Origin of the sequence: Geobacter grbiciae (assembly GCF_018531165.1) — a bacterium.
Classification (GTDB): Bacteria; Desulfobacterota; Desulfuromonadia; order Geobacterales; family Geobacteraceae; genus Geobacter; species Geobacter metallireducens.
On record NZ_JAHDIW010000003.1, the window covers coordinates 226952 to 337785 of the forward strand.

Genomic DNA, 110834 nt, shown 5'->3' on the forward strand with positions numbered 1-110834 from the left:
GGATGGTATGGGGAACCCCCTCGTCCGGACCCTCATTACCGACCTGGACGGCGTCTTTGCCGGTGGTGACGCCGAGATCGGTCCGCTGACCGTCGTTGCCTGCATCGGCAATGCCCACCGGGCGGCACGGGTCATCCAGCGCTGGCTGGAGGAGGGAAAGGTGTACCTGACCGACGACGAGTTCATGGAGGACATCCTTACCAACCTGCCGGTCTACGACAAGGGTGAAGCGGTGCCGTGGCTCGACTCGGTTGAGAGGGCGCACCAGGCCGAAGTTCATGGCCGGGAGCGGGCCAGCAAGGGGAACTACCAGGAAGTCGAGCTCGGTTTTGCCGACAGTCAGGCGATCCGCGAAGCAGAGCGTTGTCTGCGTTGCTACCGCGTCGCTATGGCTGCGGTCTAATCCACACAAGTCAGCATGTCACTTCGGCCCAAGGCCGGGGCCATGGCGGCCCGGGAGTCGGTGACGACCCCGGGCGCTGGTGTGTCCCGGGTCTGGGCCGCTTTCCAGGGGTGAAACGGATATGGTCAGTCTTACAATCGACGGGAAGGACATCTCGGTAGCCAAGGGGAGCACCATCCTTGACGCGGCGGCGCAGCTTGGCATCACGATACCGACTCTCTGCTGGCTCAAGAAGGTATCGCCAACAGGCGCGTGCCGCGTCTGCGCGGTGGAGGTGGAGGGTGTCGACCGCCCCATGACCGCCTGCAATACGCCGGTCAAGGAGGGAATCAAGGTAACGACCCAGTCGGAGAAGCTCTCCCGGATCCGTCAGAGAATCATGGAGCTGATGCTGGTCAACCACCCCCTCGACTGCCCCGTCTGCGACGCCGGCGGCGAGTGTGATCTTCAGAACTCCTGCTACGGTCTGGGGGCATCACGCCAGGAATACTCGGCGCTCCTGGAACGGCGGGAGATCCGCTACAACTGGCCCCTCATCGAGAGCGATCCGAACCGCTGCATTCTCTGCGAGAAGTGCGTCAAGGTCGACCACGAGGTCGTGGGATGCGATGCCATTGCCGTGGTGAACCGGGGCGAGGCGACGATCATCGATACCATTGACGGCAAGCCCCTCAACTGCGAATTCTGCGGCAACTGTGTCGGTGCCTGCCCCACCGGTACCCTCATCAGCAAGCCTTTTAAATTCCGTGGCCGTCCCTGGGCCTTTACCGTAACCAAGAGCGTCTGTGCCTTTTGCTCCACCGGCTGCCAGATCGAGTATCACACCCGCAACGGCCGCGTCGAAAGGGTCACGAGCGACGACGATAACTTCAACAGCGGCAATCTCTGCATCAACGGCCGTTTCGGGTACAGCTACATCAATTCCTCCGACCGCCTGACACAGCCTCTGGTGCGGGGCGAGAAGGTGGACTGGAACGCCGCCATGGGGACTGCCGCGACGGGGCTCAAGGAGATCGTCGCCAAGTATGGTCCTGACGCAGTGGCTGGTTTCGGTTCGCCGCGGGTCACCAACGAGGAGAGCTACCTCTTCCAGAAACTCTTCCGGAACGCCTTGGGGAGTGGCAACATCGATTCCGAGGCGCGGCTTGGCTTTGCCCAGGCCCAGAAGGCGCTCCGTGAGCGGTTGGGCCTTCGGGGCGCCAGCGCCACCATCGACGCCATTGACCGGGCCGGTGCAATTCTTGTCTTCGGTTGCGATCTGAACGCCGAGGCAACCGGCATAGAGTATCGGGTAATCAAGGCTGCCACCAAGAACGACGCAAAGCTGGTCCTCGCGAACATGCGGGACGTGAAACTGAAGAAGTTTGCCAACAGCCACCTCAAGTACCGGCCGGGGAGCGAGCTGGCCCTCATCAATGCCCTCACACGGGTCGTGCTCGACGAAGGTCTGCAGGACAACGATTTTGCCTCAGCCCGCATTGCCAACCTGGCCGAACTGACTGCAGCCCTCAGCACCGTATCGGTTGCCGATGCCGCAGCTGCCGCCGGTCTGTCCGAGGCCGAGCTTCGCGCTGCCGCCCGGCTGCTCGGCAAGAAAAAGAGCGTGGCCGTTCTCTTCGGCGCCGATCTTATGCGGAGTAGCGGAGCCGATGAAGCCGTGAATGCTCTCGCGAATCTTGCCATCGTCCTGGGTGCCCTCGGCAAGGAAACGGGGGGCCTTTTCCCGGTCTATGAAAAGACTAATATCCGCGGTCTCCTCGACATGGGCGTTGCACCTGACATGCTTCCGGGGTACGCGGCACCGGCGGTCGCGGGCAAGGATCTCTGGCAGATCATCGAGGGGATCGAGCAGGGAAGCGTCAAGGCCCTCTATCTCCTCGGGTGTGATCCCGTCGCCTCCTTCCCCGAGGGCGAGAGGATTCGGGCAGCCCTCGGCAAGCTGGAGCTTCTCATCGTCCAGGACCCGTTCCCCGGCGAGTCGGCGAAGCAGGCCCATATTGTCCTCCCCTCTTCGGTGGCGGCAGAAAAGAGCGGAACCTTCACCACCATTGACGGCCGAGTCCAGTCCATTGCCAAGGCAGCCAACCCTCCTGGCGAGGCCCGCGAGGACTGGGACATTCTGACCGAACTCTGTAACCGGCTGACGGGTGAGAGCCGTCCGGCGTCCCCGGCATCGATCATGGCCGAGATTGCGGCACTCGTTCCAGGGTACGGGGCCGATGTGGTACTGCCGGCGGGCTTCCCTTCCGCTGGGCCGGTTTCCCTCGCCGTTTCGAAGGATGTACGTCCGGTTCAGTCTCAGCAGGCCCCTCTGCTTCTTGCTGGCGCTATCCTTTACCATAGCGGCACCACCACCACCTGGTCGAAGAACAACCTTGAGATTGTGCCGGCCGGCTACGTGGAGATCCACCCCGACGACGCAGCCAGGCTGGGCGTCTCGGACGGTTCCTCGCTTCGTATCTCTGCGGGGGCTGTGAGTGTAAACGCTCCCGCGCGGGTTTCGGGCAAGGTACAGGCTGGTCTCCTCTTCGCGCCTTCCCATTTCCGCGCCATGAACGTCAATGCCCTCCTCGGGAAAGGGGCCGGTGTGGTGCCGGTAAAGGTGGAAAAGGCGTAACCGGCCTTTTGCCCGAGAAAAAAGCACGAAACCCCGCCGTACGAAACGGCGGGGTTTTTTGTTTTTGGAGGCGCGCGAACACTATTGCTGACAGGCCGGTGTCCCTGGGTTTCGGTTCCGGTCGCACTAGTTAGCGCTGTTCAGTTGCCACGGTTCGTCTTCAGGTAGGTGGCGACAGCGGCGTTGTGCTCGTCGAGGCTGGTGGAGAAGTGATGGGTGCCATCTTTCTTTGAGACGAAGTACAGATAGCGGGTGCGGACCGGGTTGAGGGCGGCCTCAATCGCTCCCTTGCTTGGATTGCCGATGGGGCCGGGGGGGAGCCCGGCAATGAGATAGGTGTTGAAGGGCGTTTGGCGCTCGATGTCCTGCTTCGTGACGGCGCCGGCGAAGGCCCTGACGCCGTAGACGGCGGTGGGGTCGCTCTGGAGGCGCATCCCCTTGGCAAGCCGGTTGTGAAAGACCGACGAGATGAGGGGGCGCTCCGTGGCAACTACAGCCTCTTTCTCGATGAGAGAGGCGAGGGTTACAACCTGAAAGGGGGTCATGCCGATGCGGCGTGCCGCGTCGGCGAGTTGACCATCGCAGACCTTGTGGAACTGGGCCGTCATGGCCCTGATAAGTGCTGCCTCGTCCATGGTGCGCGTCACATCGTAGGTGCTCGGGAAGAGATACCCTTCGACGCTTTTCCCCTCAATCCCCAGTTCGGTCAGGAGCGCAGGGTCGGTGGCAGCCTTGAGGAACCCTTCTTTGCTAAAGAGTTTCTGACTCTCAAGGAGTTCTGCCAGTTGGTGGATGGAGTATCCTTCGGGGACGGCGAACCGGCGCACCGTGACCTCACCGTTGAGCATCATGCGGAGGATTTCCCCGGGCCGCATTCCGTTGCTGAACTGGTATTCCCCTGCCTGGAGTTTTCCTGATACTCCCCTGAGACGGGTATGGATGACAAAGAGGCGGGCACTGGAGACAATCCCGTCCCGTTCGAGGTCGGCGGCGATCCTGGCGACCGATTCCCCCTTCGCAAAGTCGACGATCCGCACTGTCTTGCCGTCGCCGGCAGGTAGGGCGAGAAAGAATAGATAGCGGGCAGGGAGGACCAGGAGCAGAAGGAGGGCAAGGGCCGAAGCCGCCAGAATACGGCGATCTTTCAGGACGAAACGCCGGGGCGGCTGATCACCGGTTTCGCCGGGGGTATCTTTTGGTGGTATGGACTCTTCCATGGAAGCAGGGTATCACTGAGTGCGTGTCATGCCTTGAAGCGGTTTTCCGTGCCAGCCCGCAGCCGCTGGATGTTCTCCCGGTGTTTCCAGATGACCAGAAGAGCGATCACAACGGTCACGCCAACGAGGGGGGGGCGCCCGCTCAGAAAAGCCACGACGGGCGGCATGGCTGCCGCGGCTGTTATGGAGCCGAGGGAAATGTAGCGCGACGTGGCGACGACGGCGACGAAAATGCCGAGGGCAATGAGCACCGCCAAGGGGGCAAGGCCGAGAAAGACGCCGAGGGCCGTGGCCACCCCCTTCCCCCCCTTGAAGCCGAGAAAGACCGTGTAGACGTGCCCCAGAAAGGCAGCCAGCCCTGCAAGGGCAATCCAGAGGTCGGTCATTCCCAGGTATTTGGCGGCGAGGACCGGGATCAGCCCCTTGAGGCAGTCCCCCACCAGGGTGGCGATGCCGACGGAGCGGCCCAGGGTGCGGTAGACGTTGGTGGCGCCGATGTTGCCGCTGCCGGTGGTCCGGATGTCGACGCCGGCAGCCTTGGCCAGCAGGAGTCCCGTGGGTATGGAGCCGAGGAGGTATGCTCCGGCCAGGAGAAGAATTTCGATCAGCATGTGCAACTCCGACAAGTCATAAAAAACGCCGGGAATAGTAACCTAATTCAGCGCCGGGGGCAAGGGTGCTGCTTACTTCGTCCCCCTCCGGTAGACGAAGACGGCGGCCACCAGGAGCATGGTGTCCCGGAAGATGGCGGTCCAGGCCGTGGTCTTCTCTCCCCCCTGCTTGAAGCAGCCGCAGTCGATATCGAGGCCCCGCACAACCGTGGAGAAGAGGAGGACGATGAAAAACGCATTCATGCAGGCCACGAGGGCCGCCGCGCTCCGGGCTCGCCAACCGGTGACGAGGAGGGTGCCGCAGATGACCTCGACCCACGGCAGGATGGCCGCCACCAGGTAGTTGCCGGCATAGGGAAGAACCTGGTAGTTGGCGATGCTGCCGGCAAAGGCCGCTGGGGTGATGATCTTGATGACCCCGGCGTACAGAAAGAGGGCACCGAGACCAACCCGGAGGACTGCGGTGAGGTGTTTCTTGACCGGTTCCATTACTTGTCTCCCTTTGTCACGGGGTGGCCCGCGTCCTGCCACTCGGGGAATCCCCCCTCGTAGATGAAGACCTGGGTGAAGCCGGCCGCCAGGAGTTTCTCGCCCAGGAGTTTACTGTCATGGCAGTCGTAGCCGCCGCAGTAAACCACGAGGAGTTTGTCCTTGGGAGTCCGGTCGGCAAAGGGAGGGATGAGACCGTCGGCCTCACCCACGGGGAGAGAGATGGCGCCCTTTATGTGACCCTTGCGGTAGGTCTCCGGGTCCCGGGCGTCGATGATGATCGCCTCGCCGGTATCGAAGAGCTCCTTCACCTGCATGAGCCCCAGGGGGAGGGCTGCGGCCGCAGCTGGGGCCGCTGTCGGGGCACCCGTGGGCGCCGCGGGCGTTTGCTGGGCCTGGACACCTTCTCCCCGGAAAACGTTCAGGAGGAGCCGGTGGTTCCAGGCGATGCCGATCACGGCGGCTATGAGGACGATCGCCGCCATCTCGGCGGCGAGGCGCTTCGCGTCTGACTTCATGGGATGTTACTCCTCCCTGCGATGGTCGTAGTGGATGACCGTGGCCTTTTCCAGCGTAATCATCCCGCCGCTCATCATGGCATCAATCTTCGGCATGATGGCGTCGAACCGCTCCTGGGAATCCACCACTTCCACCACGAGGGGGAGGTCGGCGGAGAGCCGGAGGAGCTTGTCGGTGTGGTAGACGCTGCGGGCACCGAAGCCGGCCACTCCCCGCAGCACCGTGGCTCCCGCGAAACCCTCCTGCCGGAAGAGTTCCACGAGGGCTTCGTGGAGGGGCTTGCGGCCATGCTTGTCCCCTTCGCCGATGAAGATGCGCATGAGAACCTGTTCGCCGATGAGTTTGGTCATGGGATCTCCCGTTACAGGTGCCGTGCCGTCATGATGCCGAGCCAGGTGCAGGCGAGGCAGACCAGCACGCTGGCAAGGACGTTCACGGCCGCGGTGATGAACTCGCCGTCTTCCAGGAGCCGGAACGTTTCGTAGCTGAAGGTGGAGAAGGTGGTGAGCCCCCCGAGGAAGCCGATGGTGAGCCCGATCCGCAGTTCCTGGGGAATGAGGGTCGTCCGGAGGCTGAACTCCATAATGAGGCCGATGAGAAAGGCTCCCGCCACGTTCACCGTCAGGGTCCCGTAGGGGAATCCCCTGCCGACAAAGGCGTAGACCCATCCCGCGAGGAGGTAGCGGGCAAGGCAGCCGAGGGCGCCGAAAAGAGCTATGGCAACAATGGTCAGCATGGGGCGGTCAGATGCCTCCGACGATCTTCCAGTCCTTGGCCTCGCGATGGAGCAGGATGGTTTCTTCGCCGGAAAGTTCCAGGGGGTTCCCGGCGGTCGTCACCTTCATGGCGTAGCGACTGTTCACCGTGGCGTTATCGCCATTGACCGCAATGGCGCGGCTGAGCGAGCGGTAGGAGACGGGGCCAAACGCGGCGAGGGTTTTTGCGATCTCTGCCCGCTTGGTTCGGGCGTCAATTCCCTTGTCCCGGTAAGCGGGGGAGATGAGCGATGCGTAGCTGGCAGCGTCGGCCGTTGCCAGTGCCCGTTCTCGCTGCCGCAGCACCTCTTCGATGGAACGATCTTCCCGGGCGCAGCCGGCCAGGGTAAGGAGGAGCAGGGCAACCAGCGGAGCGCGCATCAGAAGTTCTTATCCATGAACTTTCGGGCCTCGTCCACGTATTTGCTCGTCCGGTACTCGGCGAAGAGGCGCTGGAAGGCATCGCGCCCTTTGGCCTTGTCGCCGGTGCGGATATAGGCCGACCCCAGATAAAAGAGGGTTTCGTCGTGGGCCGGCGAGCGGGGATACTTCTTCAGGGCATCCTCCAGGCGCTTGATGGCTGCCCCATACTGATCGGTACGATAGTAGAAGCGTCCCACGTAGATTTCGTACTCCACCTGCTTGATGCGGCAGACTTCGAGCTTGTCCCGCACCTCCGCGGCGTATTCGGAGGTGGGGTAGATGCGCAGGAATGACTCGAACAGGGTCGCGGCGTTGGATACCGGCGTCTGGTCGGTGTCGATGCCGGTGATCTGCTCGTAGTGGCTGAGAGCCTGACGGTAGAGGGCGTAAGGAGCCTTTTCGTGGTTGGGGTGGAGCTTGCGGAACTCTTCGTAGGAGGCGGCCGCCTCGATGTAGCTCTTGTCGGCGAACTGGGCGTCGGCGATCTTGAGCTCGGCCTCGGTGGTGAGTTCCGGCGAGGCATAGCTCTCCCGCACCTTCTTCCACTGGGCGATGGCGTCCTCGTAGCGGCCGGAGGTCTGGAACTCTTCCGCCGCCTTGGCCATGGATTCGGGATTGCGGCTCACCGCGTCCGGAGTGGTGGCGCAGCCGGCGACCACAAGGACGAGGAGGAGAGGGAAAAGAGAGCGTCTCTGGATACGTTTCATGGGGTCCCGCCTTCCGATCTGGTATCAGGGGAAAAGTAGTGAAATCCCCTGATAAAGTCAACGCAAAGTTCCGTCCCGTCCCCTGGGGCCAACAGTCGCCCAGGGGGCGGGACGGCAGATGCATTACTTGCGCTTGCGCCGGTTCGGGTCCAGCTCCTTCTTCCGGAGCCGGATCGACTGGGGGGTTACCTCCACCAGTTCATCGTCGTCAATGAACTCGAGGGCCTGCTCCAGGGTTAGGGTGCGGGGAGGGGTGAGCTTGATGGCGTCGTCGGAACCCGAGGCGCGGACGTTGGTGAGCTTCTTCCCTTTGCAGGGGTTCACGTCGAGGTCGCTATCCTTGGCGTGCTGGCCGATGATCATACCGCCGTAGACCTCGACGCCCGCTCCGATGAAGAGGATGCCGCGGGGCTGAAGACCGTCCAGGGAGTAAGCGGTGGTCTCGCCGTTCTCCATGGCGATGAGAACCCCGTTCTTGCGTCCCGGGATGTCCCCCTTGTAGGGGGCGTAGTCGTGGAAGGTGTGTGTCATGACCGCGGTGCCGCGGGTTTCGGTGAGGAGTTCGCCCCGAAGGCCGATGAGTCCACGGGCCGGCACGATGAACTCCAGCCTGATGGTCTCACCCATGGGCTGCATGGAGGTCATCTCGCCTTTGCGGGGACCCATCTTTTCGATGATTGCCCCCTGGAACTCAGAGGGAACGTCCACTACCAGGTACTCCATCGGCTCCATCTTCTTCCCGTCGATTTCGCGCAGGATGACTTCGGGCTTGGAGACCGCCATCTCGAATCCTTCGCGGCGCATGTTCTCGATGAGGATGGAGAGGTGAAGCTCGCCCCGGCCGGAAACCTTGAAGGTGTCGGCGTTGCCGGTATCCTCGACGCGCAGCGACACGTTGGTCCGCAACTCCTTGTCGAGGCGGTCACGGATGTTGCGGGAGGTGACGAATTTCCCCTCCTTGCCGGCGAAGGGGGAGGAGTTGACGATGAAATTCATGGCGATGGTCGGCTCGTCGATGGAGACGTAGGGGAGGGCCACGGGATTGTCGGCGGCTGCCAGGGTTTCGCCGATACCCACCTCATCAAAGCCGGCCACGGTGACGATGTCGCCGGTGCACGCTTCCGGAACCTCTACCTGCTTGAGCCCCTCGTAGCCCAGGAGTTTCGAGATGCGGCTCCTGACGATGCTGCCGTCGCGGCGCACCAGCGCCACGGTTTCGCCGCTCTTGACGCTGCCGTTGAAGACCTTGCCCGTGGCGATGCGGCCGATGTATTCGTTGTAATCAATGTTGGTGACCAGCAACTGGAACGGTAATTTGGCATCGCCGGAGGGGGGGCGGACATTGGATTCCACCACGGCGAAGAGGGGTTCCATGCTGGATGAGTCGGAGGTGAGGTCCAGTTTGGCGAAACCGAGCTTGGCACTGGTGTAGACGATGGGGAAATCCAGCTGCTCGTCGTTGGCGTTCAGCTCACAGAAGAGGTCGAAGACCATATCGACGACTTCGTCGGGACGGGAACCGGGGCGGTCGATCTTGTTGATGACTACGATGGGCTTCAGGCCCAGATCGAGGGATTTCTTGAGCACGAAACGGGTCTGGGGCATGGGGCCGTCCAGGGCATCCACCAGCAGGAGCACCGAGTCCACCATCTTGAGCACCCGCTCCACCTCGCCGCCGAAGTCGGCGTGGCCAGGGGTGTCGATGATATTGATCTTGTAGCGGCCATGGTGCACCGAGAGGTTCTTGGCGAGGATGGTGATCCCCCGCTCCTTCTCCAGGTCGTTGGAGTCCATGACCCGCTCGGTGATGGCCTCATTCTCGCGGAAGACCCCCGCGTGCTTCAGCATGGCGTCGACCAGCGTGGTTTTGCCGTGGTCGACGTGGGCGATGATGGCGATGTTCCTGATCCGTTCTTGCATGGGTGGTGCGTGCTCCTTCTGCCGTGAGGCGATAGATTCAAGGTGGTGGAGGCAAACGAAAAAGACGAGCATCGGCTCGTCTGAAAAAACGCCATAGTATGGCAATGGTAGCGACAAAAAACAAGTTAAATTTAGGTTAAATTTGAGGGGAGGGGTTGCCGGGAGGGGGGGATCCGTGGCATATTTGTTGCTTTGAAAAAGGGCAGCTGGTACCCGAAGGTGTGCCCATGTGGATCATCAGAGACTTCATCCGTACCATCAGCGAAGGAGCGGCAGACGGCGATGGGCCCATTCTGGCGGCCATGTTCTGCCTGTTCGTCCTCTCCCTCGTTCTTATCGCGTACGGCCTCGCCAAGTAGCCGGACCTGTTGGTGAAAACCCCATGAAACTAATAATCTCCGCAATCCTTTTCCTTCTCCTCCTTCCCGCCTTTGCCGCCGCCTCCCGTCAGCTCCCCGTGGACGGCGGCACTGTCACCTCCGGCATTGGCTGGCGCCTCGACCCCTTCGGCAGCGGCCGGATGACCTATCACCAGGGGGTCGACATCGCCGTCCCCGAGGGGACCCCGGTCTACCCCACCCAGCGGGGGACCGTCACCTTCGCCGGTCCCTACAAGGGGTACGGCAACCTGGTGGCCGTGGATCACGGCAACGGCTACGTGACCCTGTACGGCCACAACTCGACGATTCGCGTCACCCCGGGGCAGGCGGTGGATACGAAAACCGTCCTCGCCCTGGCGGGGAGCACGGGGCGCTCCACCGGCCCCCACGTCCACTACGAGGTGCGGCAGATCCCCGGTTATGACAAGAAGGCGCGGGAGCGGCTGGAGGAGCAGCTGAAGGCCCTGGTGGCCGAGAAGGTCAATGGCTGGGTCGAGGAGTATGTTGCCAAGGGTGAGGGTGACGAAGGGGGGAACCCGGAGGAACCCCGGCAGCACCCCCTGGCCGGACTGGCCCTGCCTGGGGGCGAGGAACTGCCGTAAGCTCTGCTGGAACTCCCTGGGGGAGGGCTTTCACCGCTCGATGGTTTTGAAGATGGCGGAGAAATCCTCGTCGCCGAAGCCGGCGGCCCTGGCCCCCTTGAACAGCTCGTTGGCCGCCGCGGAGGCCACGAGGGGCTGACCCACCCGGTCACCCAGGGCAACCGCCAGCCGCAGATCCTTCTGCATATGCTTCAGGGGGAAGGCCGGCGCGAAGTTCCGGTCGCGGATGAGCCCCCCCTTCAGGGCGAACATGGGATTCGCCATGGCGCCGGCGCCGATCACGTCGAGGATGGCGTCGGTGGCGAGCCCCGCCTTCTCCCCCAACGCCAGTCCCTCGCAGAAGCAGGCCATCATCCCACCCATGACCATGTTCACCACCAGCTTCATCTCGGCCCCCTTCCCCACGTCCCCCAGGTGAAGGATCTTCTTCCCCATCGTCTCGAAGCCTGGCATTGCCTCGTCGTAGAGGTTCCGGTCGCCGGCAGCCAGAATGATGAGAGTGCCATCCTCGGCCGGCTTCTTGCTCCCCGACACGGGCGCCTCCAGAAACCGTCCCCCCTTGGCCACCACGGCCACGCCGATCCGCTGGGACGTGGCCGGGTCCACGGTGGACATGTCCACGTAGCCACGCCCTTCGCCGATCCCCTCCAGCACCCCGTGCTTGCCGAAGCAGACCTCTTCCGCCGCCGCCGGGTCCGCCAGCATGGCAAAGGTCACGGGGCATGACTCCACCACTTCGCAGGGGGTTGCGGCCCGTTCCGCCCCCAGGGCCGCCAGTTCCTCCGCCTTCTCCGGGGAGCGGTTCCAGACCGTCACCGAAAAGCCCGCCTTCACGAGGTTCTTTGCCATGGCGCTTCCCATGATGCCGAGGCCGATGAAACCGAATTTCTGCATGGATTACCTCCTGGAAAATCATTTTCAACACAGAGCAACAGAGCAACTGAGAAAACCACAAAAACAGAGTTTAAACAATATTAAGGGGTTGGGCGGGAATTGAATTGCAATGGAGATTTCTCTGTTGCTCAGTTGCTCTGTGTTATTGGTCGGGTTTCGTGACCAGCCGTGCCCAGCGCCACTGCCGAACCGAGTTGACGAGGTAGATGTCCTCGGCCCCTTCCAGTTCCTCCCGGGTGATGACCCGCTCCCGCACCTGGCCCAGGGACAGGATCTCCTCCCGGAAGGTGCCGGGAAGAAGCCCGCAGGGAAGGGGAGGGGTCACGAGGGTGCCGCCGATCCGGGCCACCACGTTGGCGGTGGTCGCCTCGGTCACCTCTCCCCGCTCGTTGACGAAGATGACATCGTCGCAATCGGGATGCCTCTCCCGCTCCCGCATGTAGAGGGGGCGATGGGTCGTCTTGTGGTAGAGGAACGAGTCTGCGGAATCGACGGCCTCCGAGGCGAAGCAGGTAATCATCGTCTCAACGCCTTCCGTCGGCGGGAGCGGCTCGGTCTCGATGGTGAAGGCCCCCCGGCGGTTCAGGAGGAGCCGCACCTTGTGCTTTCCTTCGAGGCTGCCGGTGCGGTGGGCGAGGACCGTGGTGATGGTGCCGAGGCGCACGGTGAAGCCGAAGTAGGCGGCGGAGCGGAAAAGTCGCGCCAGGTGCCGGTCAAGAAGGAAGCACCCCTTGTCCTCCTCGTAGAGCATGGTCTCCACGAGCTGGAAGTCGGGCATGCGCTCCCGGGCAAAGCGGGCCTTGGCAAGGCACTCCCGGTACTCGTCCCCGGCCTGGGAGCCGATGGTGACGCCGCTGCCGATTCCCAGTTCCCCCCTTTCCGTCTCAGTGTCGACGACCACGGTGCGGATGGCGACGCTGAAGGTCATCTCCCCGCCGGGGGATACGTGGCCGATGCAGCCGGTGTAGACCCCCCGGGGGGAATCCTCCAGCTCACGGATGATCTCCATGCTCCGCTTCTTGGGAGCACCGGTCACCGAGCCGCAGGGGAAGAGGGCACGAAAGAGCTCCGGCAGGTCAACCCCCTCCCGCAGCCGGGCCGTGATGGTGGAGGTCATCTGGTGGACCGTCTCCAGGGTCTCCACCGCAAAAAGCCCGTCCACCTGCACCGAGCCGGTTTTCGACACCATCCCCAGGTCGCTGCGCAGCAGATCGGTGATCATCAGGTTCTCGGCCCGCTCCTTCTCGCTCTCGGCCAGGCGCGCCTTGATCTGCTCGTCCTCGCTCCGCCAGCGGCCCCGCGTAGCGGTCCCCTTCATGGGTCGGCAGGTGAGGACGCCGTGGCGCAGTTCGAAAAAGAGTTCGGGAGATGCCGACAGAATCTGGAAGCGTCCCGTGTCCAGACGGGCGCAGAAGGGGGCATTCTGGGCCCGGCAGAGGTCGCCGAAATAGGCCGCGGGGTCCCCCGTGAAGGCGAAACGCTGGCTGAAGGTGAAGTTCACCTGGTAGGTGTCGCCGGCGGCGATGTATTCCTTGATCCGCTCGACGGCCCCCTGGTAGGCCTCGGGCGAGAGGGTGGTCTCCCAGCCGGAGGTTCCGCAGGCCGCCCCGCATTCCTCGGCGCTGGGGAGGCGTGGGGCAATGCCGAGGCGGTTCTCGAACAGGCCGAACCAGACAAGGGGGAGGGGGCCGGGGGAGTGCGTGGCGAGGCCGGTGCCGAGCCCCGCCGCCGCTTCGTAGGAGACGAACCCCGCCGCGTGGAGCCCTTGGGCAGCCGCCTCCTCAACCCTCTTGAGGGCCGGGACGACCTCCTCGAGGGAGCGGGCCGTGATCTCCTCCACGAATCCGTCGAAGCGGAACGAGGCCGGATGGTGCTCCGGCGCCAGGGATAACAGGGTGACCGTCGGCATTCCGCTCATGGCGCACCCGCTCCGCAGAGCTCCACCACCGGGCATTGGCGGCAGAGGGGCTGCACCGTGCCGTCGCACCCCTCCGAGATTCCCAGGTGGCAGAGGGGGAAATCGTACTTCACCGGGTCGGCCGGGTCCAACTGCCGGAGCGCCGCCGTGATCTCCCGGGCCATGCGCCAATCGGCCTGCTTGCGCTTTGTGAACCCCAGGCTGCGGCAGATCCGCCGGATGTGGGCATCCACGGGAATCACCAGCTGGCCCGGTGGAACCCCCTTCCAGACCCCCAGGTCAATGCCGTCGGCGGGGCGGACCATCCAGCGCAGGTACATGCAGAGCCGCTTGCAGGCGCTCCCCGAGGCGGGGGAGGGGAAGAAGAAGGGGAAGTAGGAATCGGCAGGGATGGGGCCGCTGCCGAAGACGGGAGCGTAGTCGAAGGCGAGGAGGGAGGCGCTGAATTCCGTGAGGGAGGAGGTAATGTCCTCGGCATGGGGGTCGTGGCACCCCAGGAAGAAGTCGCCGATGGTGTCCGCTTCCTCGATCATGGTCCGGGCCGCCAGGAGCAGCGCACAGAGGTCGCGGCCGTCGTTGAAGCGGTGCTTGAACCCGGCGAAGAGCCGCAGACCTTCTTCCGGCTCGAAACGCTCCACGAACCGCCGGGGCGACGGCCCCAGGGCGGCGAAGACCGTCTCCAGATTCCGGAGGATGATCTTCACGTTGCCGTAGGCGAGGCACGACGCCACGAGCCCCGCGATCTCCCGGTCCTCGGGGGCCGCAAAGCGGTGGCAAAAGGAGAGGGGATCGTTTGCCAGGTGCCGGGTCGAGCGGGCGGTGTAGAGATTGTCGAGGACTGTTTTGATGTCCAACGGATACTCCCGGTCAAGAGAGAATACAGAAAGCAGCCATCGTACACCACGGCGGAGGGAAGCGCAAAACGTAAAAAAGGGGAGTCGGTTACTCCGAAGGAATGTCATCGTTGCTTTTGGGGCGGCGCTGGCATATTATTGTGGCAGGAGGTCTGCCATGAAAACAGCGCCAATGCACAATTTTCATCTTCCCTTGCCGGCTGATGTCTACGAGGGACTCAGGGACGCGGCCCGGCGACTTAGCGTTCCCGCCACCCAGCTTGCCCGGCAGGCGGTGGAAGAGTGGGTGAGGCGACAGCGGGTCAATGCCGTCCACGAAGAGCTGGCCTCCTATGCCCAAGCCCACGTCGGCACCGCTGCCGACCTGGACGAAATCCTGGAAGGGGCGGCAATCGAGCACCTTGTCAACGAGGAGACGAAGCCGTGAAGCGGGGTGACATCTACTGGGCCGACCTGGTACCCCGCTCCGGCTCCGAGCAGACCGGCCGGCGCCCCGTGGTCATCATTTCCCACGATGCCTTCAACCAGACCGCCGGCTGGCGCTCCGTCATCGTCGTCCCCCTTTCCACCTCGCCGCGCCAGACCGGCCGCGGACCCACCGTGGTGCCGATCAGCAAGGGAAAGGGTGGGCTTACGAAGGATTCCGTGGCCCTCTGCCACCAGATAACCACCCTGGATCGGGGCAAGCTGACGGAGTTCATCGGCGAGCTACCTTCTTCTCTTATGACGCGGATCGAAGAAGGGACCATGATCGCCGTGGGGATTATCCCCCGGTAGCCTTCGGGCTATCCAGGATAAACGTCACCGGCCCGTCGTTCACGAGATGCACCTTCATGTCCGCCTGGAAGATCCCCGTGGCCGTGGGGATGCCGGTTTCCCGCACGAAATCCACGAAACGGTCATAGAGCCGCTTCCCCTCGTCGGGGGGGGCCGCCGTGTCGAAGGAGGGGCGCCGCCCCTTGGCGCAGTTCCCGGCCAGGGTGAACTGGGACACGGCCAGAATCCCCCCGGCCACCTCCCGCACCGACAGGTTCATCTTCCCCGCCTCGTCCTCGAATATCCGCAACCCCGCAATCTTTTCCGCCAGCCATGCGGCGTCCCGCTCCGCGTCTCCCTTTTCCACCCCGAGAAGGACGAGGATTCCCCGGCCGATGGTTCCCACAACCTCACCATCCACCTCCACCCGCGCCTCGCTCACCCGCTGGATCACCACCTTCATGCGCCGAACACCTTCGCCAGTGCAGCCCGGTAGGCGGCCTCCGCCTCGGCACCGAAGGGGGTGAAGATCACCCGCGCCAGTTCCGGGTAGCGCTCCAGGGCTGTCTTGGTCTCCTCCACGGCAATGGCGCATGCCTCAGCCAGGGGATAGCCGTAGACCCCGCAGCTGATGGCCGGAAAGGCGATAGAGGTGAGGCCGGCCCCGTGGGCCACCTCGAAACAGCGGTGGTAGCAGCTCCGCAAAAGCTCCGGCTCCCCCTTGGCCCCGCCGTGCCACACAGGCCCCACCGTATGGATCACGTGCTTCGCCGGCAGCCGATACCCCTTGGTCATCTTGGCGTCGCCGGTGGCGCAGCCGTTCAGGGGCCGGCACTCCGCCAGCAGCTCCGGCCCCGCGGCCCGGTGGATGGCGCCGTCCACCCCCCCGCCCCCAAGGAGCGAATTGTTGGCCGCGTTCACAATGGCGTCCACCGCCAGCTTCGTGATATCCCCCGGTATGATTTCGATCTTTTCCTTCATGTCAGAACCCTCCGTAGCAATGACGTTACCGGACAATTCTACAGCCGATCAAGGGGACTTTCCACCCCTTTGCCGCCACGGTTCAGCACATGGGTGTAGATCATCGTCGTCTGCACATCCTTGTGGCCCAGAAGTTCCTGCACCGTGCGGATATCGTAGCCCGACTGGAGCAGGTGCGTCGCGAAGGAGTGCCGCAGCGTGTGGGGAGTGGCTGGCTTGGCAAGCTCCGCGTCCCGCACTGCCTGACGGATGGCCCGCTGGATTCCCTTCTCGTCCGCGTGGTGCCGACGGGTTACCCCCGTGCGCGGGTCCGTCGAAAGCTGCTTTGCCGGGAACACATACTGCCATCCCCATTCCCGACCCGCGTTCGGGTACTTCTTCCCGAGGGCATGGGGGAGGTGGACCTCGCCGAAGCCGGCCCGCAAATCCGCCCCGTGAAGAGCCTCCACCCGCCCCAGGTGCTCCCGCAGCGGGGCCGCAACCGCTTGGGGGAGCATAGTGATCCGATCCTTTGCACCCTTACCTTCCCGGACGATGATCTCGCTCCGCTCGAAATCCACATCCTTCACCCGCAGCCGCACCGTCTCCATCAGGCGCATGCCGGTACCGTACATCAGTCGCCCCATCAGCGCATGGGTTCCGGTCAGGCGGTAGAGGAGCGCCTGCACCTCGCTTACCGTCAGCACCACCGGCAGCCGTTGGGGCTTCTTCGCCTGTTCCACATCGTCCAGCCAGGGGAGTTCAATGTCGAGTACCTCGCGGTAGAGAAAAAGAATCGCGGCCCGGGCTTGGCTCTGGGTCGAGGCCGAGACATTGTGCTTCACCGCCAGATGGGAGAGAAACGCCTCCACCTCTTCCTTCCCCATCTCGGCGGGATGGCGTTTGCCATGGAAGAGAATGTAGCGCTTCGCCCATTCGGTGTAAGTCTGCTCCGTGCGGAGGCTGTAATGTTTGAGGCGGATTCTGGTGCGGAGGATATCCAGGAGGCGGGGTTTTTCGGGTTCGACAGCAGAGGCGTTTTTGCCCATGTTGATGGGGTGCATTTCAGAAGCCCTTTATGAGTAGAATTAATTAATTAGCTTGACTCAAGACTGCCTTATACACCATACTGGCGCAAAATTCCACGCCTTTTAGGGCGTCCAATCAACGTTAGCAGTGTTAAAGAGAATAATGGATATTGAAAACAGAATCAAAACGGGTAAGAGATGGATTTCCCTCGCGGTAACTGTTGCATCAGTTATGGCGTTATGGTCGGAAATAATTGCTCCGAGACTGAACCCTCCTCAACAACCCGACCCACATTCGTTAAGCATTGGCCTTATTGGTGTATTAATATCTGGATTCTACTTGTATGGTCTTTACTCATGTTCCAGGGCTGTAGGTATCCCTCTCACTATACGACATTTTTTAAAATTAAGTTTCGGTTTTCCTAACTGGATTCCATTGATAATTGTTATCGCATGTCGTGTATTCATTGACTGAAACTTTCAAGAACAGCAATGGGCATTCTTACAGTGGGTGAGTCGCTAACGGGTACTTCCAGGGGACCGTCGCTATCGCGCCGGCCCCTGAAGCCTGACGTTGGGTTTTGAAAGATTAGGCATGATTGTCGAGGTATCTATAAACAATGAACATGTTTCAGCCCCTTTCCTTGAAGGGAAAGGCCTGCACAATGAATTTGAATTGTGGGGTAAAATTATATGTGTTGAAGAGTTCCCGCCTACAATGGCGACTGGTGATTATTTCCTAAGGTTCAGAAAAGAGGTCAGTGACTATACAGAAGTAGATGAAATTGAGAGGGAGTTAACTGAAGCACTTATTATTATTTGTAAAGTTTGGATATTTGCAGGAGGGCTTAGGCTTTTATTCGAAAAAAAAGAGACTACAAACAAAAAGTTATTTTGCTCAAATGCGCAACAAGTAAAACAAGAATTATTAGAAAGACAGGGCCTGAGATACGTGTCTATAAATCATAGTACATCTTGTCTTGTCATTCACGAATACAAATTTGCACCACTTGAACAGGCTATTGAAATAGCAAAACGTTATAGTTACGACAAAACACTAAAATTATTAATTAATTATTACTATTCGTCACTAAATGACGGCAATAAATGGTTTGTTGAGTTATATAAAATTAAAGAAGTATTAGCACAACATTTTGGCTCAGAGCGCAATGCTATGAAACGCTTGGCTATTTCTAATAACGACTGGAAATATTTCACTGGTTATATCAACAACAATAATCTGCGCCATTTTGATAAATCCTTGAAGCAAAATACAAATAAGTATCATCACAACAAAATCCCTCAACAAGACATTTCTAGATTAAATCTATTAGCTAAAAATTGGGTGCAATCTTACATTGTTATGACTTAGCAAGATACACCCAACCCTAACTTCCAGGGGACAGACTGTCGCTATCGCGCCAGCCCCTGAAGCCTAACGTTAGGCGTCGAGCCAAATGACCACCATCCAATTTTTTTGTTCATCAAACCTAAGGAGAAAACAAATGTATTTTCGAACCATTATCGCCCTGCTGAGCACAGTTGTGACGATTCAATCTGCAGCAGCAACAACAGTAACTATTGACACGATCAATGTTAGTACCGTCTCCGGGTATGGAGACACTCATTACCCTGTACCGTACCCTGAGTACGACCGTTTCAGTATCCTCGGCGCAGCCTATACTTATACCCTGAGCGACGGTCAGGTGCGGCCGTTCGGAGCCGGGTGGATCCCATACACAAATGGGAATTTGGCTAGCGTCTCAGTTACGGACGGAAGTGTGAACTATTATTTTGATCAGGTATACAACTGGGCGAAGGGAAGCGGAACAATCTTCTACTCAGTTGGACAAGTGTGGTGCCCATCATGCAATGAGAGTGGCTCTGGTTTGTGGACAGAGGGCCAATTCGAGCCGGTATCACCTATCATATTAAAGGCGCAACTTGGTTCACCTATCGCGACGCTATCCGGTACAGCCCGTATCGTCATGAACAATGCAAGTAACAACTGGGGGTTGCCGGATAACTTTGTGCCCTTCTCTACCCCAGAAGGAAGTATTGTTGACTATTCGTCGACGTACACGCTGACAGACGGGTCGGTATGGGATGAAGGTATTTTCAGCAAGAGGTTCTCCTACAACATGACCGGCACCATCAATCTGCAGCCAGTACCGGAGCCGAGTACACCAATGATGTTCGTGCTTGGGGTGGGGTTAATATTGCTTTTTAGAAAGGCGAGGGCCGGAGCGAACACCAGCGGTAGGGGTAAGCCTGGCTACAAGGAATCCCTCACCTAACGGGTACTTCCAGGGGACCGTCGCTACGCGCCGGCCCCTGAAGCCGAACGTTAGCAGTGTTAAAGAGAATAATGGATATTGAAAACAGAATCAAAACGGGTAAGAGATGGATTTCCCTCGCGGTAACTGTTGCATCAGTTATGGCGTTATGGTCGGAAATAATTGCTCCGAGACTGAACCCTCCTCAACAACCCGACCCACATTCGTTAAGCATTGGCCTTATTGGTGTATTAATATCTGGATTCTACTTGTATGGTCTTTACTCATGTTCCAGGGCTGTAGGTATCCCTCTCACTATACGACATTTTTTAAAATTAAGTTTCGGTTTTCCTAACTGGATTCCATTGATAATTGTTATCGCATGTCGTGTATTCATTGACTGAAACTTTCAAGAACAGCAATGGGCATTCTTACAGTGGGTGAGTCGCTAACGGGTACTTCCAGGGGACCGTCGCTATCGCGCCGGCCCCTGAAGCCTGACGTTGGAAGCAGCACCCTCTTCCCTTTTTCATGTAATGTCGCTTGACGATATTATCCCTTCGCGATAACATTGCAGCCACCATGATCAAGTCCTTCAAATGCAAAGAAACCGAAAAGCTTTTCTATGGTCGGTTTTCAGCAAAACTGCCGCAGACAATCCAGCGGGCGGCGGTTATGAAGCTGAAAATCCTTAACGCGGCCAGTCTCCTCGAAACGCTCAGTGTCCCACCATCGAACTGCCTGGAGGCTCTTCGCGGCGACAGAGAAGGTCAGTACAGCATACGCATCAACAAACAGTGGCGAATCTGCTTTGTATGGCAGGGTAGCGATGCCTACGACGTTGAAATCGCCGACTACCATTGAGAGGTCATTATGACAAAGCGCGATTTTCCCCCTATTCACCCAGGTGAAATTCTTCTTGCGGAGTTTCTCGAACCTTTGGGAATCAGCCAGTACCGGCTGGCAAAGGACATCGGTGTCACACCGCGGCGCATTAATGAAATCGTGCATGGCCGCCGGGCCATCACCGCCGATACTGCCTTGCGTTTTGGACGGTATTTCAATATGGAAGCGCAGTTCTGGCTCAACCTCCAATCACACTACGATATGGAAGTGGCACTGGAGACCCTTGAGGACAGGCTTGAAAAAGAAGTGCATCCTTTCTCGCGGGCAGCATGATTCCAACGGGTACTTCCAGGGGACCGTCGCTACGCGCCGGCCCCTGAAGCCGGTACGTTGAAAATGATTCACTGTGACAAATCCGCGCGCTTTCTCTGAAAAGTTTCACACCTACCCATGAATCGTCTGCTTCTCATCATCCGCTACCTGTGGGCCTCCCCAGCAACCGCGCTGGGGCTCCTCATGGCGGCCGCTGCCCTCTGTCTGGGGGCCACCTGCCGCGTGGCCGACGGGGTGGTGGAGGTGGCCGGCGGCCAGCTCTTTCGCCTCTTTCCCCTGCTCCCCCGCATCTTCCACTTTGAGGCCATTACTTTCGGCCACGTGGTGATCGGGCTGGATCACTCCCTTCTCGCGCAGCTGCGCACCCACGAGCATGTCCATGTCCGCCAGTACGAGCGGTGGGGCATCCTCCTCATTCCCCTCTACCTCGGTTCCAGTGCCGTTCAAAGGCTGCGGGGGCGCAATCCGTACCTCCACAACCGTTTCGAGCTCGAAGCGTTCGCGAAGGCCGCTACTCCCCCGGTCGGAGGGCAGGCGAGTGCCGAGAAGACCGACGCAAATGCCTGACGGCCCTGCGACTGCCTCAACGCCAGGTCTCCCGTTGCCGACCAGCCTCTGCCGGTGCCACATCAGCCCAATTCGCAGCTTATCGCAAAGAATTCATCCTCGGATTCAATGAACGCCGCCACCACATCCGGGTCGAACTGGGTGCCTGATCCCTCCAGAATCATGGCACGGACTTCCTCATGGGGCAGCGACAACCGATAGCATCGATTGGAGCGGAGTGCATCGTAAACGTCTGCGACGGCGGTGATGCGGGCATGGAGTGGGATTTTCCCCCCTTTGATCCCGTCGGGGTAACCGGTGCCATCCCACCATTCGTGATGTGACTGCGCTATGGCAATGCCGGTACGGAGAAACTCGTTCTGCGGATATTTTGCCAAGGCCGTGGCAAGGGTTTGCGCTCCGATTACCGTATGGGTCTGCATGATCTTGAATTCTTCCGCTGTCAGTTTGTCGGGCTTAAGCAGCACGCGGTCGACTATGGCCACCTTTCCTATGTCATGGAGCGGACTTGCAAAGGTTATGTTGTTGATGAATTCCGGGGTGACTTCTCCCCGGTACGGTCCCTTTTCCGCCAGTCGCTGCGCAAGCAGGCGGCAGTAAATCTGAACCCGTTCGACGTGCTTGCCGGTATTGTCATCGCGGGATTCGGCAAGTTTCGCCAGGGCGAAAATGGTCGCCATCTGGGAGGCGATAATCTCTTTCGCATACGCCTCAACCTGGCTCTCAAGGTTGCGGTTATGGGATTCCACTTCCATCTGCAGACGACGAAGGTTGAGATGGGTTTCCACCCGCGCATGGACCTCTTCGAGCTGGAACGGCTTGGTTATGTAATCCACCCCCCCCAGGCTGAACGCCTTGACCTTATCCGCCGGCTCGTTCAGGCCGCTGAGAAAGATTACCGGAGTGGAGCATAAACGGCTGTCCGCCTTCAGACTCGCGCAAAACTGGAAGCCATCCATTCCCGGCATGGTGATGTCGAGCAGCACCAGGTCGGGGGGATTTTTCTTCGCCGCTTTCAGGGCGATATCCGCCCGTGGAAACAACAGCACGCGGTAATTCTTTTCCTGCAGCATCGTTTCAAGAAGCCGGAGATTGGCAGGAGTGTCGTCAACTATCATGATATTGGGCGGCTGCTCAAGCGCTGGCATATCTGGCGTCCCCCCCTGCAAGCAGCGTGGTCAGTTCGTCGTAGGAATAAGAATCGACAAGACGGCGTAACGCCTCGGCCGGTATCGGTTCGGACTCGCCTATCTGCTCGATGAGCCCCCGAAGTGAAGCGATGTCTCCCGCCTCAAGCGCATCGCGCATGGCCCCCAGGAGAGCGTCCGGCAGCGTGGTCAGCCTGTCAACCCAGGGGGGAAGGATCTCCGCGGCCGCATCCCCGGAGGACCTGCTGTCATCGTACAGATAGGCCACGTTGGTGAGACGCCGGATTTCCTCGAAGAGGCACTCCATGGAAACCGGCTTCATGATGAAACCGTCAAATCCAAGATCGAGGGCCTTCTGATGTTCATCCATCATGACGCTGGCGGTAACGGCGATTACGGGGGTAACGCCCCCCTCTGCGGTTGCCTTTATCTGCCGCAGGGCTTCATAGCCGTCCATATCCGGCATCAGGATATCCATCAGAACGATATCGGGAAGCCAGGCGCGAAACTGGGCGACGCCGTCAATGCCGCCGTCCGCCTCGCGAACCGCAAAGCCGGCCCTGGTGAGCATGTGCGACAAAAGGCTCCGGTTGTTCTCCTGGTCATCGACGACCAGGACGCGCCATTCTTTTTCGTCCGGGATAATCCGCCAGAAGAACCGCTCATCGACTGCCGGCTGCTTGAATTCCGCCAGGTCCAGCGCCTTTGCCCTGAATACAAAACGGAATGCCGAGCCGATGCCGGGCTCGCCGCGCACAAGAAACAGGTCTCCTCCCATCAGTCGGGCGAACTGGCGGCTGATCGGCATGCCGAGTCCCGTTCCTCCTATCCTGCGTCGGCCGCTTTCGGTCTGCTCGAACAGGGCAAAGACTTGGTCTGCCTCCTCGGCAGAGATTCCCATGCCCGAGTCTTCGACATCGACGGTTATGGCCGTTTCGCCGTACGTGTCACGTTCTTTGTCCGGGCTGTCGGTGGAGGAGGAAACCGTGACGGCAATCGTCCCCTCGTCGGTGAATTTGAGCGCGTTGCCGATCATGTTGATGAGGACCTGGCGCACTTTCATCTCATCCGCATCCAGCACCACGGGTACCTCGCCCTGCAACCGGACGTCGAACCGCAGCTTCTTCTGCCTGGCCCGGTCGGCGAACAGGGATTCCACGTCGTGCAGCAGATTGTGAAAATTGAAGGGAACCGGCGTGAGGTTGACCGTGCCGGACTCGATTTTCGACATTTCAAGGATGTCGTTGATCAGCTTGAGGAGATGCTCTCCGCTGTTGTTGATGACATTGAGGTATTGTCCCTGTTGTGGCGCAAGATTTCCTTCACGCCTCAGCAGTTGCGCATAGCCGATGATAGCGTTCATGGGAGTCCGGATTTCATGGCTCATGCTGGCGAGAAATATGCTCTTGGCCCTGCTGGCCGCCTCGGCAGCCTCCTTGGCGGCAAGGAGCTCGGTTTCCAGGGTCATCTGTTTCGACAGGTCGACAAAGCTTTTCAGCATATACCGGCGACCGTTTATGGCCACGTAGTTGACCGATTCAAGGACGGGAAGGCGTTCGCCATTGCACAGGCTCAACACCCCCTTGGATATGTCGATTGCCTTCCCCTCTTCATGCTCCGGATCTGTCCGCACATTGTCCCCATGGAAGAGACGCTCACTCGGATGCCCTATCAATTCCTCCTTTGTTCCCCCGTGCAGGCGAAGCGCCGTCGGATTGACATCCACGATGCTGTTGTTATCGCAATCGATGAGCACAATGCCGGCGTTGATCGATTCGAACATTACCCGCATTCGCTCTTCGCTCTCCCGCAAGACCAGCTCGAACCGGGTAACATGCCGAATAAGCATGACAATCAGGGCAAGTGTGACGAGTGCTCCCAGTGCCAGGGCCGTGAACACCATGATCTTTCTGGACTGGGTGGAATTGATGTTCTCCAGGATCATTTGTCGATTTGTTTCGTCGCATTGTGCGGCAAGCGCCGACAGGTCCGCATCGATCCCATTGATGGTATCCCGCAGCGGCAGTACCTTCCCGAAGGAGCGGTCTTTCCTCAGGTGCGCGAGCAGGGCGTTTGTCCTGGCCGCCAGGGAACTGAAATCACTGCTGCGGTCCCCGGTGGTGATGGATCTGAGTTCAACGGTTGTATGTTCGAGGTTGTGGACGGCATCCTCGGAGACTCTGCCGGTATCGATCGCATCAACGACGCCGTTGACGAACAGTCTGTATCTCTGGTAGGCCGACGACGAGGCGGCAAGGAGCCGATGGGTGTCGGCAAGCCTGTCGGAGACGGTGATGTCGCTGACGGTCTGATAGATGAGCAGCATTGTCAGGGGGAGGAAGACGATGATGATTTCTGAGAATATGCCCGCACGGAGTGATTTGACGTCGTTTCTCATATCGTTGCCCGTCAATAGGACCTGATAACTTTGAGCCCTTTGGGGGGGACTCTCACATAGCCAACCGCTCCGGGTGTCTTCCGCACGAATTCAATGGTTTCAGCATCACCGGCCTTCACGGGGGGCTGGCGGGTACCGTCCCTGAACGACTTTCGTATCCAGAGTGCGGTATATCGCGAATGGCTCATCCGCAATACCTTGGCCAGGAACTCTTCGTGGGCAGCGGCATTGTCTACGGGAACCAGTTTTGTGTCTCCGCTGAACTGCTTGCCGCCGAGAAACACATCGAATATTTCATCGGAGTCAAGGGATGTGCCGCTATTGCTCACGACGAAGATCTCGGCCCGCGCCGGTCCAGCCAGACTTGCGGCCAGCAGGGCGACGGTGAATAAAACCAGGCATCGTGCCATCATGCTGAGCTCTCTCTTTAAAAATGGATGGCGAGCTGGGAACTTATCTCGAAATAGTCGTCATGCTCACGGTTCAGGATGCGCGTATGGTTTCCTTCCACCTTCAGCGCCGTCTTCGGACTCAGGTCGAAGCGAACCCCTGCAAGGCCGCGCCGGTAAGAGAAACCCTCCTTCAGCCTGCTGAAATAATTGTCCTTCTGGTCAAGGGAAGCGAACTCGAACCGGGCGTAGGGGGTAAAGCTGCCAATGAGCCGGCCCGCCTGCAGAAAGCCGGCGGCACTGGAATGATACCCGCTGCCACCGGACCGGTCGCGGTTGAGAAACTGGTAGAACTCTCCGATAATCTCCCAGTCATTGGAGGTGTATATCCCGTAACCGCCGAGAATATTCAGCTCGGAGCGGCTCAGGCGCTGATCGGCCGAATCATAACCGTCCACATCGGTGCGGAGTCCATGGGCGCCAAGCCTCAGGCCGTCGAGCGCGCCCGAAAAGTCGTAACTGACATTGAATCCCAGAGCCAGATTGTGGTTGTCATCGGTGAATGAATTCGGTTCAAGCCTTCCGTCTCCCCCGGTGGTTATGTCTTTTATTTTCGGGCCATTCGCCACATACAGATCATAATTCATCTTCCCGTCGCCCAGCCACGCCGTTCCGGAACCCCACAACCCTGTCATGTGCACCGGGAGCACGCCGTCATCTTCCTCGAAATCAAGGAATTTAGGGCGCAGAATTGTCGTCTGGATCTGCTTTCCGTGGTGAAACGTGGTATTCCAGTAGCCCAGGGGGGTGTGATATCGACCGCCCCAGAGCGTGAGATAATCATTGAAGGAATAGCCGATCTGAAGCCTTTCCAGCTCCGCCATGGTTTCGCCGTCGTTATTCACCTCGAAAATCAGTTCCGCAAGGCCCTTGACCCGGGGTCCCAGATGGGGAGTCAGATAGAAGTCCAGCGCTCCGACGGAAAAACCCTTTCTCTTCGCGTCATCGCCCTGATGCCGCCCGCTGTAGGTGAGGCCGACATCGGCAAAGCCGTGGAGCCACGTGACATCCTCGAACATCGACAAATCGCTTCCACTGGCCGCCGGGGCATTCGCCACGGCCACCACCGGCGGCGAAGAAGCACCTGCCGCTGCAACCGGTTCCTGGCTATCCTGGGGGGGCTTCTTCTCCAGTTCCCGGATTCGTTCCACAAGTTTCTCGATTATTTTTGCATGCTCCTCCAGGCGTTTTTCCAGGTCGCTGATCCGCTCCGCTTCGGAGGGAGCAGCGCTCCCGCCCCACACCTGGAAAGGAAACGAAAATACGATGGCAGCTGCAAGTAACGAAAGGCGAATTCGCCCTTTGAACAGGTTCCAACCCATCCTGACCCCCGGTTTTTGATCATTTAGCTGTAGTGCGTGGTTCAACTTGTCTATTCATTAGTTTCGGCCGAAAACGAGGAATACTTGAGAAAAAATAGATGCCGGTAACGGCCTTGGGACTGCCGGGAGAACTCCTCAGCGCCAGGTGACGTCGAGGCGGTTGCGTTTGGGGGGGCGGTGGTAGGTGGTCGCGGGGTAGCCGAGAAGCAGGGCGCATTCGGGATAGTACCCATCGGAGAGGTTCAGGGCAAGCCGCAGCGGTTCCCACACCTCGGCGGCCATCTGAAAGTAGCCTCCCCAGCAGGTGCCGATGCCGTGAGCCGGCGCTACGATTTCCAGATGGGCGGCGGCTATGGTGGCGTCGAAGGGGGCCAGCGAATGCTGCCGGGGGGTGCAGGGGATGACCAGGTGGGGGGCATTGCGGCAGATGGGATCGCTGCCATTGTTCCAGGAGCGGATCATCGCTGCCAGGGTCGTGCGGTTCGGACAGGAGGGGTCCGCCAATCGGGAGCGGAACCAGTCGATGACGAGTCCGGTGAGCCGGCGCACCTCAGCGGTGTCGTGGATGACCAGCCACCTGACGGCTTGCCTGTTGCTGCTGGTGGGGGCGTAGCGGACCACGTCCAGAAGGCTTTCGATGGTCTTACGGGGCACCGCCTCGGTCCGGAAACGCCGGATGGAGCGCCGCATCCTCAGGTAGGCATCCAGAATCTCAGGGGGGAGCGGGGCTTCGGGTGGTGGAGGCACAGTCGGGTCAAGGCGGGGGTCGTTCACCGTCAGGGCGGCGGTGGGGCAGACCGCCTCGCAGTGGCCGCAGATGATGCAGCGCGCTTCCCCAGTGGCAGTGAAGCGCGGCACCTCCCCACCCTTCGGCAGCTCGATAATCCGCGCGGGACAGGTGGCAACGCAGGCGCCGCAGCGGGTGCAGAGGGAGCCGGTTACGATCAGGTCGGGCATCGCTCAGTTCTTTCCTGCCATCAGTCCCCGGAGCGTCTTCAGGTTCATGCCGTCGAACTCGTCGTTGTCTCCCTTGGGGGTTTCGAGGATTTTCGGGACGTTGGCGAAACGCGGGTCGTTCACCAGGGAGCGGAACCCTTCGAGCCCCATGGCCCCCTTGCCGATGTGCTCATGGCGGTCCACCCGGCAGTTGAGCCCCTTCTTGGAATCGTTCATGTGGAAGCACTGGAGCCGGTCGATGCCGATGATCCGGTCGAAATCGGCGAAGACCTGCCGGTATCCTTCCGGCGTGGTGATGTCGTAGCCGGCGGCAAAGGTGTGGCAGGTGTCGTAGCAGACGGCGAAGCGGTCGGGGTTGGCGGAGCCGTCGATGATGGCCCGCAGGTGCTCGAAGGTATACCCCAGGTTTGTCCCCTGGCCGGCGGTGGTCTCCAGGAGGATCTTGCCGGTGAACTCGGGGACCGCGGGGATGAGCGCGTCGAAGGCCTCGCAGATGCGCCGGATGCCGGTTTCCTCGCCCTCGCCCACATGGGAGCCGGGGTGCATGACGATCTTCGTGATGCCGAGACGGGCGCAGCGCTCCATCTCTTCCCGGAAGGAGAGGAGGCTCTTGTCCCGGGTCTCTCCCGGGGTGGCGGCCAGGTTGATGAGGTAGATGTCGTGGCAGATGATCTCGTGGAGCCCCGATTCCGCCCACTTCTCCCGGAAGAGGGCCACGTCGGAGTCGCTGGGGATTTTCCCCCGCCACTGGTTGGAGTTCTGGGTGAAGATCTGGATGACGCCGCACCCCACCTTCACCCCCCGGTCAGGGGCGTTGTGGAGGCCGCCGGCGATGGACATGTGGGCGCCGAAATAATCCATATAAATGCCTTTCTTTCTGCTACGCAGTGAGAAGCTGGTTTCTGATCTGCTCGATCCGCTCCGCATACTCCCCATCACTGAGAATCACCTCACTGTGGGGCTCGCTCCAGATGGGGCGGGGCCAGAGGGGATCGGTCTCGAAGCGGGGAACCAGGTGCCAGTGCATGTGGGGGACCATGTTGCCGAGGAGTTCGTAGTTCATTTTAGCGGGGCGGAAGATGGTATAAAGGGCCGTGGCCACGGCCGTGACCTCATCCATGATCCCCTGGCGGATGTCGCGGTCCAGGTGGAAGAGCTCGGTGACGTGCTCCCTGGTGAAGACGAAGGTGTAGCCGGGGAAGAACTGGTCGCGGTTCAGCATGACGAGGGTGTGCTCCAGTTCGGCGATACGCAGGGGCGGTTCGTCGTGCCATTTGGTGCACATGGGGCAGGTGGACATGGGGTACCTCCAAGGACGAAGGGCCAAAGGGAGCCGGGACTGACTCCCGATCCGCCTTTGGCCCTTATTCTGTGGTCGTGTCAGCCGGAATTACAGCTTTGCCAGGTCGATCTCGCCGGAGAAGACCTCCGTGGCCGGGCCGGTCATGTAGAGGAAGCCGTCTTCGGCCCACTCCAGCTCCAGATCGCCGCCGGAGAGGTGGTTGAGGATCTTCTTCTCGGTGAGTCCGTTGAGGGCTCCGGCCACGCAGACGGCGCTGGCGCCGGTGCCGCAGGCCAGGGTCTCGCCGGCGCCCCGCTCCCAGGTCCGCTGGCGCACCTCGGTGCGGGATATGATCTGGACGAACTCCACGTTAGTGCGGCGGGGGAAGAGCTCGTGGTTCTCGATGAGGGGGCCGTACTTTTCCACCTGGAAGCTCTCCACGTCGTCCACGAAGATGACGCAGTGGGGGTTCCCCATGGAGACGCAGGTGATGTTGAAGGTGGTGTGGAGGATGTTGAGGGGCTGGCTGACGATCTGCCCGTCGGCGGGCTCGCCCGCCATGGGGATCTCGGCCCGCTTCAGTCGGGGGACGCCCATGTTGACCCGCACCTTCTCGATTGTGCCGTCGGCACCGGGCACCAGCTGCAGCGTCAGGATGCCGGCGCCGGTCTCGGCGGTGATCTCCTTCTTGGAGACGATGCCATGGTCGTAGGCGTACTTGGCCACGCAGCGGATGCCGTTGCCGCACATCTCCGACTCGGAGCCGTCGGAGTTGAACATCCGCATCCGGACGTCGGCCCTGTCGGAGGGCATGATGAGGATGAGGCCGTCGGAGCCGATGCCGAAGTTGCGGTTGGAAACCTTTATGGCAACCTGCTCCGGGTTGTCGACCCGCTCCTCGAAGCAGTTCACGTAGACGTAGTCGTTGCCGGCGCCGTGCATCTTGGTAAATTTCATGGAAGTTCCCCTCGTTATTGAAGAAAGTGAATCGAATCCCGGTAGAAATACCAGAAACGTCCGTTGCCAACAAGGAAAAATCTCCCCTCCTTGACCGCGTCGCCGATTCTTGAGTATGATGCGTATAAATATTTATTGGAGGCATGTTCCCATGGAACTCAAAAACAAGATCTGGATGACCGGTAACCTGGACTGGTTCGCCTACGTGGGCGAAGAAGAGATGTACCTGGGGAGGCGCGAGGTTCCGTCTCCCCTCGAGGAGGGCGACACCTGGGTCAATTCGATCGGCGACAGCTTCAAGGTGGAAGACGGCGAGATCAAGTACCTCGGCAGGGTGGAGCCTCCTCAGACGTTCTGGTGAGATGCGGGCGCGGCGGGGCCGTTGCGGATGGCCGGCCCCGTGGTATCCTTGTCGGGTACGATTCCGCTGAAGAGGTGCCGTCATGGGGTGAACCGCATCACATCCGCAGGTCTGGCAGTGGCGGTGGTGCTGTCGACGGGTTCGGCGTCTGCCCGCGCCGAAACGGTCGACCATTACGGCGCCATGGTCGACCGGCGCGCAAGCTTCGAAGAGTGCGTCGCCTGCCACGACGGAACCATCGCAAAGGATGTCGCCTACTGCCGCGAGAACTGTTCGTTCAGGACCCCCCACCCTGTCATGCGCCGCTACCCTCCGCCGGGGCGCGAAGCCGCGTACCGGCCCGTCGAGTCCCTCCGGGAGGCGGGAATCGAGTTGGTGGACGGGATGGTCGTCTGCATTTCCTGTCATAACCTCAACAATCCTCCCCCCCATCATCTGGCCGTGGATCCTGCCGCCAGCAGCCTCTGTATGACCTGCCATATGCAGTAAAAATACTCTCCTTCTCCCCGGAAATACCGGTCATGTTTCTGTGGAAATACTTTGTCTGGTTCTTTATATTCTTGACGCCGTAGGTAAAGGAACGTATAGTGGCATAAAACGCTTAAGGAGGATCGTGTGAAGCTCTCGACGAAAAGCCGCTACGGTCTGCGGGCAATCTTCGATATAGCCTATAATGCCGGAAATCTCCCGGCTCAGGTTCAGGACATCTCCCGGCGCCAGGGTGTCTCGCCCCGGTATTTGGAGCAGATTTTCCAGGGGCTCAAGCGGGCCGGCCTCCTCAAGAGCAAGCGAGGGCCCCAGGGGGGATACTGTCTCGCCAAGAAGCCCGAGGAGATCACGGTGGCCGATGTTCTGCTCGCGACGGAGCGGGACATGAACCTTGTGGAGTGTACCAATAAGCGGAAGAAAAAAGTCGAGTGCGGCTTCGACGGCACGTGCGTCACCCAAGAGCTCTGGTGCGAGGCAAGCAGCAGGCTTGTGGAGTATTTTTCGGCCATCACGGTGAAGGATCTGTGCGACCGGGGTCAGTCCATGGGGATCAAGCGGGAGCAGGATCACCGCTTCATGTATTTCATCTGAGAAAAGGAGACAGAGATGCCGGTATTTGACAGCGACAAGGTAATCGAGCAGATCGGCAACACGCCGCTGCTGCGTCTGGCTAAGCTTGAGGCGCCCGGTTCCGCGGCCGTGTACGGCAAGGCGGAGTTCTTCAACCCGGGCGGCAGCGTGAAGGACCGCATCTGCCTGGCGATGATCGAGGCGGCCGAGAAAGACGGCTCTCTCAAGCCGGGTATGACCGTGGTGGAGCCCACCAGCGGCAATACCGGCATCGGCCTCTCCATGATCTGCACCATCAAGGGATACAAGCTCGTTCTCACCATGCCCGACACCATGACCGTGGAGCGACGCAGGCTCCTGGCAGCCTACGGGGCCGAGCTCATCCTGACCCCGGGGGCCCAGGGGATGCGCGGGGCCGTCCAGAAGGCGGAAGAGCTGGCCGCCCAGCCGGGGCACATCATGATGCAGCAGTTCACGAACGGGGCGAACCCGGAGGCGCACCGCAGGACTACCGGACCCGAGATCGTCAGGGCCCTCAGCGGCCAGAGCATCGACGCCTTCGTGGCTGGGGTAGGGACCGGCGGCACCATCACCGGCGTCGGCGAGGTGCTGAAGGGGCACAACGCCGCCGTGCGGATCGTGGCGGTGGAGCCTGATTCCTCCCCCATCCTCTCCGGCGGCCAGCCCGGTCCCCACAAGATCCAGGGGATCGGCGCCGGCTTCGTCCCCGACGTGCTCAACACGAAGGTCTACGATGAGGTGATCCGGGTGACCAACGAGGACTCCTACGAAACCGTCCGGCGCCTGGCCCAGGAAGAAGGGGTCCTCGTGGGGATATCCTCCGGCGCCAACGTCTTTGCCGCCCTCCAGGTGGCGAAGAAGCTGGGACCGGGCAAGAGCGTGGTGACAATCCTCTGCGACACCGGGGAGCGGTACCTCTCGACGGGTGTGTTCGACTAGTGCCTCTAACATGAATAGGGCACCCGTCGCGGGTGCCCTCCATCAATCGCCCCGTTTCGGGGCTTTTGTTTTTCACGGGAGTTCCATGGACGCGGTTCACGAAAAGTACGAAAAACTCAAAACCATTCTCCGGGAGATGGGGTCGGTGCTGGTTGCCTTCTCCGGCGGGGTCGACTCCACGTTCCTCCTCCGGGTTGCCCATGATGTCCTGGGCGACCGGGCCGTGGCTTTTACCGCCACCTCTCCCACCTATCCCGACTCCGAGTTCCGGGAGGCGGTGGCCCTGGCCCTGGAGATAGGTGTCCGGCAGGTGGTGGTGGAGTCCAACGAACTGGAGATCCCCGGTTTTGCCGGGAATCCCCGCAACCGCTGCTACCATTGCAAGAAGGAGCTGTTCCAACTGGCCGGAGCACGGGCTGCGGAGCAGGGGCTCGCCTGGGCGGCCGACGGGAGCAACGTGGATGACCTCTCCGATTTCCGTCCCGGCCGGCAGGCGATCCAGGAGCTCGGCGTCCGGAGTCCACTCCTGGAGGCGGTGCTCGGCAAGGAGGATATCCGGCAACTTTCGCGGGAGCTGGGGCTTCCCACGTGGAACAAGCAGGCCTTTGCCTGCCTGTCGAGCCGCTTCCCCTACGGAACCGAGATCACGCCGGAGCGGCTCCGGCAGGTGGGGGAGTGCGAGGAGTTCCTGAAGGGGGAGGGGTTTTCCACGTACCGGGTCCGTTACCACGGTGACACGGCCCGCATCGAGCTGGGCGAAGCGGAGATTGCGCGCTTTCTGGAACCGGCCATGCGCCGGAAGGTGGCGGCCTTCTTCAAGGGGGCGGGATTCACCTACGTGGCGCTGGATCTGGAGGGGTACCGCACGGGAAGCATGAATCTGGGGACCGGGGACCAGTAACCAGGGACCGGGAAAATCTTTTGATTCTTGCCGGTCCCCGGTCTCCGGTCCCCGATCCCTGGTCCCGGCTTTACTTCACTTCCACGTTGATCTGCTTCGGCTTGGTTTCCTCGCGCCGGGGAAGGGTTATGGTCAGGATTCCCTTGTCGCAGACCGCCTTGACGGTATCGCGGTCGATGGTGGTGGGGAGCGAGAAGCTCCTCATGAAGGAGCCGTAGTACCGCTCAACCCGATGGTAGTTCTCCTTCTTCACTTCCTGGTCGTGCTTGCGCTCGCCCCGGATGGTGAGGGTGTTGTCCTCGATTTTTACCTCGATGTCCTTCTGGTCGATGCCGGGGAGCTCGGCCTTGATGACGACGCCGTTTTCATCCTCGAAGATGTCCACCGGCGGCTGCCATACCCCTTCGCGGAGTTCTTCGCCGCTCTCTCTGCTCCACGCCATGTCCAGAAGCCGGCTCATCTGCTCCTGCAGATTCCTGAGGTCCCCAAACGGGGTGTACTTGACGATTGCCATGGTTCATGCACCTCCTGGTGGTTGTGTTACCCATAACATAATCACTCATCCGCCACAGTCAAGGGGGGAGGACGCCCGTTTGCGTTCCTCCCCCCTCATTTCCGCATCAGTGCTGCTATTTCATTGTCAGGCTGTCAGACCCGCTTCCCCTTGGGCACGCTGTGCTTGAGCTTCTTGGAACCGTCGTAGAGATTCCCCTTCTGCACCCCCCGCCGTTCCTTCAGGTCCCTCTTGTCGTAGTCGGTGGAAAGGTTGATTTCAGCGTCTTCAGCCAGCTTTTCGATCGTTTCGTTTTCTTTTTCCATCATACCGCACACCTCGTGTCGTTGATGGGCACGCCGTGGGGCGCGCCGGTTGGTCCACAATGAGAAATCCCTCTGGGCACCTCCTTTCTTCTGTGTGACTCCATGATACCATGGCATCCAGGAGATGCAATTGACGGAAAATTAAAATTTTGTCAGCATTATTAATGAGTTACGGGGTGATGGCATTGTCTTTCCGCAGGGCCTTATGCCTTGATGGACGGCGCGATATGGGCTACTATCCTGCGAGGCTCAGAGGAGAACAATGAAAGAGGTGCGCAATGCCCATATACAAGGTTGTTGAGATAAATACGGTTACCGAGGATGTCCTGGAGGAGATCCTCAACGAGTGGACCGCCAAGGGGTGGCGGTTCGACGGGATGCAGTTCGCCATGCGGGATGCGAGCCGGCGCCCCGCCATGGCCTTTGTCTTTTTCACGCGGGAGGAACGGGAGGTGGCGCCATGACCGGGAAACAGACCCTCTACCTCATCGACGGCTCCTCCTATATCTACCGGGCCTACTACGCCATCCGGCACCTCTCGTCCCCCAAGGGGTTCCCCACCAACGCCCTCTACGGCTTCACCCAGATGCTCCTCAAGGTCATCAAGGACCGCCGCCCCGACCATATCGCCGTGGTCTTCGACGCGGGGCGGACCACCTTCCGCACCGAGCTCTACCCCGACTACAAGGCCAACCGCTCCGCCATGCCCGACGATCTCGTCCCCCAGATCGCCCCCATCAAGGAGATGGTCCGGGCCTTCAACATCCCGGTGCTGGAGCTGGCGGGGTACGAGGCCGACGACATCATCGGCACCATCGCCCGGGAGTGCGAGGAGCGGGGGATGGAGGCGGTGGTGGTCACCGGCGACAAGGACCTGATGCAGATCGTGAGCGAGGGGGTCACGCTCCTCGACACCATGAAGGAGAAGGCCTCGGGCATCCCCGAGGTGCGGGAGCGGTTCGGCGTCGGGCCGGAAGCGGTGATCGACATCCTCGGCCTCGCCGGTGACACCTCCGACAATATCCCCGGCGTTCCCGGCATCGGCGAGAAGACCGCCATCAAGCTGATCCAGGAGTTCGGCTCCCTGGACACGCTTCTGGAGCGGGCTGGCGAGGTGAAAGGGAAGACCGGGGAGAAGCTCCGGGAGTTTGCCGACCAGGCCCGCCTCTCCCGGCAACTGGCCACCATCGTGCGCGACGTGCCGATGGCGTTCGACTTTGCGACCTTCGCCGCATCCTCCCCCGACAACCGGCGGCTTGCCGAGCTCTTCAAGCAGTATGGCTTCACCACCCTCATGAAGGAGTTGACCAGCGAGGCGACCCTCTCCACCGAACAGTACCGGACCATTGCCACCGACGAGGAGTTCCCGGCGCTCCTGACGGACCTGAAGGCTGCCGGCACCTTTGCCGTGGACCTGGAGACCACGAGCCTGAACCCCCTGGAAGCGGAGATCGTCGGCATCTCCCTGAGCTACCGGGACCACGAGGCATGCTACATCCCGGTGGGGCACTTCTATCTGGGGGCGCCGGAGCAGCTCCCCCGCCGGCGGGTGCTGGACGCCCTGACGCCCCTCCTCATCGACCCGAAAATCCGCAAGGTGGGGCAGAACCTGAAGTACGACTACCAGGTCTTCCGGCGCCACGGCATCGAGCTTGCCGGGGTCTGGTGCGACACCATGGTGGCCTCCTACCTCCTGAACCCGGTCCGCTCCGGCCACGGCCTCGACTCCCTGGCCGTGGAGCACCTGGACCACAAGATGATCTCCTACGAAGAGGTGGCAGGGAAGGGGAAGGAACAGGTGAACTTCGCCCAGGTGCCGGTGGAGAAGGCCTCCATCTACTCCTGCGAGGACTCCGACGCCGCGTGGCTCCTCCAGCGTCTCTTTCTGCCGCGGGTTGCTGAAATGGGGATGACGCGCCTCTTCGACGAGGTGGAGATGCCCCTGGTGCCGATCCTGGCAGAGATGGAGCTGGCAGGGGTGAAGCTGGACCTGCCGCTTCTCGGGGAACTCTCCGCCGGTTTCGGGAAACAGCTGGCGGAACTGGAGGGGCGGATCACGGGGCTCGCTCCGGAGCCCTTCAATCTCAACTCCCCCAAGCAGCTCGGGGAGGTGCTCTTCGAGAAGCTGAAGCTCCCCACCGGCAAGAAGACCAAGACCAAAACCGGCTGGTCCACCAACGTGGAGGAACTGGAGCGGTTGGCCGAGGCGGGCCACGAGATCGCGGCCCTCATCCTCCAGTACCGGGGGCTCGCCAAACTCAAATCCACCTATACCGACGCCCTCCCCAAGCTGGTGCAGCCAGCCACGGGAAGGGTCCATACCTCCTACAACCAGACCGTCACCAACACGGGGCGGCTCTCCTCGTCGGAGCCGAACCTGCAGAACATCCCGGTCCGGACCGAGGAGGGACGGCGGATCCGCCGGGCCTTCATCGCCGAGGAGGGGCACCTGCTCCTTTCCGCCGACTACTCTCAGATCGAACTCCGGGTCCTGGCCCACCTGTCTGGGGACCGGGTCTTCTGCGACGCCTTTGCCAAAGACGAGGACATCCACACCCGCACTGCCGCCGAGGTATTCGGCCTCTTCCCCGAGATGGTGACCCCGGAGATGCGGCGCCAGGCCAAGGCCATCAACTTCGGGGTCATCTACGGCCAGGGGGCCTTCAGTCTCGCCAGGCAGCTCGGCATCGCAACAAAAGTGGCCAGGGAGTTCATCGACAACTACTTCGCCCGCCATCCCGGCGCCCGGGCGTTCCTGGACGGCTGCATGCGGGAGGCGGAGGAGAAGGGGCATGTGACCACGCTCCTGGGGCGCAGGCTCCCGATCCCCGACATCAAGAGCGCCAACGGCAACATCCGGGCCTTTGCCCAGCGCAACGCCGTCAACTACCCCATCCAGGGGTCCGCCGCCGACATCATCAAGGAGGCCATGGTGAAGGTGATGGCGCGGATGCGGCGCGACGGTGTGGGGAGCCGGCTCATCATGCAGGTTCACGACGAACTGGTCTTCGAGGTGCCCGAGAACGAGGTGGTTGCCATGGAACAGCTCGTGCAACACGAGATGGAGCACGCCGTGGCTCTCCGCGTCCCGCTGAAGGTGGACATAAACCACGGCAGGAACTGGAGCGAGGCCCACTAGGCCATGCCGGAGTCCGGCAGGGGCAAACGGGGATTGATGCTTATTCTATAGATGGGTTTTATTAAGAATAACTGCGTGGAATTGCGGGCGTCTTTCGTGATAGTGTTTACAACCTTGTACTGAGGAAAACCCGGTCCCTGCCCATGGGTGGGGAGAGGAGGCGGCTGTGGGGTGTGACATTTTGCAGGAGATCCTTGACTCGTGCCTGTCCCTGGAGAAAAAGGCCGCGGCCATCTTCAGGGCCTTTGCCGCCCATGCCGTCCGGGACGATGCCCGGAGCTTCTGGGAGACCGTGGCCGCTGAAACCAACCACCACAGCGCTCTCTACGAGCGCCTCAACACCCCCATCTCCGAGGGAGGGGCCGCTCCCCTCGTCATCTACAAGCCGGCCGAGACCCGGGAAGAGCTGGAGATGATCGAGCGGAACATCGACGAGCAGTTCGAGCTCTACCAGGCGGCGCCCACTCCCGAGGCCGCCTGTCTCCTTGGCTTCCGACTCCAGCTCTATCTCCTTCACCCTGCCTTTGCCAGCCTCTGCCGCATGACCAAGGATGTCACCGGCGAGGATGCCAACGACCTGGGCTACGGCAGGTATCTGCGCCGGTTCATCGACGGGATCGGCATCTGCGGCATGGCCACGGCCGAATCGGAACTTCTCGGAGAGGCCCTCTTCCGCCTCTGGAACGAGGCGCGGCAGCTGGCAGTCCAGTCCCATACCGATGCCCTGACCGGCGTACTCACCCGGGCCGGCTTCTTCCAGGCCGTCTCCCCCCTGGCCTATGCGGCCCAGCGCAACGGGAACAACGCGGCCATCATGCTCATCGACATCGACTACTTCAAGCTTCTGGGGGACAATTACGGTCACCAGACCGGCGACCGGGTGCTCCAGGTGGTGGCCGACACCATCACGTCGCACCTGCGGCGCTCCGACGTGGTGGGGCGTTATGACGGGGACGAGTTCATCGTCTATCTCTCGCCGGTGGAGCCGGCCTCCCTCAAGTCCGTGGCCGAGAACCTCCGGATCCAGGTGGAGGAGGCGAGCGCCCGGATCGTGCCGGTAACCATCAGCATCGGCGTGGCCCAGGGGACATTCGGCCCCGACGTTGACCATTCCCTCGAAGAGCTGGTCCGCAAGGCCGACGAGTGCCAGATGCAGGCCAAGTACACCGGCAAGAACAAGGTCGTCATGAAGTAACTTCCTGCGGGCCAGGTCCTGCGGCTTACCGGACTGCCCGTGGCGAAACCTCAATCTATCTCCCGCTTGCGTTGGCCTGAAACGGGGGCATACTTCCCTAGTGAAGCTGATTAACCACCGGGAGGTGCCCCATGCGCTACATTCTCGTCTCCATCTTATCTCTCTCGCTTATCATCTCCGCATCCCCCAGCCAGGCAGGATTTCTGGACGACCTCACCCGCCAGGCGGCGCCGCTCCTCCAGGGGGGGATGGGGAGCAGCCTGGACGATTCCACGATTATAAAGGGGCTAAAAGAGGCCCTGGCCACCGGCACCGAGCGGGCCGTGAACGAGGTGGCGAAGCCCGACGGCTACTTCGGCAACTCGCTCATCAAAATCATGCTCCCCGACAAGATCCAGAAGGTGGCCGACCTCCTGGGGACCGTGGGGTACCAGCAGCAGGTGGATGAGTTCGTTCTGAGCATGAACCGGTCGGCGGAGAAGGCGGCGCCCCAGGCGGCACGCTTCTTTGGCGACGCCATCCGGGACATGAGCGTGGAGGATGCGCGGGGACTCCTGAACGGCGGCGACCGGGCCGCCACCGACTTCTTCGAGAAGAAGACCCGCGGCAAACTCTACGACGCCTTCAAGCCGACCGTGGGGAAAACCATGGGAGAGGTGGGGACCGTCAAGGCCTTCCAGGATATGGTCGGGACGTACCAGGCGCTCCCCCTGGCCGCCTTCGGGGGAAAGCCCTCCCTGGACCTGAACGATTACGTGACCAATAAGGCCCTGGACGGACTCTTCACCATGGTGGCCGCGGAGGAGAAGAAGATCAGGACGAACCCGGCGGCCCGGACCACGGATCTGCTGAAGACGGTGTTCGGGCAGTAGGAAAGGTCCATGGCGGCACCGTGGGGCAATGGCGGGAATCGGTGGCGCCGGGAGGTTGCGCTGTTGGTGTGGGCGGCGCTTCTGGGGGCGCGGTTGGCAGGGGCGACCATCTTTCCGGGGCCGGCCGAGGTGGTGGGACGGAGTTCGCTTCAGGAGGCACGGAAGGGAGAATCGCTCATCGAGGTCGCCCGGAGCCACGACCTCGGTTTCAATGAGATTGCGGCGGCCAATCCCGGTCTCGACCCCTTTGTCCCAACCGCGGGCAGCCCCGTCACCATCCCCGGGCGGCACGTGGTTCCGGCGGCGGTGGTGCCGGGACGGCTGGTGGTGAATCTGTCCGAACTTCGCCTCTACTTCGTCCCGGAAGGGGGGACGCCGCGCATTGTCTCCTTTCCGGTCGGGACAGGAAGCGAGGGGAAGGAGACCCCCCTTGGCGTCTACCGGGTGACGGAGAAGCGCGCCAATCCCGCCTGGCACGTTCCTCTCTCCATACGCCAGGAGCGGCCCCGCCTACCCGCCGTGGTTCCCCCGGGACCCGACAATCCTCTCGGAAGCCACGCCCTGCGGCTGACCGACGACGGCCTGATGATTCACGGCACCAACCGGCCATGGGGGGTTGGTCGTAACGTGAGCCACGGCTGTATCCGGCTCTATCCCGAGGATATCCCCGTTCTCTTCCGGCTGGTTTCTCCCGGCACCCCGGTAGCCATCGTCCGGGAGCCGGTGAAGGTGGGTGATCAGGAGGGGCGGCTCCTCATCGAGGTCCATCGGGATGAGGGAGCCGGCATCGACTACGCGGCGGAGGCGACCCGCCTAATCATGGCGCGGGGGAGGCTCGACCGGGTGGATTTCCCGCGTCTCTTCCGTGCACTGGCCGAGAAGCGGGGGGTGCCGGTCGATATCGGCCGGTGACCGCTAATCCTGAAAACGACAGGTTGGATAACACAGAGCAACTGAGCAACAGAGAAATCAACAGGTTTAACCAATTTACCGTTTAGCCGTTGCGTGCATACGAAAACAGCTGTGGAAGGGATTTTGCCCTGGATTTGGCTCTGTTGCTCCGTTGTTCTGTGTTTCAAATGCTTTTGCCGGGATTATTTCTTCTGCTGGAGCTCGAAGGCCTTCGTTGATTTCCCCGCCGACTGTTCCGCCTGCTGGGCGGCTCCCTCTGCCTTCGTTGCGGCTGCATCGGCCTTTGTGGCCGCCGTCTCGGCCCTGGTTGCAGCGGCGGCGGCCGCTTCCGCCGATTGCTGGGCGTTTTGGGCCGACTGCTGGGCCTGGGTGCGGATATCGGCATTTTCGCGTTTCACGGCGTCCAGGTCGGCTGGTGTGGCCACGGGGCGTTTCGACAGATCGGCAACCTGGGCCTCGATGGTATTCAGCCGCTTTTCCAGTCCGCTGATCCGGTCCGCCAGGGGGGCGGTCTGCTCCTGGACGAATGTTTTGGTGGCGCACCCCGCCGTGAGGGCGAGGAACGGGATGACTGCCGCAGTGACGATTCGTTTCATGGTTCCCCCTTGTGATGCCGTTCTGGCGTTATGACAGGCGATAGGCGACCATCACCCCGTCCCGCAGCGGAAGGATGGAGGTGAAGAAGTCCTTCCTGCCGGTCATGAAATCGTTAAAGTCCCGGATGCCGCGGGTTTCGGGGTCGTCCTCTCCCTCCACCACCTTGCCGTACCAGAGGACGTTGTCGGCGATGACCAGGGCATGGGGGGCGAGGTGCGGGATCATGGCCTCCATGGCTTCCCGGTACTGGTGCTTGTCCAGGTCGATGAAGAGGATGTCGATGTCGTGGTATTCCCGGCCGATCTCCAGGGCATCGCCGACCCGGAACTCCAGCCGGTCGATGAGGCCGCTTTCCTGGAACTTCTCCTTGGCGTAGGCGATGTTCGTGGGGGAGTAGTCGGTCATGACCACCTTCCCCGTGATGCTGATGGCCCGGGCGAACCACCAGGCCGAGTAGCCGAATCCCGAGCCCAGTTCCACCACGAGGCGGGGCTGCTTGAGGCGTGTGAGGATATAGAGGAACCGCCCAACCAGGCGGTCAACGATGGGGAAGCCCAAAGCCTTGGCCCGGCTTTCCATTGCGAGGAGGCTGGGGTTATCCTCGGGCGCCAGCCCCATGAGGTACTCCTCGATGCGGGGATCGGTTATGGGGATCATCGTTCGTATTCCTTCCAGGTATCCGTTACCCATACAGTCTGTTAAGTCTAACACTTTCGCCGGGATGCGCAATTCGAGCCGGGAAAAAGGGCGAAAACTGCGTGTTGACTTCCTCAGCCCCCCGGTCTTTAATGACCCAATGACACACGCGCGCGAATCGGCACCGATGCCCCAGGGGAAGGTCACCGCCATCCTCGTCTTCACCACGGTCCTGTGGGGCGGGAGCTTCCTCTTCAACAAGATCGGAATGCGTGAGATTCCCCCAATCCAGTTTTTCTTCTTCCGCTTCGCCCTGGCGGCGCTTCTCATGGGGATCATCTGCATCCCGCGGCTTTCCCGCCTGAACCGGGACATTGTCCGGCGCGGAGCCATGGTGGGGGTGGCCCTGGCGGCGGTGAACCTCACCTTTGTCCTGGGGGTCTCGGGGACCACCATCTCCCGGGCCGGCTACCTCAACAACCTCTTCGTCCTCTTCATCCCCCTCATTTCGTTCCTGATCTGGCGGGAGCGGCTCGACCGGATCACCTTTGCCGGAGTTTTCCTGGCGGTCGCCGGTCTCTGGGAACTGGCCAGCGGCGGGGCCGAGGGGTTCAACCGGGGTGACCTCCTCTCCACGGTCTGCGCCCTGTTCATTGCCATCCACATCATTACCGTGTCGCGGGTCCTGCGGGATGAGGACGTCTACCTGGTCACCTTCGTGCAGTTCTCTACCGTGGCCCTCGCGGGGGCGGCCATCACCCTTGCCATGCCGTGGCCGGCGTTCACCATCGGCGCGGCCGGGGGGTGGTCCCTGGCCTACTGCGCCATCTTCCCCACGGTCATCTGCTTCACGCTCCAGAACGCCTTCCAGCGTTTCACCACCCCCACCAAGGCGGGGCTCATCTACACCCTTGACCCGGTCTGGAGCATGCTGGCCGGGGTCTTCATCCTGGGGGAGCGCCTCACCCCTCGGGAGCTCGTAGGGTGCATGCTGATCCTGGTGGCCGTGGCCGGTCCGCTCCTGGGGAGGCTCTATTTGGAGCAGAAGCATCGCCGGCTCTACCATCTTGATGGCGCGGAAGGGTCTTAGTGTATGTCCACCCCCACCTTTGCCGTCAGCGAGGAGAAGAACCGCTGGCTTCGGGAGAAGATGGCGGAGCTGGGGGTGGCCGAGGCCGACCTGGAAGAGAGCTTCGTCCGCTCCTCCGGCGCCGGGGGGCAACACGTGAACAAAACCGCCACCTGCGTCCAGATCAAGCACCGCCCCACGGGGATCGAGGTGAAGTGCATGAAGGACCGGAGCCAGTCCGTGAACCGGTTCCTGGCCCGACGGGAGATTCTGGAGCGGATCGAGCGGCTCCAGAAGGGGGAGAGCTTCCGGGACCCCAAGGTGGATAAGCTGAAGAAGCAGAAAGCGCGGCGGAAGCGGCGCGCCAGCGGGAAATACGAGAAGGAATAAGTCCCAAAACCATTTAATAACACTGAGCAACTGAGCAACTGAGTAAACTCGATAGGCTGAAGATCACACCCTTGACAATCGTTTGTTCGGCTCTATTCCGAAAACAGAAATTTATCTTTTCTCAGTTGCTCTGTTGCTCTGTGTTTCAATAAGCCTTTTACAAAGGATTTCCCTGATGATACGACACGAAACCCTCCGCACTCTCGAATTCGACAAGATCCTCGCGGCCATCGCCGGCTACGGCCACAGCAGCGCCACCCGTGAGGAGATCGCCCTGATCCGCCCCCTGGACGATTGGTCGGCCATCACCCGGCGCTTCGGCCAGGTGGACGAGATCCGGCGCATGACCCAGCAGGGGATCGCCATCCCCCTCTCCACGTTCGACGACATCTCGGCCCTTCTGGACGCGGTGCGCCCCGAGGGTGCGGTCCTCGACCCCACGGAATTGGTGATACTCTTTCCGGTGCTCCGGACCATGACCGCCATCGCCAAACAGTTCGCCTACCGGTCCGACATCCCGCTCCTGAAGGAGTTGGCCGGCCACGTGACCGGCTTCCCCGACATCCTGGACGAGCTGGAGGTCTCCATCGACAGCGAAGGGGAGATCCTCGACTCCGCCTCGCCGCTCCTCTTCGACCTGCGCAAGAGGAAGCGCGCCCTCACCGAGCGGATCCGGCGGCGGCTGGCCGAGATCGTCCGGGAGACCGGCGTCACCACCTTCCTCCAGGACGACTTCATCACCCAGCGAGGCGGCCGGTGGGTGATCCCGGTCCGGATGGACTCCAAGGGGATGGTCCCCGGCGTGGTCCACGACGTCTCCAACTCCGGCGAGACCGCCTTCATGGAACCATTGGAAATCATCGGCCTCGCCAACGAACTGGAAAACCTGGTGGCCGAGGAGAAGGCCGAGATGATCCGCATCGTCCGAGCCATCTGCCGGATGCTTCGCCACGAGGCCGACGGGCTGGCGGAACAGTTCCGGACCCTGGTCCACCTGGACCTCCTGAACGCCGTGGCCACCTTTGCCGATTCCCTCTCCGCCGAAAACCCCGAGATCAACGACGCCCGCTTCATCCGGGTGAACGAAGGGCGGCATCCCCTCCTGGCCCTCATGGCCCGGGAGCGAGGTGCCGGCAGGGTCGTGCCCCTGGACCTTTCCCTCGGGGAAACTGAGCAGGTCATGGTCATCACCGGTCCCAACGCCGGCGGCAAGACCATTTCCCTCAAGACCACCGGTCTCCTCCACCTCATGGCCCTGGCGGGACTTCCGGTACCGGCCGCATCCACCTCGTCGTTCCCCCTCATCTCCGACCTCCTGGTGGACATCGGCGATGAGCAGTCCATCGAGCAGAGCCTCTCCACCTTCTCGGCCCACGTCTCCAACATCGCGGGAATTCTCGATCGGGCAGACGATCGGACCGTGGTGCTCCTGGACGAGTTGGGGACCGGTACCGAGCCGGTCCAGGGGGCGGCCATCTCCTGCGCCGTCCTGGCCAACTTGCAGGAGAAGGGGGCCCGGGTCATCGCCACGACCCACCTCACCGACATCGTCGGCTTCGTCCACAAGCGGGACGGAATGGTGAACGCCTCCATGGAGTTCGACCGGGCGACCCTCACCCCCCTCTACCGCCTCAAGAAGGGGGAACCGGGGCAGTCCCACGCCCTGGAGATCGCCCGCCGCTACGGCCTCCCCGACCGGGTGGTGGAGTTCGCCACCGGCATGCTCTCCCGGATGGAGACCGAGTTCCACGAGCTTCTGGCCGAGCTGAAGGACCAGCGCCGCCGCCACGAGGAGGCCCTGGCCGAGGCGGAGCGACTGCGGCGGGATGCCGAGGAGAAGGCCCGCATCGTCCGTGAGCGGCTGGCCGAGGCCGAGGCCAGACGGCGGGAGGCGGTGGAAAAGGCGTTTCAGGAGGCGAAGGAGATCGTCCGGGGGGCCCGGCGGGAGGTGAACGCCATCATCGAGGAGGCCCGCAAGGAGAAGAGCCGCGAGGCGCGGAGGAAGATCGACGAGGCCGAGGCCCGGGTCGAGGAGAAGCTCCAGGAGTTCCACCCCGAGGAGCGCGTTCCCCTGGAGGCCATCAACGAGGGGGACACGGTGCACGTGAAGCGTCTCGGCCACGACGTGACCGTCCTCGCCGTTGACCGGAAGGGGGAGACCCTCAAGGTCCGGGCCGGCACCTTCGAGCTGGTGGTGGAGGCGGCCGACGTGGCCCCGCCGAGGGAAAAGGGGGGGAAGAAGCCCAAGGCCAAGGCCGCCGCCAAGATCGCCGCCCCCTCCCGGGAGGCGACCCCCCACGAGTTGAACCTCATCGGCCTGCGGGTGGACGATGCCCTGGGGCGGCTGGAGCCGTTCCTGAACCACGCGTCACTGGAAGGGTACGGCGAGGTGCGGATCGTCCACGGCAAGGGTACCGGCGCCCTCATGCGGGGGGTGCGGGAGTACCTGGACGGCCACCCCCTGGTGCGGGAGTTCCGCCCCGGCGAGCCCTTCGAGGGGGGAGAGGGGGCCACGGTGGTATTGCTGCGGTAGGAGGGAGACACGTTATGAATCCGACAAACAGAATGCGCCCCATCCATCCCGGTGAAGTGCTGCGCGAAGAGTTCCTGATCCCCCTGGGGATGAGCGCCCATGCACTGGCGCTGGAACTCAAGGTGCCGGCGCCGCGCATCAACGACATTGTGCGCGAGCGCCGCGCCGTCACGCCCGACACGGCGCTCAGGCTGGCCCGGTACTTCGGCACGACACCCCAGTTCTGGCTTAATCTGCAGACCAGTTACGACCTCAAGATTGCAGAACGGGAACTGGGTACGAAAATCGAGCGCGAGGTCCATACGCGCCTCGTGGCGTAGTTATTCAGCTCACTCCGCGCACTCCTTCCCCTCGAACTCCTTCCCCTCGAACATGCCGGTGGCGCTGATCCCCTCGGCCACCTTCCTGAAGTGGAATCCGAAAATGGCCAGGGTGATGGCCAGGGGGAAGAGCCGGGGGCGCCGCACCAGGGACCAGGCGAAGAGCTTCCAGAACTGGAACCGTTCCCTCCCCAGCACCCCCAGGAATAGAATCGAGCTGAAGAACGCCCGCAGGTGGGCCGGGTTCGGCTGGAATCCTCCCGGCGGGGTCCGGTACTCCTTGAGAAAGGTGATCACCCGCCGGTAGTAGGGGCGGGGGGCGTAGATCTCCTTGAGGATCTGCCGATAGCCGCGGATGAGTTCTTCCGTTGGCATCCGGGGGATGAAGTTGAGGGCGATAGCGGTGTTGTTCCCCGAGGCGTCCCGCAGAAGCCGCCCCTCGTCGGCCAGGCGCTGATGGAGCTTGGTCCCCCGCAGGGCCGTGAGCATCCCCACCATGGCGGTCACGATGCCGCTCTCCTGGATGAAGCGGATCTGCTTCTCGAAGATGGAGGCCGGGTCGCTGTCGAAGCCGACGATGAACCCCCCCTGCACCTGGAGCCCTGCCCGCTGGATCCGCTTGACGCTCTCCAGGAGGTCGCGGTTGCGGTTCTGCACCTTGCCGCTCTCGTCAAGCCCCTCCTCGTGGGGGGTCTCGATGCCGATGAAGACCTCCGTGAATCCCGCCTCCACCATGAGGGCCATGAGTTGGGGGTCGTCGGCCAGGTCGATGGACGACTCGGTGAAGAAGGAGAAGGGGCGGCCGTGTGCCTGCTGCCAGGCGATGATGGTGGGGAGGAGTTCCCGCTTCAGCTTGTTCCGGTCGCCGATGAAGTTGTCGTCCACGAAGAAGACGCCCCCCTTCCAGCCACGGGTGTGGAGGGCGTCCAGCTCCGCCACCAGCTGCTCCCAGCTCTTGGTCCGGGGCCTGCGGCCGAAGAGCTGGGTGATGTCGCAGAACTCGCAGTCGAAGGGGCACCCCCGGGAGTACTGGATGTTCATGGCGGCGTAGTCCCGGATGTCCAGAAGCTCCCACCGGGGGAGCGGGGTCCGGGTCAGGTCGGCCCGCCCGCTGGTGGTGTAGGAGCGTTGGGCGCGCCCCGCCGCCAGATCGTCGAGGAAGGGGGGGAAGGTCAGCTCCGCCTCCCCCAGCACCAGGTGGTCGGCCTCGGGGAAATCCTCGGGAGCGGTGGTAAAGAGGGGGCCGCCGGCCACGGTGGTGATCCCCAGCCGGCGGCACCGGGCGAGGATGTCCCGCACCGCGTCTCTTTGGATGGTCATGGCGCTCACGAAGACCATGTCGGCCCAGGCCAGGTCCTGATCGGTGACCTCCCGGACGTTCTGGTCCATGAGGCGCGTTTCCCAGGAATCGGGGAAGAGGGCGGCAACGGTCAGGAGCCCCAGGGGGGGAAACGCGGCCTTCTTGCCGACGAATTTCAGGGCGTGGCTGAAGCTCCAGAAGGAATCGGGGTAGCGGGGGTAGACGAGAAGAACGTTCATGGAATCCTCCGTGATCCATGCCTCCCTGTCAGGGGGGCAGTGTCCGGGTGAAATTGTACCCCCCGGCAGGTTTGGTAACTGTAATTTTTATGTAAAACAGGGGTAAACGAGGGAATTGCCGTGCTTCAGGACCCGACCGACGAGTACATCCGCACCATCACCGCCCACTGCGACCTGGCGGGGAAAGAGGTCCTCGAAGTGGGGTGCGGCACCGGCCGCATCACCCGTGATCTGGCCCGCCACGCCCGCCGGGTCGTGGCCGTGGACCCCGACGAAACTGCCCTGGCAAAGGCCCGCTCCGCCGTCCCCGCCCCCAACGTCCAATTCCTCCCCATGCCCGATGGCGTCCTCCACTTCCCCCCCGCCTCCTTCGATGTGGTCATCTACACCCTCTCCCTCCACCATGTTCCCCTCGATCGGATGAACGAAAGCCTCCGCACTGCCGCCGGCCTTGTGCGGGACGGGGGCGCCATCGCCGTGGTGGAACCGGGCGATGGCGGCTCCTTCACCGAGGCCAAGGAGCGCTTCGGCGCCGGCAGCGGCGACGAGCGCCCCGGCCGGGAGGCCGCCATCCGGGCCATGCACGGGCTCCATGGCTGGACCGTGGGGGAGACGGTCCTCTTCCGTGCCCGGTTCCTCTTTGCCGACGAGGATGACTTCATCGCCACGAAGCTCCCCGGTTTCGGGGAGCAGCCTGAGGCGTTCCAGCAGGAGGTGCGGGAGTTTCTGGCCCGGCACCGGACAGCGGAGGGGGTTGTGCTTGATGCGGGGCGGAGGCTGAATGTTTTGCGACGGGGATGAGTTCGTGAGATTGGATATTGCTAACCACTGGGGCTCTTGCTACAGTCCCGAAAGGCCAAATCGCTGCCGGGAGATGTGTTTTTCTCTCCTTGAAGAAATGTTCCATTTCGGTAGATCACCGGTTCACGCGCGCGCGTGAACCGCTTAATATCGAGTTAACATGTGAACAATTGAAGACCTGATTAATGGAGGGGCGCTTGATACATGTTATATGAATTTATCAGAGGCTTGCTTGGTACTTTGCTGAAAAATGAATATGGAAGAGGTCTTGTCGTCTTTTCAGGCATTGTGCTAATGCTCGTTGCACCGCTTTTGCTTTTCTTGGTTATTTGCTATGTGTTCTATAAGCCCGGGAAGACCAATGGATTAGAAAAAATCGAGTCCCATGGTGGCGAAAATCCCCTGGTCTTGCTGAAGTATGAATGGTGGCGGATAGCTTGGGCATTGTATGTCCCCCTAGTGCCTGCATTTATGGCGTGCGGAGTTGCATCTTCTTCACCCTTAAATGATGCAAGCATACGAGGGGTTATTATTACAAAAATATTTGCTCCAATAGGCCTTATGGGTTCTGCCTGGTTAATTGTAGATATGCTTTTGATGAAGGATATTACCTTATATAAGGATAAAATTGTTGCCACTTACAGATTGTTTAAATCAAAAGAAGTTATTATATCAAAGGCAAATTACAGCTTCATAAATAGGTCAATTATGAGGGCTTTGAGTATACGAAATACAAGAGAGCCTTGGTATTTATCTTGTTTTTTGGCTGTAACCATTTGGGATTTGAACTTATGCAGGGCAGAAAATGTGAATAAATTTATTTCAGTTTTGTCTGAAATAACAGGCAGGGATATTGAAGAGTTAACGAGTAATACATGGAAACCAATAAGATTGATGAAGGATGAAAACAATGTCTTAAAACTAAATTCTTGTGAAGATAAAGTGGTAGACAATACGGGAAGATAAAGGGTCAATTCACCATTTTCCATTTTCTGTAATAAAGAGTGAGTCTGCTAACAAGACAGTTGGGCGCCGCCCGCCCGAAAAGACTGGGCTGGCAGGTCAATCCCCCGCTCCATTAGTTCCCAAGTACGGAGATCATCATGGCATGGTTTTACCTCGTTCTTGCCGGCCTCTTTGAGATCGGCTGGCCAGTCGGCCTGAAGATGGCACAAGCACCCGAGACCCGGTGGCCGGGCATTGGGGTCGCCGTTGCTTTCATGGCTTTCAGCGGACTTTCTCTTTGGATGGCTCAGCGGCAAATTCCAATCGGCACTGCCTATGCCGTCTGGACAGGCATAGGCGCTGCTGGAACCTTTCTTGTCGGGGTTCACTATTATGGTGATCCGACGTCAATTGCTCGATACGCGGGCGTGGCACTTATCGTGGCTGGAGTTGCCACGCTCAAAATGGCGCATTGATACCTGTGCGCCAACTCCATTGTCAGGAGGACCAATGCCAACACGCACACTCCTTTCCATCCTCATCCTGCTCCTTTCCTGTTCCCTCGCCGGCGCCGAGATGTACCAGTGGGTGGACGGGAAGGGGACCGTGGTCATCACGGACACGCCTCCTCCCCCATCCAAGAAGCGCAAGAAGGTGAAGGTCTACAACGATGGCGACTTCGCTCCCGCTCCTCCCCCTCAGCCGGCGCCCGCCAAGCGTAGCGCCAAGGGCGCTGCCGCAGCGGAAGCGCAACCCGCTTCCCCAAAAAAAGAACACTTCACCGGCACGGTGGAGATGTACGTGACCTCATGGTGCGGCTACTGCCGGCGGGCGGAGAGCTACCTGAAGAGCAAGGGGATTCCCTATGTGGCCTACGACATCGAAAAGGACAGCGCCGCCCGGCAGCGGCACCGGGAGCTTGGAGGGAACGGCGTGCCGCTGATCATCATCGGGTCGAACAAGATGTCAGGCTTCTCTCCGGAGACCCTGGAGTATTATCTGAACAACAGCAAGTAGGTTTTGGAGGCGACCGTGGGGGATATGACAGACGTACAAGCAATCGCGGACCATTGGGGGAGAGGCGACGTGTTCGGCCTGATCGTGGCGGCTCTAAACCAGATGGCGAAGCCCCTGGATGGCCTGACGGTTGAAGAGCTGGCGCCGGTGGACCATTTCCATTCCCGGGGCTTTCCCGCGACCGTGGAGTTCGCCGACCGGCTCCCGATCAATGCCGGCGAGCAGATCCTGGACATCGGCTGCGGGCTGGGGGGCCCGGCCCGGTACATGGCGAAACGGTTCCAGTGCCGGGTGAGCGGCATCGACATCACCGGCCCTTTCGTGGAGGCGGCCAACAGGCTGACGGCGCTTCTCCGCATGGAACAACAGGTGGAAATCGCCCAGGGCAACGGCCAGCGCCTGCCGTATCCGGATTCCTGCTTTGACGGCGCCTATACGCAGGACGTCACCATGAGCGTGGCCGATCGTGCGGGATTTTTCGCGGAGGCGTACCGCGTGCTGAAGCCCGGTGCCTTTTTCGCGCTCTCGGAGCACGGGTTGGGGCCGAAGGGGAATCCCCATTACCCCCTCCCCTGGTCCGACGATGGCACCGGCGCCTATCTGACCGCGCCGGCCGAAACCCGGGCGATTCTTGAAAGGACGGGGTTCGAAGCCATCACCGTCGAGGATACCGGGGCCAAGTGCGCCGCCGGGTACCGGAAGGTGATCGAACGGGCCGAAAAGGGCGCCTTGCCGCCGTTGGGGCTGCATCTGTTCATGGGGGAGTCCATGGTGGAGAAGATGCGCAATGCCGCGCGCAACATCGAGGAAGGCCGCACCCACCCCATACAGCTGATCTGCCGCAAGCCGTGATGAAGTAGACTGGTCCGGCAGGCGTCAGGGAAGGAATGACACGAGGAAGGGATGGCCGTATCCCGCCCGCTCCACCAGCTCCTGCACCGCATCCCGTCCCTTTGCTACCGCTTCGCTCAGCCGGTGCTCGCGCTCCAGGAAGACCAGGGCCGGGAGGTTCCCGTAGAGGCTGAAGCCGAAGGTCTCGATCATGCGGCCGGCGCTGCGCTCCTCGAACTCCTGCCCCAACTCCTGAGTGGCCTTCACGTAGTGCATGGGAAAGGCCACCACCGTCTGGTCGAGGCTCTCCATGAAGGCCCGTTTTTCTTCCCGGGAAAGGGTCGAGAAGTCGGCGCCGCACCAGTGGCTCTCCCTGGTGGCGAGGAGGGAGCGGCAGGAGAAGGGGCGCCGGCCATAGACGCCGCAGGCCCCGTCGTTGTCGAGGAATGGGCAGTCGCCCAGCGCCCGACGTGCCCGGAGAAACGACGGGAAATCGGAGGAGGAAAAGGCAGCGGCCCGGATCGCTGCCGCGTGCTGGGCCAGGGCTGTGGCGTGACGGTCGGCAGGGCCCGCCGAGACGGCCTGGGCCTCGGTGAAGGTGCAGTTTACCGCCAGGCTGCAACAGGCATGGCATCCCTTCCCGCAGTGAATGGTCCCCTGCTTCAGGGCGTAGCCGGCAACCCACTCCCTGACCGCAACGTCGAACAGCGCCTGCTGGTCCCTGACTTCAGCCATAAGTTGCTGCCACATGCCTCACTCCTTCTGTATGTTGCGGGTGGTGGCCGTTGCCGGCTCCGGCGACAGTAATGGATTGGCTTTTCCGTGTCAATGGTGTGACGGGACGAGCACTCCGGCCCTCTCCCATCCCTTGACTCTCAAGGCTGGCAATTTATTATAGTTTGATGGGAACGGTCGTCGCGCCCTTGTTCGTCAAGCTGCACCATCCGCCGTTGCGAGCCAGTATCCGGCTCAGGAAGAACCGGTTCTCCTCGAAACGGGCGCAGAGGCTTCAGTCCATGACTAGAGATACGAAAACCAGTAAGGAGTTGCTGGCGGAAAACAAGGACCTCCGCGCTCGCCTTGTTGAGGCGGAAAAGCGTGCCCGCGAGGCCGAATCGCAGGCCCGGATGGCGGAAGAGCTGACCCGGCGATTGGCCGAGGAGGAGGTAGAGCGGAAAAGCGCCGTGCTGGCGCGGAAGGAAAGCGAAACGCGGTTCCTGGCGGCCCAGGAGCTTTCACTGGACGGCTTTACGTTGATGGAAGCTGTCCGGGACGATGGTGGACATGTGGTGGATTTCCGCTGGACATACGTGAATCCGCCGGCAAGCCGGATGTTGCGGCAACCACAGGCAGAGCTGGTGGGTCGGCGGCTGCTGGAGGTCCTGCCCGGAAACCAGGAGAACAGCGACCTCTTCGAGCGCTACGTTCAGGTTGTCGAGACGGGCGAACCCCATGATTACGAGCTTCACTACCAGTCCGAGGGGGTTGACGGCTGGTTCCGCAACATGACCATCAAGCTTGGCGACGGCATTGCCGTCTGTTTCTCCGACATTACCCAGCGCAGGAAAGTCGAAAAGGAGCTGCGCGAGAGCGAGGAACGTTCCGAACTGTTGTCTCGTACCATCAGCGCCTTGCTGACCGCCGTGGATCCCCAGGACGTGGTCGAGCAATTATGCAATGGGGTCCGGGAGTTTCTGCATTGCGCGGTCTTTTTCAATTATCTCTTCGATCCCCACACCGGGAGGCTCAAATTCAACGCCTGCGGCGGGGTGGACCAGCGGCTGGCGCGGCTTGTGGAAGGCCTGGAGCTTTCCGGCTCCCTCTGCGGCACGGCCGCACAGGGCCGCTGCCGGGTTCATGCAGAAAGCCTCGGGTCCAGCGCCGATCCGCGCAGTTCGCTGGTTCGGAGCCTCGGCATTCGCGCCTATGCCTGTCATCCGCTGCTGGGCCCGGCTAACGAAGCCATCGGGACTCTTTCCTTCGGGGCGACCGACAGGGATTCGTTCAGCAGTGACGATCTGGAGCTGATGAAGACGGTCGCCGACCATGTGGCCGTCGCCATGCTGCGGCGCAAGGCAGAGAAGGAATTGCAGGCGGACTTGGCCGCCCTTACGCGCATGCACGAGTTAAGTGGCAAGCAACTGGAAACGGCGGGTCTCCAGCAGCTCCTCCAGGAGGCGATGGACGCGGCATTAAGCATCGTCGGCGCGGCCAAGGGGACGCTGCAATTGCTCGAAGCCGATACGTTGCATATTGTTGCGCACCACGGCCACGAGCCGCCGTTCCTGGATTTTTTTACGGCCGCCGAAAACGTCGCCTCCACGTGTGGCAAGGCGATGCAGTGCGGCGAACGGGTGGTGGTCCACGACGTGGAGGAAAGCCCGTTGTTCGCCGGCACGCCGTCGTTGTCGGTGCTGCGCGCCGCCGGGGTGCGCGCGATGCAATCCACGCCGCTCTTCACCCGCTCCGGCCGGGTGCTCGGCGTCCTTACCACGCATTGGGACTCGCCGCACGTGCCCGATGAGCACGACCTGTGGCGGATGGACCTGCTGGCCAGACAGGTCACCGACCTCATCGAACGGACGCAGGCCGAAGAGGAGCTTAGAAAGCTGAACGAGATTCTGGAACAGCGGGTCGCCGAACGGACGGCGCAGTTGCGGGAAAAGGACCGGATGCTGCTGGTTCAGGGGCGCCAGGCAGCCATGGGTGAGATGATCGGCAATATCGCCCACCAGTGGCGGCAACCCCTGAACACCCTGGGGCTCACCATCCAGCAGTTGCCCCTGTTCTACGATCTTGGCGAGTTCAACAGGGAATTCCTGGAGCAGGCGGTCAACCGGTCGATGGAGCTTATCCAGTACATGTCCAAGACCATCGATGATTTCAGAAACTATTTCAAGCCGGACAAGGCCCGGATCGATTTCAGCGGGCGCGAGACAATCGCCCGGTCCCTGTCGCTCATCGGGGACAATCTACGGCACCAGCAGATCGATGTTGAGCTGAAGGTGCTGGATGATGTAGTTATAACCGGCTATGAGAACGAATTCGCCCAGGCACTGCTCAATATCCTGATCAATGCCAGGGATGCCCTGACGGAGAGGGGCGTGCAGCACCCGAAGATCACCATCACCATCGGCGCCGAAGGCCGGAAGGCGGTCGTGACCATTGCCGACAATGCCGGCGGCATCCCGGAAAAGATCATGGACAAGATTTTTAATCCCTACTTCACCACCAAGGGGCCCCATCAGGGGTCAGGGGTGGGGTTGTTCATGGCGAAGACGATCATCGAGAACAACATGGGGGGGAAGCTGACGGTGTGCAACACGGCCGACGGCGCAGAGTTCAGGATCGAGGTGTGACGGTGACTGCTGAAACGCCGGGGCCGGTTTCAATGGTGGTGGTTGAGGATGAAAAGGAGACGCGGACTTGACCGCTGCACCCGCCCGGGCCTACCGCCCCCGAAGCCTGGCGGCTAGCGTTGTCCGTTATTTTAAAGGCACTATATCACCGTGAAATCGAGAAGGAGCAGCCATGTCTGACCGGAAAACCATGTGGGATGAACGATACGATACGACGGATTTTGTCTACGGGCGGGAGCCCAATGCATTCCTCGCCGAAGTGGTCCAGCAGATTCCGCCGGGGGATGTCCTCTGCCTCGCCGAGGGAGAAGGACGGAACGCCGTCTTTCTGGCAAAGCAGGGGCATCGGGTACTGGCGGTGGATTCCTCCGCCGTGGGGCTGGCCAAGGCGGCGCGGCTGGCTGAGGAGAGCGGGGTGCGGATCGAGACCGAGACCGCCGATCTGGCTGAATTCGCCATCGAACCGGTGTGCTGGGACGCCATCGTCTCCATCTTCTGCCATGTCCCGCCGCAGGTGCGCCGGGCACTCCACCGCAAAGTGGTCGAGGGACTGCGCCCCGGCGGGCTCTTCATTCTGGAGGCGTACACGCCGGCGCAGCTGAAGCTTCGGACCGGTGGCCCGCCGACGGAGGAGGTGATGATGACCCTTGCCGGCCTGCGGGAGGAGCTGGCCGGTCTGGAATTCCTCCAGGCCCGGGAGATCGAGCGGGAGGTGGTGGAGGGACGGTTCCACACCGGGCGGGGCGCCGTGGTGCAGGTGGTGGCGCGCAAGCCGTTGGGCTGAATGGGCAGGCCCGGCTCTGAAACCTGCTGGTCAGGCTCATGCCGTTGGAGAATCCGAATGAAAACAGAACCACGACGCACGGATCGAAAGATAAAGACACCCCGGGAAATGGAGCTCTTGCTGGAGCGAATGCCCGTTGGCCGATTGGCCGTCGTAACTGAAGACGGTCCATACGTTGTTGCCGTCAACTACGTGTTTTTCGAAAATTGCATATATTTTCACAGTGGACTGTCGGGTCGAAAAATGGAAGCGCTTCAAGCCGACCCTCGCGTCTGTTTCCTGGTAGACGAGGTTGGTCCGCTGGTCCTTTTGGAACGAAGTTGCGGGATAAGTCAGGTTTACAAAAGCGTCGTTTGTTTCGGAAAAGCCGGCGTTGTGGAAGGCTCGCTTGAGAAGAGGGCGATATTGGAAAGAATGGTGCAAAAATACGTGCCTTCCACCTATCCTGTGCCTCCCATAGGAGATGAGAACATCGAGAACACCGCCATAGTAAGGATTGCCATTGAGTCGATGAGCGGGAAAGAGAACCCACTCTCTCCGGTTCACACTGTAATTCGCTGAAAACGCAATTGCCAACCAGAAAGTAAGACCGTTACAAAAATCTGATCGGTCCACCTTGAGCATAGATAGGGTGCAATGAGAATCCATTGCCCAATCAGGAGGAAACATATGTCTCACAGAGCAGCAACCAAACGCATAATCTCAGCTTTAGGACTCCTGCTGATCGCTTCTGCATCGGCGGATGCCTTCGTGTTTGATGTGTGGAAATCCGGCATGAAACCTGACCGAGTCATTGAGGCGGGGAAAAAGAAGGATGTCTCTGTCAAGTTGGCGGGTGGCGGGTTGTTTTCAAAAAAGGAGCCCGAGGAGTTGGCCGTCAAGGTTGAATACCAGTGCGACACCAAGCTCATGGGGTATGATGCGAGGATACTTTTTTCGTTCGCGCCCTTGAGCCGTGTGCTCCACACGCTGCGGGTGACGGTGGTGCTCCCCATGTCTTCAGAAAAGGCGGATATGGATGTTCTGGCTGATACCATTGCCCGGCAACTCGATACCAAATACAAGGACCAGGGTGAGCCGGCAGCGGAAAGCATGATCGGAGGACTGGTCGACAAGGTGCGCGATGTGAAGCGCCGCAGTTGGAAGGGGGGCGGCGACACGGTAACCATGGAATCGCACTGGAAAATGATGGGCGGAGAGGTGGTCGTCCTGTACGTTGACGACAAGCTTGCGGAAAAGGCGGCGGTTGAAGACCGGCGAGTCCGCGAGAAAAAACTGGAGCGCTCTTCCGGCGGTGACCGGAGTAAATTCTAGCCATAGCAGCTAGGGACACGGTCCTGGCTGGGCGCGCAGCGACAGACCTTCACGCTGTCACGACCATACCCCGAGAGGAAACTTCTTCAGATCATGGCAAACATTCTCATCATCTATGCCACCACGGACGGGCAAACCGGAAAGATATCCCGGAGATTGCAAGAGGTCATCGAACGTCAGTCACACCACGTCACCGTTGTTCCCATTGAGGATGCACCGAGCCTTGACCTGACGGCCTTCGACAAGATCGTCATCGGGGCCAGCATCCGCTACGGTAAGCACAGCACGCTGATTACCGACTTCATCGAGAAGAACAAGTCATTTCTGGAGAGCAGACCGAACGCGTTTTTTTCGGTAAACGTCGTGGCGCGCAAACCCGAAAAGAGCACGCCCGAGCACAATCCCTACCTGCAGAAATTCCTCAATCGAATAGAGTGGAAACCGAGAAAGCTGGCTGTCTTCGCCGGAAAAATCGATTATCCGAGCTACCGGTTTTTCGACCGCCTGATGATTCGGCTGATCATGCGGATGACCAAGGGGCCGACCGACCCCAGGGCCGTTGTGGAATTCACCGACTGGGGCCAGGTCGAGGCCTTCGGGAGAGTGATAAGCGATATGTAGGGGAAAGGACAGAGGACCATGAAAAAGGCATTGCTGGTCATCGACGTGCAAAACGAATACTTCACCGGTGCGTTGCCGGTAACCCATCCGGCTGGGAGCTGCGCCAACATCATCGCTGCCATGGATGCCGCCACGGCCAACGGGATTCCGGTGGTCGTCGTCCGCCATTCGTCCAACCGCCCCGGTGCGGCGAGTTTCCAGCCGGGAACGCCGGCCTGGGACCTTCACCCCGAGGTGGCCCAACGCCCCCACGACCTGCTGCTGGAAAAGCAGTTGCCGGGGAGCTTCACGGGCACGGGCCTGGAGGCCTGGCTCCGCGAGCGGGAGATCGGCACCGTGGTCATCAGCGGCTACATGACCCAGATGTGCTGCGACATCACGTCCCGCCAGGCGTTCCACCGGGGCTTCAGCGTGGAGTTCCTCTCCGATGCCACGGGAACGCTGGCGTTTGCTAACAACGCCGGCTCCGTCACCGCCGAAGAGCTTCACCGGACGGTGCTGGTGACACAACAGCTCATGTTCGCCACGGTGATGACAACAGCGGCATGGGTCGGCTCCCTGGCCGGGAAGAAGGGCTGAGGTCCGGGCTAGGCGTGCTCCTGATGGCTTCGCCAGATGGGAAAGCATGGACGAGATGTGGACTCTACAAAGGAATGAAGATGAACGATAACCCTCACGGCACGTTTGCCGGGTTTTCCCCTGGAACCTTGGCATTTATAAGCAACCTGGCCGAGAACAACACAAAAGCATGGTTCGAGGCGCACCGAGGGGATTATGAAGAACGCCTGCTGGAGCCGATGAAGGCCCTGGTTGCGGAGCTTTCCGATTTCATGCTCTCCATTGACCAGGATTTTGTGACGGTTCCGAGCAGAGCGATTTCCCGCATTCACCGCGACACGCGCTTTTCCCGCGACAAATCCCCTTACAAGACAACCCTGTGGATCACCTTCAAGCGTCAGATTACGGAGTGGCGGGATGCGCCGTGTTATTTTTTCGAGCTGACCGCCTGTTCCTACCGTTTCGGCATGGGATTTTACAGCGCCTCGAAACGGACCATGGACCGGTTGCGGGAAACGATCGAGCGTAAGCCTGCGCAGTTTCGGGAGGTCGTGGCTTTCCTTGGGAAGCAGGAAAGGTTTGCGCTTGAGGGAGAGATTTATCGAAGGCCGTTGCGGCACGATTTGCCCGAGGATCTGCAAGAGTGGCACCGGCGAAAAAATTTTTATCTTGTCTGCAATCGGCAGCCGGACAATGCCCTCTTCTCGCGGAAACTCGTGGATGACCTGCGCACCGGCTTTGGGATGCTGGCACCGTTCTACGACTATCTTCGGTTAGTCCATAATGGTTACGAATGCTTGGGGAGATAAGCATGGATTTCGATCGGATTGCACAGCGCTATGAGCGAGATTCGCTGGTGCAGAAATCGGCTGCGGAGCGGTTGTTCGCCATCCTCGCCATTGGAGGGAACGAGGACGTGCTCGACCTTGGCTGCGGCGTGGGGAACCTGACAAGGAAGATCCGGGGGATGACCACCGGGGGGGTGGCAGGAGTAGACCCGGCGGCAGGTATGGTGCGGGAGGCGTGGGCTGGAAACGCTGGTCTGGACATTGCCCTTGAGGTCATGGCAGCGGAGGAATTAGCATTTGCGGGGGAATTCGACGTCATTTTCTGCAACTCCGCCTTCCAGTGGTTTACCGGTCCTGCAATGGCCCTCAACGGATGCCGCCGAGCACTTCGCCCTGGCGGGAGGATTGGTATCCAAGCCCCGGCACGGTCGGCCTACTCCCCAAACTTCGTCGCGGCAATCGATGATGTGGCCACCGATCCCCGTACGCGGGAGACTTTCGCCACCTTTCACTCCCCCTGGTTCTTCCTCGAAAGCGTCGACGACTACCGGCGACTCTTTGAAGCGGCCGGCTTCACTGTCCCCTTCGTCACGATATCCGAGGAGAAGAGTTATCACCATCCCCAGGAGGTCATTACCATCTTTGAATCCGGCGCGGCGGCGGGCTATCTCAATCCCGGTTGCTACGACGCTCCTCTCAGCGAGGCATACCGCGCCGCATTCAGGGAGATCGTCCGCGCCGCCTTCACCCGCCAATCCCGGGAGGATGGGTTGGTGGAGCTTGTCTTCAATCGTGTTTACCTCGTAGGGGTGAGGGAGGGCTCTGCCTTGGCGAGTGAGTAGAAGTGTGATTGATGCTGTTCCGGTCACTTTACCCGTTTCCCGGCTGCCCGATACACGGCAAGGTTTTCCCGCTTTCCCACGGCCACCACGACGACTACGATACGGTTATCGTCAATCTGGTAGACAAGCCGATAGCCGGCATTTTTCAGTTTGATCTTGTAGCAGTCAGCCATGCCGGAAAGTCTGGCCGAATCGACCCGAGGGCGCTCCAATCTCTCGGCGAGCTTTTTCTTGAACTGTTCCCGGATTGTGCCGTCCAGCTTTCGCCACTCCCTGAGGGCCGATTCCTTGAATTCGAGGCTATAGCTCATGGAGTGAAACCTTGACGGTCGGTTCGCTCTCCCGCTCCTTGACGACGCGTGCCAGTTCGTAATCCTCCAGCTTTTCCATCAGCGCCTCGAAGGCATCGGCCGGAATCAGGTAGGCGCTGGGCTTGTTGTGGTTGAGGATTGCCACGGGCGAGCCTTCGGCTTCATTGATAATGCGGGAGGGGTTTTTCTTCAGGTCGCTGATGCTGACCGATGCGCCGGCATAGATACGTTCCATAAAAAGACCTCATTCGTGATTTGATTTCAGCTACAAATATAGGTCTTTTTTGCCGGAGCGGCAACTGCTTTAATCTCCTTCTATTGGGGGCAAGATCGCAAGATCGGAATAGCGCCCCATCACCGCTTCATAGTAGTTTCCTGCCCGGAGGTTACGCCATGCCACCACGCGAAAAAACCATCGACGACCACCGGCAGCGGATCAACCGGGTTCTGCTCCACATCGAGGGGCACCTGGACGAGCCGCTCTCCCTGGGAATCCTGGCAAGAGTCGCCTGCTTTTCGCCGTTCCACTTCCACCGGCTCTTCGCTGCCCACGTGGGAGAGTCTCTCCACGGCCATGTGCGGCGGCTTCGCCTGGAGCGCGGGGCGCTACGGCTCTCCCTTGGGGAGGAGAATGTCACCGAGGTTGCCTTGATGGCCGGCTACGAAACGCCGGCCGCCTTTACGAGGGCGTTTCGCGAACAGTTTGGCGTGAGCCCCACCGACTATCGAAAGGAGAGGGCCATGGAAAGAAGCGAACTGTTGAAAGAGGAAAGGGGGCTGCCGACTGCGGAAGAGGCGATGGCGCTAGATGCTGAAATACGGCAGATCCCGGAAACGAAGATTCTGTTCGTGCGGCGGACCGGACCCTACGGCGAGGTTGCCGCTGGTGCCTGGGAGGCGTTGATGAAGTTCGCCTATTCCCGGCGCCTCATGACGAAGGATACCCGGCTCATCGGCATATCCCACGATGACCCGTCCATCACCCCAGAGGAGAACATCCGCTATGACGCCTGCGTTACCTTTGCAGGCGATGTGAAGCCGGAAGGAGAGGTGGGTGAGAAGTCCATCGCCGGGGGGCGCTATACTGTCTTTCTCCACAAGGGGCCCTATGAGAACTTTGCGGACACCTACCGTGCGATCTTCTCCCGCTGGCTGCCGATCAGCGGCGAGAAGCTGCGGGATGCCCCCTGCTTCGAGGTCTATCTCAACCGGGACCCGCGGCGCACCAAACCGGAGAACCTCAGATCCGAGATCTGGATGCCGGTTGAGTGAAAGTTTAAAATTTTACTATCGCTAAAATTTTGGTTTCGCTATACTTCTCCCGTGAGCACTCTCGCCTTTACCCTCATCGTCATCTCCGCCGTGATGCACGCCCTCTGGAACCTGCTGGTGAAGCGGAGCCGGCACAAGACCGTCTTCATCTGGTGGATGTTCGTCGCCTCCAGCTCCCTCTTCACCCTCACGATACCGTTTCTGCCGGAGCGGTTCCGGTGGCCCGATTTTTCGACCCTCCTCCTGGTGTCGGCCGGGGCGGTCTGTTTCGTTCTCTACCACCTCTTCAACGGCCGGGCCTACCGGGGGGGCGACCTGTCGGTTGTCTACCCCCTCTCCCAGACCTCCATGGTCTACGTCCCCATCTGGGGGATGAGCATCCTGGGGGAGCGACTGACCATGCCGGGGATCGTCGGCATCGTGCTGGTGATCCTGGGGGCCTTCTCGGTGCAGATGGAGCGCCTCTCCCTGGACGAATTCTTCCGCCCCTTCCGCAATCTCGGCTCCTCCACGGTGCGGAACGCCCTGACCGCGGGGTTCATCTACTCCCTCGGCTCCATCGCCGAGAAGGTGGGGGTGCGGGATTACACCCCCCTCTACTTCACCTACTTCCTCGTCCTCATCATGCTGGGGCTCATGTCGGTCAACCTCCTTCGCCCCTGCTACCGCCCCCTCATCGTCGAGGAGTTCCGGGAGCACTGGCCGCTCATCCTCGTGAGCGGTCCGGTGATGATGGCGTCGTTTCTCACTTTCCGCTACGGGCTGAACCTCTCCCCCGTGAGCTATGCCGTGCCGGTGCGCCAGGTGAGCATCCTCATGGGGGTGCTCATCGGCATCCTCTTCCTTGGCGAATCGTGCGGCCGGATCAGGCTCGGTGCGGCGCTAGTGATACTGGCGGGCGCCATCATGATTCGGCTGGGATAGTCCAACTTCCCGAACCACTTGATTTTTTACACTGCTTCCGGCACTGTTAGATGTGTCTCACGGAGACGCGCGGCAGAAAAGGAGGCGGAAGATGCTCGGAAAGCTTGTCTGGCTGGTGATTTCGGCGGTTGCGGCGTGTTCGCTGGCCGTGGTGGCCGGCGTCGCGAACCCGGCGGAGAAGGTGAACGCCCTCTGGCTCGTGACAGCCGCCGCCTGTTTCTACCTGGTTGCCTACCGCTTCTACGGCGCCTTCCTGGCGACCAAAGTCCTCTCTCTCGATCCCCGCCTGAAAACGCCGGCCCGGCGCCTGGCCGACGGCATGGACTACCACCCCACCAACCGCTGGGTCCTCTTCGGTCACCACTTTGCGGCCATCGCCGGAGCCGGCCCCCTCATCGGCCCCATGCTGGCGGCCCAGTTCGGCTATCTCCCCGGGTTCCTCTGGCTCCTCATCGGGGCCGTCATGGTGGGGGCGGTCCACGACATGGTGATCCTGGCGGCGTCGGTGCGGCGCAATGGCCGGTCCCTGGCCCGGATCGCCAAGGACGAGATCGGGCCGGTGGGGGGACTGGCGGCCTCCCTGGCCATCCTCTTCATCCTGATCGTGGCCCTGGCTGGGCTGGGGCTCGCGGTGGTGAACTCCCTGGCCAAGAGCCCCTGGGGGACCTTTACCATTTTCCTTACCATCCCCATCGCCCTCTTCATGGGGCTCTACCTCTACAAGATCCGCCCCGGCAGGGTGGGGGAGGTGAGCGCCATCGGCTTCGTGCTTTTGCTGGCGGCGGTCTTCAGCGGCCACTTCATCCCCGGCTCTCCCCTGGAGCCCATCTTCAGCCTGGGGAAGGGGGGGCTCACCCTGGCCATGGCCGCCTACGGCCTCATCGCCTCCATCCTCCCGGTCTGGATGCTCCTCTGCCCCCGGGACTACCTCTCCACCTACATGAAGATCGGCACCGTGATCCTCCTGGCCTTCGGGGTCGTCTTCATGGCTCCCACCATCCAGATGCCGGCAATGACCCGGTTCGTGGCTGGCGGCGGCCCGGTCATCCCCGGCAAGCTCTTCCCCTTCATGTTCATCACTATTGCCTGCGGGGCGGTCTCCGGGTTCCATTCCCTCATCTCCTCGGGTACCACGCCGAAGATGATCATGAGCGAGCGGGAGATCCCCATGATCGGGTATGGCGCCATGCTGGCCGAGGGGTTCGTGTCGGTCATGGCGCTGGTGGCGGCCACGATTCTCATCCCCGGCGACTACTTCGCCATCAATACGAAGCTCTCCTTCGACGCCATCGCGGCCCTGGGCTTCCCGGTGGAACGGGTGCGTGAGCTGTCGGCCATGGTGGGGACCGACGTGGCCGGCCGCCCCGGCGGCGCCGTCTCCCTTGCCGTGGGTATGGCCTCCATCCTTTCGTCCCTCCCCGGCATGAAGGGGCTCATGCCCTACTGGTACAACTTCGCCCTCATGTTCGAGGCCCTCTTCATCCTCACCACCGTCGACACCGGCACCCGGGTGGCGCGGTTTCTCCTCCAGGAGCTGGGGAGCCGGGCTTTCCCCCGCCTGGGCCAGCAGAACTGGCTCCCCGGCATCATTATCACCAGCTTTCTCGTGGTGGCCGCCTGGTCGTACCTGATCTGGTCCGGCAACGTCGCCACCATCTGGCCCATGTTCGGGGTATCGAATCAGCTCCTGGCGGCCATCGCCCTGGGGATCGGCACCACGATCCTCATCAAAAGCGGCAAGGCGCGCTATGCCTGGACCACGGTCCTCCCCATGGTGTTCATGTACGCCACCACCTTCACCGCCGCGTGGAAGCTGACCGGCAGCTTCCTCGGCAAGGCCGCCGCAGCTGCCACGGCCGCCGAGGCCTTCACCTTGAGGATGAACGCCGGCCTGGTGGTGTTTATGGCCATCCTGGCGGTGGTGACCCTGCTCGACATGCTCCTCAAGTGGCGCGGCTACCTCTCCGAGCGGAGACCCATAACCACGAGCGAGGTGCTGGAGTTCGAGGAGCCGGCATGATCGTCACCATCATTGCGGCCATGGCCGGGAACCGGGTCATCGGGAAGGAGGGCGCCATGCCGTGGCACCTCCCCGACGATCTCGCCCGCTTCAAGGCCATCACCATGGGGCATCCGGTCATCATGGGGAGAAGGACCTTCGACTCCATCGGCCGTCCCCTGCCGGGGCGGCTGAATATCGTCCTCACCCGGCAGGCGGGGTATGCCCCCTCAGGGGTGGCTGTTGCCCGGACACTTGCCGAGGCCCTGGCCCTGGCCGGCCCGGTGGAGGAGGTCTTCATCTGCGGCGGCGGCCAGGTCTACCGGGAGGCGTTGCCGCTGGCCGACCGCATCCACCTTACCGTTATTCACTACGCCTACGGCGGTGACACCACCTTTCCCGAGCTTCCTGCCGATTTCGAGGAAACGTCCCGGGAGGAAGGGACGGGAGAGCCTCGCCACTCCTTCGTCACCTTCGAGCGCCGGAGGTACTGATACCGTGAACAACCGCCGCTTTTCCGTCTTCCTCGTCCCGGCCAGGGATGACCGTCGCTGGGCCGAGGGGGTAATCGCCGAGCTTGCCGCCCGCTACGGTGCACCTCCCTTCGAGCCCCACGTGACGGTCTATGGCGGCTCCTTCGCCGATGATGCGGAGCTGGAGCCGGTGCGCCGGGCCCTTGCCGGGGCCGCGGCGGAGACAGGACCGATCGCCCTGCAAGTAAGGGGGCTTGGCGTGACCGAAGAGTATTTCAAGACTCTCTTCGTTTCCTTCGGAGTAGAACCTCGGCTGCGTAGGCTCCACGAAGCGGTGAAGGGGGCGGTGGCCCGGGATTCGGGCTACGAACTCGTACCGCATCTGTCGCTCCTCTACGCCGACATGCCCGTGGCGGAAAAGGAGATGGCGGCCCGCACCGTCTCCCTGGACCGGGAGGAGATCTGTTTCGACGAGGTGAAGATCGTTACCCCGGACCCGGTCACCGGCTGGAGCGATGCCGGAAGGTGGCAGACCCTCTTCCGGGTGCGGCTCGAGGAGCCGGTAATCCGGGCAGTCCTCTTCGACTACGGCGGAGTGCTGGCCGAAGAGGGGTTCCGGGAGGGGCTCTTCGAGATCGCCCGCCGCCAGGGGCTCGACCCCATCGCGGTGCATGGCGCCGGCATGGAGGCAGTCTACGGGAGCGGCTATGTCCTCGGGAAGGGGAGCGAGACCGCGTTCTGGCGCCGGATGCGGGAACAGGCCGGCCTGCGGGGGAGCGCCCGGGAGTTGTCGGCCCTCATCCTCGACCGCTTCGTCCTCCGCCCCGGGATGCTGGAGCTCGTCCGGGCCCTGCGGGCGAGGGGGTACATCACCGCCATCGTCAGCGACCAGACCGATTGGCTCGAATGGCTCGACCGGCGCGACGGCTTCTTCCGGGAGTTCGACCGGGTCTTCAACAGCTACCGGCTCGGCAAGGGGAAGCGGGATCCGTCCCTCTTCGACGACGTGGCCCGGGAGCTGGGGATCGAACCCCGGCAGGCCCTCTTCGTGGACGACATGCTCGCCAACGTGGTGCGGGCCGAGAGCCGGGGGATGCGGGGGATCGTCTTCGACGACGAGGTGCGGTTCCAGCGGGAACTCAAACGGTTCGTGGAGGCATGACATGCGCGCGATGATCTTCGACGGGCCGGAGAGTGTCCCTTCACCTCACTGAAGTGCCGGTACCCGACCTGGGGACGGGGGGCTGGTGGTGGGGCCGTGGTTTGTATCTGTAGGACTTTTTTGTTGTCAAATAGCTGAGTAGTTGCCGCAATTTGTTAATGCTTAGTAGTGATAATGGATTTATTTTTTAGCTAGTTGTAATGATTTCGAGGCGTTTGGCGGGTTGGGAAATATCGTTATATCGCTGGCTTGAATCTTGAATTAGGCAGGTTGAATCAAGTTCTGTCAGGGTTGCAACGGAACCGCGAGGCGCATCATGGAAACGTCACGTGTTGAAGAATGGTTTGAGCGGGGGGTAGAGGCCCTGGGGCATGACCAGGTCTATCTGGCGCGGAGCTGTTTCGAGCACGTTGCTCGGGTGAATCGGCATCCCGCCGCCAGTTCGTACCTTGCCCTCTGCCAAGCGAAAACCCGTGGGAAGTTCAGCGACGCCATTGCGCTGGCCCGGGAGGCCATTGCCCGTGAGCCGCACAACCCGCTCCTCTATCAGAACCTCGGGCGCATCTACTGTCTGGCCGGGATGAGGATGGAGGCGGTCGAGATTCTGCGCGAGGGTGTGCGGCGCGGGGCAGGGGAGGAGGCCGTTGCCGAGCTGAACCGGATCGGCACCCGGAAGCAGCCGCCCTTCCGACGGCTCCATCGCAATCATCCCCTCAACAAGTATGTGGGAAAGCTCCTGGCGCGGCTCAGGCTGCGGTAGACGGGGAGAATAAGCAAAGGGCGTCCGGATGGCCGGGCGCCCTTTGCTTTTTAGGTCTGCTAGAAAACGAAACCGAGGGTTACCTGGAATTTGTCGTTGTCCAGCGGTTTCTCGCCCCCGCTGCGGTGATCGTCGTAAATCTGGTAGTCGGCCTTGATGGCGACGGTGGGAACGGGCTTGAAGGAGAAACCGAAATTGGTGTAATTCCGGTCGTATTTGCCGCTTGTCTTGGTGGGGTCGGCGATGCTCCCCTGCTGGGTGTCGAATTCCGAGTAACGGGCAAAGGCGACCAGGTCGGCCTCGGCGAGTTTTCCGGTTTTCAGGGCGGCGGGCATCAGGTGGTAGGCCCCCTCGACCCAGTAGCCCGACATCCGGTGGCCGATGTCGCTTGCCAGGAGCCCCGGTTTGTCCTGGATTACCTGGACGTATTCACCGGCGATCTCGAAGTCGCTGATGCGGTACTTGCCGTCAAAGGCCAGGATGGTGGTGTAGGCGTTGTCCGACCCCTTGGGCGCCGAGTTGGCCGTGTAGAAGGAGAAGTTGGTGTAGAGGTTGGTGACGGGGCGCAATTCGAGTCGGCCCGTAAGCGCCTTTCCCCGGTTGTTGTCTTTGTTCATGTCCTGGCGGCCATCGCGCAGGCCGTTTTTGGCGGAAAATTCCTTGCCGTCAAGACCGTTCATGACGAGGAGCTGGTAGTCGGCCCGGTCCCCCAGGGAGCCGTGGATGCCGATTCCCATCTCCCTCCAGGTGGAGGGGATCAGGTACTTGTCCAGGTCGGGCCGTTCGGAGGAGTTGAAGTTGGTGGGCTCATGGTAGAGGTTGATGGCCCCCACCGGCACGAGCATGATCCCTGCCTTTACGTTGAGGGGGCGGAACAGTTTGAAGTCGAGAAACGCCTGCTCGACGACCACTTCCCCGGAGAGTTCGTCGCCTTTTACTTCATCGTTGACCCCGCCATGCTCCCACTCAAGCTCCGCGTTGAGGGTGATCCAGTCGGCCAGATCAGAGTTGACGTAGAGGACGAAGCGGTGCGGGTCGAAGGTATTCCCCCCCTTGCCGTTGCCGTTGTCGCTCTTCATGATGTAGTCGAGCTCGCCGTAGCCGCCGATCCGTGTCCGGTCCCAGACAGTTTTCAGGTACCCCTCACCCTGAGGGGCGGGCGCTGCCGCCGGTTTTTGGGCCTTTTCCGCCTGGAGCGCCTTGATCTGGCCGCTCAGATCATCGAGCTGGTGTTGCAGTTCGTCCACCGTGGCCGCGCTTGCCAGGGTGGCGGCAGCGAGCAGGAACGATGCGGTTGTGGGAATGATGAAGCGTTTCTTCATGGTGCGATTCCTCCTGTGATGGTGTGCATGGTGAAAAGCTCCGCCGTTCGGCGAAGGACTTCCACCAGATGAAATGCGAGAAATTGAAATTCATATTCATGCAGGTGACGCACTGCCCCCTGTACGGGTACGGCTGATGGATTTGCAAAAAAAGCCCGACTCGACGCAGGTTATGCTTAAAAATGAAAGTCTTTTTCAAGTATCATGGTCCGACCGGCCCGGTCAAGAGGGGAGAGTATTATTTCCGTCCAATGTTGTGGCTGCCGTTGACGGAGGGCGCAATCCGGTGCTACCTTGTGCGCCATGGAATCGACCCGCACCGAAGCCATCGTTCTCGCCGCCATGGACTACCGGGAGAGCGACCGCATCGTCACCCTCTTCACGCTTCAGTACGGAAAGGTGCGGGGGGTGGCAAAGGGGGCCAAGCGGAGCGCCCGCCGCTTCGGCCCGGCCCTGGAGCCCTTCGCCCGCATCGGCGTGGAGCTGGTGGTGCGGGAAGGGCTCTCCTCGCTCCGGGGGGCCGATATCGTCACCCTCTATCCCGGCATCCGGCGTGACCTCCGCGCCATCGGCCTCGCCGGCTACGCCGTGGAGCTCGTGGACCGCTACCTTCCCGACGGGGCGCCGAGCCCCCGGCTCTTCCGGCTTCTGTCCTCCTATCTGGAGCGGCTCGACCAGGGGGAACCGCTGCCGTCGGACCGCCGCTTCTTCGAGGCCAACTTCCTCAATATCCTCGGCTACCGGATATCTCTGGACCATTGCGCCTCCTGCGGCGTGGAGCTTCCGGCAACTGCCGAGCGGCGCACCGGAGCATCGGGGATGATCCTCTGTGCCAATTGCGGTCGGTACGGCGCATCGGTCGGGCCGGAAGCCGCGGCGCTCCTGGGCCGATGCATCGCCACGGGGCGGTTCGGGGCTGTGCTCTTCTCCCCTCAGTCCCTGCGGGAGGCCGGTACCCTCCTGGACGGCGCCATTGCCGCCCACCTCACCCGTCCCCTCAACTCTCTCGCCTTTCTGAAACAGATTGAACCCGATTAATCCTTGACACGACCCGCCGGACAATGTAATCTTTCCGACTCTAATTGCCCGTAACTTGGACTGTTTTTAAGTTTCATCAAACACTGTTTATAACGGGTAAAGAACTCTCATTTTTCTGCCGACGGAGGAGCCGTTTTGACCTTTCAAGACCTGATTCTCTCCCTCCAGGGGTACTGGGCCAAACAGGGGTGCGTGATACAGCAGCCCTATGACACCGAAAAGGGTGCCGGTACCTTCAACCCTGCCACTTTCCTCCGCGTCCTGGGCCCTGAGCCCTGGAACGTTGCCTATGTGGAGCCCTCACGCCGTCCCACCGACGGCCGCTACGGCGAGAACCCCAACCGGCTCCAGCACTACTACCAGTTCCAGGTCATCATGAAGCCGTCCCCCCTGAACATCCTGGACCTCTACCTGGATTCACTGCGGGCCTTCGGCATTGATCCCCAGAAGCACGATATCCGCTTCGTTGAGGATGACTGGGAGTCCCCGACCCTGGGGGCCTGGGGCCTTGGCTGGGAAGTCTGGCTCGACGGCATGGAGATCACCCAGTTCACCTACTTCCAGCAGGCCGGCGGCATCGACCTGAAGCCGGTCTCCTCGGAGATTACCTACGGTTGCGAGCGGATCGCCATGTATCTGCAGGGAGTGGACAATGTTTACGACCTGGAGTGGATCAAGGGAGTCAGCTACGGCGACATCCACCACCGGAGCGAGGTGGAGTTCTCCACCTACAACTTCGAGGAAGCGGACGTGGCGATGCTCCTCCAGCTCTTCACCATGTACGAGAAGGAGTGCGTCCGGCTGGTGGAACGGGGACTCGTGCTTCCGGCCTACGATTTTGTCATGAAGTGCTCCCATACCTTCAACCTCCTGGACGCCCGGGGCGCCATCTCGGTCACCGAGCGGGCCTCTTACATCGGCCGGGTGCGAAACGTGGCGCGCCTCTGTGCCGAAGGGTATCTGAAACTGCGCGAAAGCCTCGGCTTCCCGCTCCTGAAAGGAGGCCGCTAGCATGAAAGAGTTGTTCCTTGAGATAGGCACCGAAGAGATCCCGGCGGGCTTCATCCCGAAGGCCATGGCCGATATGGAGGCCCTGCTGGCGAAGGAGCTTGAGAATGCCCGCATCTCCTTCGACGACATCCGGACCCTCGGCACCCCCCGTCGCCTGGCCCTGACGGTGAAGGGTCTTCCGACGGTCCAGCCCGATGCGGAGATCACTGCCATGGGGCCGGCCAGGAACGTAGCCTTCGACGCCGAAGGAAAACCCACCAGGGCTGCCGAAGGGTTTGCCCGGGGGCAGGGGGTGGACGTGGCGTCCCTCACCCTCGTCGCCACTGAAAAGGGTGAGTACGTGGCCGCCGTCCGCAAGGAGAGCGGTCGCCCCGTGCCGGAGCTCCTGGCCGAGATCCTGCCGCGGCTTGTTGCGAATATCCCTTTCCGCAAGTCCATGCGCTGGGGTGCTCTCGACGTCCGCTTCGCCCGCCCCATCCACTGGATCGTGGCCCTCTTTGACGGCGTCGTGGTTCCCTTCACCTTCGGGAACATCGAAAGCGGCACCATTTCCCGGGGGCACCGCTTCATGGCCAACCAGCCCTTCCCGGTGCGGGACTTTGCCCACTATCTGGAGGAGTGCGAGCGCCACTTCGTCATTCCCGACCCGGAACGGAGACAGGAGATCATCCGGCGGGAGATCCACCGGGTTGCCAAGGCCGCCGGCGGGCATCTTCTCCCCGACGAGGGGCTTCTGGAGGAGGTCTCCTTCCTCTGCGAGTACCCGAGCGCGGTTCACGGCACCTTTTCCGCCGAGTTCCTGAAGGTTCCCCGGGAGGTTCTCATCACCTCCATGCGGAGCCACCAGCGTTACTTCTCCATTGTCGACGACGCCGGTAAGCTCATGCCCGGTTTCATCACCATCAACAACACCCTCACCGAGGATCCCACCGTGGTGGTCAAGGGGAACGAGCGGGTGCTCAGGGCCCGGCTCTCCGATGCCCGTTTCTTCTTCGAGGAGGACCAGAAGGTCAAGCTGGAGACCCGGGTGGAATCCCTGAAGAACGTGGTCTACCAGCAGAAGCTCGGCACCTCCTACGAGAAGATGGAGCGGTTCCGGGACCTGGCCGAGGGACTGGCCGATCTCCTGAACCCGGCGGTGCAGGGGAAGGTTTCCCGTACCGCGTTCCTCTGCAAGGCGGATCTCGTCTCCGGCATGGTGGGTGAGTTCCCCGAGGTGCAGGGGATCATGGGGCGCGAGTACGCCCTCATCGAGGGGGAGGATGCCGAGGTGGCCGCGGCCATCGCCGAGCACTACCTCCCGACCCAGGCGGGGGGCGAGCTGCCGGCGTCGGACATTGGCGCTTTTGTCTCTATGGCCGACAAGCTGGACACCATCTGCGGCTGTTTCGGCGTGGGGCTCATCCCCACCGGTTCCGCCGACCCCTACGCCCTGCGTCGTTCGGCCCTGGGGATCATCAACATCATCCTCGACAAGGGGTACCGCCTCTCCCTGGAGGCGCAGGTGGACAAGGCCCTCGGGCTCCTGGCCGCGAAGCTCACCCGTCCGGCCGCCGACGTGAAGGTCGACGTTCTGGAGTTCTTCCGGGGCCGGTTCGTGAACCTGATGGCCGACCGCCATGCCTCCGACGCGGTGGATGCCGCCGTGGCCGCCGGCTGCGCCGATCTCGTGGATGCCGCCGCCCGGATCGCGGCCCTTTCGGAGTTCAGGTCGCACCCCGACTTCGAGCCTCTGGCCGTGGCCTTCAAGCGGGTCGGCAACATCGTGAAGGAAGGGGTGGACGCCCCTGTGGATACGGCTCTCTTCCAGGACGCCGCCGAGGGGCTCCTCAACGATGCCGTCCAGGGGGTTGCCGTATCGGTGCGCGAGAAGATCGCAACCGGAGCCTATCTGGAAGCCCTCACGGAGATCGCCGCCCTGCGGGGACCCGTCGACACCTTCTTCGACAAGGTCATGGTCATGGCCGAGGACGAACGGGTCCGGACCAACCGTCTGGCGCTCCTGACCGGGATCGCCCGGATGCTCGGCGCCATCGCCGACTTCGCCAAGATAGCCGCCTAGCCCACGCTAGGCGGCTTTTTTTATGTTTTAGTCCGGCTGAATCTCTGTTGAGTTACGCTTAATCACATTTAATGCAGCTGAAGGGTTTTGACTTTCAGTAAACGGCGGTGTCACCGTCACAACCACAGAGGAGGAGTGCAATGGCTGAAAAGTATGTCTATTTCTTCGGGAACGGCAAGGCAGAGGGCAAAGCCGACATGAAGAACCTGCTGGGGGGCAAGGGGGCCAACCTGGCGGAGATGACCGCGATCGGACTGCCGGTTCCCCCCGGCTTCACCATCACCACCGAGGTCTGCACCTACTACTACGCCAACAATAAGAGCTATCCGTCGGTCCTGGCCGCCCAGGTGGCCGAGAACCTGAAAAGTGTAGAGGCCATCATGGGGCGTACCTTCGGTGACCCGAAGAATCCCCTTCTGGTTTCGGTCCGTTCAGGCGCCCGGGCCTCCATGCCGGGGATGATGGATACGATCCTCAACCTGGGACTAAACGACGAGACAGTGCAGGGGATCATCGTCCAGAGCGGTGACGAGCGCTTTGCCTACGACGCCTACCGCCGTTTCGTCCAGATGTACTCCGACGTGGTCATGGGGATGGACAAGGAGGCTCTGGAGCACCTGCTGGAGGAGAAGAAGGCGGCGAAGGGGGTTCACCTGGACACCGACCTCACCGCCGCCGACTGGAAGGAGCTGGTGGGGGCCTTCAAGGCCAAGATCAGGGAGACCCTCGGCACCGCGTTCCCGGAGAATCCCCAGGAGCAGCTCTGGGGGGCCGTGGGCGCCGTGTTCGGCTCGTGGATGAACCAGCGGGCCATCACCTACCGCCGCCTCAACGGCATCCCCGCCGACTGGGGGACCGCCGTCAACGTCCAGTCCATGGTCTACGGCAACATGGGGAACGACTGCGCCACCGGCGTCGCCTTCACCCGGGACCCATCCACCGGCGAGAACTACTTCTACGGCGAGTACCTGGTGAACGCCCAGGGCGAGGACGTGGTTGCCGGCATTCGGACCCCCCAGCCCATCAACCGCGCCAACAGCAAGGACGCGACTCTCCCCTCCATGGAAGAGGTGCTTCCCGAGTGCTACCAGCAGCTGGTCCAGATCCGCGGCATCCTGGAGAAGCATTACAGGGACATGCAGGACATCGAGTTCACCATCGAGAAGGGGAAGCTCTTCATGCTCCAGACCCGCAACGGTAAGCGGACCGCCAAGGCGGCCATCAAGGTTGCCGTGGACATGGTGAAGGAGGGGCTCATCGACGAGAAGACCGCCGTGCTGCGGGTCTCTCCCTCCCAGCTGGATCAGCTCCTCCACCCCTCCCTCGATCCCAAGGCTCCCAGGACGATTATCGCCAAGGGGCTTCCCGCATCGCCGGGGGCGGCATCGGGCGAGGTGGTCTTCACCGCCGACGAGGCCGAGGCCGCCGGTCGCCTGGGGCTCAAGGTCATCCTCGTTCGGATCGAGACCTCTCCGGAAGATATCCACGGCATGCATGCGGCCCAGGGGATCCTCACCGCCCGGGGGGGCATGACCTCCCACGCGGCGGTCGTTGCCCGCGGCATGGGCAAGTGCTGCGTTGCCGGCTGCGGCGACATCAAGGTGGACTACGCCGCCGGCCAGTTCGTGACCGCCAAGGGGCAGGTGGTGAAAAGGGGCGACACGATCACCCTTGACGGTTCCACCGGAGAGGTGATGCTCGGCGAGGTCCCCACCGTGGCGCCACAGCTCACCGGCGACTTCGGCGTTCTCATGGGATGGGTCGACACCTACCGCAAGCTCAAGGTGCGGACCAACGCCGACACTCCCAACGATTCCCGCGTGGCCCGCGAGTTCGGGGCCGAGGGGATCGGCCTCTGCCGCACCGAGCACATGTTCTTCGAGGCGGACCGGATCGCGGCCGTCCGTGAGATGATCCTCTCCGAGGACGTGGAAGGGCGCACGAAGGCCCTGGCCAAGATCCTCCCCATGCAGAAGGGGGACTTCCTCGGTATCTTCCGGGAGATGAAGGACCTGCCGGTCACCATTCGCCTCCTGGACCCGCCGCTCCATGAGTTCCTCCCCCAGGAGGAGAAGGACGTGGATGCCCTGGCCAAGACCATGGGGGTGACGGCCCAGACCCTCAAGAACAAGGTGGACTACCTCCACGAGTTCAACCCGATGCTGGGGCACCGGGGGTGCCGTCTGGGGCTCACCTTCCCGGAGATCTACGACATGCAGGTCCAGGCCATCATGGAGGCCGCCTGCGAGCTGACCAAGAACGAAGGGTTCACTATCGTCCCCGAGATCATGATCCCGCTGGTGGGGGTGGTGAGCGAGCTGGCGCGGCTTCGTGAAAACACCGTCCGGGTATGCGAGGAGGTCATCGCTCGTTACGGCGTGAAGATCGACTACCTCATCGGCACCATGATCGAGCTTCCCCGGGCCGCCCTGACCGCCGACGAGATTGCCCGTGAGGCAGACTTTTTCTCCTTCGGCACCAACGACCTGACCCAGACTACCTTCGGCCTTTCCCGTGACGATGCCGGCAAGTTCCTGCCGTTCTATGTGGAATCGGGGCTGTTGGAAGAGGATCCCTTCGTCTCCCTGGACCAGAACGGCGTCGGTATTCTCGTGAAGATGGCCGTGGAGAAGGGGCGCACCACCCGCGCCGGCATCAAGCTCGGCATCTGCGGCGAGCATGGCGGCGACCCGTCGTCGGTCATTTTCTGCCACAAGATCGGCCTTGATTATGTCTCCTGCTCCCCCTTCCGGGTGCCCATCGCCCGCCTCGCCGCTGCCCATGCTGCTCTGGGTGAAGGGAACTGAACCTCCGTTAGTCTTCCGTTTGCAAAGAAAGCCCCGGTCACGCCGGGGCTTTCTTTGTTGAGCCTGCCCGTAACACTTCGTAATCCTGTCTAAACTAATTAATAATCAAACACGTTTCTGAAATCGATTAAAGGATTGCCTCTCGGTACCGATAAGATACTAGCGGTCATGTTATCGGAGAGAGGTGTCATAATGCGTAACAGGCTCGAGTTCAAGGTGCTGGGGATTATTGGAGCAACCCTTTGCGTGGGATTCGCCATCCTTGGTGTAACCGCCATCTGGCTTGAATACACCGCCCTGATGAAACTTCAGGCTGCCAATACCCGCGGCCTCTCAACCCTCATCTCCCAGGAAATCGCTGAAAACATGATGTCGGGCGACATGGCGGTGATAAACCGATATATCGCACGGGTGAAAGGGAAGGGGCAGGTGCTCGACCTCAAGGTGTTCGGTCCCGCCGCAAAGCCGTGGGGGGACAAGGGCGCGGCTGCTGACCCGGTGGTTGCGGAAGCCATTGCGGCAGGCCGTGCCCGGGAACTGCGCCATACCCTGGATGACGGGAAGCATGTCCTGAGCTTTGCCGTCCCCCTGGTGAACGAGGAGCGCTGCACCACCTGCCACGAGAAGGGAGCCCGGTACACCGGTGCGATTCTTCTCACCACCTCGCTTCAGGATGGGTATGTCAGCGCGCGGAACCTTACCATAGCCCTGGCTGCAACCGGCTTTGTCTTTTTCCTGATCATGCTTGGTACCTTGTACCTCTTCTTCCGTCAGACCATCGTGCGGAACATCCGTGAGCTGTCCGACAGGATCCAGGTCATCGCCCACGGCGAGGGGGATCTGACCTCACAGATGCCAGTCCGGACCGGCGACGAGCTCGGAGAGCTTGCCGAGGGGGTCAACATGCTGATCGCCAAGCTGCGGGAGATTGTGACATCCCTCTACAGCCAGGCGGGGCACATCGCCATATCGGCCTGCCGCACCGTCAAGGGGACCGAAGGGCTCGTCGCCTCTACGGCGGAACAGAAGGACCTTTCCACCTCGGTGGCCGTGGCGTCGGAGGAGATGTCGGCTACCCTGAACGATGTGGCAGCCACCACCCAGCGGGCGGCGCAGCTCTCCATTAACGTGGATCAGGCTGCAAAAGTGGGGATGGAGACCGTGGAGGAGACCTCCCTGAGCATCGACCAGATCCGGACCAGCGTCCTCGGCACCCTGGGAGCCATGGGGAAGCTGGAGACTTCGTCGGGGCAGATCGGCGAGATCGTGGGAATTATCGAGGATATCGCCGACCAGACCAATCTCCTGGCCCTCAACGCGGCCATCGAGGCTGCCCGGGCCGGCGATGCGGGGCGGGGCTTTGCGGTGGTGGCCAACGAAGTGAAGACCCTGTCAAATCGCACCGCCACGTCCACAAGACAGATCGCCGCCATTGTCCGGAGCATCCAGGAAGAGATCGGGACGGTGGTGACATCCATTGGCGAGGGGAAAACGAGGGTTGAGGAAGGGGTCGAGAAGGCGGGGCATGCCCGCCAGCAACTGGAGGGGATCCTGCGGTTGGCGACCGATTCAACGGACATGATCAGCCAGATTGCCACGGCCACTGAGGAGCAGAGTGCCACGACCGTCGAGATCACGGAGAAGATCGGCCAGGTGTCGGCCACGGCAGGGGCGGTGAACGGCCAGATGGAGGAGACGGCCCGCATCTTCCGCGAGTTGTCGGAAACAGCCGAGAAAATCTACGGGACCGTGGGCCGGTTCAGCGTGGGGTGCTACCATGATGCCGTCAAGGGGTATGCCGCGGAGCTGCGGGACCGGGCGACGGCGGTCATAGAGAAGGCCCTGGAGGACCGGAAGATCACCATCGATGCCCTCTTCAGCACCGATTACACGCCGATTCCGAACACCACTCCCCAGAAGTACCGTACCCCCTTCGACCGGTTCTTTGACGAACTCGTCTCGCCGGTTCAGGAGGAGATCCTGGGCCGGGACAGTGGGGTGTACTATGCCATCTGTGTCGATCGCGAGGGGTACTGCCCCTCCCACAACCTGCGCTATTCCCGCCCCCTGACCGGCGACGTCGCCGTGGACAAGGACCACAACCGCACCAAGCGGATCTTCAACGACCGGACCGGCATCCGTTGCGCCACCCATACCCAGAGCTTTCTGCTCCAGACCTATCTGCGGGACACGGGGGAGGTCATGAACGACCTGTCAACGCCCATAACAGTCGGCGGGAAACACTGGGGAGCGGTCAGGATCGGCTACCGGGCCGACGACTGATAGCAAGCCCTAAACCCGGAACCCGGTCATTGCCTCGTTCAGTTCGTCGATCTGGCGGGTGAGGCCGTTGACGGCATTTTCCATGACCCGGGTGGTCTCCACATTCCCCTCGGATGTCCGCGCCATGTTGTCCACCGCCTGGACAATCTTTTCGGTGCTCTGGGTCTGGACCTGGCAGGCCTGGCGGATCGTGGCGATCATCCCGGTGATCCCCTCGCTGGACCTGACGATGAGGGTGCTCGCGTTGCGCTGCTCCTGGCTGGACTGCCGCACCTGAGACGTGACGCTCTTCATACGGGCTACGGCATCCATGATGAGCCCTGTGCCGTAGGTCTGCTCTTCGGTGGCCCGGGCGATCTGCTCCACCATTCCCGCCACCCGCTCCACGGCGTTCCGCATGTGCTCGCTGCTCTGGGCCTGCTCCACGGTGGTGCGGGCGATGTCATTCACCTGCCCCGCAGCCATTTTGACGCCGTCGACGATCTTGTCGAGAGCCTCGCCCGAACGGTACGAAAGTTTCTCCCCTTCAGTGATCCGCAGTTCCGCATGCTTGTTGGCCGCAACCGCGCGCTCGCTCTCTTCCCGCAGCCCCATGATAATGGTGCCGATCTCTCCGGTAGAGCTGGTGGTCCGCTTGGCAAGTTCCTTGATCTCGTTGGCAACCACCGCGAATCCCTTGCCGTGCTCCCCTGCCTGGGCCGCGATGATGGAGGCGTTGAGGGCCAGAAGCTTGGTCTGCTCCGCGATGTCGTTGATGACCGAAATGATCGTGCCGATGTGGCCAGCCCGCTGTGACAGGGTTTCGATGGTTTCACCCACGGAGCGTGAGGAGCGACGGATCTCGTCGATGCCGGAGATGGTGCTCTCCACCGCCTCGCGCCCCTGCTCGGCGTCCCTCAGCACTTCCTCGGAGATTGCCGCGGTCTCCACGGCGCTCTTCTCGATCTGCTTGATGGAGGTGTCAAGCTCGGCAACCAGCGACGCCGTACGCATGGCATCGTTCATGAGGGTGGAGGCGTTGGAGCCTATCTCCTTCTCGGCAGTTGCCATCTGGATGATGGAAGAGCTCACCTCTTCAACGGCATTGGCCAGGGATTCCACGTGGTCGGCCACTTCCTCGATGCTTGCCGACATCTGGAGGATGGAAGAGGAGTTCTCCATGGCGGTGCGGGAAAGCTGCCCCACGGACAGGGCCACGTCAGTGACCGACCGGTCGATGGCGTGGATGCCGTCTGTGGTCCCCTGGACCGCCTCGGCCTGTATCTCCGCGGTGGCAACGCCCCGGTCGGCCGCATCCCGTACCGTTGCAGCAATGGTACGCAGTTCTGTCACCGATGACTTCACCTTGGTGACCGTCGCGGCCAGGTGCTGGAGCATGGCGTTGAAGTTGGTAGTCAGCAGTCCCAGTTCGTCCTCGGTATCATCCCGTACCGATATTGTCAGATCGCCCTCGGCGCCACGATCCATGGCACCGGCCAATTTGCCGACACGGACGACCATTTTTCTGGCAGTGAACATCCAGAGGACAAAGAGAAAAAGAAGCGCATTGATGAGGGAGATGCCCAGGGTTAGCCGGGCGTATCCCTGGGTCGCGGGGGTGCCGCCGGCATTATAGGCGCAGATGATGCCCACCAGGGCAATGACGAAGCCCGCAAGGAGCGAGGAGCGGATCAGCTTTGAGCCGAGGCGCAGGTTTTTGGTCATCGGGATCTCCTTCTGCGATGGCGTACCCAGGGTTTATCGGGGATGAATCAGTCCAGAGATTGATGCACGAAATCGGATCATCTCCGAAAATATGCAAAGGGCGTACCCGAGTATATGTTCGATTCGTGAGGATAACCGCTTCCCGGCAGCACAGCGGAATCCGGGATCGCGTGAGAATGGCCGCGCCAATTTTACCATTCGGGGGAGAGAGGCGACAAGGTCTGAAATCGAAATGGTGACTTCAAAAAATCAGAAAGGGGATGGATACCATCCCCTTCCGCTCATCCGCAACATCCTGCCGGTTCCTTGTCCGAGAACGGCATCTTCTTTCCGCACTTCTGGCACCGCCAGAAGAGGGCCCCTCAGCCGGGAAGAAGGAACATTGTCCCCTGGCACTCCGGGCATGTTTTCTGGGTTTCCATTGTCCACCTCCTGTAAATTTGCTGACAATACCGATTTAGGCCAGAATAACCCGGTGCGGAAAATAAAATCAATAATTTGAGTATTTAAATTATTTAACGGAGACCTGGAGCCGGGCAACACCCGGTATCTCAGCCACGAGACGATCTCCCGAAACAATGGGGCTGACGCCGGCGGGGGTTCCGGTGAGGATCACGTCCCCCGGTTCCAGGGTGAATATCCCCGACATATGGCTGATGATCTCGCGGACCGTGTGGATCATGAGGGAGGTTGAGCCGTCCTGGCGCGTTTCGCCGTTGACGGTCAGGATAATCCGCAGGTCTTGCGGATCGGCGACTCGGTCGGCGGGCACAAAAGGAGAGAGGGGGCAGGCGGTGTCGAACCCCTTGGCGATGTCCCAGGGGAGCCCTTTCTTCTTGAGCTCGGCCTGCACGTCCCGCAGCGTCAGGTCGATGGCGATACCGTAGCCGGCCACGTGTTTCAGGGCGCGTTCAACGGAGATATCTTTTCCCGCTGTCCCGATGAGGACCGCCAGTTCCGCTTCGTGGTGGCAGTCTCTGGAGTAAGGGGGAATCACAATGGCGTCGCCATCACCGATGACCGACGTGGCGGGTTTGGTGAAAATGACCGGCGCATCCGGGGTTTCGTTCCCCAGTTCCTTGATGTGTTCCGCATAGTTGCGGCCAATGCAAAGGATCTTGCCGATGGGGTGTTCTGTGGAGCTTCCTGCCAGGGTGGCAAACGTCATTGATGTTCCTCCTGAAAAAAAGGCGGGTTTGAGACCCGCCCTACAAGTTACCCGCCTTGAGGCATGAGTCGGTAAGCCGGCATCCCTGCCAGGTGCCGCGGCGTTTCAACTCGTTCACGATCGAGAACCACATCTGGTTGTTCTTCAGATCCCAGGTGGGGGCAACCCGGATGGTGAGGGGGGCCGAGCCGTAGAGTCGCTGGATGGCGATGCGCGGCGGCAGGATCTCCAGGAAGTCGCAGGCGGTGGCCACGTACTCCTGGTGGGTGATGGGAACGAAGTCGCCCTGGTGGTACAATTTCGCCAGCCGCGTCCCCTTCACCGCGTGGAGTTGGTGGATCTTCACCGAGTTCACGGGAAGCCCCGCCATCATGTCGGCGGTTCGCAGGAACCCGTCGCGGGTCTCGCCGGGGAAGCCGTAGATCAGGTGGGTGCAGAGCTCGATCCCCCGTCCCTCGATCCGTGCAACCGCCTCCAGGTATTCGGTCAGGGTGTGGCCACGGCCAATCTGTTGGAGGATTTTGTCGTCCATGGACTGGAGGCCCAGTTCGATACAGACGTAGTGACGTTTCGCCAGATCGGCCAGAAGGTCCAAGGCCTCGTCCGACAGGGAATCGGGGCGGGTGCCGACGGAGATGCCGATTACGTCCGGATGGGCCAGTGCCCGGGTGTAGAGGTCCCGGAGTCGCTCCACCGGGGCGTAGGTGTTGGTGAACTTCTGAAAGTAGACGATGAATTTCTCGCTCCCGAGGCGGCGCCGGTGATAGGCCATCCCCTCGGCCATCTGAATCTCGATCGGTATTTCGGCCACGGTGCCCCCCGGCGAGAAGGAGGCATTGTCGCAGTAGATGCACCCCCCTGTCCCCCGAGTGCCGTCGCGATTGGGGCAGGTGAATCCGCCATCCACGTTCACCTTGCTCACGCGGCAGCCGAAGCGGCGGCGCAGGTACGTGCCGTACGAATTGAAGCGGAGATCGGGGTTGATGAGCAAATCGGGCATTGGTTACTCGGTGCGTCGTCCCTGCTCCAGGAGCGTCAGGATGGCGCGGGCTTCTTCGTTGGGGTTGACGGCGGCGATGACGGCCGAGATGAGGGCAACGCCGGCGGCGCCTGTTGCCAGGACTTCCGGGATATTATCCGCCTTGATCCCGCCGAGGGCGAAGACGGGGATAGTGAGGAGCGCCGCCGCTTCGGCCAGCCGCTCCACCCCCACCGGCGCGCCGTAGGCCGCTTTGGAAGGGGTGGGGTAGACGGGGCCGAAGGTGATGAAGTCGGCCCCCGACTTTTCGGCGGCCAGTGCCCCCTCCCTGTTGTGGCAGGAAACGCCGATGAGCCTGTGGGCGCCGAGGATCCGCCGCGCGGCATCGGCGGGGATGCCAGCCTCTCCCAGATGTACCCCGTCGGCATCCGCCGCCAGGGCAATATCCACCCGGTCGTTGATGATCAGCTTCGCCCCGTAACGGCCCGTCAGCTCTCTCATTAGACGGGCCAGCTCCAGAAGCTCCCGGGGGGGCAGATCCTTCTCCCGCAGCTGCACGACCCGCACTCCTCCCGCCAGGGCCTCCTCCACCACGGCGGGGAGGCCGCGACCAACCGTTTGGTGACGGTCGGTGATGAGGTAGAGGGAGAAATCGACCTTACTCAATCATCCCCTCGACGGGGCTCGATGCGGTGGCGTAGAGCTTTTTCGGGATGCGCCCCGCCCGGTAGGCGAGCCGTCCGGCCCGCACCGCCAGGTTCATGGCTTCGGCCATGGCGATGGGGTTCTGGGCGCCGGCGATGCCGGTGTTCATGAGGACGCCGTCAACCCCCAGTTCCATGGCAATGGCCGCGTCAGAGGCGGTTCCCACGCCGGCGTCAACGATGACCGGCACTGTTACCGTCTCCATGATGATCCGGATGGTGTAGGGGTTGCGGATGCCGAGGCCGCTCCCGATGGGAGCCCCCAGGGGCATGACCGCGGCGCAGCCGATGTCCTCCAGCTTCTTGCAGACGATGGGGTCGTCGCTTGTGTAGGGAAGGACGGTGAACCCGTCCTTCACAAGGATCTTGGCCGCCTTGAGGAGCTCCTCGTTGTCGGGGAAGAGGGTCTTCTCGTTGCCGAGAACCTCCAGTTTCACCATGTCGCTCATCCCCGCCTCCCGGGCGAGCCGGCAGGTGCGGACCGCGTCGTCGGCCGTGTAGCAGCCGGCGGTGTTGGGGAGAAGTGTATATTTTTTCGTGTCGATGAAGTCCAGGAGCGACTCCTTGGAACGGTCGGTGATGTTCACCCGCCGCACCGCCACGGTGATGATCTCGGCTCCCGAGGCCTCCAGGGCCGCCACCATTTGCTCGTTGCTGGCGTATTTGCCGGTTCCGACCATGAGGCGGGAGCTGAACTCCCGGCCGGCGATGATCAGCTTGTCGTTCGTAGTGGACATGGGTAGTCTCCTTTGTTATCCCCCGCCCACAAAGTGGACGATCTCGATCCGGTCTCCGTCGTTAAGGATGGTGGATTCGTATTCACCCTTGGGGAGGATGTCGTGGTTCAGTTCTACCGCCACCCGGCGGGGGTCGATGTCGAGGGAGCGAAGAAGCTCACACATCGACATGGGGGTGGCAGCCCGTGCTTCGCCGTTGACGATGATTTCCATTGTGTTCTCCGAGTATGGGTGCCGGTTCGTCGAAACCGGCATCTGGTCACGTAAACAAAAAAGGCCGCAGAAGCGGCCCGTGGTCGTGGAATAGACCATGGTGGAACGCTTCCCTACGCCGGCATTATCCGGATCAGGTTCAAAGGGTTGTCCGTAGCAGCGCGTCGGACTCTCAGTCGAAACTCCCCTAGCGAGTTGGTTCTATGTGATTGTAAAACAGCGTAACCTCGGAACAAAGCTAACAAGTATGCCGGAATTCGTCAAGGGTTTTCAGCCGAACTCCTGTGCCGGGGATGGGGGTAAGGAGCGCGGAGATGTTACGATTTTCTTAATCGCTCGATGGAGTCGAGAACCTCCTGCTCGCGGCGGATCGCTTCATTGCAGAAGTTCCAGATGTGGTAGCTTTCGAGCCCCAGGATGGTGACGCCCGCAACAAAGACCGCCCAAAAATTCTCATTGAGGGCCTTGGCGAAATGGTAGAAGCCGTAGAAGGCGGCGAGGTATCCCACATGGGCAAAACCGCTGTACTCTTCCTTTCCTCCCATCATGCGCGAAAGGATGAGGATGATCGCCGAGAAAGTATAGAGTACGAGAGCTCCGCTGATCATGATGGCGGAGGGTGGCTTTCCGAGGGTTGCGCGGATCGATGGAGGGAGCGGAGGGAGGATGCTGAAGTCCCCTAACGCAACGATACTGACGGCGATGAAGAGAGCCATGGCCCAGAGGCCGCGGTTCGACTTGCTTCGGAGTCGTTTGATCCGTTGAACGGTTTCCTGTCGCACCGCGTCCCTGTCCGGGGGGGTGCCCGTTGCGTCGGGCTTGGGAGGGGGGGGCTGGAAGCGCTTCATGGAGGATGGGTCACGGGTGCCGGCCATGAGCGACGGATCAGGAACGGCTGTCGGCGCCGTCGCCTTCGGCTGACCGCTGTTGTTTCGACTCATTCTGAGTCGCCGTCAGCCTGGTTGCCATCTCCTCGAACGAACGGGCCAGTTCGCCGATTTCGTCCCGATAGGCAGGTGCATTCCGGTTCGCGTCGCCCCTCTTTATGGCAGCGACATAGTTGGCCAATTCCTTGATGGGGAGAAGGACATTGCGGAGCAGGAGCGCGGAGACTCCCCCAACCGTGAGGACGAGGACCATGAGGCAGAAGACGATCATTCTGCCGCGCAGGGTGCCGAGCGTTTTTTGGAGCGGTTCCTCCGAGAGGCCAATGTCGAGGGTGCCGAGGAGTTTCTGGTTGGGACCGTGGACATGGCAGGCGGCGTTGAAGCAGTCGGGTTCGTTGTAGATGGGGACCGTAATGGCAATGACGCTGTGCCCTTGTTCGTTAATGAAGCGACGGGCCTGTTCCATCCTCCCCATGCTGGTGAGGGGGACCGGGCCGGCATGGCAGGCGATGCATCCCGCGGCATTTTTGTCGACGAGTTTGTTCACGTCCTCGGTGTGGGCCGAGAACATGATAACCCCTTTCTTGTTGAAGATACGGGTGTGCTCAACCCCCTTCTGCTGGCCTATGTTGTCAATGATGTTGCGTAATGTCTCCCGGTCGTCCTTCAGCATGGCGTAGCGGGCCGATTTGACGATGGTTCCGGCCAGATTGGTTTCGTGCTCTATGGCATCATTGAGCATGTCGGTCTTGATGACCGAGTAGAGGAGGATGCAACAGACTACGACGAATCCGGTTACGGCGATGGCGGGCGGCACGGTTGCCTTGGCGGCGAAGCTTTTCAGCATGGGCGCTCCCTGGATGAGGTTCTTTTAAGTTAGAGAATAACCCGTTCGGTCGATAATGCAAGGGCGGGAGTCGGAACTCCCGCCCTTGGATGACCATTTCGTCAGCAAAAGACCTGAATTACTACATGTCGTGGCATTTCACGCAGTCCTCGCGTACACTGAAGGCCTTCGTGCCGTCGTGGCAGGCGCCGCACGATTTTCCCTTCTCCATTTCGAGCATGGTCACTACCCTGGCGCTGCGGCCCGCTTTGAAGATCTTGGTGTGGCAGGCGTTGCAGCTGTACATGGCAAGGTGGACATCATGGCTGAATTTGACCGGCCCTGCTCCCGATACCTTGAAGTTTACAGCTTTGACGGGGTGGCACTTGGCGCACTGCTTCACATCGAAGAGTCCCTTGCCGTTGTGGCAGGCCCCGCAGGATTTCCCCTTTTCCATGGCAGCCATGCCGACCGGCTTGTTGCGGCCCGCTTCATAGAGCTTGTTATGGCATTCTCCGCACTTCCTCTTTGCAGCATGGAGTTTGTGGCTGAAAATTATCTTGCCGGTTTCCTTTGAGGTAAGCCCCACTTCCTTCACCAGATGGCAGCGCGCACATTCATCCACGCTGAAGGCCGACTTACCGTTGTGACAGGCGCCGCAGGACTTCCCCTTCTCCATTTCGGCCATGGTGACCGGCTTGTTGCGGCCGGCCTTGAAGAGCTTGGGATGGCAGGCGCCGCAGTCTGAGTACTTGGCCAGGTGTTTCTTGTGACTGAAGGGGGTGGGACCCGCGGACTTCACCTTGTAGGTGATTTCCTTCACCGCGTGGCATCGGGCGCAATCCTTGAGGGGGAAGACCCCGTCCTTCCCGGTATGGCAGGCGCCGCATGATTTTCCCTTTTCCATGTCGGCCATGGTGTAGGTCACCTTCTTCTTCATGTCGAAGATGGCAGGGTGACAGGCCTTGCAGTTGTTTTCGATACCCTTCTTGCCGATATGGACCTTATGGCTGAAGACGATCTTGCCAGCGTCCTTCGTGGTGAAGACCACGTCTTTGATGCTGATGCCGAACGCAAGACCGGCAACGGCGAGTGTACAGGCCACGAGGGGAAGGGTGAAGCGGAATCTCATGTTAGCCTCCTCAGGAATGATTGAATACTGTATACACCGGAACTGGCCGAATTATAGGTAATGAAGCCAGATTAGTCAATTTTAAATACCTGCTTCCCATTCAGTTTGGATAGTGGCGCAAAAGAAAGGCGAAACGGCAGGCCGTTTCGCCTTTTGAGTGATCTGTCTCCCCGGGTCAGTGGTGCTTGACCTCTTCCCAGCCGTCCCACATGGGCTTGAAGTGGGCGAGCATCGTGTGCCCCATGGTTGCCAGGTAGATATGGACGAAGAGGAAGGCGCAGAAGCAGCAGGCGATCAGGAAGTGGGCGCTAACGAGAATTTTGAGGCCTCCCAGCAGCATGATCATTTCTCTGAGGGGGGCAACGTTGAGGATGAGAATGCCGGTCAGGATGACCAGGGGGAGCAGTACAAGCATCAGCCCCATGTAAGCCACCTTCTGCATCGGGTTGAATTTGTCGTCGGGAGTGGCGTGGTGCGGACTCGGACCTCCCTTGAAGAAGTAGTAGAAGTAGTAAAGCACCTGCCGGAAAATTCCCATTTTTATGTCATAGGTGTTGGGGACGTAGAGCTTGAAGAGATTCCCCTTCACGATCAGGTAGTACGCGAACCAGATTGCGTAGAAGATGGAAACGGTGATGCCGGCGGTGTTGTGGAGCCTGATGGCGGCTTTGTAGGTTCCGAAGATGTTCACGTACTCGGGGAACCTGATCTGGAGCCCGGTGACACAGAGGGTAACGATGCCGAGGGCGTTGATCCAGTGCCAGATTCTGACCGGCATTGGGGTAAGGTAGATATACTCAGCGTGTTCCGCATGCTCTGTATGCAATGCTTGCTCGTTATGGGCGCTCATGATTAGTGCTCCTTTCTATTTTTTCTGGTGAGGAATCTTAATGTCCCGTGCACTCCGGCAAACCCCATGCCGCCGAGGACGATGAGTCCGCCGACGATGGAGAGCGCCGTGCTGCGGGTGGAGCCCATCATGTAGAAGTCGGGAGTCCCGTAGAGGACGTCGAGGACGGCTCCCTTCTCGACGGCCACGCGGGTGTAGGTGCCTCCCTTTTCCGGGAAGGCGACGAAGCTCGTCTGCATGGCCCTGGGGCCGGATGCATGGCAGAAGGTGCAGTCCCAGCGGTTGTCCAGGATCTGGTAGCTGTGGGTTACCTTTTCGGGGGTCATCATTCCCCAGAGCCTCATGTCGTCATGCTTTGAATTGCGGTTGAAGGACCGAAGCTCAGCCAGGGAGATGAAATTGTCGCCATTGGTGTCGATAAGGGCTTTCACGTCCTTGTCGCCCGGCACGAGCTGGGTGAGCTCGTCGAAGCTGGCCACCTTGAAGTCGCTGTGCTCTTTTGTCCCCAGCCGTTTCTCAATGTACATGGTTATGACGTAATTTTGCGAACCGGTGTGGCAGGTGATGCAGGGGAGGGCGTCGATGTGGAGGTCTGCCTGCGGAAGCCATTTGGCGTGAACATTGACCATCTTGGCGGTTTCGTGGCATTTGGCGCACATGGCGTTCATGTCCCGGGCCGACGTCATTGCTGGCGGCTTCACCGCATGGGGATTGTGGCAGTCGGCGCACGCCGCGTTATTGGCGTGGAGACTCGCGGCATACTCCTGGTGGACCGGGCTGTGGCATTCCTTGCAGGTGGCCCGCGACGGCCTGATGCCGTCATTCGGGTGATTGGATGTCACCGATTCATGGCAAGAGGTGCAGCCGATGATCGAATGGCTGGTTTTCTTGTACTGGGCCGGGTCGATGAAGAGATGGGACCCGCTCTTGCCACTGATGTTCTTGTCTCCGTGGCAGCCGATGCATCCGTCTTCGGTAGCTGCGGCGGCAAGGACCACCATCGGGAAGACCAGGAGAATCGATAGCACGAGAGTTGCTGCTCGTAGGGTTGTCATTACGTCGCCTCCTTTTCCTGTGCGGTGAATACGTTGGTTTCTCGTGACGCGGTGCGGCATTCTTTAGTGGTGCGCAGACTCTTTGGCCATGGGCTGTTCCTTCTTGAGCCCCTTGGCGAAGCCGAGCATCATGAGCAGTGCCGGAAGAAGTTGGGCGACGACGATAAGGGCGCAGAATCCGAGGAAGATCCAGACGAAGATGCCGCTGTTGTCTTCCCGCGCCCCTGATGCTGCCAGCGCCGGAACCGCCATGCCGAGCCAAACTGCGATTGTTTGTGCCAATGAGCGTTTCATGGTGTCCTCCTTTTTTCCCTTTCTATTCCGTGGTTGGTTAACCAAAAGCGTTATCTTGCCGGCCGTGCGCTGAGAAGGTTTTCGAAGGCGCATCGCACGGCCTGGCGGATTTCTTCTTTGTCCTCCGGTTTGACCGGTTTCAGTGCGTGGTAGAATATCCCCTCCTTGCGAAGCTTACGCATGACCGGGAGAGAGTCCTCATCGGATACGAGGATAATCGTAACGTTCCGATCGCATTGCTTGAGGAGTGGTATGAGATCGCCGGCCTTGAAATTGTCGAATTCGCTCCCGATAACGACCACCTGCGCGGTTTTTTTGAGTATCCCATAGAGGGCGTTGGCCGCCGAGTTGGTCACGGTAACGTTGTAGCCTGCTTCGATGAAAAGATCCGCCAGTTCCTTGCGAGCAACAGTATCGTTGTCTGCGATGAGAAGTCCTAACATGGCTGTCCTCTCTCCGTCGGAATCGCCAGACCTACCGTTCGTTGCCGGAGTCGCCCATGACGGTTTCGTCGGCCGGCCTGGAGAAAAGCCCTTTCATCATGGAGCCGAACAGGATCAGGCCGGGGGCCAGTTGGAAAGCTATGACCAGAGCGCCGAACGCCAGAAAAAATGTCACCAGGAAGCCGTTGGCCTCGGATTCGGCACCGCTTGCCGCAAGGGCTGTACCGGATGCTGCAAGAAGTGCTAAGAGTGCTCTCGCTGAGGTTTTCATGGTATTCTCCCCGGGTATGTGAATAACGATGCGTGCCGTCTTGACCATTACAAGTGCATCCGTTATGCCAGATTGATTAAATATTTTTAAGTTACTGAAAATTGGGAAGAATTCGTTTAAAGGCCAGAGCCTGAGATGACGGGGATGGGGCGATGTGTATAATGTAGTTATACGGGCACCGGGCAGTCCCGGAGCGGCCTGAAAGGGTGTCTGTGGCTAACTTGCCGTAATTGCACGGCATTGTGCTTGGGATTGGAGTGTATAAATTATTATACAGTCGGGTTTTCGGTTGTATCATATTGAAATCATGTAATAAATTCAAGCGAGTCGACTTTCGGTCGATAGGTGTGACTCCATAAGGTGTTTGACTTGTCAGGGTGGTTGATGTAATTTAGAAACTACTAATCGTCTGTTGCTTTGTCGCCGGTCTGTTATGAATGAGTAACCCAACCCAACCGTATGGGGGGATGAAAAGGGAAGGTGGCGATGGAAAACATTGATGTCCTTGTGGTAGACGATGAAGCGGTAATTCGCGAGGGATTGCGGCGCATCCTGGAAAAGGAGGGATTCCATGTGGAGACCTCCGCCAGCGGGCAGATCGCCCTTGAGCGGATGCAGGAGGAAAACTTCAGTCTGGTGATTACCGATTTGAAGATGCCCGGCATGAGCGGCATGGAGGTCCTCAAGGCAATAAAGGTTCTTCAGCCCGAAGTTCCGGTTATCATCATTACCGGCTTCTCAACCGTCGACACCGCTGTGGAGGCCATGAAGAACGGTGCCTTCGACTACATCGCCAAACCCTTTACCCCCGAGCAGATTACGGAGAAAGTGAGGAAAGCTCTCGATCAGCGTGCAGTCCTGATCGAGAACATCTTTCTGAAGAAGGAGCTGGGAGAGCATCACGGCTTCGATCTCTTCGTGGGGGAGAGCAAGGAAATCCAGAAGGTCTACCGGCGCATCATCCAGGTTGCCCCCACCGACAGCACCGTTCTCATCACCGGCGAGAGCGGTACCGGGAAGGAGCTGGTTGCCCGGGCCATCCACAACCACAGCAACCGTCGCGAAAATCCCTTTGTTGCCGTCGACTGTACGTCCCTGGCCGAGAACCTCCTGGAAAGCGAATTGTTCGGCCACGTGAAAGGATCGTTCACCGGCGCGATCCAGACGAAAACCGGACTCTTCAAGGTGGCTGACGGCGGCACCCTCTTCCTTGACGAGATATCCAATATAAGCCTCACCACCCAGGCGAAGCTCCTGCGGGTTCTCCAGGAGCGGGAGATCACCCCCATCGGCGGCACCCAGCCGGTCCCCATCGACATCCGCCTCGTGGCTGCCACCAACAAGAACCTCCGGACCCTGGTCGCCCAGGGGACCTTCCGGGAAGACCTCTTCTTCCGCCTGAACATTATTCCCATAGACCTTCCTCCCCTGCGTGAGCGCAAGGGGGATCTGCCGCTCCTCATCGCCTTCTTCCTCAAGAAGTTTTCCGAGGAGATGGGGCGGGAAATCCGGGGCCTGGCGCCTGACGCCATGGCACTCCTGGAGGATTACACGTTTCCCGGCAACGTACGGGAGTTGGAGAACATCATCGAGCGGGCCGTGGTCCTTGCCGAGGAGGATTTGATCCAGAAGGAAGATCTGGAACTGCGTCTCTCCGGAAGCGAGGGGACCGGAGTTGCGGCCTATGTCCCCCAGAACGTCGAGGAGTTGAAGGAGACCAAGCGGCAGATTCGGGAACGAGCCGTGGAACCCATCGAAAAGGCCTTTGTCCTCCAGGCCCTCAAACGCAACAACTGGAACATTACCCGGGCTGCTGAGGAAACGGGTATGCTTCGGCCCAACTTCCAGGCGTTGCTTAAAAAACTGCGGATCTCAGTGCGAAGTCAGATGAACAGTTGACGCGAAGCCGCTGCTGCGGGGCGATTGAAACGAAAAAGGGGGCCACAATCCGTGGACCCCTTTTCTTATGCCTATGAAAGCGGATGGAGAGTCAGGAGGATTCCGGCAAGGGAGCCGCCTGATTGACGCCTGTCACTTCGACCGTAGCCGTTGCCCTGTCATGGTTGAGCGGCAGCCAGCAGGTGAAGGTGGTCCCCGCTCCCACGGTGCTCCGGACCTCGATTTTCCCGCCGTGACCCTCGATAATTCCGTAGGAAACCGAAAGTCCCAGGCCGGTACCCTTGTTTTCCTTGGTGGAAAAGAAGGGGTCGAATATTTTGGATAAATGTTCCTCGGGAATCCCGCAGCCGTTGTCGGTAATGGCGGCGTAGGCCTCTTCCCGCTCCTGGTCGAAGCCGGTCCTGATCCTGATCTCCCCAGGACCCCCGATGGCGTGGCAGGCGTTCAGGAGCAGGTTGATAAACACCTGCTCGATCTGGTTCGGATCGAGGTTCATCTCGGGGATGTCGGGGTTGTACTCCTTGATGACGTTGATATCGTGGAAGCTCGACTGGTTGCAGACCAGCGTCAGTGTTGCGTCCATGATGGCGTTCAGGGACGAGGGCTTTTTCTGGGGCATCGATTCCCGGGAGAAATCGAGGAGCCCCTTCACGATGCGGGCACAGCGCTGGGTTTCCTTGACGATTAGGTCCAGGTCCCCCTTCAGGGACGGATCGAGCTTCGAATCGCTGGCAAGCAGCGACGCGAAGACAAGGATGCCGGTCAGGGGGTTGTTGATCTCGTGGGCAATCCCCGCCACGAGTTCTCCCAGGGAGGCGAGCTTTTCGGAGTGGACCAACTGCGACTGGATTTTCTTGATTTCCTGGGTCCGCTCTTCCACCTTGTCTTCAAGGTTTTTACCCCAATCCTCCAACTCTACCCGAGCCTTTTTCAGGTTTATTGTCATCCCGTTGAAGGCATCGGCCAGCTCGCCGAGCTCGTCGCGGTTCTTGACTCTCACCGTGGCATCGAGGTCGCCGCCGCCGATCAGGTGGGCATGGTGGACCAGCGCCCGGACCGGCCGGTTGACCAGGCGCTGGGTCAGAAAGGTGAGGCAGAGGGCGATGAGGCCGATCTGCAATACGGTGAGGACGATGATCTCGTTGCGATAGGCGTAGACCTTCTGGTGCATCTGGTCGAGGGAAACGATAACGTCCAGGACGCCGAGGACCTTGGCCTCCTTGGGGTGGAAATGACAGGGGGCCGTGTAGCAGCGCTCCTCGTTGTAGATGGCCTTGGCGAGTCCGAGGACCTCTCTCCCCTCCCTGTTGGTGAAGAGGCGGCTGCGGTTCATGGTGGTGGCATGGACGAGGGGGGATGGTCCCGAATGGCACATGCTGCACGCCTCGGCCTTCTTGTCCAGGTAGAGGCCTTTCTCCTTTGAGTCCGTGGAGTGGGTGACGAGGCCGAATTTGTTGACCATCCTGATCCGCTCAATGGTCCCCCGCTGGGACCCTACCTCGTCGATGATCTGGTAGGCCCGTTTCAGGTTGTTTTCAAGCATGTGGTAGTGGGTGGTGCGGATGATGGTCTCGCTCAGCTTGTCGGCATCGATGACCGCCTCCTCGTAGAGGAGCTTTTCGAGCTGTTCCACGTTAATGTAGGCAAAGAGCCCCATGGTGGCGAGGAGGATGAGGCTTATGGCGAGGGAGAGTTTGGCAATGAGCGACAGGCGCAAGGGCATGACCTCTGGTGGTACTGTTACGGCAAGGATCGATGGGGTGTAGTAAATTTAAATACAGCTTAATCTTTGCTGTAATATTAGTCAAGCTCCAGGCGATTACCCGCCTTGGTCCGGCAAGGGGGACGGCGGCGTTGACGGAGTATGCGGGATCAGCTACCATCTGCTATCAGTTCGTGCCGGAGAGACCATGCGTATATCCTCTGTTGTCGCTCTTATGACCCTGCTTCTGCTCTGCACGGGCTGTTCGTCATTGATCTTTTACCCCCAGCGGCACCTGGTGGACAATCCGCTGCTCGTTCGTTTCCCCGCCGAAGATATCTCATTCCGCGCATCCGACGGCGTCCGGCTGCACGGTTGGCTCCTTCGTCCCTCCGGCCAGTCGCGGGGGAGCATTCTCGTCCTCCATGGTAACGCCGAAAACATCAGCACCCACGTGAACAGCGTTCTCTGGCTGGTCAAAGAGGGGTTTGCGGTTTTCATCATCGACTATCGTGGCTACGGCCTCTCCGAGGGGACGCCGACTATCGACGGGGTCCATCGGGATGCCGAGGCGGCCCTTGCGACCCTCCTCACCCTGCCGAGGGTGGACCCGCAGCGGGTTGCGGTGCTGGGTCAGAGCCTGGGAGGCGCCATTGCCATCCATCTGGTGGCGACTACGCCCCACAAGAAGGCGGTCAGGCTTCTGGTCGTCGACAGCCCCTTCGCCGACTACCGCCTCATTGCCCGGGAAAAGCTCGGCGGGTTTTTCCTCACCTGGCCCCTCCAGTATCCCCTTTCCCTTCTTTTCAACGACGACTACAGCCCCCTGCGTTTCGTGGGAGAGGTGGCGCCGGTGCCGCTCATCATCATCAACGACGAGCTAGATCCGATAGTCCCGTCCCGCCACGGCCGGTTACTGTGCGAGGCGGCAGGCCCTTCCGCGGATCTCTGGACCACATCGGGCCTGGGGCATGTGGGCTCATTTGCCGACCCCGCGTTGCGGCGCGCCCTGGTGGAGCGTCTTGATGGGGCGTTTGCTTTCGGCGCCGACACGCAGAGGCGTTGACAACACTTTATGCTGTGGTAGGGTTGAATCAGTAGGAGGAAAATTTTTACAAGGAGGTAGGATATGAAAAGAGCTCTTCTCGCTGTGGCAATCACGGTCGTCACTGCCGCCTCTGCCTTTGCGGCCAGCGGCAAGGTCAATACCGGCTGTGGTCTCGGAACGGTCCTGTGGAAAGGCCGGGCAGACAGTTCGGTTTTCTCGCAGGCATTACAGGCAACCACCAACCAGACCTTTGGCAACCAGACCTTCGGCATCACCTCCGGCACCCTCGAGTGCGGCACCCCTGGCAAGGTGGTGCAGAACGAGCGCCTGAACCACTTCGTCCGAGCCAACATGGACAACCTGGCCCGTGACATCGCCCAGGGGCGCGGTGAGTCCCTCGACGCCTTTGCCGAGCTCCTCCAGGTGCCGGCTGATAAGCGTCCCGGCTTCTATGCCGCGCTTCAGAGCAACTTCGCGTCGGTCTTCACCTCCGAGAACGTGGTTGTGGCCGAGGTGATCGACAACGCCGTTGCCCTTGCCAACTAGCTAGTCCATTGTGACCAGTCCAACTGAGGGGTGCGTCCCGTGGCGCGCCCCTTTTTCTGTGCAAGCTATCACCCCCAGGCGGCGACGCGGCCCTTTGCAATGATTGTGACTATGCCCATGCTCTATTGCCCGTTCCGGAAGAGTTACGATGCAATGGGGGTACATCCCCTGCTGATATGGTTGCTGGTGTTGATCGTAAACCTGGCGGCTTTTGCCGGCGTCTGCGCCGGGGCCGACGATCCTTACCTGGCGGAACTCCTGAATCGGGCTGCAGAGCGCCAGCTACACCGGGAGCGCGCCTGGGAGGTGCTCCTCCACTACCGGCCCCGGGGCGACGAGCGGGAAAGCCTGGTGGACGATCCCCGCTTTTTCCTCGCTCCCAGCGGGAAGACCGACCCTGCAGCGGAGCTGTCGGCGACCCTGCGGAGCCTCTTCTCTCCCGAGGCAAGCGGCGACGAGCACCCCCGTTGCCGTTTCCCGGCCCGCGTCGCCTGGCTCGCCGAAGAGTTGGCCATCGATGCCGGCCATCTCCCCCCCATGGCCTGCCCCCAACTGGACGAAGCCTTGGCGGCAGTCAACCCCCGATCGGCAGTACTGGTGTTCCCCGCGGCCCATCCCAACGGCCCCGCCTCCATGTTCGGCCACACCCTTTTACGGGTCGGGAGCACCTACCGGAGCGACCTTCTCTCCTACGCGGTCAACTATGCCTCCCACACCACCGACACCAACGGCATTGTCTACGCCTTCAAGGGGATCTTCGGGGGGTACTCGGGGTATTACTCGATCCTTCCCTACTACGAGAAGGTCAGGGAGTACAATGACCTGGAGCATCGGGACGTCTGGGAGTATCCCCTCACCCTCGCCCCCGACGAGGTTCGGCGGATGGTGCTCCACATCTGGGAGCTGCGTGGGATTGCCTCCGATTACTACTTCTTCGACGAGAACTGTTCCTTCAATCTCCTCTTCCTCCTTGAGGCGGCTCGGCCTGAACTGCGGCTTGCCGAAGAATTCTGGGACCGCTCCAGCTTCTGGGTGATGCCGGCCGATACGGTTGCGGTCATTGGCCGGGCGGGGCTCATCGAGAAACAGACCTACCGCCCTGCCCAGGCGACCCGCATCCTCCGCCGGGCATCGCTTCTGTCGCCGGATGCCCGCCATGAGGCCCTGCAGACGGCCCTTTCGCCCCAGCGGGCACAAGCGGTTGCAGCTTCCAGCCGCCCGGTGGAGGAGCGCCGCCAGATACTCAATCTGGCCGCAGAATACGTGCAGTACCGCTACTCACGCAAGGAGCTGGAGCAGCCGGAGTTCCAGCGGCAGTTCCTGGAGGTGCTCAAGGTACGCAGCCCCCTGGGGCCCGACGAATCGGACGCGGGGGAGGTTCCGGTCCCTCCCGCCCCGGAAACGGGGCACCTGCCGGGCCGGATCGGGCTTGGTGGTGGCTACCGCCACGACACCCCCTTCGTGGAGGCGAGCATTCGTCCCGCGTACCACGCCTTGATGGATGCCGATGAAGGATACAGCCCCCACTCCCAGATCATCTTCGCCGAGGCGGTGGGTCGCTACTACCCGGAGCGGCACTCCATCAGGCTCCAAAGGTTCTCGGTGGTGGATATCGTCTCCCTGGCCCTCCGGGACGAGTTCTTCAAGCCCATTTCCTGGAAGGTGAACGGTGGCCTGTTCCGCCGACCCTTTGCCGACGGCGCCGATCGCCTCTTCTTGCGGCTCAACACCGGCGGTGGCATGGCCTGGCCCGTCCCGGGCAACGGGGTCGTCTACGGCATGGCGGAACTGGACCTGAACCTGAGCGATCGTCTGCGGGACAAGGCGGTGCTCGGGGCCGGAGTGTCAGCCGGGGTGATCGTCTCCCCCGCCGGCTGCTGGAAGGTAGCCCTCTCGGGGAGCGCCTTTGCCTACGGTCTCCAATACCATGAATACTACCGGTTGGCCCTGGAACAGAATCTGGCCCTGAGCCGTACCCTTGGCCTCGGCCTCACGACATCCTGGGAGCGGAGCTTCGACCGCAACCGGGCCGAGGCGATGCTGATGGTCAATCGTTATTTCTGATGGGTGCTTCCCGTCAATTCCGGTATACTCTTCACGGACGAGGAAAACGTACATGATTCTGCGAATTATCGTTGCGCTGCTCACGGTTGCCCTGGCTGCTGCCTTGCTTGAAGGATGTACCCCCGCCCGGCCGGCGGTCCCGCCGGCACCTGCGGGCGCGGCGGCCGGGAACCGGCACGAGGTGGTCGTCTATGTCAGAACCGGCTGTTCCTTCTGCCAGGAGGCGCGGGAGTTTTTCGCCGCCCGGGGGGTGCCGGTCCGCGAGCGCAACGTGGCAGCCGACCGGAGCGCCCTGGTGGAAATGCTCGATATCCATGTCCGCCGGTTTCCGGACGAGGAGCCCCTTGTCCCGCTTATCGTGATCGGTGACCGTGTGGTGAGAGGGTTTGATCGCCAGGAGGTCGAGGCGGCGTTGGCCGAGGTGGAGCGCACATCAACAGCAGGGAGTAAACAGTGACCATTACCAGCAACTCCACGTATTTCCCCTTCAATCTGCAGGTTGCCGCCCGGTTCTGGCGTGCCCTGGATCTGGCGCCGTCGGCCCGGGAGCTGGAGCGCCTGGGGAGGCCGCCCATCCTGTTCTGCCGGGAGCTGGCGGCACGGCTCAACCGCCTGCCGGAGCGGGCGGGTCGACCGGTTCAGGGAGGAGTTCTCAATCTCTACTCACTCCAGGGGGCCATCTTCCGGCATCTGATCACCCGCTACGCACAGGGACAGGCTCCAGGGGTGCTGGAGAAGTCCCTGGCCGATGCCGGTTTCCCCCTTGACTCACCGCAGCTGGCAGCTCTTCTGGAGCGGTTCGCTACCCTCTTTCCGCCGGCGGCGCTCCTCTATGGCGATGCCGAGTCCCCCGCGGCCTGGCTTGCGGCTGGCGGGACTTCTCAGCGGCTCCAGGCCGTGGAAGAACTCCTTCTCCTCTCCCTCGCCGCCGAGAACAGCGCCCTGGACAGCTTTAGGGAGCTGGTGGACGACACCGAACTGGCCGCCACGGCCCCCTACCGTGTTGCCGTGACCGGCCTGGAGAGGGCGTTGGCCGATGCCCTCCCCGTGGCCGGGTTCGGCGTGTCGCTGACGGAGCTTCTCCGGGCGCCGCTGCGGGCCGCCCCCGAATCCCTGGCGGGTCAGCTGGCATACATGCGGGATGCGTGGAGCCCCTTACTCCCTGATGAGCTTCTGGCCCAGTTGGAGGTGGCCTTCGGCATCGTGGAGGAGGAGACGCGCCCCTTCTGGAGCGGTGGCGGTGGCGCCCCCGCGCCGGTCCTGGAGTTCGGCCCCGACGCGGGGTTCCCGGCCCCCGATGACCACTATCCCGAGCCCGAGCAGTTCTCCGCCGACGTGGACTGGATGCCCAACGTGGTGCTCATGGCCAAGATGGTCTATGTCTGGCTCGGCCAGCTCTCCGGCTGGTACGGGAAAGATATTCACCGTCTCGACCAGATTCCCGATGAAGAGCTGGACAAGCTCGCCCGTTGGGGCGTCACGGGGCTCTGGCTCATCGGCATCTGGGAGCGTTCCCCCGCCTCCCAGACCATCAAGCGGATGTGCGGCAACCCCGAGGCCATCGCGTCCGCCTACTCCCTCTACGACTACACCATCGCCCATGACCTGGGGGGATGGGAGGCCCTGGCGGACCTGCGGGAGCGTGCCCTGAAGCGGGGCATCAGGCTTGCCAGCGACATGGTGCCGAACCACACCGGCATCTACTCCAAGTGGATCGTGGAGCACCCCGACTGGTTCGTGCAGCTGGACTACCCGCCGTACCCCACCTACCGCTTCACCGGCCCCGACCTTTCCTCCTCCCCCGAGGTCTCCATCCACATCGAGGATGGCTACTGGGACAAGAGCGACGCCGCCGTGGTCTTCAAGCACTACGACCACCGCAACGGCCGGACCCGCTACATCTACCACGGCAACGATGGGACGAGCACCCCGTGGAACGACACGGCCCAGCTGGACTACCTGAACCCCGAGGTGCGGGAGGCGGTGACCCGGACCATCATCCACGTGGCCCACAACTTTCCCATCATCCGCTTCGATGCCGCTATGACCCTGGCCAAGAAGCACTACCAGCGCCTCTGGTTTCCCCAGCCGGGCCTGGGGAGCGGCGTCCCCTCCCGGGCCGAGCGTGGCTTGACCCGGGCCGCTTTCGACGCCGCCATGCCCGAGGAGTTCTGGCGCCAGGTGGTGGACCGGGCCGCGGCGGAGACGCCGGACACGCTCCTTCTGGCCGAGGCCTTCTGGCTCATGGAGGGGTACTTTGTCCGGACCCTGGGGATGCACCGGGTCTACAACAGCGCCTTCATGAACATGCTCAAGATGGAGGAGAACGCCAAGTACCGCCAGACCATCAAGAACGTGCTGGAGTTCAATCCCGAGATCCTCAAGCGCTTCGTCAACTTCATGAACAACCCCGATGAAAAGACCGCTGTGGAGCAGTTTGGTAAGGAAAGCAAATACTTCGGCGCGGCGGTGCTCCTGGTGACCATGCCCGGGCTCCCCATGCTGGGCCATGGCCAGGTGGAGGGGTTCCACGAGAAATACGGCATGGAGTACAAGCGCGCCTACTGGGACGAGCCAGTGGACGAACACCTGGTGGCGGAGCATGAACGGCGCATCTTTCCCCTCATGCGGCGCCGACGTCTCTTCTCGGGCTCCGAGAACTTCGTTCTTTACGACTTCTTTGTGGACGGGGCCGTGAACGAGGATGTCTTCGCCTACTCCAACCGCCGTGGCAATGACCGTGGGCTCGTCCTCTACCATAACCGCTTCGCCACTACCGCCGGGTGGATCAGGAGCTCCACGTCCCGTCTCGTGCGGATCGACTCGGGGGAGACCGTACTGCGGCAGACCGACTTGGGGGAGGCCCTCGGGGTGAACGCCGATGGCCGCCACTACTACGTCTTCAGGGACTACGCCACCGGCATGGAGTACATCCGCCACGGCAGGGAGATTGCCGAGAAGGGGTTGTTCGTGGAGCTGGAAGCCTACGAGTACCACGCCTTCCTCGATTTCCGCGAGATCCGCGACGACGACTACGGCACCTGGGGTAAGCTCTGCTTCGGTCTGGAGGGGCGAGGGGTACCAAGCATCGACGAGGAGGTGCAGCTTATCCGTTACGCATCCTTGGTGGAACGGTTCCGGGAACTCTCTCCCCTTGCTGGGGGAAAAGCAGCGCCGAAGACGTCTTTGGAACGTTCGAAAGCGTTTCAGGCGGCCCTTGCGGCGTTTCTTAAGGAACTCGCTTCGGTTGCCGGCGTTGACGGCGATGGTGCCGCAACGGCCGGTGCCGTGACGGAGCGCCTCGATCGCCTCCCCGGCCTCTGGAAGTCTCTGGAAAAAGGAGAGCCTGCGGCAGAACTGCCGCTCTTCCCGGCAGACCTCACCGCGCGATGGCTTTGTGCGATGCTCCTTGTCCTCCACGAGACCGGCCGGCTTGGTGGCGACGACGCGGAGTATCCTGCCCGCTCTGTCCAATGGTTTGGCACCTTCGGCCTCAGGCGTGCCTTGGTGGACCTCATCCGCGAGGCCGTCGAGGAAGGGGACGAATCCCCCCACGGGGACTCTGACCGTCTAGCCCTTTTGGCGGATATCGTCATAGCCTATCCCGGCCTTGGCGGGCTTCTCGGAAGTCCTGGGCGTTCCGGAGCCCTCCAGCGCCTTATGGACGACCGTCGGGTCAGGCGGTTCATCGGCGTGAACCGCAGCGGCGTCGTCGAGTGGTTTGTCAAAGAACCGTTCGAGGAGCTCCTTTCCTGGCTCGTTCTTTTTGCTGCGGTGGCACAACCTCCCGTTGGAAGAGCGCTCAGTGGATTTGGTACAGAACTGGCGAAACTACTGAGAGTGCGTGCGTCGCTGATGGCTCTGGCAGAAGAGGCCGGTTACCGGGTTAAAGCTTTCCTTGCCCTCGTGACCCCATCTTCCGGCAGACCGGAAGAGGAATCACGGCAGGGGTAGAACAGACCGTCCCACAGACCACTGCGGCGACCCGGGAGATCGGCAGGATGATTCAGGATATCCAGGCGAAGACCCGCGACGCCGTGGAACAACAGTCGGCAACCACCACGGCCATCGTCCACAATATCCGCGAGATCCGAACGATCGTTGAGGAAAGTGCTGCCGGCGCCCAGGATACATCCCGCTCTGCCGGAGAACTGGTGCAACTGGCCGGCGGGCTGGAGAAGCTCACCGGCCGGTTCCGGCTGGCCGGTTGACGGAGGAAGAGTGGTCAGGGTGAGATAAAGCGGCGTTCCAGCAAGGGCGCCGCTTTTTTTGTAGACGCCCTTCAGGTTGAACCATCGCACCACCGACACGAGGGAGCAGGGTATGGGTTTTTTCGCTCGTTTGAGACGAAAGCGGCTTGCCAGTCGGGAGTTTCCCTCTGCGTGGCTCGGGATCATCGAGCGAAACGTCCCCTTTTACCGGAAGCTCCCGCCGGAGGACCGGCAGGAGCTTCTGGGGCACGTGCAGATATTCCTGGCCGAAAAGCACTTTGAGGGTTGTGGCGGCGCCGAGGTGACAGACGAGGTGCGGGTGACCGTCGCCGCCCTTGCCAGTATCCTTCTTCTCCACCGCGCAACCGACTATTACCCGCTCCTCTCCTCCATCGTCATCTATCCCGACGAATACGTGGGGGAGCGCCGCCGCTGGGACGAGGCCGGGGTTGTCACCGAGGGGCCGGAATCCCGCATCGGCGAATCATGGGAGCAGGGGACGGTGGTTCTTTCGTGGCAAGATGTGCTCCTGGACGCCGAGGCCCCCGACGATGCCTTCAATGTGGTGTTTCACGAATTTGCCCATCAACTGGACCAGGAGGAGGGGATTACCGACAACGAGGGATTCCTGCCGAGGCTTCCCGAGGGGGACCGGTGGCGGGAGGTGTTCGAGGGGGAGTATGAGCGGCTCCTAGCCGATGACGAGGCGGGGCGCTGGACCCTCCTGGATCCCTACGGGGCGGAGAGCCCGGCCGAATTTTTCGCGGTGGCCACGGAAACCTTCTTTGAGATGCCCGGGGAGATGAGGCGGGAGCATCCGGACCTCTACGAGGCCCTCAGCCTCTACTACCGGCAGGACCCTGCATCGTGGAGTTGATGAAAAGGAATGAATAGGTGGCGGATCAGTTCTCCGCCACCTCGATCTCCACGTAGGGTGAAAGGTTCGGATCGCTGGCATGGCGCAGGGTCACTTCCGTATAGACAAGCTTCTTGTCGATGTAGCTGTACCCGGAGAGAACGATGACCTGGGCCGAGGTTTTGATGCCGAACACCTCGGCTGGCGAGGGAGTGCTGTCGGCATCGCCGGCAACAATGACGGTCCGGTGGAGTTCCTTGAGCTTGGTGTCGAAGAACTGTTCCACCGCCTTCAGATCCCCCTTCACGGCATAGACGACTTGGCGGCGCTCGCCGTCGTTCTGGAGCACCGCCCTCACCTTGGAGCCGGGAAAACGGCCGGTTTTCGGTTCGGGAGCAACAGGTTCCACCGCCGGGATGATAGCGACCCGCTTCCATGTCTTTCCGAAATCCTCCTTCAGCGGGATGGTGAGATCGTTGATGGAGACGGAGAGGGGCATGAGGGGGAGATTGGTTTGGGGATCCCGGGCGATACCCTCGGAAATCTCGATGGTGTCAGGCACCCCGGCCACCGGGCGGGTCATGGTGATGGCCGCGTCAATGACGGTTCTGTCCCAGGAAAAATCGCCATAGTAGGCGGCGCCGTAAACGTTGACCCCCCGCTGCAGCAGCCCTTGGTTGAACTTGCGGACCGCCCTTCCGTTAAGAATGAAGTCTGTGGTGAAGGTGAGGAGCCGCGTCCCCCCCTTTCCCCCAGTCACCTTCGCCTCTCGATGATTGATGGCCGGGGAAAAGATTTGAAGCAACTCCCGGCTTTCCGGGGCCGTTTCGCGTGCTTCGACCGCCAGGTATCCGGTCCCCTTGTCCGCAGGCTGCTCAAGGGCAAATGCCGGGGAGCTGACGGCCGCGAGGCCGGCGAGGATCAGGGAGAGTTTCACGCCATTCATGAAATTCGTGCGAAATGACACGGAATGATCTCCTTATGGTGTGGTTTATCTCATCGTGCCGGCGATACTGTTGGCAATGAGAGGATGCTCATTTTACATGGATCGGGGAAAATATCCAGAGTTTCGTTTCGCGAGTTTGAGTCCCTGCGGCAACAAGGCGTAATCCTTGAAGAGTGATGCCGCTTCTGCCGACAAGGCGGAGAGCAACGATACCCTCAGAGGCATGGGGCCGTCAAGACCTTAGAGTCACATGCAGGGATACAAGGGAGCCAATCTTTTTATACACCCATCCTGTTGATGCGTAAAGCTATAGATATCAACAAGTTGTGTGGGATAACCATCGTTGGTAACCGACTTAACGGGTTAGAAATTGTACATACTTTCTATACGTTTCCCTCCCTTCATGGCACATTCCGATCAGCCGCGAAATGTAAAAATACCTATAATCTCAAGTTGTTAAGAGAATAGTTCTCGCTGTTTTCTGTTCTGGCATGGCGGCTGCTATAGAAAAAGTCAAGACCCAGCGAATTCATCTCATCCGCAGAACCGGGAGGATGCCATGAAAACAACGCTCGCCACCATGATTACCCTGATTACCGCCTCATCAGCATTCGCCGCCAGCGGAGCGGAGTCCGAAGGAAGCGGCCTTTTTCTGATCCTCTTCATCGGCATCGGCGCGCTGATAATCGTCGGTCAAATGCTGCCCGGCCTGACGCTGTTCGGCTCGATGCTCAAGGGGCTCTTCTCTGGCAAGGATGCCGAATCCCGCAACTGACCGGCAGAAAGGCTGCTGCCCGCAATCCCGCATCCCTGTGCGGAAAGGGGGAACCGTCATGGAAGAACTGCTCATCGCCGAAAAGGATCCGGCCACCCGCCAGCAGATGGCGGAACACTTCATAAAGGAAGGGTATTCGGTCACGGTCACCGACTCCCTTCCCAACACACTTTCCAATATCCTGAAAAAGGTGACGCGGGTCGTCCTGCTGGGGGCGAAATTCGATGAACTCCCCACCTTCGACCTGATTGACCTCATGAAAAAGTGCAACCAAAAGCTGGCCATCATCCTGGTGTCCGATGAACTCCCCCTGCCGCTCCTGCGCAAGGTTCGCAGCAGCGGAATCTTCTATCACGCTCTCAAGCCGTCGGGGCCTGAAGATGTGGAGGAGATCTGCCAGGCAGTTCGGTGCGCCTTTGGCAACGGCATGAAAGGCCATGCGGCGCGATAGACGGCAACCGCCCACGATGTTCGCAGAACTAAGGAAAAGGAGGATGTCATGAAAAGCTCGGCCCCCATCATCAACGCTCTGGTACTCCTCTTTGGCTCCGTCTCGTCTGTCTTTGCAGCCTCGGGCGCACGGGAAGACAACAGCGGCATCTTCGTCTGGATTTTCCTCGGGTTCTGCGCCCTGATCGTGGTTCTGCAGCTCGTGCCGGCAGTGCTCATGATGCTGGGAATGGCCAAGGGGCTCAAGAGGGAGTCGCCCCAGGAGCAGAAGGCAACCCACTGATCGGCAGCACAACAATCCGGGTATCGTGAACGAGGGGGGTGATCCAGGGTCACCCCCCTCTGCTTTTCTCTCCCTCCCTGGCACTTGCATCGCTTTCAACCCGCCCTATACTCAATGCAGGAACTATCTGACGGGGTATCCCATGAAAAATGCGGCGACGTTCATCATCGTGGAGCTTGAGGGTCGAAAGATCAGGATCCCGGAGGGGCTGACAGTGATCGAGGCCCTCTGGGACACGGGACATGACGTGAAGCGGGGGATCGGCTGTCTCTCGGGCCTGTGCGGCGCCTGTACGGTGGCCTTCATAGAAAAGGGGAGCTCGAAAGTGAAGTTTGGCCTCGGTTGCCAGAAGGTGGCGGAGGATGGACTGAACGTCATCATGATGCCCTGTTTCCCGTCCCGGGCTGCCCGCTATGCCATGGAGGCCATGGCGCATCCGCTGGAGGAGTTGGGGGCACACTATCCCGAGCTTTACACCTGCAACGACTGCGGTGCGTGCAACGTCTGCCCGGAGTGGATCAACGTCGCCGGGGTGATGAAGTTCGCCAAGGACGGGGATTACGAGGCCGCGGCATCCCGGGTGACTGACTGCATCATGTGCGGTCTTTGTGCCTCCCGCTGCCCCAAGAGCATCGCTCCCCAGTATGTGGCCCTCTATATCCAGCGGGCCCTGGCCAGGGAGCGGCCGTTTCCCCCTAATCTTGCCAAGAGGCTGACTCAGATGGAATCGTTTGTCTTCGAGGCGGAATGGAGCCGGATCGTCGCCATGGGGGATGATGAGCTGAAGGCCTACTGCGCGGTCATGGAGGGCCCCTAGCATGTATCCGGATTCATTGTGCGATTCCATAGCCATTGTCGATGCCACCCGGGAAAAGCGGAAAGGGGAGGAGTTGCCAAGGCTCATCAGTACGGAGATGGAAGGGCTCCTCGGGCGGTACCACCCGGACTACCGGGAAGCGGGGTTTCGGAACCTGAGGGTCGGCGTCAACCGGGGCGACCGCACGACCCATGAGATCGCTGACCTTCTGGAGGCATTCAGCAACCTGGACCACTCGAAGATCAGCCTCGAACCCGAATTCGACACCGATGTGCTGGTTCTCGGCGGTGGCGGCGCGGGGGTGACGGCGGCTCTTTTCGCCGAGAGCATGGGGGCGCGGGTGATCCTGGCCACGAAGCTGCGGGTCGGTAACTCCAATACCATCATGGCCCTTGGCGGGATGCAGGCTTCGGTCCACGAAGACGATTCACCCGCCAGACATTTTGCCGACACCATGGGGGCGGGGAAATTCGCCGGGAAGAGGGATCTGGTGAAGACCATGGTGGAGGACGGGCCGGCCATCGTCAAGTGGCTCCTGGAGATCGGCGTCGATTTCGACCGGGACGAAGAGGGGAACCTCGCCACCCGCAAGGCGGGGGGGATCACTGCCCCGCGGATCATCTCCATCGGCGACTATACCGGCCTGAACATCATGAAGGTGCTGAAGGACGAGATCCGGAAAGGTGAGGGTATCGAAGTCATGGAGTTCGCCCCGGCGGTGGAGCTTACCACCAACGGGTTCGGCGAGTGCAACGGCGCCGTGCTCTTCGACCTGGGGAGGAAGCGGCATTTCACGGTGCGGGCGCGGGCGGTGGTCCTGGCGACCGGCGGTTCGGGGCGGCTCCACTTCCAGGGGTTCCCCTCCTCCAACAACTTCGGCGCCACCGGGGACGCCATCGTCCTCGCCTACCGTGCCGGGGCCAGGCTGGAGGGGATCGACTCGTTCCAGTATCATCCGACGGGCGTCATGTTCCCCGACCACATGGTGGGAGTCCTGGTGACCGAGGCGGCCCGGAGTCTTGGCGGCCAGCTGGTGAATGGGAAGGGGGAGCGGTTCATCAACGAGCTGGAGACCCGCGATGCCTGCTCCGCCGCCATCATCCGGGAATGTGAGGAGGGAAACGGCGTCAGGACGCCGGCCGGCAAGGTGGGGGTCTGGCTCGACACTCCCCTCATCGAAGAGACCCAGGGAAAGGGATTCCTCAAGAGGCGCTTCCCCTCCATGTACCGGCATTTCATGCGGGTGAAGATCGATATCTCCAAACGCCCCCTCCTCACCTATCCCACCCTCCACTACCAGAACGGCGGCATTCTTATCGACGAGAAGGGGGAGACCACGGTGAGAAATCTCTTCACGGCAGGGGAGGCCGCAGGGGGAATCCATGGCCGGAACCGCGCCATGGGGAATTCGCTGCTGGACATCTTCGTATTCGGCCGCCGGGCGGGGCTGGCGGCGGCAAAGCGGAAGTACAGCGAGCCGGGGAACGTCACCCTCGGCCATGTCTATCGCTACTACGACCGGCTCAAGGCGCTGCGGATATCGAGCGTTGCCACCTCGCCGACCCTCTTTCCCGAGTTCATCGTGAGCAAGCTGTAGTCACTGTTCCTGAACAATCAGAAATAGGTTACTTGCAGCAGCGGCGCCTCAATCCCCCGGTCCGCTCCGGTGGTGTCGGAGATTTCGATAAGGCCGGGGGTGACGGGTCCCAGATCCTCCAGAATCCGCACCTGAAAGTCGGCCAGTCCCAGCCGTTGCGCTTCCACCATGAGTGACGTTACGTCAACCGACACGTGCTTGCCGACGCCGACGTCGGTTCGAGAAATCGGCGGCACGATGGTGGTGGAGGCGAGCGGCGGCAGGAGCGTGCGGTCGAAATAGGTGGCGCGCAAGGGCTGCTGGAACGATACGAGCTCGATCCGGATCGGTATGGTGCCGGTGGTCGGCTGGATGCTGTTAATGACTATATCGAGAAATGCCGAATCGATAACTGCGTTGGCCGGGACGCCATTGGTGCCCCCTAGGGGGAAGTGGAGAAATGCCCGGAATTCCGTGAGTGTCACGGGATCAATGCCGGCAAAGACGCTTTGCACGCCTGTGGTCATCCCCTGGGTGATCGCATACGTATTGGGAGCAGTCTGTTCGATGTCGCCGTCAAGGGCTGGGTCGCTGAGAATCTGGGAAACAAAGGTGGGAGGCGGAGTGCTGTGGCCATCGCCGCAGCCGGACATGGAGATGACGAGCCAGACCAATGTAATCGCAAGAAATACCCTTTTCATTGCTCCCTCCATTCTATCGCGCTGGTTCATACCCACGTTTAAGCTTCGCCATGCGTGCAGGGCCACACATCGAATACATTCATAAAATATCATAGGTCGAGCCGAGTACAAGCAAGGCAACGGCGGCTGTCGTTGGGGAAGGGTAGCGCGGAGAGGTGGCACGAAAAAGACTGGCCCGGTCCTGGATGTGGCAAAAAAGAAGGTTCACGGCGAAAACCGTGAACCTTTGTTGTTGGTGGAGCCACCGAACGGATTTGAACCGTTGACCTGCCGATTACGAATCGGCTGCACTACCCCTGTGCTACGGTGGCGAATGAGGAAAAAATAAATACCGTACTTTGTCTGTCAAGTCAACGGCTAATCGGCCGGTCAGTGGCCGGCGGCCCGCTGCTTTTCCATGGCGTCGTCCATGACCTTGTAGGCGCAGAACTCACCGCACATGGTGCAGGCGCCGTGCTCGGCAACGCCCGATTCGGCCCGCAGTCGCCGGGCTTTCTCCGGGTCGAGGGAGAGGTTGAACTGCCCTTCCCAGTCGAGCTTCTTGCGACATTTTGCCATGGCGATGTCCTTCTCCATGGCCCCCCTGACCCCCTTGGCGATGTCGGCGGCGTGGGCCGCGATGCGGGAGGCGATGACCCCTTCCCGGACGTCCTCGACGCTCGGCAGGCGCAGGTGCTCGCTGGGTGTCACGTAGCAGAGGAAGTCGGCGCCGGCCGAGGCGGCGATGGCCCCGCCGATGGCGCAGGTGATGTGGTCGTAGCCCGGCGCGATGTCGGTGACCAGGGGGCCGAGGACGTAGAAGGGTGCTCCGTGGCAGAGGCGCTTCTGGAGGAGGATGTTGGCCTCGATCTGGTTGAGGGGGACATGGCCCGGTCCCTCGATCATGACCTGGACGCCGGCGGCTTGGGCCCGCTGGGTCAGTTCACCCAGGATGATCAGTTCGTGGATCTGGGCCCGGTCGGTGGCGTCGGCCAGACAGCCGGGACGGAACCCGTCCCCTAGGGAGAGGGTCATGTCGTAGGCCTTGGTGATCTCTAGGAGCCGGTCGAAGTGCTCGAAGAGGGGGTTCTCGCAGTTGTTGTAGGCCATCCACTCCACGGTGAAGGCGCCGCCCCGGGAAACCACGTCCATGAGCCGTCCTTCGTTCTTCATCCGCTCAACGGTGGAGCGGGTCACGCCGCAGTGGACGGTGATGAAGTCGACCCCGTCCTCGGCGTGCTTGATGATCCCCTCGAAGATGTCGTCCACGGTCATGTCGACGATGGCCTTTTTCTTGGTGCGGACCGCGTCGAGGGCTGCCTGGTAGAGGGGGACCGAGCCGATGCAGGCGTTGGTCTCGGCGATGATTGCGCGGCGGATTTCGTCCACGGGGCCGCCGGTGGAGAGGTCCATGATGGCGTCGGCGCCGTGGCGGACCGCAACACGGGCCTTTTCCAGTTCCTTGGAGATGTCGGTGTCATCGGCCGAGGTGCCGATGTTGGCGTTCACCTTGGTGCGGAGCCCCTTTCCCACGGCCAGGGGGCGGCCATTGCCATGCTTGATGTTGTGACAGATGATGATGGTGCCGGCGGCGAGCCCCTCGCGGATGAACTCGGGGGAAACCCCCTCGGCCAGAGCGGCTTCCTTCATTTTGTCGGTGATGATTCCCTGGCGGGCGTATTCAAGCTGCGTCGTTGCCATGTGCTGATACTCCTTGGTTTGATTGAACGCTGAATTCGTGAGGCGAGGAAACCTGCCTCTGCTCAGAGCGCCCTCCTTCTGCCGCTCTAAGGCTCGTTACGCTACAGCCGATCAACTCACCCTGCGGGTTCGGACACGATCGGCTGTGGCCGCTCCATGTCGCCAAGAGCGGCGACGAAAGAGGGCACATTCGCTCCGTCAGGCTCCCTCGCCTCACGGATCTGGTTGGACAAAACGGTATTACCGGTCCCCGGTCCCCGGTCCCCGGTCCCCGACTTCAAGCGCGGCGAGGAGGTGGTTCACCGGCCCGTGCCCCCGGCCCAGGGGCTGGCCCAGGCGGATTGCGGCGGTGACGAACTCCTTGGCGCGGCCAACGGCCTCCCGGAGCGGCTCCCCCTGGGCCAGGTAGGTGGCGATGGCCGCGGCGTAGGTGCAGCCGGTTCCGTGGGTGTTCTTGCTGAGGATGCGGGGGGCGGTGAAACGGTGGAAGGCGGAGCCGTCGAAGAGGATGTCCACCGCATCACCGGCCACCAGATGCCCCCCCTTGACGAGGACGTTGCGGGCACCGAGACGGAAGAGGCGCCGGGCCGCCTCCTGCATCCCCTCTTCGTCGACGATGGTGAGCCCCGTGAGCCGTTCCGCCTCGGGGATGTTGGGGGTGAGGAGGTAGGTGCGGGGCATGAGGCGGTCCTTGAGGACGTTCACGGCTCCCCGGTCGATGAGGGGGGCGCCTCCCTTGGCGACCATGACCGGGTCCACCACCACGATCCGCTTCCGGTACTCGGTCAGCTTGTCGGCCACGGTGGCGATGATTTCGGCGGAGAAGAGCATGCCGGTCTTTACCGTGTCCACGGGGATGTCGGACAGAACCGCATCGAGCTGGTCGGCCACGAAGGAGGGGGGGACGCCGTGGATGCCGGAAACTCCGCGGGTATTCTGGGCGGTGAGGGCCGTGATGACCGATGAGCCGTAGCTCCCCAGCAGGGTCGCGGTCTTGAGGTCGGCCTGGATGCCGGCCCCGCCCCCCGAGTCACTTCCTGCAATGGTGAGCACAGCCCCCCGGGGATGTAGTGCGCGCCGGTTGAAGAGAAGGCCTAGCTCCGTCGCGGCCAGGAACGGGTCCGGATGGGCGAGAACCGCCGAGATGACCGCCAGGGCGTCGGCTCCGGCGTCGACCACCCGCGGGCCGTTGTCCCGGGTAATCCCGCCGATGGCGACAATGGGGATCATGATCCGGTTGCGGATGGCTGCGAGTCCCTCGGGCCCGGCCAGGTGCTCGATCTCTTTGCTGTTGGTGGGGAACATGGCGCCGAAGCCGATGTAGTCGGCCCCCGCCGCCTGGGCCGCCAGGGCTTCTTCCATGGTATGGGTGGAGACGCCGATGATTTTCCCCGGTCCCAGTTCGCGCCGGGCAATACGGGGGTCGCCGTCCTCCTGCCCCAGGTGGATGCCGTCGGACTTGAGCTGCAGCGCGAGATCCAGGTCGTCGTTGACGATAAAGATCACCCCCCGCCGGCTGCAGAGGTCCCGCAGTTCCTCACCCACGGCGTAGCGCTGGGCTCGGTCCTTTCCCTTGTTCCGGTACTGGATGATGCGGACCCCGCCATCGATTGCCGCCTCCACCCGCTCCGCAAGGCGGTCGCCGTGATCGGTGACCAGGTACACCCCCCGGATGGGGGAGTCCTGCTTGTCGCGGTTGACGACCAGCCGGAGATTGTGACCGTTGCTGCCCATGGTGATCTCCCAAACAAAAAAACCGTGACGATGGTCACGGTCCCAGAACTCAACGAGGTAAACGAGGTCTCTGGCCGCTTCCCTACGCCGGCATTACCCGGATCAGGTGGTAAGGGTTCGGGCGGTGCCCGTCTCAGTTCTCGAAGAACTCCCCCAGCAGGCTGTTTCGTGTAGACAAAGCTAACCGAATTTTCCCGTTAAGTCAATGGATTTAACCCGTTTGCCCCGGGAGGTTTTTGCCCTGAAGGGGGAGTGTATCCACGGTCAGGTTCATGCTTTACACCACCGGCGGGAAGTGGTAGGAAAAGGGGCATGGACAGTCGCCCCACCATTGCCGAAATCGATCTTGCCGCCCTGCGTCATAACTTCGAACAGGTGCAGCGCGCCGTTCCCGTCGGATGCGGGATTCTTGCCATCGTGAAGGCCGATGCCTACGGCCACGGCTTCATGGATATCTCCCGTGAGCTGGAATCTCTGGGGGTGACCGCCTTTGGCGTGGCGTTCCTGGCCGAGGGGATCCAGCTGCGCAAGAGCGGCATTGACCGGCCCGTCCTGATCCTCGGCGGGGTCTACCCGGGGCAGGAGCGCAAGTGCGTCGGCTTCAACCTCTCCACCGCCGTCTTTTCCCTGGAGCAGGCGCGGGTCCTGAACGACACCGCCGCCCATCTCTACCGCAAGGCGAAGATCCACGTGAAGATCGATACCGGCATGGGGCGGCTCGGGGTCGCCGCGGCCGAGGCCCCCGCCTTTTTCCGGGAACTGCGGGAGATGAAATCCCTGGAACTGGAGGGGATTATCTCCCACTTCGCCTCCGCCGACGAGCTGGACGAGGACGGCCGCCGCTTCTCGGACCGCCAGACCGCCACCTTTGCCCAGGCCGTGGCCGAGGCCCGGTCCCTGGGGCTCGATCCCCGCTATGTCCACATCGCCAACAGTGCCGCCGCTTTCGGTATGGACCTCCCCTTCTGCAATCTGGCCCGCCCCGGAATTGTCCTCTACGGGGCCCTTCCGTCGGGGGATTTCGAGGGGAAGCTGGCACTCCGGCCCATCATGCGGCTGCGGAGCACCGTGGCCATGCTCAAGTGGGTGGAGCCCGGCACCAGTATCAGCTACGCCCGCCGCTACACGGCCCCGGACCGGCGCCTTATCGCCAGTGTTCCCGTGGGGTACGCCGACGGCTACAACCGGGCCCTGACCAACCGGGGGGAGGTCCTGATCCGGGGCACGCGGGCCCCGGTGGTGGGGACCGTCTGCATGGACTGGATCATGATCGACGTGACCTCTGTCCCCGGCGTGACCGTGGGGGACGAGGTGACGCTCCTTGGCTGCGACCGCCAGGGAAACTGTGTGCGGGCCGAGGAACTGGCCGCCCGTGCCGGCACCATCCCCTACGAAATTTTCTGCGGCATCAGCAAGCGGGTGCCGCGGGTCTACCTGAACGCGACCCGGTGACTGTGATGATCAAGCTGACATCCCTCGTAAAAGCGGCCGGCTGAGCGGCCAAGCTGGGCCCGGCGGGCCTGGAAGACGCACTGAGTGGCATCCTGGGGAAGGGAGACGATCCGAACCTCCTCGTGGGGCCGGAGACCGCCGACGACGCGGGGGTCTACCGGATAGGGGAGGGGCTCGCCCTGGTGGATACGGTGGATATCATCACTCCTCTGGTGGATGACCCGTTCACCTTCGGCCGGATTGCGGCGGCCAACGCCCTCTCCGATGTCTACGCCATGGGGGGAAGGCCGGTGACCGCCATGAACCTGGCCTTCTTCCCGGCCTGCACCCTGCCGGGACAGATCCTGGCCGACATCATGGCCGGTGGCCTTGACGCGGTGCGGGAGGCGGGGGCCTGCCTCGTGGGGGGGCACACGGTGGAGGACCACGAGCTGAAGTACGGCCTCTCGGTCACCGGCCTCATCAGTCCCGGGCGGATCGTGCGCAACTGCACGGCCCGCCCCGGCGACCGGCTCATCCTCACCAAGCCCCTGGGGACGGGGATAGTATCCACAGCCATCAAGGCCGACATGGTTGCACCCGGCGTTGCCGACGAGGCGATCCGCTGGATGACGCTCCTGAACGCTTCGGCTGCGGGGCTCATGCTGGAATGCGAGG

General features: G+C 61.3%; 115 protein-coding genes, 1 tRNA gene and 2 riboswitches (2 of these 118 running past the window's edge). Of the genes, 64 read left to right on the top strand and 52 right to left on the bottom strand.

Annotated features, from left to right (window positions below):
- Both KJB29_RS06500 and nuoG read left to right on the top strand, forming a co-directional pair.
- A protein-coding gene (locus KJB29_RS06500) for an FAD-dependent oxidoreductase (RefSeq protein ID WP_215733883.1) crosses the window boundary here: on the top strand, window positions 1–403 show its final stretch. The gene continues 1616 nt to the left of window position 1, outside the view; only the last 403 of its 2019 coding nucleotides appear in the window; its start codon lies beyond the left edge, outside the window; its stop codon occupies window positions 401–403.
- A 121-nt stretch (window positions 404–524) separates the two neighbouring features.
- Window positions 525–3020 carry an NADH-quinone oxidoreductase subunit NuoG gene (gene nuoG, locus KJB29_RS06505; RefSeq protein WP_215733884.1) on the top strand — a complete coding sequence of 832 codons (2496 nt, stop codon included), beginning with the start codon at window positions 525–527 and terminating at the stop codon, window positions 3018–3020.
- Between the two features lie 140 nt (window positions 3021–3160).
- On the opposite strand, the gene mltG is transcribed toward nuoG, so the two are convergent.
- The 9 genes from mltG to typA form a co-directional block, all read right to left on the bottom strand.
- Entirely contained in the window at window positions 3161–4237 is a 1077-nt protein-coding gene (gene mltG / locus KJB29_RS06510; RefSeq protein ID WP_246560638.1) for an endolytic transglycosylase MltG, read from the bottom strand.
- A gap of 26 nt (window positions 4238–4263) precedes the next feature.
- Window positions 4264–4848 (bottom strand): glycerol-3-phosphate 1-O-acyltransferase PlsY, encoded by a 585-nt coding sequence (plsY, locus tag KJB29_RS06515; protein WP_004514334.1) that lies wholly within the window; start codon window positions 4846–4848, stop codon window positions 4264–4266.
- Between the two features lie 72 nt (window positions 4849–4920).
- The gene (locus tag KJB29_RS06520) at window positions 4921–5337 is read right to left on the bottom strand and encodes a MauE/DoxX family redox-associated membrane protein (RefSeq protein ID WP_215733885.1); all 417 of its coding nucleotides are present in this window, start codon (window positions 5335–5337) and stop codon (window positions 4921–4923) included.
- Window positions 5337–5855 carry a rhodanese-like domain-containing protein gene (locus tag KJB29_RS06525; RefSeq protein WP_215733886.1) on the bottom strand — a complete coding sequence of 173 codons (519 nt, stop codon included), beginning with the start codon at window positions 5853–5855 and terminating at the stop codon, window positions 5337–5339. The genes KJB29_RS06520 and KJB29_RS06525 overlap by 1 nt, the downstream gene beginning before the upstream one ends.
- Before the next feature lie 6 nt (window positions 5856–5861).
- Window positions 5862–6206: a DUF190 domain-containing protein gene (locus tag KJB29_RS06530; RefSeq protein WP_004514331.1), complete on the bottom strand. Its 345-nt coding sequence runs from the start codon at window positions 6204–6206 to the stop codon at window positions 5862–5864.
- An 11-nt stretch (window positions 6207–6217) separates the two neighbouring features.
- Window positions 6218–6592, bottom strand: a complete 375-nt coding sequence (gene crcB / locus KJB29_RS06535) for a fluoride efflux transporter CrcB (protein WP_215733887.1) — start codon at window positions 6590–6592, stop codon at window positions 6218–6220.
- Window positions 6593–6599: 7 nt separating this feature from the next.
- Complete coding sequence (locus KJB29_RS06540; protein WP_215733888.1) at window positions 6600–6992, bottom strand: nuclear transport factor 2 family protein; 393 nt, start codon at window positions 6990–6992, stop codon at window positions 6600–6602.
- Window positions 6992–7741, bottom strand: coding sequence for an outer membrane protein assembly factor BamD (locus KJB29_RS06545; RefSeq protein ID WP_215733889.1), 750 nt, complete (start codon window positions 7739–7741; stop codon window positions 6992–6994). The genes KJB29_RS06540 and KJB29_RS06545 overlap by 1 nt, the downstream gene beginning before the upstream one ends.
- A 123-nt stretch (window positions 7742–7864) precedes the next feature.
- Complete coding sequence (gene typA / locus KJB29_RS06550) at window positions 7865–9661, bottom strand: translational GTPase TypA (protein WP_215733890.1); 1797 nt, start codon at window positions 9659–9661, stop codon at window positions 7865–7867.
- A gap of 227 nt (window positions 9662–9888) precedes the next feature.
- Here typA and KJB29_RS19515 point away from each other — a divergent pair, with 227 nt between their 5' ends.
- Both KJB29_RS19515 and KJB29_RS06555 read left to right on the top strand, forming a co-directional pair.
- Entirely contained in the window at window positions 9889–10020 is a 132-nt protein-coding gene (locus KJB29_RS19515) for a hypothetical protein (RefSeq protein ID WP_004514326.1), read from the top strand.
- A gap of 23 nt (window positions 10021–10043) precedes the next feature.
- Window positions 10044–10643 (top strand): M23 family metallopeptidase, encoded by a 600-nt coding sequence (locus KJB29_RS06555; RefSeq protein WP_004514325.1) that lies wholly within the window; start codon window positions 10044–10046, stop codon window positions 10641–10643.
- A 30-nt stretch (window positions 10644–10673) separates the two neighbouring features.
- On the opposite strand, the gene KJB29_RS06560 is transcribed toward KJB29_RS06555, so the two are convergent.
- The 3 genes from KJB29_RS06560 to KJB29_RS06570 all read right to left on the bottom strand — a co-directional run bounded on the left by KJB29_RS06560 (window position 10674) and on the right by KJB29_RS06570 (window position 14309).
- Window positions 10674–11537: an NAD(P)-dependent oxidoreductase gene (locus tag KJB29_RS06560; protein ID WP_215733891.1), complete on the bottom strand. Its 864-nt coding sequence runs from the start codon at window positions 11535–11537 to the stop codon at window positions 10674–10676.
- A 142-nt stretch (window positions 11538–11679) separates the two neighbouring features.
- Window positions 11680–13455 (bottom strand): aminodeoxychorismate synthase component I, encoded by a 1776-nt coding sequence (gene pabB, locus KJB29_RS06565; protein ID WP_215733892.1) that lies wholly within the window; start codon window positions 13453–13455, stop codon window positions 11680–11682.
- Window positions 13452–14309, bottom strand: a complete 858-nt coding sequence (locus KJB29_RS06570) for a TIGR02757 family protein (protein WP_215733893.1) — start codon at window positions 14307–14309, stop codon at window positions 13452–13454. Before KJB29_RS06570 ends, pabB begins: the two co-directional genes overlap by 4 nt.
- Before the next feature lie 157 nt (window positions 14310–14466).
- Between KJB29_RS06570 and KJB29_RS06575 the strand changes: the two genes are divergently transcribed.
- On the top strand, window positions 14467–14736 hold the full coding sequence (locus tag KJB29_RS06575; protein ID WP_215733894.1) for a hypothetical protein: 270 nt from the start codon (window positions 14467–14469) through the stop codon (window positions 14734–14736).
- Complete coding sequence (locus KJB29_RS06580; protein ID WP_215733895.1) at window positions 14733–15086, top strand: type II toxin-antitoxin system PemK/MazF family toxin; 354 nt, start codon at window positions 14733–14735, stop codon at window positions 15084–15086. Before KJB29_RS06575 ends, KJB29_RS06580 begins: the two co-directional genes overlap by 4 nt.
- On the opposite strand, the gene dtd is transcribed toward KJB29_RS06580, so the two are convergent.
- From dtd to KJB29_RS06595, 3 genes are read right to left on the bottom strand one after another with little or no spacing between them, the layout of a single operon-like run.
- Window positions 15073–15528, bottom strand: a complete 456-nt coding sequence (gene dtd / locus KJB29_RS06585; protein ID WP_215733896.1) for a D-aminoacyl-tRNA deacylase — start codon at window positions 15526–15528, stop codon at window positions 15073–15075. The genes KJB29_RS06580 and dtd overlap by 14 nt on opposite strands.
- Complete coding sequence (locus KJB29_RS06590) at window positions 15525–16046, bottom strand: O-acetyl-ADP-ribose deacetylase (protein WP_215733897.1); 522 nt, start codon at window positions 16044–16046, stop codon at window positions 15525–15527. The genes dtd and KJB29_RS06590 overlap by 4 nt, the downstream gene beginning before the upstream one ends.
- Window positions 16047–16084: 38 nt before the next feature.
- Entirely contained in the window at window positions 16085–17089 is a 1005-nt protein-coding gene (locus KJB29_RS06595) for an integron integrase (protein WP_215733898.1), read from the bottom strand.
- 559 nt (window positions 17090–17648) lie between these two features.
- On the opposite strand from KJB29_RS06595, the gene KJB29_RS06600 reads away from it, so the two are divergent.
- From KJB29_RS06600 to KJB29_RS06620, 5 genes are all read left to right on the top strand, one after another.
- Window positions 17649–18425 (top strand): hypothetical protein, encoded by a 777-nt coding sequence (locus KJB29_RS06600; RefSeq protein ID WP_215733899.1) that lies wholly within the window; start codon window positions 17649–17651, stop codon window positions 18423–18425.
- 133 nt (window positions 18426–18558) lie between these two features.
- Complete coding sequence (locus tag KJB29_RS06605; protein ID WP_215733900.1) at window positions 18559–19350, top strand: PEP-CTERM sorting domain-containing protein; 792 nt, start codon at window positions 18559–18561, stop codon at window positions 19348–19350.
- A gap of 561 nt (window positions 19351–19911) precedes the next feature.
- Window positions 19912–20193, top strand: a complete 282-nt coding sequence (locus KJB29_RS06610; RefSeq protein WP_215733901.1) for a type II toxin-antitoxin system RelE/ParE family toxin — start codon at window positions 19912–19914, stop codon at window positions 20191–20193.
- 9 nt (window positions 20194–20202) lie between these two features.
- Window positions 20203–20508, top strand: a complete 306-nt coding sequence (locus KJB29_RS06615) for a HigA family addiction module antitoxin (protein ID WP_215733902.1) — start codon at window positions 20203–20205, stop codon at window positions 20506–20508.
- A gap of 117 nt (window positions 20509–20625) precedes the next feature.
- Complete coding sequence (locus KJB29_RS06620; protein ID WP_215733903.1) at window positions 20626–21075, top strand: hypothetical protein; 450 nt, start codon at window positions 20626–20628, stop codon at window positions 21073–21075.
- 62 nt (window positions 21076–21137) lie between these two features.
- Here the strand turns inward: KJB29_RS06620 and KJB29_RS06625 are convergent, their stop codons facing one another.
- From KJB29_RS06625 to dapF, 8 genes are all read right to left on the bottom strand, one after another.
- Window positions 21138–22223 (bottom strand): response regulator, encoded by a 1086-nt coding sequence (locus tag KJB29_RS06625; RefSeq protein ID WP_215733904.1) that lies wholly within the window; start codon window positions 22221–22223, stop codon window positions 21138–21140.
- Window positions 22210–24621: a response regulator gene (locus tag KJB29_RS06630; protein WP_215733905.1), complete on the bottom strand. Its 2412-nt coding sequence runs from the start codon at window positions 24619–24621 to the stop codon at window positions 22210–22212. The genes KJB29_RS06625 and KJB29_RS06630 overlap by 14 nt, the downstream gene beginning before the upstream one ends.
- An 11-nt stretch (window positions 24622–24632) precedes the next feature.
- Complete coding sequence (locus tag KJB29_RS06635; RefSeq protein ID WP_215733906.1) at window positions 24633–25034, bottom strand: phosphate ABC transporter substrate-binding protein; 402 nt, start codon at window positions 25032–25034, stop codon at window positions 24633–24635.
- Window positions 25035–25048: 14 nt separating this feature from the next.
- On the bottom strand, window positions 25049–26392 hold the full coding sequence (locus KJB29_RS06640; RefSeq protein ID WP_215733907.1) for a hypothetical protein: 1344 nt from the start codon (window positions 26390–26392) through the stop codon (window positions 25049–25051).
- A gap of 135 nt (window positions 26393–26527) precedes the next feature.
- Entirely contained in the window at window positions 26528–27349 is an 822-nt protein-coding gene (locus tag KJB29_RS06645) for a nitroreductase family protein (protein ID WP_215733908.1), read from the bottom strand.
- A 3-nt stretch (window positions 27350–27352) separates the two neighbouring features.
- Window positions 27353–28210 (bottom strand): deoxyribonuclease IV, encoded by an 858-nt coding sequence (locus KJB29_RS06650; RefSeq protein WP_215733909.1) that lies wholly within the window; start codon window positions 28208–28210, stop codon window positions 27353–27355.
- 19 nt (window positions 28211–28229) lie between these two features.
- Window positions 28230–28649: an HIT family protein gene (locus KJB29_RS06655; protein ID WP_215733910.1), complete on the bottom strand. Its 420-nt coding sequence runs from the start codon at window positions 28647–28649 to the stop codon at window positions 28230–28232.
- Window positions 28650–28739: 90 nt separating this feature from the next.
- Window positions 28740–29588, bottom strand: coding sequence for a diaminopimelate epimerase (dapF, locus tag KJB29_RS06660; protein WP_215733911.1), 849 nt, complete (start codon window positions 29586–29588; stop codon window positions 28740–28742).
- A gap of 151 nt (window positions 29589–29739) precedes the next feature.
- Here dapF and KJB29_RS06665 point away from each other — a divergent pair, with 151 nt between their 5' ends.
- From KJB29_RS06665 to larE, 5 genes are all read left to right on the top strand, one after another.
- On the top strand, window positions 29740–29949 hold the full coding sequence (locus KJB29_RS06665) for a hypothetical protein (RefSeq protein ID WP_215733912.1): 210 nt from the start codon (window positions 29740–29742) through the stop codon (window positions 29947–29949).
- Window positions 29950–30036: 87 nt separating this feature from the next.
- Entirely contained in the window at window positions 30037–30438 is a 402-nt protein-coding gene (locus KJB29_RS06670) for a cytochrome C (RefSeq protein WP_215733913.1), read from the top strand.
- Between the two features lie 126 nt (window positions 30439–30564).
- A complete protein-coding gene (locus KJB29_RS06675) occupies window positions 30565–31029 on the top strand; it encodes an RrF2 family transcriptional regulator (protein WP_215733914.1) in 465 nt (154 codons plus the stop codon).
- A 15-nt stretch (window positions 31030–31044) separates the two neighbouring features.
- The gene (gene cysK, locus KJB29_RS06680; protein WP_215733915.1) at window positions 31045–31968 is read left to right on the top strand and encodes a cysteine synthase A; all 924 of its coding nucleotides are present in this window, start codon (window positions 31045–31047) and stop codon (window positions 31966–31968) included.
- An 85-nt stretch (window positions 31969–32053) separates the two neighbouring features.
- Window positions 32054–32869: an ATP-dependent sacrificial sulfur transferase LarE gene (gene larE / locus KJB29_RS06685; RefSeq protein WP_215733916.1), complete on the top strand. Its 816-nt coding sequence runs from the start codon at window positions 32054–32056 to the stop codon at window positions 32867–32869.
- A gap of 70 nt (window positions 32870–32939) precedes the next feature.
- On the opposite strand, the gene KJB29_RS06690 is transcribed toward larE, so the two are convergent.
- Both KJB29_RS06690 and KJB29_RS06695 read right to left on the bottom strand, forming a co-directional pair.
- Entirely contained in the window at window positions 32940–33383 is a 444-nt protein-coding gene (locus KJB29_RS06690; RefSeq protein WP_215733917.1) for an Hsp20/alpha crystallin family protein, read from the bottom strand.
- Window positions 33384–33517: 134 nt separating this feature from the next.
- Window positions 33518–33691, bottom strand: coding sequence for a hypothetical protein (locus tag KJB29_RS06695; RefSeq protein ID WP_004514476.1), 174 nt, complete (start codon window positions 33689–33691; stop codon window positions 33518–33520).
- Between the two features lie 275 nt (window positions 33692–33966).
- Here KJB29_RS06695 and KJB29_RS06700 point away from each other — a divergent pair, with 275 nt between their 5' ends.
- The 5 genes from KJB29_RS06700 to KJB29_RS06720 all read left to right on the top strand — a co-directional run bounded on the left by KJB29_RS06700 (window position 33967) and on the right by KJB29_RS06720 (window position 39806).
- Window positions 33967–34152 (top strand): DUF4177 domain-containing protein, encoded by a 186-nt coding sequence (locus KJB29_RS06700; protein WP_004514475.1) that lies wholly within the window; start codon window positions 33967–33969, stop codon window positions 34150–34152.
- Window positions 34149–36827, top strand: coding sequence for a DNA polymerase I (gene polA / locus KJB29_RS06705; RefSeq protein ID WP_215733918.1), 2679 nt, complete (start codon window positions 34149–34151; stop codon window positions 36825–36827). The genes KJB29_RS06700 and polA overlap by 4 nt, the downstream gene beginning before the upstream one ends.
- A gap of 166 nt (window positions 36828–36993) precedes the next feature.
- Window positions 36994–38022, top strand: coding sequence for a GGDEF domain-containing protein (locus KJB29_RS06710; protein ID WP_215733919.1), 1029 nt, complete (start codon window positions 36994–36996; stop codon window positions 38020–38022).
- A gap of 131 nt (window positions 38023–38153) precedes the next feature.
- Window positions 38154–38894 carry a DUF4197 domain-containing protein gene (locus KJB29_RS06715; protein WP_215733920.1) on the top strand — a complete coding sequence of 247 codons (741 nt, stop codon included), beginning with the start codon at window positions 38154–38156 and terminating at the stop codon, window positions 38892–38894.
- A 9-nt stretch (window positions 38895–38903) separates the two neighbouring features.
- A complete protein-coding gene (locus KJB29_RS06720) occupies window positions 38904–39806 on the top strand; it encodes a L,D-transpeptidase family protein (RefSeq protein WP_215733921.1) in 903 nt (300 codons plus the stop codon).
- Between the two features lie 182 nt (window positions 39807–39988).
- On the opposite strand, the gene KJB29_RS06725 is transcribed toward KJB29_RS06720, so the two are convergent.
- Both KJB29_RS06725 and KJB29_RS06730 read right to left on the bottom strand, forming a co-directional pair.
- A complete protein-coding gene (locus tag KJB29_RS06725; RefSeq protein WP_215733922.1) occupies window positions 39989–40402 on the bottom strand; it encodes a hypothetical protein in 414 nt (137 codons plus the stop codon).
- Window positions 40403–40430: 28 nt separating this feature from the next.
- Complete coding sequence (locus tag KJB29_RS06730) at window positions 40431–41060, bottom strand: O-methyltransferase (protein ID WP_215733923.1); 630 nt, start codon at window positions 41058–41060, stop codon at window positions 40431–40433.
- A gap of 139 nt (window positions 41061–41199) precedes the next feature.
- On the opposite strand from KJB29_RS06730, the gene KJB29_RS06735 reads away from it, so the two are divergent.
- The 4 genes from KJB29_RS06735 (at window position 41200) to KJB29_RS06750 (ending at window position 45351) form a co-directional block, all read left to right on the top strand.
- On the top strand, window positions 41200–42129 hold the full coding sequence (locus KJB29_RS06735; RefSeq protein ID WP_215733924.1) for a DMT family transporter: 930 nt from the start codon (window positions 41200–41202) through the stop codon (window positions 42127–42129).
- A gap of 3 nt (window positions 42130–42132) precedes the next feature.
- Complete coding sequence (locus KJB29_RS06740; RefSeq protein ID WP_215733925.1) at window positions 42133–42498, top strand: peptide chain release factor family protein; 366 nt, start codon at window positions 42133–42135, stop codon at window positions 42496–42498.
- A 175-nt stretch (window positions 42499–42673) separates the two neighbouring features.
- On the top strand, window positions 42674–45031 hold the full coding sequence (locus KJB29_RS06745; protein WP_215733926.1) for an endonuclease MutS2: 2358 nt from the start codon (window positions 42674–42676) through the stop codon (window positions 45029–45031).
- A gap of 14 nt (window positions 45032–45045) precedes the next feature.
- A complete protein-coding gene (locus tag KJB29_RS06750) occupies window positions 45046–45351 on the top strand; it encodes a HigA family addiction module antitoxin (RefSeq protein ID WP_215733927.1) in 306 nt (101 codons plus the stop codon).
- Between the two features lie 9 nt (window positions 45352–45360).
- Here KJB29_RS06750 and KJB29_RS06755 read toward each other — a convergent pair whose 3' ends face one another.
- Entirely contained in the window at window positions 45361–46890 is a 1530-nt protein-coding gene (locus KJB29_RS06755) for a B12-binding domain-containing radical SAM protein (protein ID WP_215733928.1), read from the bottom strand.
- A 120-nt stretch (window positions 46891–47010) separates the two neighbouring features.
- Here KJB29_RS06755 and KJB29_RS06760 point away from each other — a divergent pair, with 120 nt between their 5' ends.
- The 5 genes from KJB29_RS06760 to KJB29_RS06780 all read left to right on the top strand — a co-directional run bounded on the left by KJB29_RS06760 (window position 47011) and on the right by KJB29_RS06780 (window position 50505).
- A complete protein-coding gene (locus tag KJB29_RS06760) occupies window positions 47011–47691 on the top strand; it encodes a class I SAM-dependent methyltransferase (RefSeq protein ID WP_215733929.1) in 681 nt (226 codons plus the stop codon).
- A 204-nt stretch (window positions 47692–47895) separates the two neighbouring features.
- Window positions 47896–48657, top strand: coding sequence for a hypothetical protein (locus KJB29_RS06765; protein ID WP_215733930.1), 762 nt, complete (start codon window positions 47896–47898; stop codon window positions 48655–48657).
- A 137-nt stretch (window positions 48658–48794) separates the two neighbouring features.
- Entirely contained in the window at window positions 48795–49112 is a 318-nt protein-coding gene (locus tag KJB29_RS06770; protein WP_215733931.1) for a DMT family transporter, read from the top strand.
- A 34-nt stretch (window positions 49113–49146) separates the two neighbouring features.
- Window positions 49147–49653 (top strand): glutaredoxin domain-containing protein, encoded by a 507-nt coding sequence (locus tag KJB29_RS06775; protein ID WP_215733932.1) that lies wholly within the window; start codon window positions 49147–49149, stop codon window positions 49651–49653.
- A gap of 24 nt (window positions 49654–49677) precedes the next feature.
- Window positions 49678–50505 (top strand): class I SAM-dependent methyltransferase, encoded by an 828-nt coding sequence (locus KJB29_RS06780; protein WP_246560644.1) that lies wholly within the window; start codon window positions 49678–49680, stop codon window positions 50503–50505.
- A 24-nt stretch (window positions 50506–50529) separates the two neighbouring features.
- Here the strand turns inward: KJB29_RS06780 and KJB29_RS06785 are convergent, their stop codons facing one another.
- Complete coding sequence (locus KJB29_RS06785) at window positions 50530–51234, bottom strand: YkgJ family cysteine cluster protein (protein WP_215733934.1); 705 nt, start codon at window positions 51232–51234, stop codon at window positions 50530–50532.
- A gap of 266 nt (window positions 51235–51500) precedes the next feature.
- Between KJB29_RS06785 and KJB29_RS06790 the strand changes: the two genes are divergently transcribed.
- The 8 genes from KJB29_RS06790 to KJB29_RS06825 all read left to right on the top strand — a co-directional run bounded on the left by KJB29_RS06790 (window position 51501) and on the right by KJB29_RS06825 (window position 58750).
- Window positions 51501–53843 (top strand): GAF domain-containing sensor histidine kinase, encoded by a 2343-nt coding sequence (locus KJB29_RS06790; RefSeq protein ID WP_215733935.1) that lies wholly within the window; start codon window positions 51501–51503, stop codon window positions 53841–53843.
- A gap of 172 nt (window positions 53844–54015) precedes the next feature.
- Window positions 54016–54627 carry an SAM-dependent methyltransferase gene (locus KJB29_RS06795; RefSeq protein WP_215733936.1) on the top strand — a complete coding sequence of 204 codons (612 nt, stop codon included), beginning with the start codon at window positions 54016–54018 and terminating at the stop codon, window positions 54625–54627.
- 57 nt (window positions 54628–54684) lie between these two features.
- Window positions 54685–55188, top strand: coding sequence for a pyridoxamine 5'-phosphate oxidase family protein (locus tag KJB29_RS06800; protein WP_215733937.1), 504 nt, complete (start codon window positions 54685–54687; stop codon window positions 55186–55188).
- 213 nt (window positions 55189–55401) lie between these two features.
- Window positions 55402–55941 carry a hypothetical protein gene (locus KJB29_RS06805; protein ID WP_246560647.1) on the top strand — a complete coding sequence of 180 codons (540 nt, stop codon included), beginning with the start codon at window positions 55402–55404 and terminating at the stop codon, window positions 55939–55941.
- A gap of 93 nt (window positions 55942–56034) precedes the next feature.
- Window positions 56035–56562 (top strand): menaquinone-dependent protoporphyrinogen IX dehydrogenase, encoded by a 528-nt coding sequence (gene hemG / locus KJB29_RS06810; RefSeq protein WP_215733939.1) that lies wholly within the window; start codon window positions 56035–56037, stop codon window positions 56560–56562.
- 18 nt (window positions 56563–56580) lie between these two features.
- On the top strand, window positions 56581–57141 hold the full coding sequence (locus tag KJB29_RS06815) for a cysteine hydrolase family protein (protein WP_215733940.1): 561 nt from the start codon (window positions 56581–56583) through the stop codon (window positions 57139–57141).
- An 80-nt stretch (window positions 57142–57221) separates the two neighbouring features.
- The gene (locus tag KJB29_RS06820) at window positions 57222–57929 is read left to right on the top strand and encodes a DUF2461 domain-containing protein (protein WP_215733941.1); all 708 of its coding nucleotides are present in this window, start codon (window positions 57222–57224) and stop codon (window positions 57927–57929) included.
- A 2-nt stretch (window positions 57930–57931) separates the two neighbouring features.
- Entirely contained in the window at window positions 57932–58750 is an 819-nt protein-coding gene (locus KJB29_RS06825) for a class I SAM-dependent methyltransferase (RefSeq protein ID WP_215733942.1), read from the top strand.
- A gap of 23 nt (window positions 58751–58773) precedes the next feature.
- Here the strand turns inward: KJB29_RS06825 and KJB29_RS06830 are convergent, their stop codons facing one another.
- The gene (locus KJB29_RS06830) at window positions 58774–59061 is read right to left on the bottom strand and encodes a type II toxin-antitoxin system RelE family toxin (RefSeq protein ID WP_215733943.1); all 288 of its coding nucleotides are present in this window, start codon (window positions 59059–59061) and stop codon (window positions 58774–58776) included.
- Entirely contained in the window at window positions 59051–59296 is a 246-nt protein-coding gene (locus tag KJB29_RS06835; RefSeq protein WP_215733944.1) for a type II toxin-antitoxin system Phd/YefM family antitoxin, read from the bottom strand. The genes KJB29_RS06830 and KJB29_RS06835 overlap by 11 nt, the downstream gene beginning before the upstream one ends.
- Before the next feature lie 158 nt (window positions 59297–59454).
- Between KJB29_RS06835 and KJB29_RS06840 the strand changes: the two genes are divergently transcribed.
- From KJB29_RS06840 to KJB29_RS06865, 6 genes are all read left to right on the top strand, one after another.
- Window positions 59455–60333 carry an AraC family transcriptional regulator gene (locus KJB29_RS06840; protein WP_215733945.1) on the top strand — a complete coding sequence of 293 codons (879 nt, stop codon included), beginning with the start codon at window positions 59455–59457 and terminating at the stop codon, window positions 60331–60333.
- 51 nt (window positions 60334–60384) lie between these two features.
- Window positions 60385–61257, top strand: a complete 873-nt coding sequence (locus tag KJB29_RS19680) for an EamA family transporter (protein WP_215733946.1) — start codon at window positions 60385–60387, stop codon at window positions 61255–61257.
- A 91-nt stretch (window positions 61258–61348) separates the two neighbouring features.
- Window positions 61349–63277 (top strand): carbon starvation CstA family protein, encoded by a 1929-nt coding sequence (locus KJB29_RS06850; RefSeq protein ID WP_215733947.1) that lies wholly within the window; start codon window positions 61349–61351, stop codon window positions 63275–63277.
- A complete protein-coding gene (locus tag KJB29_RS06855) occupies window positions 63274–63750 on the top strand; it encodes a dihydrofolate reductase (protein WP_246560649.1) in 477 nt (158 codons plus the stop codon). The genes KJB29_RS06850 and KJB29_RS06855 overlap by 4 nt, the downstream gene beginning before the upstream one ends.
- Before the next feature lie 4 nt (window positions 63751–63754).
- Complete coding sequence (locus KJB29_RS06860) at window positions 63755–64891, top strand: HAD-IA family hydrolase (RefSeq protein WP_215733948.1); 1137 nt, start codon at window positions 63755–63757, stop codon at window positions 64889–64891.
- Between the two features lie 316 nt (window positions 64892–65207).
- Window positions 65208–65651 carry a tetratricopeptide repeat protein gene (locus tag KJB29_RS06865; RefSeq protein ID WP_215733949.1) on the top strand — a complete coding sequence of 148 codons (444 nt, stop codon included), beginning with the start codon at window positions 65208–65210 and terminating at the stop codon, window positions 65649–65651.
- Window positions 65652–65710: 59 nt separating this feature from the next.
- On the opposite strand, the gene KJB29_RS06870 is transcribed toward KJB29_RS06865, so the two are convergent.
- Window positions 65711–66973 carry a porin gene (locus KJB29_RS06870; RefSeq protein WP_215733950.1) on the bottom strand — a complete coding sequence of 421 codons (1263 nt, stop codon included), beginning with the start codon at window positions 66971–66973 and terminating at the stop codon, window positions 65711–65713.
- 303 nt (window positions 66974–67276) lie between these two features.
- Here KJB29_RS06870 and recO point away from each other — a divergent pair, with 303 nt between their 5' ends.
- From recO to KJB29_RS06895, 5 genes are all read left to right on the top strand, one after another.
- Complete coding sequence (gene recO, locus KJB29_RS06875) at window positions 67277–68011, top strand: DNA repair protein RecO (protein WP_004512879.1); 735 nt, start codon at window positions 67277–67279, stop codon at window positions 68009–68011.
- A gap of 135 nt (window positions 68012–68146) precedes the next feature.
- The gene (gene glyQ / locus KJB29_RS06880; RefSeq protein ID WP_004512878.1) at window positions 68147–69022 is read left to right on the top strand and encodes a glycine--tRNA ligase subunit alpha; all 876 of its coding nucleotides are present in this window, start codon (window positions 68147–68149) and stop codon (window positions 69020–69022) included.
- A gap of 1 nt (window position 69023) precedes the next feature.
- Window positions 69024–71084, top strand: coding sequence for a glycine--tRNA ligase subunit beta (gene glyS / locus KJB29_RS06885; protein WP_215733951.1), 2061 nt, complete (start codon window positions 69024–69026; stop codon window positions 71082–71084).
- A 140-nt stretch (window positions 71085–71224) separates the two neighbouring features.
- A complete protein-coding gene (gene ppdK / locus KJB29_RS06890) occupies window positions 71225–73891 on the top strand; it encodes a pyruvate, phosphate dikinase (protein ID WP_004512876.1) in 2667 nt (888 codons plus the stop codon).
- A 192-nt stretch (window positions 73892–74083) separates the two neighbouring features.
- Window positions 74084–76174 carry a methyl-accepting chemotaxis protein gene (locus KJB29_RS06895; protein ID WP_004512875.1) on the top strand — a complete coding sequence of 697 codons (2091 nt, stop codon included), beginning with the start codon at window positions 74084–74086 and terminating at the stop codon, window positions 76172–76174.
- A 9-nt stretch (window positions 76175–76183) separates the two neighbouring features.
- Here KJB29_RS06895 and KJB29_RS06900 read toward each other — a convergent pair whose 3' ends face one another.
- The 14 genes from KJB29_RS06900 to KJB29_RS06965 form a co-directional block, all read right to left on the bottom strand.
- Window positions 76184–77878: a methyl-accepting chemotaxis protein gene (locus KJB29_RS06900; protein ID WP_215733952.1), complete on the bottom strand. Its 1695-nt coding sequence runs from the start codon at window positions 77876–77878 to the stop codon at window positions 76184–76186.
- Window positions 77879–78389: 511 nt separating this feature from the next.
- Complete coding sequence (locus KJB29_RS06905) at window positions 78390–79046, bottom strand: fumarylacetoacetate hydrolase family protein (RefSeq protein WP_215733953.1); 657 nt, start codon at window positions 79044–79046, stop codon at window positions 78390–78392.
- A 40-nt stretch (window positions 79047–79086) separates the two neighbouring features.
- Entirely contained in the window at window positions 79087–80046 is a 960-nt protein-coding gene (gene mnmL / locus KJB29_RS06910; protein ID WP_215733954.1) for a tRNA modification radical SAM protein MnmL/YtqA, read from the bottom strand.
- Window positions 80047–80049: 3 nt separating this feature from the next.
- Window positions 80050–80691, bottom strand: coding sequence for a thiamine phosphate synthase (gene thiE / locus KJB29_RS06915; protein WP_215733955.1), 642 nt, complete (start codon window positions 80689–80691; stop codon window positions 80050–80052).
- A complete protein-coding gene (locus KJB29_RS06920) occupies window positions 80684–81466 on the bottom strand; it encodes a thiazole synthase (protein WP_215733956.1) in 783 nt (260 codons plus the stop codon). Before KJB29_RS06920 ends, thiE begins: the two co-directional genes overlap by 8 nt.
- A 15-nt stretch (window positions 81467–81481) precedes the next feature.
- Window positions 81482–81679: a sulfur carrier protein ThiS gene (gene thiS / locus KJB29_RS06925; protein ID WP_215733957.1), complete on the bottom strand. Its 198-nt coding sequence runs from the start codon at window positions 81677–81679 to the stop codon at window positions 81482–81484.
- A gap of 93 nt (window positions 81680–81772) precedes the next feature.
- A riboswitch (TPP riboswitch) is annotated at window positions 81773–81878 on the bottom strand.
- A 118-nt stretch (window positions 81879–81996) separates the two neighbouring features.
- Window positions 81997–82527, bottom strand: a complete 531-nt coding sequence (locus tag KJB29_RS06930; RefSeq protein WP_011366126.1) for a menaquinol oxidoreductase complex Cbc5, membrane protein subunit — start codon at window positions 82525–82527, stop codon at window positions 81997–81999.
- A 37-nt stretch (window positions 82528–82564) separates the two neighbouring features.
- Window positions 82565–83413, bottom strand: coding sequence for a HAMP domain-containing protein (locus tag KJB29_RS06935; RefSeq protein WP_215733958.1), 849 nt, complete (start codon window positions 83411–83413; stop codon window positions 82565–82567).
- Window positions 83414–83534: 121 nt separating this feature from the next.
- On the bottom strand, window positions 83535–84524 hold the full coding sequence (locus KJB29_RS06940) for a cytochrome c3 family protein (RefSeq protein ID WP_215733959.1): 990 nt from the start codon (window positions 84522–84524) through the stop codon (window positions 83535–83537).
- Between the two features lie 175 nt (window positions 84525–84699).
- Window positions 84700–85374, bottom strand: coding sequence for a cytochrome b/b6 domain-containing protein (locus tag KJB29_RS06945; RefSeq protein ID WP_004512865.1), 675 nt, complete (start codon window positions 85372–85374; stop codon window positions 84700–84702).
- Between the two features lie 2 nt (window positions 85375–85376).
- Window positions 85377–86429: a cytochrome c3 family protein gene (locus tag KJB29_RS06950; protein ID WP_215733960.1), complete on the bottom strand. Its 1053-nt coding sequence runs from the start codon at window positions 86427–86429 to the stop codon at window positions 85377–85379.
- A gap of 63 nt (window positions 86430–86492) precedes the next feature.
- Window positions 86493–86723, bottom strand: a complete 231-nt coding sequence (locus KJB29_RS06955; protein WP_004512863.1) for a hypothetical protein — start codon at window positions 86721–86723, stop codon at window positions 86493–86495.
- A gap of 50 nt (window positions 86724–86773) precedes the next feature.
- On the bottom strand, window positions 86774–87166 hold the full coding sequence (locus KJB29_RS06960) for a response regulator (RefSeq protein WP_215733961.1): 393 nt from the start codon (window positions 87164–87166) through the stop codon (window positions 86774–86776).
- A gap of 31 nt (window positions 87167–87197) precedes the next feature.
- Window positions 87198–87437 carry a hypothetical protein gene (locus tag KJB29_RS06965; RefSeq protein WP_215733962.1) on the bottom strand — a complete coding sequence of 80 codons (240 nt, stop codon included), beginning with the start codon at window positions 87435–87437 and terminating at the stop codon, window positions 87198–87200.
- Between the two features lie 486 nt (window positions 87438–87923).
- Between KJB29_RS06965 and KJB29_RS06970 the strand changes: the two genes are divergently transcribed.
- Window positions 87924–89336, top strand: a complete 1413-nt coding sequence (locus KJB29_RS06970) for a sigma-54-dependent transcriptional regulator (RefSeq protein WP_215733963.1) — start codon at window positions 87924–87926, stop codon at window positions 89334–89336.
- 91 nt (window positions 89337–89427) lie between these two features.
- Here the strand turns inward: KJB29_RS06970 and KJB29_RS06975 are convergent, their stop codons facing one another.
- Entirely contained in the window at window positions 89428–91059 is a 1632-nt protein-coding gene (locus tag KJB29_RS06975; RefSeq protein WP_246560651.1) for a sensor histidine kinase, read from the bottom strand.
- Window positions 91060–91246: 187 nt separating this feature from the next.
- On the opposite strand from KJB29_RS06975, the gene KJB29_RS06980 reads away from it, so the two are divergent.
- From KJB29_RS06980 to KJB29_RS07010, 7 genes are all read left to right on the top strand, one after another.
- The gene (locus tag KJB29_RS06980) at window positions 91247–92104 is read left to right on the top strand and encodes an alpha/beta hydrolase (RefSeq protein ID WP_215733964.1); all 858 of its coding nucleotides are present in this window, start codon (window positions 91247–91249) and stop codon (window positions 92102–92104) included.
- Between the two features lie 63 nt (window positions 92105–92167).
- A complete protein-coding gene (locus KJB29_RS06985) occupies window positions 92168–92632 on the top strand; it encodes a DUF3015 family protein (RefSeq protein ID WP_215733965.1) in 465 nt (154 codons plus the stop codon).
- Between the two features lie 153 nt (window positions 92633–92785).
- Window positions 92786–94696 (top strand): Lnb N-terminal periplasmic domain-containing protein, encoded by a 1911-nt coding sequence (locus KJB29_RS06990; RefSeq protein WP_246560653.1) that lies wholly within the window; start codon window positions 92786–92788, stop codon window positions 94694–94696.
- A gap of 52 nt (window positions 94697–94748) precedes the next feature.
- Window positions 94749–95153 carry a glutaredoxin family protein gene (locus tag KJB29_RS06995; RefSeq protein ID WP_215733967.1) on the top strand — a complete coding sequence of 135 codons (405 nt, stop codon included), beginning with the start codon at window positions 94749–94751 and terminating at the stop codon, window positions 95151–95153.
- Complete coding sequence (locus KJB29_RS07000; RefSeq protein WP_215733968.1) at window positions 95150–98650, top strand: alpha-amylase family glycosyl hydrolase; 3501 nt, start codon at window positions 95150–95152, stop codon at window positions 98648–98650. The genes KJB29_RS06995 and KJB29_RS07000 overlap by 4 nt, the downstream gene beginning before the upstream one ends.
- A 47-nt stretch (window positions 98651–98697) precedes the next feature.
- On the top strand, window positions 98698–98907 hold the full coding sequence (locus KJB29_RS07005; protein WP_215733969.1) for a hypothetical protein: 210 nt from the start codon (window positions 98698–98700) through the stop codon (window positions 98905–98907).
- A 112-nt stretch (window positions 98908–99019) separates the two neighbouring features.
- On the top strand, window positions 99020–99784 hold the full coding sequence (locus tag KJB29_RS07010) for a M90 family metallopeptidase (protein WP_215733970.1): 765 nt from the start codon (window positions 99020–99022) through the stop codon (window positions 99782–99784).
- 25 nt (window positions 99785–99809) lie between these two features.
- On the opposite strand, the gene KJB29_RS07015 is transcribed toward KJB29_RS07010, so the two are convergent.
- Window positions 99810–100730: a hypothetical protein gene (locus KJB29_RS07015; protein ID WP_215733971.1), complete on the bottom strand. Its 921-nt coding sequence runs from the start codon at window positions 100728–100730 to the stop codon at window positions 99810–99812.
- Window positions 100731–101268: 538 nt separating this feature from the next.
- Here KJB29_RS07015 and KJB29_RS07020 point away from each other — a divergent pair.
- The 5 genes from KJB29_RS07020 to KJB29_RS07040 all read left to right on the top strand — a co-directional run bounded on the left by KJB29_RS07020 (window position 101269) and on the right by KJB29_RS07040 (window position 104631).
- Window positions 101269–101484: a hypothetical protein gene (locus KJB29_RS07020; RefSeq protein WP_215733972.1), complete on the top strand. Its 216-nt coding sequence runs from the start codon at window positions 101269–101271 to the stop codon at window positions 101482–101484.
- A gap of 58 nt (window positions 101485–101542) precedes the next feature.
- Window positions 101543–101935 (top strand): response regulator, encoded by a 393-nt coding sequence (locus KJB29_RS07025; protein ID WP_004512850.1) that lies wholly within the window; start codon window positions 101543–101545, stop codon window positions 101933–101935.
- A 48-nt stretch (window positions 101936–101983) separates the two neighbouring features.
- Window positions 101984–102217, top strand: a complete 234-nt coding sequence (locus KJB29_RS07030) for a hypothetical protein (protein WP_215733973.1) — start codon at window positions 101984–101986, stop codon at window positions 102215–102217.
- Window positions 102218–102359: 142 nt separating this feature from the next.
- Complete coding sequence (locus tag KJB29_RS07035) at window positions 102360–103034, top strand: 2Fe-2S iron-sulfur cluster binding domain-containing protein (protein ID WP_215733974.1); 675 nt, start codon at window positions 102360–102362, stop codon at window positions 103032–103034.
- A gap of 1 nt (window position 103035) precedes the next feature.
- Entirely contained in the window at window positions 103036–104631 is a 1596-nt protein-coding gene (locus KJB29_RS07040) for an FAD-binding protein (protein WP_215733975.1), read from the top strand.
- Between the two features lie 17 nt (window positions 104632–104648).
- Here KJB29_RS07040 and KJB29_RS07045 read toward each other — a convergent pair whose 3' ends face one another.
- The 4 genes from KJB29_RS07045 to thiD all read right to left on the bottom strand — a co-directional run bounded on the left by KJB29_RS07045 (window position 104649) and on the right by thiD (window position 108725).
- A complete protein-coding gene (locus KJB29_RS07045; protein WP_215733976.1) occupies window positions 104649–105311 on the bottom strand; it encodes a hypothetical protein in 663 nt (220 codons plus the stop codon).
- A gap of 236 nt (window positions 105312–105547) precedes the next feature.
- Window positions 105548–105622 (bottom strand) — tRNA-Thr (locus KJB29_RS07050).
- 58 nt (window positions 105623–105680) lie between these two features.
- On the bottom strand, window positions 105681–106991 hold the full coding sequence (thiC, locus tag KJB29_RS07055; protein ID WP_215733977.1) for a phosphomethylpyrimidine synthase ThiC: 1311 nt from the start codon (window positions 106989–106991) through the stop codon (window positions 105681–105683).
- A gap of 240 nt (window positions 106992–107231) precedes the next feature.
- Complete coding sequence (thiD, locus tag KJB29_RS07060) at window positions 107232–108725, bottom strand: bifunctional hydroxymethylpyrimidine kinase/phosphomethylpyrimidine kinase (protein WP_215733978.1); 1494 nt, start codon at window positions 108723–108725, stop codon at window positions 107232–107234.
- A gap of 62 nt (window positions 108726–108787) precedes the next feature.
- Window positions 108788–108890: riboswitch (TPP riboswitch) on the bottom strand.
- A gap of 147 nt (window positions 108891–109037) precedes the next feature.
- On the opposite strand from thiD, the gene alr reads away from it, so the two are divergent.
- On the top strand, window positions 109038–110177 hold the full coding sequence (gene alr, locus KJB29_RS07065) for an alanine racemase (protein ID WP_215733979.1): 1140 nt from the start codon (window positions 109038–109040) through the stop codon (window positions 110175–110177).
- Window positions 110178–110182: 5 nt separating this feature from the next.
- Window positions 110183–110834, top strand: the 5' portion of a protein-coding gene (gene selD / locus KJB29_RS07070) for a selenide, water dikinase SelD (protein WP_215733980.1). Its footprint extends 380 nt past the window's final position; the window shows 652 of its 1032 coding nt (coding positions 1–652); its start codon is at window positions 110183–110185; the stop codon falls past the right edge of the window.

What these genes read in the sequence shown, in the direction of transcription:
- nuoG (WP_215733884.1), top strand. Translation starts at nt 525, where the DNA reads ATGGTCAGTCTTACAATCGACGGGAAGGACATCTCGGTAGCCAAGGGG.
- mltG (WP_246560638.1), bottom strand. Translation starts at nt 4,237, where the DNA reads ATGGAAGAGTCCATACCACCAAAAGATACCCCCGGCGAAACCGGTGAT.
- plsY (WP_004514334.1), bottom strand. Translation starts at nt 4,848, where the DNA reads ATGCTGATCGAAATTCTTCTCCTGGCCGGAGCATACCTCCTCGGCTCC.
- KJB29_RS06520 (WP_215733885.1), bottom strand. Translation starts at nt 5,337, where the DNA reads ATGGAACCGGTCAAGAAACACCTCACCGCAGTCCTCCGGGTTGGTCTC.
- KJB29_RS06525 (WP_215733886.1), bottom strand. Translation starts at nt 5,855, where the DNA reads ATGAAGTCAGACGCGAAGCGCCTCGCCGCCGAGATGGCGGCGATCGTC.
- KJB29_RS06530 (WP_004514331.1), bottom strand. Translation starts at nt 6,206, where the DNA reads ATGACCAAACTCATCGGCGAACAGGTTCTCATGCGCATCTTCATCGGC.
- crcB (WP_215733887.1), bottom strand. Translation starts at nt 6,592, where the DNA reads ATGCTGACCATTGTTGCCATAGCTCTTTTCGGCGCCCTCGGCTGCCTT.
- KJB29_RS06540 (WP_215733888.1), bottom strand. Translation starts at nt 6,992, where the DNA reads ATGCGCGCTCCGCTGGTTGCCCTGCTCCTCCTTACCCTGGCCGGCTGC.
- KJB29_RS06545 (WP_215733889.1), bottom strand. Translation starts at nt 7,741, where the DNA reads ATGAAACGTATCCAGAGACGCTCTCTTTTCCCTCTCCTCCTCGTCCTT.
- typA (WP_215733890.1), bottom strand. Translation starts at nt 9,661, where the DNA reads ATGCAAGAACGGATCAGGAACATCGCCATCATCGCCCACGTCGACCAC.
- KJB29_RS19515 (WP_004514326.1), top strand. Translation starts at nt 9,889, where the DNA reads ATGTGGATCATCAGAGACTTCATCCGTACCATCAGCGAAGGAGCGGCA.
- KJB29_RS06555 (WP_004514325.1), top strand. Translation starts at nt 10,044, where the DNA reads ATGAAACTAATAATCTCCGCAATCCTTTTCCTTCTCCTCCTTCCCGCC.
- KJB29_RS06560 (WP_215733891.1), bottom strand. Translation starts at nt 11,537, where the DNA reads ATGCAGAAATTCGGTTTCATCGGCCTCGGCATCATGGGAAGCGCCATG.
- pabB (WP_215733892.1), bottom strand. Translation starts at nt 13,455, where the DNA reads ATGAGCGGAATGCCGACGGTCACCCTGTTATCCCTGGCGCCGGAGCAC.
- KJB29_RS06575 (WP_215733894.1), top strand. Translation starts at nt 14,467, where the DNA reads ATGAAAACAGCGCCAATGCACAATTTTCATCTTCCCTTGCCGGCTGAT.
- dtd (WP_215733896.1), bottom strand. Translation starts at nt 15,528, where the DNA reads ATGAAGGTGGTGATCCAGCGGGTGAGCGAGGCGCGGGTGGAGGTGGAT.
- KJB29_RS06590 (WP_215733897.1), bottom strand. Translation starts at nt 16,046, where the DNA reads ATGAAGGAAAAGATCGAAATCATACCGGGGGATATCACGAAGCTGGCG.
- KJB29_RS06595 (WP_215733898.1), bottom strand. Translation starts at nt 17,089, where the DNA reads ATGCACCCCATCAACATGGGCAAAAACGCCTCTGCTGTCGAACCCGAA.
- KJB29_RS06600 (WP_215733899.1), top strand. Translation starts at nt 17,649, where the DNA reads ATGATTGTCGAGGTATCTATAAACAATGAACATGTTTCAGCCCCTTTC.
- KJB29_RS06605 (WP_215733900.1), top strand. Translation starts at nt 18,559, where the DNA reads ATGTATTTTCGAACCATTATCGCCCTGCTGAGCACAGTTGTGACGATT.
- KJB29_RS06610 (WP_215733901.1), top strand. Translation starts at nt 19,912, where the DNA reads ATGATCAAGTCCTTCAAATGCAAAGAAACCGAAAAGCTTTTCTATGGT.
- KJB29_RS06615 (WP_215733902.1), top strand. Translation starts at nt 20,203, where the DNA reads ATGACAAAGCGCGATTTTCCCCCTATTCACCCAGGTGAAATTCTTCTT.
- KJB29_RS06620 (WP_215733903.1), top strand. Translation starts at nt 20,626, where the DNA reads ATGAATCGTCTGCTTCTCATCATCCGCTACCTGTGGGCCTCCCCAGCA.
- KJB29_RS06625 (WP_215733904.1), bottom strand. Translation starts at nt 22,223, where the DNA reads ATGCCAGCGCTTGAGCAGCCGCCCAATATCATGATAGTTGACGACACT.
- KJB29_RS06630 (WP_215733905.1), bottom strand. Translation starts at nt 24,621, where the DNA reads ATGAGAAACGACGTCAAATCACTCCGTGCGGGCATATTCTCAGAAATC.
- KJB29_RS06635 (WP_215733906.1), bottom strand. Translation starts at nt 25,034, where the DNA reads ATGATGGCACGATGCCTGGTTTTATTCACCGTCGCCCTGCTGGCCGCA.
- KJB29_RS06640 (WP_215733907.1), bottom strand. Translation starts at nt 26,392, where the DNA reads ATGGGTTGGAACCTGTTCAAAGGGCGAATTCGCCTTTCGTTACTTGCA.
- KJB29_RS06645 (WP_215733908.1), bottom strand. Translation starts at nt 27,349, where the DNA reads ATGCCCGACCTGATCGTAACCGGCTCCCTCTGCACCCGCTGCGGCGCC.
- KJB29_RS06650 (WP_215733909.1), bottom strand. Translation starts at nt 28,210, where the DNA reads ATGGATTATTTCGGCGCCCACATGTCCATCGCCGGCGGCCTCCACAAC.
- KJB29_RS06655 (WP_215733910.1), bottom strand. Translation starts at nt 28,649, where the DNA reads ATGTCCACCTGCCCCATGTGCACCAAATGGCACGACGAACCGCCCCTG.
- dapF (WP_215733911.1), bottom strand. Translation starts at nt 29,588, where the DNA reads ATGAAATTTACCAAGATGCACGGCGCCGGCAACGACTACGTCTACGTG.
- KJB29_RS06665 (WP_215733912.1), top strand. Translation starts at nt 29,740, where the DNA reads ATGGAACTCAAAAACAAGATCTGGATGACCGGTAACCTGGACTGGTTC.
- cysK (WP_215733915.1), top strand. Translation starts at nt 31,045, where the DNA reads ATGCCGGTATTTGACAGCGACAAGGTAATCGAGCAGATCGGCAACACG.
- larE (WP_215733916.1), top strand. Translation starts at nt 32,054, where the DNA reads ATGGACGCGGTTCACGAAAAGTACGAAAAACTCAAAACCATTCTCCGG.
- KJB29_RS06690 (WP_215733917.1), bottom strand. Translation starts at nt 33,383, where the DNA reads ATGGCAATCGTCAAGTACACCCCGTTTGGGGACCTCAGGAATCTGCAG.
- KJB29_RS06695 (WP_004514476.1), bottom strand. Translation starts at nt 33,691, where the DNA reads ATGATGGAAAAAGAAAACGAAACGATCGAAAAGCTGGCTGAAGACGCT.
- KJB29_RS06700 (WP_004514475.1), top strand. Translation starts at nt 33,967, where the DNA reads ATGCCCATATACAAGGTTGTTGAGATAAATACGGTTACCGAGGATGTC.
- polA (WP_215733918.1), top strand. Translation starts at nt 34,149, where the DNA reads ATGACCGGGAAACAGACCCTCTACCTCATCGACGGCTCCTCCTATATC.
- KJB29_RS06715 (WP_215733920.1), top strand. Translation starts at nt 38,154, where the DNA reads ATGCGCTACATTCTCGTCTCCATCTTATCTCTCTCGCTTATCATCTCC.
- KJB29_RS06720 (WP_215733921.1), top strand. Translation starts at nt 38,904, where the DNA reads ATGGCGGCACCGTGGGGCAATGGCGGGAATCGGTGGCGCCGGGAGGTT.
- KJB29_RS06725 (WP_215733922.1), bottom strand. Translation starts at nt 40,402, where the DNA reads ATGAAACGAATCGTCACTGCGGCAGTCATCCCGTTCCTCGCCCTCACG.
- KJB29_RS06730 (WP_215733923.1), bottom strand. Translation starts at nt 41,060, where the DNA reads ATGATCCCCATAACCGATCCCCGCATCGAGGAGTACCTCATGGGGCTG.
- KJB29_RS06735 (WP_215733924.1), top strand. Translation starts at nt 41,200, where the DNA reads ATGACACACGCGCGCGAATCGGCACCGATGCCCCAGGGGAAGGTCACC.
- KJB29_RS06740 (WP_215733925.1), top strand. Translation starts at nt 42,133, where the DNA reads ATGTCCACCCCCACCTTTGCCGTCAGCGAGGAGAAGAACCGCTGGCTT.
- KJB29_RS06745 (WP_215733926.1), top strand. Translation starts at nt 42,674, where the DNA reads ATGATACGACACGAAACCCTCCGCACTCTCGAATTCGACAAGATCCTC.
- KJB29_RS06750 (WP_215733927.1), top strand. Translation starts at nt 45,046, where the DNA reads ATGAATCCGACAAACAGAATGCGCCCCATCCATCCCGGTGAAGTGCTG.
- KJB29_RS06755 (WP_215733928.1), bottom strand. Translation starts at nt 46,890, where the DNA reads ATGAACGTTCTTCTCGTCTACCCCCGCTACCCCGATTCCTTCTGGAGC.
- KJB29_RS06765 (WP_215733930.1), top strand. Translation starts at nt 47,896, where the DNA reads ATGTTATATGAATTTATCAGAGGCTTGCTTGGTACTTTGCTGAAAAAT.
- KJB29_RS06770 (WP_215733931.1), top strand. Translation starts at nt 48,795, where the DNA reads ATGGCATGGTTTTACCTCGTTCTTGCCGGCCTCTTTGAGATCGGCTGG.
- KJB29_RS06775 (WP_215733932.1), top strand. Translation starts at nt 49,147, where the DNA reads ATGCCAACACGCACACTCCTTTCCATCCTCATCCTGCTCCTTTCCTGT.
- KJB29_RS06780 (WP_246560644.1), top strand. Translation starts at nt 49,678, where the DNA reads ATGACAGACGTACAAGCAATCGCGGACCATTGGGGGAGAGGCGACGTG.
- KJB29_RS06785 (WP_215733934.1), bottom strand. Translation starts at nt 51,234, where the DNA reads ATGTGGCAGCAACTTATGGCTGAAGTCAGGGACCAGCAGGCGCTGTTC.
- KJB29_RS06790 (WP_215733935.1), top strand. Translation starts at nt 51,501, where the DNA reads ATGACTAGAGATACGAAAACCAGTAAGGAGTTGCTGGCGGAAAACAAG.
- KJB29_RS06795 (WP_215733936.1), top strand. Translation starts at nt 54,016, where the DNA reads ATGTCTGACCGGAAAACCATGTGGGATGAACGATACGATACGACGGAT.
- KJB29_RS06800 (WP_215733937.1), top strand. Translation starts at nt 54,685, where the DNA reads ATGAAAACAGAACCACGACGCACGGATCGAAAGATAAAGACACCCCGG.
- KJB29_RS06805 (WP_246560647.1), top strand. Translation starts at nt 55,402, where the DNA reads ATGAAACCTGACCGAGTCATTGAGGCGGGGAAAAAGAAGGATGTCTCT.
- hemG (WP_215733939.1), top strand. Translation starts at nt 56,035, where the DNA reads ATGGCAAACATTCTCATCATCTATGCCACCACGGACGGGCAAACCGGA.
- KJB29_RS06815 (WP_215733940.1), top strand. Translation starts at nt 56,581, where the DNA reads ATGAAAAAGGCATTGCTGGTCATCGACGTGCAAAACGAATACTTCACC.
- KJB29_RS06820 (WP_215733941.1), top strand. Translation starts at nt 57,222, where the DNA reads ATGAACGATAACCCTCACGGCACGTTTGCCGGGTTTTCCCCTGGAACC.
- KJB29_RS06825 (WP_215733942.1), top strand. Translation starts at nt 57,932, where the DNA reads ATGGATTTCGATCGGATTGCACAGCGCTATGAGCGAGATTCGCTGGTG.
- KJB29_RS06830 (WP_215733943.1), bottom strand. Translation starts at nt 59,061, where the DNA reads ATGAGCTATAGCCTCGAATTCAAGGAATCGGCCCTCAGGGAGTGGCGA.
- KJB29_RS06835 (WP_215733944.1), bottom strand. Translation starts at nt 59,296, where the DNA reads ATGGAACGTATCTATGCCGGCGCATCGGTCAGCATCAGCGACCTGAAG.
- KJB29_RS06840 (WP_215733945.1), top strand. Translation starts at nt 59,455, where the DNA reads ATGCCACCACGCGAAAAAACCATCGACGACCACCGGCAGCGGATCAAC.
- KJB29_RS06850 (WP_215733947.1), top strand. Translation starts at nt 61,349, where the DNA reads ATGCTCGGAAAGCTTGTCTGGCTGGTGATTTCGGCGGTTGCGGCGTGT.
- KJB29_RS06855 (WP_246560649.1), top strand. Translation starts at nt 63,274, where the DNA reads ATGATCGTCACCATCATTGCGGCCATGGCCGGGAACCGGGTCATCGGG.
- KJB29_RS06865 (WP_215733949.1), top strand. Translation starts at nt 65,208, where the DNA reads ATGGAAACGTCACGTGTTGAAGAATGGTTTGAGCGGGGGGTAGAGGCC.
- KJB29_RS06870 (WP_215733950.1), bottom strand. Translation starts at nt 66,973, where the DNA reads ATGAAGAAACGCTTCATCATTCCCACAACCGCATCGTTCCTGCTCGCT.
- recO (WP_004512879.1), top strand. Translation starts at nt 67,277, where the DNA reads ATGGAATCGACCCGCACCGAAGCCATCGTTCTCGCCGCCATGGACTAC.
- glyS (WP_215733951.1), top strand. Translation starts at nt 69,024, where the DNA reads ATGAAAGAGTTGTTCCTTGAGATAGGCACCGAAGAGATCCCGGCGGGC.
- ppdK (WP_004512876.1), top strand. Translation starts at nt 71,225, where the DNA reads ATGGCTGAAAAGTATGTCTATTTCTTCGGGAACGGCAAGGCAGAGGGC.
- KJB29_RS06895 (WP_004512875.1), top strand. Translation starts at nt 74,084, where the DNA reads ATGCGTAACAGGCTCGAGTTCAAGGTGCTGGGGATTATTGGAGCAACC.
- KJB29_RS06900 (WP_215733952.1), bottom strand. Translation starts at nt 77,878, where the DNA reads ATGACCAAAAACCTGCGCCTCGGCTCAAAGCTGATCCGCTCCTCGCTC.
- KJB29_RS06905 (WP_215733953.1), bottom strand. Translation starts at nt 79,046, where the DNA reads ATGACGTTTGCCACCCTGGCAGGAAGCTCCACAGAACACCCCATCGGC.
- mnmL (WP_215733954.1), bottom strand. Translation starts at nt 80,046, where the DNA reads ATGCCCGATTTGCTCATCAACCCCGATCTCCGCTTCAATTCGTACGGC.
- KJB29_RS06920 (WP_215733956.1), bottom strand. Translation starts at nt 81,466, where the DNA reads ATGTCCACTACGAACGACAAGCTGATCATCGCCGGCCGGGAGTTCAGC.
- thiS (WP_215733957.1), bottom strand. Translation starts at nt 81,679, where the DNA reads ATGGAAATCATCGTCAACGGCGAAGCACGGGCTGCCACCCCCATGTCG.
- KJB29_RS06930 (WP_011366126.1), bottom strand. Translation starts at nt 82,527, where the DNA reads ATGAAGCGCTTCCAGCCCCCCCCTCCCAAGCCCGACGCAACGGGCACC.
- KJB29_RS06935 (WP_215733958.1), bottom strand. Translation starts at nt 83,413, where the DNA reads ATGCTGAAAAGCTTCGCCGCCAAGGCAACCGTGCCGCCCGCCATCGCC.
- KJB29_RS06940 (WP_215733959.1), bottom strand. Translation starts at nt 84,524, where the DNA reads ATGAGATTCCGCTTCACCCTTCCCCTCGTGGCCTGTACACTCGCCGTT.
- KJB29_RS06945 (WP_004512865.1), bottom strand. Translation starts at nt 85,374, where the DNA reads ATGAGCGCCCATAACGAGCAAGCATTGCATACAGAGCATGCGGAACAC.
- KJB29_RS06950 (WP_215733960.1), bottom strand. Translation starts at nt 86,429, where the DNA reads ATGACAACCCTACGAGCAGCAACTCTCGTGCTATCGATTCTCCTGGTC.
- KJB29_RS06955 (WP_004512863.1), bottom strand. Translation starts at nt 86,723, where the DNA reads ATGAAACGCTCATTGGCACAAACAATCGCAGTTTGGCTCGGCATGGCG.
- KJB29_RS06960 (WP_215733961.1), bottom strand. Translation starts at nt 87,166, where the DNA reads ATGTTAGGACTTCTCATCGCAGACAACGATACTGTTGCTCGCAAGGAA.
- KJB29_RS06965 (WP_215733962.1), bottom strand. Translation starts at nt 87,437, where the DNA reads ATGAAAACCTCAGCGAGAGCACTCTTAGCACTTCTTGCAGCATCCGGT.
- KJB29_RS06970 (WP_215733963.1), top strand. Translation starts at nt 87,924, where the DNA reads ATGGAAAACATTGATGTCCTTGTGGTAGACGATGAAGCGGTAATTCGC.
- KJB29_RS06975 (WP_246560651.1), bottom strand. Translation starts at nt 91,059, where the DNA reads ATGCCCTTGCGCCTGTCGCTCATTGCCAAACTCTCCCTCGCCATAAGC.
- KJB29_RS06980 (WP_215733964.1), top strand. Translation starts at nt 91,247, where the DNA reads ATGCGTATATCCTCTGTTGTCGCTCTTATGACCCTGCTTCTGCTCTGC.
- KJB29_RS06985 (WP_215733965.1), top strand. Translation starts at nt 92,168, where the DNA reads ATGAAAAGAGCTCTTCTCGCTGTGGCAATCACGGTCGTCACTGCCGCC.
- KJB29_RS06990 (WP_246560653.1), top strand. Translation starts at nt 92,786, where the DNA reads ATGGGGGTACATCCCCTGCTGATATGGTTGCTGGTGTTGATCGTAAAC.
- KJB29_RS06995 (WP_215733967.1), top strand. Translation starts at nt 94,749, where the DNA reads ATGATTCTGCGAATTATCGTTGCGCTGCTCACGGTTGCCCTGGCTGCT.
- KJB29_RS07005 (WP_215733969.1), top strand. Translation starts at nt 98,698, where the DNA reads ATGATTCAGGATATCCAGGCGAAGACCCGCGACGCCGTGGAACAACAG.
- KJB29_RS07010 (WP_215733970.1), top strand. Translation starts at nt 99,020, where the DNA reads ATGGGTTTTTTCGCTCGTTTGAGACGAAAGCGGCTTGCCAGTCGGGAG.
- KJB29_RS07020 (WP_215733972.1), top strand. Translation starts at nt 101,269, where the DNA reads ATGAAAACAACGCTCGCCACCATGATTACCCTGATTACCGCCTCATCA.
- KJB29_RS07025 (WP_004512850.1), top strand. Translation starts at nt 101,543, where the DNA reads ATGGAAGAACTGCTCATCGCCGAAAAGGATCCGGCCACCCGCCAGCAG.
- KJB29_RS07030 (WP_215733973.1), top strand. Translation starts at nt 101,984, where the DNA reads ATGAAAAGCTCGGCCCCCATCATCAACGCTCTGGTACTCCTCTTTGGC.
- KJB29_RS07035 (WP_215733974.1), top strand. Translation starts at nt 102,360, where the DNA reads ATGAAAAATGCGGCGACGTTCATCATCGTGGAGCTTGAGGGTCGAAAG.
- KJB29_RS07040 (WP_215733975.1), top strand. Translation starts at nt 103,036, where the DNA reads ATGTATCCGGATTCATTGTGCGATTCCATAGCCATTGTCGATGCCACC.
- KJB29_RS07045 (WP_215733976.1), bottom strand. Translation starts at nt 105,311, where the DNA reads ATGAAAAGGGTATTTCTTGCGATTACATTGGTCTGGCTCGTCATCTCC.
- thiC (WP_215733977.1), bottom strand. Translation starts at nt 106,991, where the DNA reads ATGGCAACGACGCAGCTTGAATACGCCCGCCAGGGAATCATCACCGAC.
- thiD (WP_215733978.1), bottom strand. Translation starts at nt 108,725, where the DNA reads ATGGGCAGCAACGGTCACAATCTCCGGCTGGTCGTCAACCGCGACAAG.
- alr (WP_215733979.1), top strand. Translation starts at nt 109,038, where the DNA reads ATGGACAGTCGCCCCACCATTGCCGAAATCGATCTTGCCGCCCTGCGT.